At 74.2% G+C, this 115,343-nt stretch carries 64 protein-coding genes (1 of these 64 running past the window's edge); 27 read left to right on the plus strand and 37 right to left on the minus strand.

Translation table 11 applies throughout. The features are described 5' to 3' along the window. Positions 1-56 precede the first annotated feature (56 nt). The gene (locus ACIBQ8_RS42405; protein WP_397170861.1) at positions 57-1,067 is read right to left on the minus strand and encodes a LacI family DNA-binding transcriptional regulator; all 1,011 of its coding nucleotides are present in this window, start codon (positions 1,065-1,067) and stop codon (positions 57-59) included. A gap of 159 nt (positions 1,068-1,226) precedes the next feature. Here ACIBQ8_RS42405 and ACIBQ8_RS42410 point away from each other — a divergent pair, with 159 nt between their 5' ends. Genes ACIBQ8_RS42410 through ACIBQ8_RS42430 form a run of 5 tightly spaced genes read left to right on the plus strand, consistent with a single transcriptional unit; the run spans position 1,227 to position 7,783 of the window. Continuing rightward, positions 1,227-2,516 carry an ABC transporter substrate-binding protein gene (locus ACIBQ8_RS42410; RefSeq protein WP_397170860.1) on the plus strand — a complete coding sequence of 430 codons (1,290 nt, stop codon included), beginning with the start codon at positions 1,227-1,229 and terminating at the stop codon, positions 2,514-2,516. Beyond that, entirely contained in the window at positions 2,510-3,364 is an 855-nt protein-coding gene (locus tag ACIBQ8_RS42415; protein ID WP_397170859.1) for a carbohydrate ABC transporter permease, read from the plus strand. Before ACIBQ8_RS42410 ends, ACIBQ8_RS42415 begins: the two co-directional genes overlap by 7 nt. Then, positions 3,361-4,179: a carbohydrate ABC transporter permease gene (locus tag ACIBQ8_RS42420; RefSeq protein ID WP_364412031.1), complete on the plus strand. Its 819-nt coding sequence runs from the start codon at positions 3,361-3,363 to the stop codon at positions 4,177-4,179. Before ACIBQ8_RS42415 ends, ACIBQ8_RS42420 begins: the two co-directional genes overlap by 4 nt. Continuing rightward, positions 4,176-5,165: a serine hydrolase domain-containing protein gene (locus ACIBQ8_RS42425; protein ID WP_397194934.1), complete on the plus strand. Its 990-nt coding sequence runs from the start codon at positions 4,176-4,178 to the stop codon at positions 5,163-5,165. Before ACIBQ8_RS42420 ends, ACIBQ8_RS42425 begins: the two co-directional genes overlap by 4 nt. Then, entirely contained in the window at positions 5,162-7,783 is a 2,622-nt protein-coding gene (locus tag ACIBQ8_RS42430) for a family 78 glycoside hydrolase catalytic domain (RefSeq protein WP_397194935.1), read from the plus strand. The genes ACIBQ8_RS42425 and ACIBQ8_RS42430 overlap by 4 nt, the downstream gene beginning before the upstream one ends. 34 nt (positions 7,784-7,817) lie before the next feature. On the opposite strand, the gene ACIBQ8_RS42435 is transcribed toward ACIBQ8_RS42430, so the two are convergent. Further along, positions 7,818-8,783, minus strand: a complete 966-nt coding sequence (locus tag ACIBQ8_RS42435) for an acyl-CoA desaturase (protein ID WP_397194936.1) — start codon at positions 8,781-8,783, stop codon at positions 7,818-7,820. 216 nt (positions 8,784-8,999) lie between these two features. Between ACIBQ8_RS42435 and ACIBQ8_RS42440 the strand changes: the two genes are divergently transcribed. The 4 genes from ACIBQ8_RS42440 to ACIBQ8_RS42455 are packed head-to-tail and all read left to right on the plus strand — an operon-like array spanning position 9,000 to position 14,311. Continuing rightward, positions 9,000-10,292 carry a cytochrome P450 gene (locus ACIBQ8_RS42440; RefSeq protein WP_397170855.1) on the plus strand — a complete coding sequence of 431 codons (1,293 nt, stop codon included), beginning with the start codon at positions 9,000-9,002 and terminating at the stop codon, positions 10,290-10,292. A gap of 2 nt (positions 10,293-10,294) precedes the next feature. After that, entirely contained in the window at positions 10,295-11,875 is a 1,581-nt protein-coding gene (locus tag ACIBQ8_RS42445) for a peroxidase family protein (RefSeq protein ID WP_397194937.1), read from the plus strand. Next, complete coding sequence (locus ACIBQ8_RS42450) at positions 11,872-14,004, plus strand: hypothetical protein (protein ID WP_397194938.1); 2,133 nt, start codon at positions 11,872-11,874, stop codon at positions 14,002-14,004. The genes ACIBQ8_RS42445 and ACIBQ8_RS42450 overlap by 4 nt, the downstream gene beginning before the upstream one ends. Before the next feature lie 10 nt (positions 14,005-14,014). Then, complete coding sequence (locus ACIBQ8_RS42455; RefSeq protein WP_397194939.1) at positions 14,015-14,311, plus strand: hypothetical protein; 297 nt, start codon at positions 14,015-14,017, stop codon at positions 14,309-14,311. A 10-nt stretch (positions 14,312-14,321) separates the two neighbouring features. Here ACIBQ8_RS42455 and ACIBQ8_RS42460 read toward each other — a convergent pair whose 3' ends face one another. Next, entirely contained in the window at positions 14,322-14,837 is a 516-nt protein-coding gene (locus ACIBQ8_RS42460; RefSeq protein WP_397194940.1) for a BlaI/MecI/CopY family transcriptional regulator, read from the minus strand. Positions 14,838-14,997: 160 nt separating this feature from the next. Here ACIBQ8_RS42460 and ACIBQ8_RS42465 point away from each other — a divergent pair, with 160 nt between their 5' ends. Further along, positions 14,998-15,690, plus strand: a complete 693-nt coding sequence (locus tag ACIBQ8_RS42465) for a DUF899 domain-containing protein (RefSeq protein WP_397194941.1) — start codon at positions 14,998-15,000, stop codon at positions 15,688-15,690. Positions 15,691-15,719: 29 nt separating this feature from the next. Next, positions 15,720-16,436 carry a PIG-L deacetylase family protein gene (locus ACIBQ8_RS42470; protein ID WP_397170848.1) on the plus strand — a complete coding sequence of 239 codons (717 nt, stop codon included), beginning with the start codon at positions 15,720-15,722 and terminating at the stop codon, positions 16,434-16,436. A gap of 57 nt (positions 16,437-16,493) precedes the next feature. On the opposite strand, the gene ACIBQ8_RS42475 is transcribed toward ACIBQ8_RS42470, so the two are convergent. From ACIBQ8_RS42475 to ACIBQ8_RS42510, 8 genes are all read right to left on the minus strand, one after another. Beyond that, positions 16,494-17,168, minus strand: coding sequence for a Crp/Fnr family transcriptional regulator (locus ACIBQ8_RS42475; RefSeq protein ID WP_397170847.1), 675 nt, complete (start codon positions 17,166-17,168; stop codon positions 16,494-16,496). Between the two features lie 124 nt (positions 17,169-17,292). Then, positions 17,293-18,417 (minus strand): alpha/beta fold hydrolase, encoded by a 1,125-nt coding sequence (locus ACIBQ8_RS42480; protein ID WP_397194942.1) that lies wholly within the window; start codon positions 18,415-18,417, stop codon positions 17,293-17,295. An 82-nt stretch (positions 18,418-18,499) separates the two neighbouring features. Next, positions 18,500-19,444 carry a chlorinating enzyme gene (locus ACIBQ8_RS42485; protein ID WP_397194943.1) on the minus strand — a complete coding sequence of 315 codons (945 nt, stop codon included), beginning with the start codon at positions 19,442-19,444 and terminating at the stop codon, positions 18,500-18,502. A gap of 4 nt (positions 19,445-19,448) precedes the next feature. Further along, the gene (locus ACIBQ8_RS42490) at positions 19,449-21,185 is read right to left on the minus strand and encodes an amino acid adenylation domain-containing protein (RefSeq protein WP_397170843.1); all 1,737 of its coding nucleotides are present in this window, start codon (positions 21,183-21,185) and stop codon (positions 19,449-19,451) included. Then, complete coding sequence (locus ACIBQ8_RS42495; protein ID WP_397170842.1) at positions 21,182-22,081, minus strand: DUF6039 family protein; 900 nt, start codon at positions 22,079-22,081, stop codon at positions 21,182-21,184. The genes ACIBQ8_RS42490 and ACIBQ8_RS42495 overlap by 4 nt, the downstream gene beginning before the upstream one ends. 79 nt (positions 22,082-22,160) lie before the next feature. Next, positions 22,161-23,534, minus strand: coding sequence for an acyl-CoA carboxylase subunit beta (locus tag ACIBQ8_RS42500; protein ID WP_397170840.1), 1,374 nt, complete (start codon positions 23,532-23,534; stop codon positions 22,161-22,163). Continuing rightward, complete coding sequence (locus ACIBQ8_RS42505; RefSeq protein ID WP_397194944.1) at positions 23,531-24,724, minus strand: cytochrome P450; 1,194 nt, start codon at positions 24,722-24,724, stop codon at positions 23,531-23,533. The genes ACIBQ8_RS42500 and ACIBQ8_RS42505 overlap by 4 nt, the downstream gene beginning before the upstream one ends. Positions 24,725-24,864: 140 nt before the next feature. Then, complete coding sequence (locus tag ACIBQ8_RS42510; protein ID WP_397194945.1) at positions 24,865-26,355, minus strand: MFS transporter; 1,491 nt, start codon at positions 26,353-26,355, stop codon at positions 24,865-24,867. 137 nt (positions 26,356-26,492) lie between these two features. Between ACIBQ8_RS42510 and ACIBQ8_RS42515 the strand changes: the two genes are divergently transcribed. Then, complete coding sequence (locus ACIBQ8_RS42515) at positions 26,493-27,803, plus strand: class I adenylate-forming enzyme family protein (RefSeq protein WP_397194946.1); 1,311 nt, start codon at positions 26,493-26,495, stop codon at positions 27,801-27,803. Here ACIBQ8_RS42515 and ACIBQ8_RS42520 read toward each other — a convergent pair. The 10 genes from ACIBQ8_RS42520 to ACIBQ8_RS42565 form a co-directional block, all read right to left on the minus strand. Beyond that, positions 27,800-28,339 carry a DUF1697 domain-containing protein gene (locus tag ACIBQ8_RS42520; RefSeq protein WP_397194947.1) on the minus strand — a complete coding sequence of 180 codons (540 nt, stop codon included), beginning with the start codon at positions 28,337-28,339 and terminating at the stop codon, positions 27,800-27,802. The two genes, ACIBQ8_RS42515 and ACIBQ8_RS42520, sit on opposite strands and share 4 nt — an antisense overlap. A 5-nt stretch (positions 28,340-28,344) precedes the next feature. Then, positions 28,345-29,406: a flavin-containing monooxygenase gene (locus ACIBQ8_RS42525; protein WP_397194948.1), complete on the minus strand. Its 1,062-nt coding sequence runs from the start codon at positions 29,404-29,406 to the stop codon at positions 28,345-28,347. Positions 29,407-29,511: 105 nt separating this feature from the next. Beyond that, positions 29,512-29,910, minus strand: a complete 399-nt coding sequence (locus ACIBQ8_RS42530) for a DUF3224 domain-containing protein (protein WP_397194949.1) — start codon at positions 29,908-29,910, stop codon at positions 29,512-29,514. Positions 29,911-29,976: 66 nt separating this feature from the next. Further along, positions 29,977-31,230, minus strand: coding sequence for a beta-ketoacyl synthase N-terminal-like domain-containing protein (locus ACIBQ8_RS42535; RefSeq protein WP_397170831.1), 1,254 nt, complete (start codon positions 31,228-31,230; stop codon positions 29,977-29,979). Continuing rightward, positions 31,227-31,466: a phosphopantetheine-binding protein gene (locus ACIBQ8_RS42540; RefSeq protein ID WP_358298245.1), complete on the minus strand. Its 240-nt coding sequence runs from the start codon at positions 31,464-31,466 to the stop codon at positions 31,227-31,229. The genes ACIBQ8_RS42535 and ACIBQ8_RS42540 overlap by 4 nt, the downstream gene beginning before the upstream one ends. Beyond that, positions 31,463-32,680: a hydroxymethylglutaryl-CoA synthase family protein gene (locus ACIBQ8_RS42545; RefSeq protein WP_397170830.1), complete on the minus strand. Its 1,218-nt coding sequence runs from the start codon at positions 32,678-32,680 to the stop codon at positions 31,463-31,465. Before ACIBQ8_RS42545 ends, ACIBQ8_RS42540 begins: the two co-directional genes overlap by 4 nt. After that, positions 32,677-32,913 (minus strand): phosphopantetheine-binding protein, encoded by a 237-nt coding sequence (locus ACIBQ8_RS42550; RefSeq protein WP_397170829.1) that lies wholly within the window; start codon positions 32,911-32,913, stop codon positions 32,677-32,679. Before ACIBQ8_RS42550 ends, ACIBQ8_RS42545 begins: the two co-directional genes overlap by 4 nt. Next, on the minus strand, positions 32,900-33,823 hold the full coding sequence (locus tag ACIBQ8_RS42555; RefSeq protein ID WP_397194950.1) for an LnmK family bifunctional acyltransferase/decarboxylase: 924 nt from the start codon (positions 33,821-33,823) through the stop codon (positions 32,900-32,902). Before ACIBQ8_RS42555 ends, ACIBQ8_RS42550 begins: the two co-directional genes overlap by 14 nt. After that, positions 33,807-54,773, minus strand: coding sequence for an SDR family NAD(P)-dependent oxidoreductase (locus tag ACIBQ8_RS42560; protein ID WP_397194951.1), 20,967 nt, complete (start codon positions 54,771-54,773; stop codon positions 33,807-33,809). The genes ACIBQ8_RS42555 and ACIBQ8_RS42560 overlap by 17 nt, the downstream gene beginning before the upstream one ends. A 4-nt stretch (positions 54,774-54,777) precedes the next feature. Beyond that, the gene (locus tag ACIBQ8_RS42565) at positions 54,778-67,308 is read right to left on the minus strand and encodes an amino acid adenylation domain-containing protein (RefSeq protein ID WP_397194952.1); all 12,531 of its coding nucleotides are present in this window, start codon (positions 67,306-67,308) and stop codon (positions 54,778-54,780) included. A gap of 98 nt (positions 67,309-67,406) precedes the next feature. On the opposite strand from ACIBQ8_RS42565, the gene ACIBQ8_RS42570 reads away from it, so the two are divergent. Further along, positions 67,407-68,141: a thioesterase II family protein gene (locus tag ACIBQ8_RS42570; protein WP_397194953.1), complete on the plus strand. Its 735-nt coding sequence runs from the start codon at positions 67,407-67,409 to the stop codon at positions 68,139-68,141. Positions 68,142-68,190: 49 nt separating this feature from the next. Here the strand turns inward: ACIBQ8_RS42570 and fabD are convergent, their stop codons facing one another. Genes fabD through ACIBQ8_RS42590 form a run of 4 tightly spaced genes read right to left on the minus strand, consistent with a single transcriptional unit; the run spans position 68,191 to position 73,313 of the window. After that, positions 68,191-70,530, minus strand: a complete 2,340-nt coding sequence (fabD, locus tag ACIBQ8_RS42575; RefSeq protein ID WP_397194954.1) for an ACP S-malonyltransferase — start codon at positions 70,528-70,530, stop codon at positions 68,191-68,193. Between the two features lie 15 nt (positions 70,531-70,545). After that, positions 70,546-71,268 (minus strand): enoyl-CoA hydratase-related protein, encoded by a 723-nt coding sequence (locus ACIBQ8_RS42580; RefSeq protein WP_397170821.1) that lies wholly within the window; start codon positions 71,266-71,268, stop codon positions 70,546-70,548. Then, a complete protein-coding gene (locus ACIBQ8_RS42585; protein WP_397170820.1) occupies positions 71,259-72,476 on the minus strand; it encodes a hydroxymethylglutaryl-CoA synthase family protein in 1,218 nt (405 codons plus the stop codon). The genes ACIBQ8_RS42580 and ACIBQ8_RS42585 overlap by 10 nt, the downstream gene beginning before the upstream one ends. Before the next feature lie 3 nt (positions 72,477-72,479). Continuing rightward, positions 72,480-73,313, minus strand: a complete 834-nt coding sequence (locus ACIBQ8_RS42590; protein ID WP_397194955.1) for a DUF6039 family protein — start codon at positions 73,311-73,313, stop codon at positions 72,480-72,482. Between the two features lie 135 nt (positions 73,314-73,448). Here ACIBQ8_RS42590 and ACIBQ8_RS42595 point away from each other — a divergent pair, with 135 nt between their 5' ends. Then, positions 73,449-74,732: a cation:proton antiporter gene (locus ACIBQ8_RS42595; protein WP_397170816.1), complete on the plus strand. Its 1,284-nt coding sequence runs from the start codon at positions 73,449-73,451 to the stop codon at positions 74,730-74,732. A 2-nt stretch (positions 74,733-74,734) separates the two neighbouring features. On the opposite strand, the gene ACIBQ8_RS42600 is transcribed toward ACIBQ8_RS42595, so the two are convergent. Both ACIBQ8_RS42600 and ACIBQ8_RS42605 read right to left on the minus strand, forming a co-directional pair. Next, positions 74,735-75,373: a 4'-phosphopantetheinyl transferase gene (locus ACIBQ8_RS42600; protein ID WP_397170815.1), complete on the minus strand. Its 639-nt coding sequence runs from the start codon at positions 75,371-75,373 to the stop codon at positions 74,735-74,737. Between the two features lie 59 nt (positions 75,374-75,432). Next, positions 75,433-76,344, minus strand: coding sequence for a nitroreductase/quinone reductase family protein (locus ACIBQ8_RS42605; RefSeq protein WP_397194956.1), 912 nt, complete (start codon positions 76,342-76,344; stop codon positions 75,433-75,435). A gap of 152 nt (positions 76,345-76,496) precedes the next feature. Here ACIBQ8_RS42605 and ACIBQ8_RS42610 point away from each other — a divergent pair, with 152 nt between their 5' ends. The 3 genes from ACIBQ8_RS42610 (at position 76,497) to ACIBQ8_RS42620 (ending at position 80,227) form a co-directional block, all read left to right on the plus strand. Beyond that, a complete protein-coding gene (locus ACIBQ8_RS42610) occupies positions 76,497-77,885 on the plus strand; it encodes an MFS transporter (protein WP_397194957.1) in 1,389 nt (462 codons plus the stop codon). A gap of 33 nt (positions 77,886-77,918) precedes the next feature. After that, positions 77,919-78,983, plus strand: a complete 1,065-nt coding sequence (locus tag ACIBQ8_RS42615; RefSeq protein ID WP_397194958.1) for an alkene reductase — start codon at positions 77,919-77,921, stop codon at positions 78,981-78,983. Between the two features lie 509 nt (positions 78,984-79,492). Then, entirely contained in the window at positions 79,493-80,227 is a 735-nt protein-coding gene (locus tag ACIBQ8_RS42620; protein WP_397194959.1) for a glyoxalase, read from the plus strand. A gap of 57 nt (positions 80,228-80,284) precedes the next feature. Here the strand turns inward: ACIBQ8_RS42620 and ACIBQ8_RS42625 are convergent, their stop codons facing one another. Genes ACIBQ8_RS42625 through ACIBQ8_RS42645 form a run of 5 tightly spaced genes read right to left on the minus strand, consistent with a single transcriptional unit; the run spans position 80,285 to position 86,208 of the window. Beyond that, complete coding sequence (locus ACIBQ8_RS42625) at positions 80,285-81,583, minus strand: phenylacetate--CoA ligase family protein (protein WP_397170807.1); 1,299 nt, start codon at positions 81,581-81,583, stop codon at positions 80,285-80,287. Then, positions 81,580-82,791 carry a hypothetical protein gene (locus ACIBQ8_RS42630; protein ID WP_397170806.1) on the minus strand — a complete coding sequence of 404 codons (1,212 nt, stop codon included), beginning with the start codon at positions 82,789-82,791 and terminating at the stop codon, positions 81,580-81,582. Before ACIBQ8_RS42630 ends, ACIBQ8_RS42625 begins: the two co-directional genes overlap by 4 nt. Beyond that, a complete protein-coding gene (locus tag ACIBQ8_RS42635) occupies positions 82,788-84,071 on the minus strand; it encodes a phenylacetate--CoA ligase family protein (RefSeq protein ID WP_397194960.1) in 1,284 nt (427 codons plus the stop codon). Before ACIBQ8_RS42635 ends, ACIBQ8_RS42630 begins: the two co-directional genes overlap by 4 nt. After that, positions 84,068-85,270, minus strand: a complete 1,203-nt coding sequence (locus tag ACIBQ8_RS42640) for an ATP-grasp domain-containing protein (RefSeq protein ID WP_397194961.1) — start codon at positions 85,268-85,270, stop codon at positions 84,068-84,070. The genes ACIBQ8_RS42635 and ACIBQ8_RS42640 overlap by 4 nt, the downstream gene beginning before the upstream one ends. Further along, positions 85,267-86,208 (minus strand): glycosyltransferase family 2 protein, encoded by a 942-nt coding sequence (locus tag ACIBQ8_RS42645; protein ID WP_397170802.1) that lies wholly within the window; start codon positions 86,206-86,208, stop codon positions 85,267-85,269. The genes ACIBQ8_RS42640 and ACIBQ8_RS42645 overlap by 4 nt, the downstream gene beginning before the upstream one ends. A 199-nt stretch (positions 86,209-86,407) precedes the next feature. Between ACIBQ8_RS42645 and ACIBQ8_RS42650 the strand changes: the two genes are divergently transcribed. From ACIBQ8_RS42650 to ACIBQ8_RS42670, 5 genes are all read left to right on the plus strand, one after another. Further along, positions 86,408-88,204, plus strand: a complete 1,797-nt coding sequence (locus tag ACIBQ8_RS42650; RefSeq protein ID WP_397170801.1) for a carbamoyltransferase — start codon at positions 86,408-86,410, stop codon at positions 88,202-88,204. Beyond that, positions 88,201-88,839: a hypothetical protein gene (locus tag ACIBQ8_RS42655; RefSeq protein WP_397170799.1), complete on the plus strand. Its 639-nt coding sequence runs from the start codon at positions 88,201-88,203 to the stop codon at positions 88,837-88,839. Before ACIBQ8_RS42650 ends, ACIBQ8_RS42655 begins: the two co-directional genes overlap by 4 nt. Next, positions 88,836-89,972, plus strand: coding sequence for a UDP-galactopyranose mutase (gene glf / locus ACIBQ8_RS42660; RefSeq protein ID WP_397170797.1), 1,137 nt, complete (start codon positions 88,836-88,838; stop codon positions 89,970-89,972). Before ACIBQ8_RS42655 ends, glf begins: the two co-directional genes overlap by 4 nt. A gap of 91 nt (positions 89,973-90,063) precedes the next feature. Then, positions 90,064-90,438 (plus strand): hypothetical protein, encoded by a 375-nt coding sequence (locus tag ACIBQ8_RS42665; RefSeq protein WP_397170796.1) that lies wholly within the window; start codon positions 90,064-90,066, stop codon positions 90,436-90,438. After that, a complete protein-coding gene (locus tag ACIBQ8_RS42670) occupies positions 90,435-92,642 on the plus strand; it encodes an Hsp70 family protein (protein ID WP_397194962.1) in 2,208 nt (735 codons plus the stop codon). The genes ACIBQ8_RS42665 and ACIBQ8_RS42670 overlap by 4 nt, the downstream gene beginning before the upstream one ends. Positions 92,643-92,686: 44 nt before the next feature. On the opposite strand, the gene ACIBQ8_RS42675 is transcribed toward ACIBQ8_RS42670, so the two are convergent. The 5 genes from ACIBQ8_RS42675 to ACIBQ8_RS42695 are packed head-to-tail and all read right to left on the minus strand — an operon-like array spanning position 92,687 to position 105,376. Next, positions 92,687-94,834, minus strand: a complete 2,148-nt coding sequence (locus ACIBQ8_RS42675; RefSeq protein ID WP_397194963.1) for a hypothetical protein — start codon at positions 94,832-94,834, stop codon at positions 92,687-92,689. Further along, complete coding sequence (locus ACIBQ8_RS42680; protein ID WP_397194964.1) at positions 94,831-98,430, minus strand: DUF5682 family protein; 3,600 nt, start codon at positions 98,428-98,430, stop codon at positions 94,831-94,833. The genes ACIBQ8_RS42675 and ACIBQ8_RS42680 overlap by 4 nt, the downstream gene beginning before the upstream one ends. Continuing rightward, entirely contained in the window at positions 98,427-99,590 is a 1,164-nt protein-coding gene (locus ACIBQ8_RS42685; RefSeq protein ID WP_397194965.1) for an AAA family ATPase, read from the minus strand. Before ACIBQ8_RS42685 ends, ACIBQ8_RS42680 begins: the two co-directional genes overlap by 4 nt. A gap of 33 nt (positions 99,591-99,623) precedes the next feature. After that, entirely contained in the window at positions 99,624-104,480 is a 4,857-nt protein-coding gene (locus ACIBQ8_RS42690) for a DNA-binding protein (RefSeq protein ID WP_397194966.1), read from the minus strand. Next, positions 104,477-105,376 carry a DUF4132 domain-containing protein gene (locus ACIBQ8_RS42695; RefSeq protein WP_397170787.1) on the minus strand — a complete coding sequence of 300 codons (900 nt, stop codon included), beginning with the start codon at positions 105,374-105,376 and terminating at the stop codon, positions 104,477-104,479. The genes ACIBQ8_RS42690 and ACIBQ8_RS42695 overlap by 4 nt, the downstream gene beginning before the upstream one ends. Positions 105,377-105,684: 308 nt before the next feature. On the opposite strand from ACIBQ8_RS42695, the gene ACIBQ8_RS42700 reads away from it, so the two are divergent. The 5 genes from ACIBQ8_RS42700 to ACIBQ8_RS42720 all read left to right on the plus strand — a co-directional run. Beyond that, positions 105,685-107,280, plus strand: a complete 1,596-nt coding sequence (locus ACIBQ8_RS42700) for an FAD-dependent oxidoreductase (protein WP_397194967.1) — start codon at positions 105,685-105,687, stop codon at positions 107,278-107,280. Between the two features lie 32 nt (positions 107,281-107,312). Beyond that, positions 107,313-108,524 carry a cytochrome P450 gene (locus tag ACIBQ8_RS42705; protein ID WP_397170785.1) on the plus strand — a complete coding sequence of 404 codons (1,212 nt, stop codon included), beginning with the start codon at positions 107,313-107,315 and terminating at the stop codon, positions 108,522-108,524. A gap of 115 nt (positions 108,525-108,639) precedes the next feature. Next, on the plus strand, positions 108,640-111,471 hold the full coding sequence (locus ACIBQ8_RS42710) for an ATP-binding protein (RefSeq protein WP_397194968.1): 2,832 nt from the start codon (positions 108,640-108,642) through the stop codon (positions 111,469-111,471). Between the two features lie 73 nt (positions 111,472-111,544). After that, a complete protein-coding gene (locus tag ACIBQ8_RS42715) occupies positions 111,545-111,667 on the plus strand; it encodes a hypothetical protein (protein ID WP_397194969.1) in 123 nt (40 codons plus the stop codon). A gap of 109 nt (positions 111,668-111,776) precedes the next feature. Then, on the plus strand, positions 111,777-115,343 hold the 5' portion of the coding sequence (locus ACIBQ8_RS42720; RefSeq protein WP_397194970.1) for a S8 family serine peptidase. Its footprint extends 474 nt past the window's final position; only the first 3,567 of its 4,041 coding nucleotides appear in the window; its start codon is at positions 111,777-111,779; the stop codon falls past the right edge of the window.

A 115,343-nucleotide genomic window follows, 5' to 3' on the forward strand; every position in this document is an offset into this window, starting at 1 on the left:
CATCGAATCGTTTTAATGCATGGCCCGCGACAGGCCCCCGGGGCGCGGCCGGCCTGTCAGGGGCGGGGCGGTCCGGTGGTGCCGCGGACGATCAGCGTGGGCGACACCGACGACGCCACCGACCGCGTGCGTCCTTCGATGCGCTCGACGAGCAGGCGCGCGGCGGTCGCCCCGATCACCCGTCCGTCCTGGTCGACGCTGGTGAGCGAGATGCGCTTGAGCGAGGCGATGCCGATGTTGTCGTACCCGGCGACGGACAGGTCCTCCGGCACCGACAGGCCCGCCTCGTCGGCGGCGCGCAGGACGCCGAGCGCCGCGATGTCGGCCCCGGCGAAGATCGCGGTGGGCCGGTCGTCGCGGGCGAGCAGTTCCCGCGCGCCCTCGAAGCCGCCCTCCTCGGTGAAGGAGGTGGCCAGCACGTCGTCGGGCAGCCCGTGGGCGCGCATCGCCTGGCGGTAGCCTTCGGCGCGCACCATGTGCGGCAGTCCCTGGGCGCGGGCCCGCTCCAGGTGGGTGATGTGCGCGATGCGGGTGTGCCCGAGCCCGACCAGGTGGTCGACCACGAGCCGGGCCCCCATCACGTCGTCGTCGACGACCGCGTCGTGGTCGGCGGCGCCGCCGTGCCTGCCCACGACGACGACCGGGACGGCCGCCGCGATGGCGGCCAGTTCGGCGTCCGTCATGACCGGCGAGATCAGGATGAGCCCGTCCATGCTCCTGTCGATCATGGCGTCGGTCATCCTGGCCTGCGTCTTGGGCTCGATGCCGCCGGGCCCGAGCAGCACCTGGTACTCGGTGTCGCCCAGCCGGCCGGTGATGCCCTCGATGATGTCGGGGAAGAACGGGTTGCGGGTGTCGGAGAGCATGACGCCGAGGGTGTAGGTGCGTCCGCGCAGGGCGCGGGCCGCGGCGTGCGGGCGGTAGCCCAGCTCGTCGATGGCCTGCCGCACCTTGGCCTGCATCTCCGCGCTGACGCCGTACGCCCCGCGCACCACCTTCGACACGGCGGCCGTGGACACCCCGGCCCGCCTGGCCACGTCGGCGATCGTCACCCGTCCGCTCGTCACACGCCATCCTTCCGGGTTCTCGTAGAACGAACTACACACTTTGCTGGAAGCAGAGGCTAGTCCTCCCCCACTCCTCAGGTCCACCCCTTGACGGAGGTTTCGATCTTGCCGTAGAACGTTCTACACATTCTCCCCCCCCACATGAACAGGAGCACGAGCGTGAGAGCACCATCTCGTCCGCTCGGCGCGGCGATTGGCGCCGTCCTCGCCCTGTCCCTCTCCGGCTGCGGGTCCGCCGCCCCGGAGGGGACCGGCCAGGTGAAGCTGACCCTCTGGCACAACAGCGCGGATCCGGCGCCGCTGCTGGAGATGTACAAGAAGTTCGAGAAGCAGTCGGGCCACAAGATCGAGCTCGTGTCCATCCCGTCCGACGGTTTCGAGGACACCACCCAGACCAAGTGGGCCACCGGCGAGCGCCCGGACATCCTGGAGTACCACGCGACGGTGAGCGGCCTGCTCGCCCTCAACCCGGCCGAGAACCTGCGCGACCTGACCGGCGAGGCGTACATCGCCAGGTCCGGCGACCTCTACCAGGCCGCCGGAGCCGTGGGCGGCAAGGTCTACGCCGCCATCACCGGTTTCCCCCAGGTCTTCGGCCTCTACTACAACAAGAAGGTCTTCGCCAAGGCCGGGCTGACCCCGCCGGCGAACTTCACCGAGCTGGCCGCCGCCTGCCCCAAGCTCAAGGCCGCCGGCGTCACGCCGGTCTTCGAGTCGGGCGGCTCGATCTGGCCCGTGCAGATCCTGCCCATCCTCTACCTGGCCGGCGCCAACCAGGCCAACGCCTACGGCAAGGCCATCGCCGGCCACAGCAGCACGCTGGCCGACCCCGGCTCGCCCTTCGTCGCCGGACTGACCGCCTACGCCAAGCTGAAGGCCGACGGCTGCTTCAACAAGGACATCGTCACCGCCAAGTTCGAGGACTCGATGAAGGCCCTGGTGACCGGCGAGGCCGCCATGGTCGCCCAGCACTCCGACATGCTCCCGGCCCTGCTCGCGGCCGCCGGCGGCGACCAGAAGGCCGTGGACGAGTCCGTCGGCTTCGTCGGCCTGTCCAGCGACAAGCCGCTGGTGACCTACGCGCCCGGCCCGATCGGCACGTTCTACCTGCCCAAGACCGGTGACACGGCACGCGAGAAGGCCGCGCTCGACTTCGTGCGCTTCATGACCGGCCCGGCCTACGCCGAGTACATCACCGCGTCCAAGACCTTCCCGGTGCTCAAGGACGTGCCCGGCCCTCAGGGCGTCTCCTCCGTGCTGCAGGACGTCAAGAAGGCGTACGACACCGGCGCCGTCATCGCCTTCAACTCCGACATCCCCGGCATGGGCGGCCTGGCCCAGCTCATGTCCGAGCTGATCGCCGGCCAGAAGGACCCGCAGAAGGCGGCGACCCAGCTCCAGGGCCAGGTCGAGCAGGCGGCCAAGGCGGCAGGGCTGCCCGGATGGTGATGCGGAACAGGGCGGCCTGGCTGCCGTGGGCGCTGCCCGCGATCGTGCTGGTCACGGTCTTCTTCGTCGCCCCGTTCCTGCTCAACGTGCGGTTCGCGTTCTCCTCCTGGACGAGCTTCCGGGCCGAGATCACCTGGAACGGGCTGGAGAACGTCCGCACGCTGATCGACCAGGACCTGCTGGCCAACGCGGTCACCGTGACCGTGCTGTACGCGGTCCTGTGCATGGCGATCCAGAACACGGTCAGCCTCTCGCTGGCCCTGGCCCTCCAGCGGACCAGCGGGATCAACACCGTCTTCCGCTCGGCGTTCTTCCTGCCGACGCTCATCTCGCCGCTGGCCGCCGGCTACATCTGGCGCGGGCTGCTGGCCCCCGACGGGGCGATCAACTCCTTCCTCGGCATCGAGTGGGCGTGGCTGGGCGAACCGTCCACCGCGCTGGTGGTGGTCGCGTTCATCGACGCGTGGAAGTGGAGCGGGCTGATCACCCTGGTCTACATCGCGGGCCTCAACTCCATCCCGAAGTCGCTGCTGGAGTCGGCGACCGTGGACGGCGCCGGCCCGTGGACCCGGCTGCGGCGGGTGGTGTTCCCGATGCTCGCCCCGGCGCTGACCTTCAACGTGGCGGTCACGCTGGTGGGCGCGCTCAGCGCGTACGACGTCATCGCCGCCACCACCGGCGGCGGCCCCGGCGACCACACGCGCGCCCTGAACGTGGTGATGCGCCAGCAATGGGGACAGGGCTTCTTCGGCTCGGCCAGCGCGCTGGGCTTCACCGTGACGCTGCTGGTGATCGCGACCGCCGTCCCCCTGGTGTGGTGGCTGCGGCGCAGGGAGGTGACGGGATGAGAGCGGCGCTCAAGTACGCGGCGCTGACGGTCTTCGCGGTCCCGTGGGTGCTCGTGCCCGTCTGGCTGGTGGTCGTCAACTCCTTCAAGCCCGCGGGCGAGGCCGCCGAGCTGGGCCTCGGCCTGCCCAGGACGTGGGCGATCGCCGAGAACTACGGCATCGTGCTCGACCGGGGCGGCTACCTGACCGGGCTGCTCAACAGCCTCAAGGTGACCGTGCCGATCGTGATCGCCGTGGTGCTGCTCGGCGCGGCGGCGGCGTGGGCGTTCGGGCGCAGCCGGTCGCGGTGGCTGCAGGCGGCCTACTTCGTGATGGGGCTGTCGATCCTGCTGCCGCCGTCCATCATCCCGACCGTCTACCTGCTGCGCGCCCTGTCGCTGGACGGCGGCTCGCTCGGCTACGTGCTGACGATGACCGGCTGCCGCCTGGGCGTGGTGATCTTCCTGGCCACCGGGTTCGTCCGGGCGTTCCCGCCGGACCTGGAGCAGGCCGCCGCCATCGACGGCGCCTCGCGTCCGCAGGTGTTCGTGCGCATCCTGCTGCCCCTGCTGCGGCCGGTGCTGTTCGTCGGCGGCGTGATCCTGATCATCAACGTCTGGAACGACTTCTTCTTCGCCCTCTTCCTGCTCCAGGGCAGCGCGAACGCCACGCTGCCGCTGAGCCTGTTCCAGTTCGCCTCCGGCACCCTGCAGAGCCTGAACTGGAACCTCGTCTTCGCCCACGTCCTGCTCACCACGCTGCCCCTGGTGGCGGTGTACGCCGTCGCGCAGAAGCGCGTCCTGGCCGGCCTCACGGAAGGTGCACTGAAGGGATGACCACGCACGACATCGCGCTCGACTGGGTCAGGCGCGAGATCAAGGAGGGGCGGCTGCCGTGCGCGGTGTTCGGCGCCGCGACCTCCGACGGGATCCAGGTGCTGGAGGCGTTCGGCGCCCACGACGGCCGCGAGACCAGGACCGACGACCACTTCGCGCTGTTCTCGGTGACCAAGCCGCTGATGGGCCTGCTGGCCCTGCGCCAGGTCGAGCGCGGGCTGTTGTCGCTGCGCCGCCCGCTGCGGGACGTGCTGCCGAACTTCGCCCGTCCCGACGTGACGCTCTGGCACCTGCTGACCCACACCAGCGGCATCGCCGAGCAGACGCTGACCCCCGACGACCTGGTGGAGCACCTCCTCACCGCGCCGTCGCTGTTCGAGGCGGGCACCCTCAGCCACTACTCCAACCTGGCCTTCGCCGGGATCGCGGAGATGGTCCGCGACGTCACCGGGCGCGACGTGGCCGAGCTGGTCGACTCCGACCTGAACACGCTGGTGCCGGGCGGCGGGCGGATCACCTTCGACCCCGCGTGCGCGGCGGCCGAGGTGCACGGCCTCGAACTGCTCGGGCCCGGCTTCGACTTCGAGGCGTTCGTCCGGCTCCGCCACCCGGCGGGCGCGCTGTTCTCCCGCGCCGAGGACCTGCTGGCGCTGGGCGGGGCGCTGCTGCGCGGCGACCGCGCGCTGATCCACCCCACCACCCTGGCCGCCATGACGACCCCGCAGACGACGGGCCTGGTCAAGCTCCAGCCCGACCCGGTCAACGCCGGGCAGGACTGGGGACTCACCTGGAACCTGCGCCACTCGGCCCCCGGCCTGCTGGAACGGCGGCTGTACGGGCACGGCGGCGCCTCGGGCTGCCAGTGGTGGATGTACCCGGAGCAGGACGCGTGCTTCGTGCTGCTGATCAACGTGATGGCGCCGAGCCTGTCCGGCGTCGACGTCGACGGCCTGCACAACGCCTTCACCACCGGGCTCGATGCGTGAACCGGAACTCGGGGGTGCTCGACGTGCAGGTCTCGGGCGCGCAGACGCCCTACATCCGGCCGGCCCCGCCCGGCGCGCGGGCGGGCCTGACGTGCGGCCTGGCCGACCCGGTGGGCGTGGACGAGCCGTCCCCCCGCCTGTCGTGGGACGCCCGGACGACCGCGGAGGCCGCCGTGGCGCTGTCCGCGGACGGGCGCGAGGTCTGGCGGTCCACCGTGCCCGCCGGGTCGCACGGCGTGGACGTGCCGGACGGCCTGCTGAGGCCGCTGACGCCGTACACCTGGGAGGTTGAGGGGCTGGCGGCGGGCGCGTTCACCACGGGCCTGCGGGCGCGCGGCGCCTGGGACGCGCCCTGGCTGCCGGGCGATCCCGAGGCGGCGGTGAGCCTGCGCGGGACGTTCACCTGGCGGCCCGCGCCGGGACGCGCCTGGCTGGCCGCCACCGCGCTCGGCGTCTACCGGGCGCTGCTCAACGGCGCCCGGCTGGGCCAGGAGGAGCTGGCCCCCGGCTGGACCGACTACGGCCACCGGACGCGCTACCGGCTGCTGGAGCTCACGGACCTGCTGGCGCCCGGCGAGAACGAGCTGGAGCTGTGGCTGGCCCCCGGCTGGTACGCCGGTCACGTCGCCGGCGGCGGCCCGCGCCGCTACGGCGACCGGCCCGCGGTCAGCGCCCAGGTGCTCGTGCGCGACGACGACGGCCCGCGCCGCGTGTTCGCCACGGACGCCGCCTGGACCCGGCGGGACCTCGGCCGCCCGCGCGCCGACCTGGTGATGGGCGAGACCGTCCAGACGCCCTCGGCAGGGACCGGGCCGGCCGGGACGACCGCCGCGCCGGAGATCCTGGTGGAGGCCGACCCCGCTCCCCCGGTCCGGGTGATCGGCACGGTGCCCGCCGTGTCGGTGACCGAGCCCGCGCCGGGCGTGCAGGTGGCCGATTTCGGGCGGAACGTCGTCGGGCGCGTCCGGCTGCGCGTGGACGCGCCGGGGCCCGTGCGGATCGTCGTGCGGCACGGGGAGGAGCTGACCGCGACCGGGCGGCTCTACACCGACAACCTGCGCACCGCGGACCAGCGTGACGAGTTCGTCCTCGACGCCGGATCACACGTCGTGGAGCCCGCCTTCACCCTGCACGGGTTCCGCTACGCGGAGGTCACCGGCTGGCCGGGCGCGCTGAGGCCGGACGACCTGGAGGCAGTGCTGCTGTCGTCCGCGCTCGCCGTCACCGGCTCGCTGACCGTGAGCGACCCCGCCGTGCGGCAGCTCGTCGCCAACATCGGCGCGTCGGCGGACGGCAACCTGGTCAGCGTGCCGACCGACTGCCCCCAGCGCGACGAGCGGACCGGCTGGACGGCCGACATCTCGGTGTTCGGCTCGACGCTCAGCTTCCTGCGGCACACGCAGGCGTTCCTGTCCGGCTGGGTGACGACGCTGATCGACGGGCAGCGGGCCGACGGCGCCGTCCCGCACGTCGCGCCGGTGCTGCCCGAGTACGGCTACGACTCCCCCGTCTGGTCCGACGCGCTGGTCGAGGTGCCGTGGCTGCTGTGGCGGCGCTACGGCGACGACCGCACGTTGCGCCGCGCGTACGACCCGATGCGGCGCTGGGCCGCCTACTGCCTGGCGCAGTCCGACGACGGCCTGCGTCCGGGCCGGGCGCTGGGCGACTGGCTGGCCCCCGGCACGGTGGAGACGCCCAGGAGCCTCATCGCCACCGCCGCGCTGGCCCGCAGCCTCCGCCTGATCGCGCACGCGGCCGCCGTGCTCGGCGAGCCGCACGGCCCCGAGTACGACGAGGCCGCCGCCCGCGTGTCGGACGCCTTCCGGCTGGCCTTCCTCGACGGCCCGAGGCTGCGCACCGAGACGCAGACCGGCTACGCCGTCGCCCTGGCCTGGGATCTCGTCCGGCCTGAGGACCGCGCCGGGTCGGCTCGGGCGCTGGCCGACCTGGTCCGCGCCGACGGGCACCGGCTCATGACGGGCTTCGTCGGCACCCCCCTGCTGCTGCCCGTGTTGTCGGAGACCGGCCACCACGACCTGGCGTGCCGGATCTTCAACCAGGAGGGTTACCCGTCGTGGCGCTACCAGCTCCGCGCCGGGGCGACGACCATGTGGGAACGCTGGGACGCCTGGCACCACCGGCACGGCCTGCAGACGCCGGCCATGAACTCCTTCAACCACTACGCCTACGGCTGCGTGGGCGACTGGCTGTTCCGGCACGTGGCCGGCCTGGGCGACGACCCGCGCGGGACGGGCGGCGGGTTCGGCGAGCTGCTGCTGCGTCCGGGCCCCGTGCCGCTGCTGCGGCAGGCGCACGCCCGGTACGCGAGCGCGTCGGGGGCCGTCGAGTCGGGCTGGCGGGCCGGGCCCGACGGGGTCCAGTTCACCTTCGCCGTCCCGGAGGGCGTGACCGCCCGCGCGGTGCTGCCCGTACGCGGCGCCTGGGACGGGATGACCGTCAACGGCACCTTCCTCATGGGCCTGGGCGAGCAACTGCCGACCACCAGGCTGGCCGACGGCGGCTGCGCCCTCGACCTGCCGCCGGGCCGCTGGTCGTTCACCGCCCCCGCCGCCGCCACCGCCCACCTGCTCCAGGAGTGGGACGACCTGGGCCGGTGAGCCGGGGGGCCGGGCGCCTCCGCGCGCCCGGCGCTCAGTCGGGGACGGAGTCGGTGACAGAACCGGAGCCGCGCTCGGCGCGGCGGGCTGTGAGGCGGTCCGCGGTCGGCCAGCGCACGGCGTGGGCCCAGCCCGCCCGCTCGAACCAGCGGATCAGCCGCGCGCTGGGGTCGAGCTGGCCCTTGAGCACGCCGTGCCGGGCGCAGGTGGGGTCGACGTGGTGCCAGTTGTGCCAGCCCTCGCCGAGCGTCAGCATCGCCACCCACCACACGTTGGACGACCGGTCCCTGGTGCGGAACGGGCGGTCGCCGAAGGTGTGGGCGATCGAGTTCACCGACCAGGTGACGTGGTGCACGACGGCGTAGCGGACCAGGCCGCCCCACAGCAGCCCGCTCCACGCCCCCGCCCACGACATCGACCAGAGCCCGCCGGCGGCGGCCGGAAGCGCGAACGACAGCAGCACGACCGCCGGGTAGGCGGCGTCGAAGCGGCGCACGTCCGGGTCGGCCAGCAGGTCGGGCACCCAGTGCCGGCGGCTGGAGCGCTTGCGGGCCGTGTAGAACCAGCCGATGTGGGCGTGCAGCATGCCGCGCAGCAGGGCCGGGCCGCTGTCGCCGTAGCGCCACGGCGAGTGCGGGTCGCCCTCGCGGTCGGCGTACTTGTGGTGGCGGCGGTGCTCGGCGGCCCACAGCGTGAGGGGGCCCTCGACGGCCATGCCGCCGGCCAGCATGAGCGCGATCCGCAGCGCCCGGCTGGCCCTGAAGGCGCGGTGGGTGAACAGGCGGTGGTAGCCGATGGCGATGCCGAAGATGCTCACCAGGTACATCACGACCGCGATGGCCAGGTCGCGCGGGCCGATGCCCCAGCCCCAGGCCGCCGGCACCGCGAGGGCCAGCAGCAGCGCGGGCAGGACGACCAGGACGACCAGATAGGCGGTGCGGCGGCCGGTGGTGACCGTCACCGTCTCCGCCGTGCCCGGCTGCGGCAGGGGTGACGTCACGTTTCCTCCCATGAGCGGTACGGGTCGATCAGGCTCCTTATTCAATGACCAGGCCCATGGACTGCGGCAATGTCCTGACAGTGACGGAGTCATTACCGTGAGGCACCAAAACAATGCACTCGGTTGTCATGAAGAAAGGCTGTGACGCCTCCCTAGATTGTGATTGCGCAAAGTGATCATCCCTGTGCGCTCCGATATCAGGCGGAAGGTCCACGAATGGGTGCTGTCGATCAGGCGACCACGGGCGGCTATCTGGAGAGGTACGACCAGGCGCTGGCCAAAGACCCGATATCGGCGTTCGGCCTGGTCCGGGAGTGGATGCGGACCGACTGGCGGAACCTGTTCGCCGAGCTGCGCGAGCGGCGTCCGATCTTCGTCACCCCGGCCTTCACGGTCGTGACCCGCTTCGCCGACGTGGCCGAGGTGCTCGCCCACGAGCAGGTCTTCTCCGTACGCGCCTTCGGTCCCCGCCTCGACGCCGCGCTGGGCGCCCCGTTCATGCTGGGCCGGGACGCCACGCCGATGAACTGGCGGGAGAAGGGCCTGATGCAGCTCATGCTCGCCCCGCAGGACGCGGCCGGCGTGCGCGAGCTGACCGGCCGCCTGGCCGACGAGCTGCTCGACGCCGCCGAGCCGGGCGGGCGCCTGGAGGCGGTCGAAGGGCTGTTCCGCCCGGTCGCCCTCGGCGTGTGCGCGCGGTACTTCGGCGTTCCCGGCCCCGCCCCGAAGACCCTGGGCCACTGGACGCGGGCCATCGTCGCCGACGGCTTCGCCAACTTCCTCGGCGACCCCGAGCTCCAGGCGGCCTCCGTCAAGGCGGGCGCCGAGCTGGTCGGATACCTGCGCGACCTGCTCGCCGAGCACCGGGCCGCGCTGCGCGCCGGGCGCGACCTGCCCGACGACGTCTTCGCCCGCCTGGTGCGGGCGTCCCTGCCCGGCGTCTCCGACGACCGCATCGTGATCAACATGGCCGGGCTGCCGCTGGGCTTCGTGGAGAGCGCGCCGGGGGCCATGGCCGAGGCGGTCGAGCAGCTCCTGCTGCGCCCGCGGGAGCTGGCCGAGGCGACGGCCGCCGCCGGCGATCCCGAGCGGTTCGACCCCTACGTCTGGGAGGCGCTGCGGTTCAGCCCGTTCTTCAAGCTGCTTCCCCGGCTGTGCGAGCGCGACCACGTGCTGGCCGCCGGCACGCCGCGCAGCACGGTGATCCCGGCGGGCACGTTCGTGCTGGCGGCGCCGGCCTCGGCCATGTTCGACGCGGCCGTGGTGCCGGAGCCCGGCGAGTTCCGCCTCGACCGTCCCCGTCACCATCGGCTGTTCTTCGGCTCCGGTCATCACGCCTGCCTCGGCGTGCACGTGGCCGGGGTGGTGATCGCCGAGACCGTGCGCCGGCTGCTGCTGCGTCCGGGCGTGCGGCTGCTGCCGCCGCCGGAAGGCCGGGTGGAGCGGTCGCTCGGGATCTTCCCCGACGCCTTCGCGCTCGGGCTCGGCGCCGGCGTGCGGGAAGGCTGACGATGGCGGCGAGCCGAGCACGCAGCATCGCCACGGACGGCCTGTCCAACCGCCTGCGGTTCCTGGCCCTGACCCACGGCCGGGCCCTCTGGGACCTGCTGCAGAGCAGCCGCCCGGTGCGGCGCCGGATCAACGCCTCGCTGATCGACCACGCGATCCGCGAGATGCCGCCGCGCCCCGAGCCGCTGAGCACCATGGCCGACTACACCTCGTGGGCCTCCCTGACCGACCGCACCTACAGCGGCAGGCACCTGCCTCCGGTCGCCGTCCCCGAAGAGCGGCTGCCCACGCCGGAAAGAGCCGCCGACCTGTTCGCCCGCGGCGAGTCCATGATCCCGTGCCCGCGCTCCACGGTGCTGTTCGCGTACTTCGCCCAGTGGTTCACCGATGGCTTCCTGCGCGGCGACGTCAACGTCCCGCGCGACCCGCGCAAGAACAGCTCCAACCACCACATCGACCTCAACCAGGTCTACGGCCTCGACGAGGCGGCGACGGCCGCGCTGCGCGCCTTCGACGGCGGGCTGCTCAAGAGCCAGTCGCTCGGCGGCGGCGAGTTCCCGCCCTACCTGTGCGAGAACGGCAAGATCAAGCCGGAGTTCGCCCCGCTGCGCGTCATCCGCTTCGACACGCTCTCCGACGCCCAGCGCGACACGCTGTTCGCCACCGGCAGCGACCGGGGCAACGGCCAGATCGGCTTCACCATGCTCACGGTGCTGTTCCTGCGCGAGCACAACCGGGTGGCGCGGCTGCTGGCCCGGGAGAACCCGCGCTGGGACGACGAACGGCTGTTCCAGACCGCCCGCAACGTCCTCATCGTGCTGCTGATCAAGCTGGTCGTCGAGGAGTACATCAACCACATCACCCCCTACCACTTCCGGTTCGCCCTCGACCCGTGGCTGGCGACGCGGCTCGACCGCGCGGCCTGGCACCGGCAGAACTGGGCCTCCGTGGAGTTCAACCTCGTCTACCGCTGGCACAGCCTGGTCCCGTCCCGGCTGTCGGTGGCCGGGCGGGAGCTGCCGATGGCCGAGACCTTCTTCGCCGGCTCGCTGATCCCCGGGCCCGGTCTCGGGCGGCTGTTCGAGGACGCCTCCCGCCAGCGCGCCGGCCGCATCGGCCTGTTCAACACCGACCCGGTGCTGCGTGAGATCGACGTGGCCAGCCTGGCCGACTCCCGGGCGCTCGGCCTGGCGCCGTACAACGGCTACCGCGAGCACTGCCGCTTCCCCCGGGTGCGCGCCTTCGAGCAGATCACCGGCGACCGGCGGGTCAGCGGCGCGCTGCGCGACCTCTACCGCGACGTCGACGACGTCGACCTGTACGTCGGGCTGTTCGCCGAGGAGCCCGGCTCCCCCGACGCGATCCTGCCGCCGCTGCTGACCAAGATCATCGCCATCGACGCCTTCTCCCAGGCGCTCACCAACCCGCTGCTGGCGCCGCGGATCTTCAACGCCGCCACGTTCTCCCCCCAGGGCCTGCGCGTCATCGCGGCCACGCGCACGCTCGCGGACGTGCTGCGCCGCAACACGCCCGAGGACCCGGCCCCCCGCTTCGTCAGCATGTCCCGGCGGGCCCGGCCGTGACCGGCGGCGACGACCCGGCCGCCGGGCCCCTGCGCGCCCTGGCCCGGGAGCTGGTGGACATCGCGGTCACGATCCACGGCGCGGCCTCGCACGCCACGGCCGCGCTGACCGACGACGCGCTGCTGCGCGCCGTGCCGCGCGCCCCCTCGGCGGCCCGGCCCGCCTACCGCGCGCTGCTGCGGGCCACGACGAACGGCCGCGGCCTCGGCTGCTCGTTCGCCGGCGGCCGGCTGGCGACCGCGGCCGCCAAGGCCGGCGCCATGCTGGGGGCCGAGAGCCTGGCCGTGCGGGTGCTGGCCACGTCGTTGCGGCTGCGCGTGGCGGCGGTGGCGGTCGCCCATCCCGAGCTGACCGACGATCCCATGCTCGCCCGGCTCATCGAGGCGGCCGCCGCCGACCGCGACGTGGAGGCCGTGCGGGCCCTGCGCGCCCTGCTCAAGGACCGTGGCGCGGTGCGCGCGCTGAGCCAGCTCGCGCCGGTCTTCGGCGAGGTCCTGGCGCTGCGCGCGCTGCTGGACGAGAACCCGCTCAACGACGCCGCCGCCTGGCTCATCGCGACGGGACGGGGCTTCGCCACCGCCGATCCGCTCCTCGGCGTGAGCAACAGGGCGATCGCCGTCCTCGACGTCGGGGACGGCGCCGCGCGCCGGGTCGAGCTGAGCGCGGCCGAGTCCGCCCGGCTGTGCGCGCAAGGGTCGCTGCTCGGCTTCCTGTCCAACATCAGCACGATCGGCACCACCGGCCGGGCCCTCCTCCAGAGCGTCGAGGGCCCGGACGGCGTGATCCGCCACGTCCTGCACGCGCCGGGCATGCGGCTCGGGCGTCCCGACGGCGAGTCGCCCCAGGACCTGCTGGGCGCGTTCAGCAGCGCCGTCCTGGCCGCCAGCCCCTACAGCCGCGCCCTGGCACAGGCCGTCGCCGACTACGGGCCGCCGCCGGGCGCCGAACTGGCGCTCGTCGGGCACAGCGCGGGCGGGGCGGCGATCATGAACCTGGCCCAGGACCCCGGCTTCTGCGCCCGGCACACGGTCACGCACGCCGTGGCCGTCGGCTCGCCCGTCGACTTCAAACGCCCCGCCGACCCGCGCACCTGGGTGGCCAGCGTCACCAACCAGCACGACATCATCCCCACCCTCGACGGGCAGGGCGCCGGCACCTGCTTCGACCTGCACCCCGGCTGGTACGTGGTGGACTACAGCGACTCCACCCACATGTTCCCGCAATGCCACAGCGTCGAGCGCTACCTCGCCAACCTCACCGACGACCTGCCCGAGGCCCGCGACCACATCGAGCAGCGGCTCGCCCCGTACCGGGGGCGGGTCGTGCGCTCGCAGGCGTACCTGCTGTTCGACCGTCCGCCCGGCCCGGAGCGGTCGCCCTTCCCGGCCGTGCCGGTCGGCGGGCCCGAGGGGGGCGTCGGGCTGCCGATCAGGGGCCGCGCCGGCGAGGCGCTCACGGCCTGCTTCGCCGTCAGCCCGGCGGCGGTGGCGGGGCTGCTGGAGGGCACGGGGCTCGGTCCCGTCGTACGGGTGGCGGGGCGGGCGCTGGTCGTCGTGCACGCCGCCCGGAACCTGCGCACCGGCGTGGGCGACTACGCGGAGTTGCAGGTCGGCGTCGTCGTGCCGGGGCCGTTCCGACCGCCATGGCGGGGCCTGCGTCTCCTTCCCGACCTGCTGCGGGGCGCGGACGTGCGCCGCTGCGGCGTCTTCCTCGTCGGCTCGGCGGTCGACAGCGCGGTCGTCCAGGGCCTGGGGGCGCGGCTGTGGGGCGGCGAGACCGGCCTGACGGCTCTGGAGCTGCGGCTCGGCCCGCGGTCCGCGCACCTCGCCGCCGACCGGATCCTCACGCTGCGCGGGCGGCTCGGCCCCGGCCTGCCGCTGCCCGATCCCGGCCTGGTCGGCTACGCCCGGGAGGCCGGCGCGGTGCTGCGGTCCCACGTCCGCGCCCGCGGGCGGGCCCGGCTGCACGCGGCGCCGTCGCTGCGGCTGGCCGTCGAGCCGGGGTCGGCCCACCCGCTGGCCGATCGGCTGCGCGAGCTGGGCCTCGACGGCGCCCGCCCGCTGCTGTGCCTGTCGGCCACCACCCGCCGGACGCTCCGGGACGCCGCCGTCCCGGTGCCGACGGGCTGACGGAGGAGCCATGTCCGCCCCGATCGCGGCGATCGTCGCGCACGCCGAAGTCCTGCGCGCGGACGCCCGCGCCCTCGCCGCCTGCGCCGAGCGGCTGCGCGCCGTCGAGGCAGGTCTGAAGGCGGGCGACGGGACGCCTGCCTGGTTGCGCGCGGCGGTGACCGCCCATCTGGCGGCGTGCCTGACCGCCGCCGCCGACCTGGAGGCCGCCGCCCGCCACCTGCTCCGCTACGCGGCCGAGGCGGGCGCCGAGCGGACGGGGGCCGCCCGCACCGAGCGGCCCGGTCGCGACGGGCCCGGCCGGTAGCGGCGCGGGGTCAGCCGTCGGCCCGCGGCTCCGGCTGCCCTCCCGGCTCGGGCGGGGCCGCCGCCCGCTCGCGCGCGGCCCGGCCTTCGGCGGCCTTGGCCCGCGCTTCGGCGCGCACCAGGTGGACGACGCCGACGATGAAGGCTCCGCCGACCACCACGGGGGGCGCGAGAGCGGCCACGATCTCGTACACAGGGCACCTCTTTCCGGGCGTGCCGCCCAGGATATCGTCGCCGTCCGCCGGGCCCGCGAAGCCCGCCGTCACCACGTCGCCGGCCTCCGCCAGCGCCGCGCGCATGGCTTCGGCGACGAAGGCGTCCTTGTCCGCGGTGGCCTTGTAGAGGTGGGCCCGGCCGACCCGCTCGCGGGCGACCATGCCCTTGTTCGCCAGGCGCATCAGCACGGTCAGGACCGTCGTGACGGCGGGCTCGGAGGGCAGGCCGGCCGCGAGGTCGTGGGCGAACAGGCCCTGGGGATGCCGCCACAGGGCTTCCATGACCGACCGTTCGAGATTGCCGAGTCTCATCCGCGCCCCCTCCCGGGTTCCACCCGAGGGAGAAGGCTACCGCCGGGAGTCACCGGCTGATCCGGGCGGTCTCGGCGGGAGGCGGGCGGGCCGATGAGTTTCGCGGGCGCGGCGGGTCTGTCCCCGTGCATCGCAAGCAGCGACCGATCAGTGAGGGACCATGAGCGCGAACGCACTACCGCCCGTCGTCGACGCCGAGACCTGGCGGCTCCGGCTCGACGAGCTGCGGGCCAGGGAGAAGGCCGCCACCCGCGAGCTCGACGCCATCGCCGCCCAGCGCCGTCGCCTGCCGATGGTGCGGATGCCCGACTACGTCCTGGAGGGCGAGGACGGGCCGATCCGGCTGGCCGACGTCTTCGCGGGCAGGCGGCAGCTGATCGTCTACAACCACATGTGGTTCCCCGGCAAGGAGTGGCAGTGCCCGGGGTGCACGGGGTTCACCGCGCAGTTCACCCGCCTGGAGTTCCTGGACGACTACGACGCGCGGTTCGTCGTCGTCACCCAGGGCCCGATCGACGAGGCCCTGGCCTACAGGCGGCGGGTCGGCAACCGGATGCCCTGGTACTCGACGGCCGGCAGCCCGTTCGGGGCCGACGTCGGCGCGCCGCCCGGCGCGGGCTTCGCCGTGAACGTGTTCCTGCGCGACGGCGACGCGGTGTACCGCACCTGGCACACCGACGGCCGGGGCACCGAGCAGCTCACGCACACCTTCGCGCTGATCGACCTGCTGCCGTACGGGCGGCAGGAGGAGTGGCAGGACTCCCCCGACGGCTGGCCGCGCTCGCCGGCCTACAGCCGCTGGCCCTCCTCCCAGGAGATCGCCCGCCGCTACGGGCCGGACGATCAGGTTTAGCGATCTTCCTGCATGTCAGGGGGAAGGACATGACGGACGACTTACAGCCCATGCCCGATGACTGGACGAGAGCACTGGCCGTCGTGGCCCACCCCGACGACATGGAGTTCGGCAGCGCCGGCGCCGTGGCCGCCTGGACCGGGGCCGGCAAGCAGGTCGGCTACCTCCTGCTCACCCGCGGCGAGGCGGGCATCGACTCGATGCCGCCGGACCAGGCGCGCAAGGTGCGGGAGGAGGAGCAGCGGGCGAGCGCCGCCATCGTCGGCGTCTCGTCGGTGGAGTTCCTCGACCATCCCGACGGCGGGATCGAGCACTCACCCCGGCTCCGGCACGACCTGGTGGCGGCGCTGCGCCGGCACCGGCCCGAGCTGGTGATCACCTTCAACCACCACGACTTCACCTTCACCGGGAAGTGGAACAGCCCCGACCACCGCGTCACCGGCCGGGCCGTGCTGGACGCGGTCCTCGACGCGGGCAACCGCTGGATCCTGCCCGACGCCGGCGCCGAGCCGTGGGGCGGCGTCAAGTACGTGGCCATCGCCGGTTCCGTCCACCCGACGCACGCGGTGGACGTGACCGGATACCTGGACGCGGCGCTGGCCTCGGTCGAGGCGCACGCGGCGTACCTGTCGGCGCTGGGGGTGCCGCCGGGCGGGGCCCGGGTGCCGCTGGAGGGGTTCGTGAACGCCGCGGGGCAGCGGTTCGGCGGCCGGCCGGCGGTGCCGTTCGAGCTGATCTCCTGCTGAACGCCGCCCGGCCCGGCCCGCCGCGCGCGGACCGGGCCGGGGGCGGCTCGCCGGCCGTCAGTTGACCTCGTCGACGTACTCGGCCAGGCGTTCCTCGTCCACGACCAGGAACGGGTCCGAGGTGGGCAGGACCAGGCCGGCGTCCTTGAATCGCTTGAGGAAGAATCCGACGCGCGAGCGGGTGGTGCCGACCATGCCGGAGAGTTCTTCCTGGGTGATGCGTTCCTCGATGGCCCGCACATTCGGGGCACGGCGCTTACCGATCTTTCTCGATAAGCGCAGGAGAACGGAGGCCAGGCGCTGCTCGCTGTCCATCGTGACCATTGTCGCGATCACTTCCTGCTGTTCCCGCAGGCGTAGTGCGAGATAGTCGATGAATCCGTCCATGAGTTCGTTCTCGGCCATGGCGGCGCGGAAGCGGGCGGCCGGGATGCGGCGCACCCAGGTGGTCCGCATGGCGGTGGCCGTCTCGTTGCGCTCGGCTCCGAGCAGGGAGGACTCACCGAAGATGTCGCCGGCGGTGAAGATCGAGAGCAGGCATTCCTTGCCGCAGCGCGCGTACATCTGGGTCTTGATCTGGCCGCTCTCGATCACGTAGATGTTGCTGTCGCGCTGGCCGCAGTTGTAGATGTTGGCGCGTCTCGGCACCCGGATCGAGCAGGCGCCCGACGTTTCCTGGGAGATGAAGGAGCGGAGCCCGGCTCTCAGTTGCGCAGCGTCCGATGACTTCATTTACCCCGCCCCTCGGAATTCATTTCATGTCGTCGTTGCCCCTACCCATCAATCGACTGATTAACAAGCTGCCCCACAATTCTCTGAAATGTCCGAAGAATTGCCTGGAAGCGGATTTCGGCCGTTATCGGGCCGCTGCGGAGTCAATAAAGTCCCGGGCCATATCCATCAACTCCGGGTCACCTTTGAACAGCGATATGTGGTCGCCGTGCGCCCGCAGATGCAGGACGGCGTCCGGCAGCGCCGCCGCCACGGCCTTCGACCCCGCCGGGTGGGCGGTCTCGTCGTCATGACTGGAGACCACCAGGACGGGCCGGTCGATCCCGGCCAGCCAGGGGCTCACGTCCGTCGTCATGATCTCGCCGTTCAGGCGGCAGTAGCGGTGCAGCAGCTCGGGCGTCGCGTACGGGTAGACCACCAGGTGGGCCAGGTCGGGCGGCACCGAGGAGAGCATCGTCTGGCAGAGCACGGGATGGATGGCGGCGGCCCGGTCGGGGCCGGTCGCGGCCATCTCCATGAGCCCCACCAGGTTCTGCTGGTGGTGGGTCCGGTCGGCGCCCTTCACGGCGGCGAAGTCGCCGTGCCACAGGCTGAGCGAATCGACCCGATCGGGGTGGAGATGCGCGGCGGCCAGGCCGATGACGGCTCCGCCGCACAGGCACATCAGGTGCGCGCGCCGGACGCCGAAATGGTCCATGACCGCGAAGAGGTCGCCGGCCTGGGCCGTCACCCCCACGTCCGGCTCCGCCGGGGGGGCCTGCCCGAACAACCCCCGGGTCTCCCAGGTCAGGACGTGATGGGTGCGGGACAGGAACCGCATCCACTGCTCGCACAGGCGGGCCGGCATGCCGCAGGCGGCCACGATCACGACGGCCGGGGACCGCGGGTCGCCGGCCGCGTAGGCGGGCAGCGGCGGGCCTCCGTCCGCCGGCACGACCTCCTCGCGCGTGCACAGCCCCTCGAAGCCGTCCCGCGCCGCGGCGTCCACGACCTCGTCCACGACGGCCGGCGACAGGTCCTCGCCCATGCCGTCGCGGAGCGCGATATGGTCGCTGACCAGGCGTTCGAAGGTGTCGAGCGAGTCGTGGTCGGTCAGGGCGAACTCCGGTGCGCCCAGCCGTCGGGTCACACGGCCCAGGAGGGAGGCGAGGCCGGGCGGGCCGGCCAGGCGCACCGGATGCCGCAGGACGTCCACCAGGGGCCGCGCGTCCTGCACGGCCCGGGTCAGACGTCTCAGTTCGGCGGCCACGAGATGATCACCGCATTCCGTGGGTGGCGGGAGGACGCGCGGGTCGCCGCGCGCCGTGGGCGGGGAGAGGTCACGGCGGGCCTCACCGGGTGGTGAAGGGGTGGCCGGTGGTGGTGGCCGTGGCGATCCTGTTGTGCGGGTTGGTGTTCTGCCCGGTGACCAGGACGGCGCCGTACCGGTCGAGGCTGACCCGGCCGCCGTACTCCTCGATCTCGTCGGTGTCGGGGTAGACGTCCACCTTGGTCGGGACGTACCGGGCCGCGAACCCCAGGCGCATCTCGTCGGTCAGGCCCCGGTGCGGCAGCGAGGCGTGCATGAGCGTCGACCAGAACAGGATGGCCTCGCCCGGCCTCATCACCATGGAGACGGCCTGGGACTCGTCGGGCTTCCAGTCGGGGTCGATCTGCAGGTCGCGGTAGTCGTAGCCGAAGAAGCCGCGCCGGACGCCGTCCTTGTCCTCCTGGTTGATCTTGTTGGGGTCGTAGTGCATGCGCTTGGTCTCGTCGTAGAACATCGTCTCGTGGGTGCCGGGGATGAACTGCAGGCACCCGGTGTCCTCGTTCGCCTCGGTGAAGGCGGTCCAGACGGTGATCGTGCCGCCGAACTCCTCCGCCTCCGGCCAGACGATCTGCGGCTTGCCGGAGGCGTTGGCGAAGGTGTCGGCCTGGTGCCAGTCGGTGCCCTCGTCCCCGGGGTACTTGGGGAAGAACTCGGTGCGCCAGCAGAGCACGTCAGGGCCGAGCACGCTGACCACGCGGTCCACGATCTGCGGCCGGCTGATGTGGTCGGCCAGGAAGGCCGAGTCCAGGTGCCGGTCGTAGTTGGAGATGTTGGTGTTGCCGGAGGCGGCGTCGTCGCGGTAGACGGCGTTGCTGCGGTCCATGAGACGCATGCGCTCGCGCCGCCAGTTCTGGCGCATCTCGTCGATCTCGTAGACCTTGAACGGGCCGAAGTAGCCCTGGGTGTGGAAGCTCTTCAGCTCCTCGGGGGTCATCGAGTACTCGCCCCGGACGGTGGTCTCGTGCATGGGTCTATCCCCTCACGGTCAGTCGTTCCTCGACGCAGGAGGCCAGGGCGGCGACCGACGCCTCCTCCTCCAGTTCGCGTCCCGTCAGCTCCAGCCCGAAGCGCTCGTTCACCTGGGCGATGATGCGGGTCATCGCCAGCGAGGTCGCGCCCAGGTCGAACAGGTCCACCCGGGGTGGCACCTCGTCGCGTTCGAGCACGTCCTCGGCGATGCGCTGCACGACCTTGGCGGCCGACGATGCCTGCGCGGACCTGGCCAGAGCGGCGCGGTCCGCCTTTCCCTGCGGCGTCATGGGGATCTCCGACACGATGTGGTAGGTGGACGGGCGGGCGTGCGCCGGCAGCCGGCTCGCGGCCCGCTCGGTGAGCTGGTCGATCAGGTCCGGCCCCGGATCGCCGTCCGGCACGACGAAGGCCAGCAGCCGCACGTCGCCCTCGCCGTAGTCGCGGTGGGCCACCACCGCGTGGGCGACCCCCGGATGGCCGAGGAGGCACAGCTCGATCTCCCTGGGCTCCAGGCGGAACCCGCGGACCTTGATCTGGTCGTCGGACCGCCCGAGGTAGGCGTACTCGCCGCCGGGCAGGCGGGTGACGACGTCGCCGGAGTCGTAGCGGCGCCCGCCGTCCGGCGCGACCCTGAACCGCTCGGCGGTCAGCTCGGGCCGGTCGAGGTAGCCGCGGGCCAGCCCGGGGCCCGAGACGTGCAGGTTCCCGGTGACGGCCGGGCGGCCGTGCTCGTCGAGCACGTCGAGGCGCAGGTCCGGGATGGGCACGCCGATCGGGCTCAGCTCCGGGTGGCCGAGGTCGGCCGCGCGGATGCGGCGGTAGGTCACGTGGACGGTGGTCTCGGTGATGCCGTACATGTTGACGAGCTGCGGGTGCTCGTCGCCGTAGCGGTCGATCCACGGGGCCAGCAGCTCGACGTCCAGCCGCTCGCCGCCGAAGACGATCCGGCGCAGCCGGTACGGCGACGGCTCCTCCTGCCGGGCGTCGGCCGCCACCAGGTGCCGGAACGCGGAGGGCGTCTGGTTGAGCACGGTGACGCCCTCCGCCACCAGCAGCCGGCGCAGCGACTCCGGCGACCTGGCCACCTCGGCCGGGACGATCACCAGCCGGCCGCCGTACAGCAGCGCGCCCCACAGCTCCCACACCGAGAAGTCGAAGCTGACGGAGTGGAAGAGCGTCCAGACGTCGTCGTCGCCGAAGCCGAACCACTGCTCGGTCCGCTCCAGCAGGCGCACGACGTTGCGGTGCTCGACCAGCACCCCCTTGGGCGCGCCGGTCGAGCCGGAGGTGTAGATGACGTAGGCCAGGTCCTCGTCGCGGGCCGTGGCCGCGGGGCGTCCCTCGGGCGGCTCGGCGTCGGCGAGCACGACCTGGCCGGGCAGCACGCCGTCCAGCCGGGCGGCCACGTCCGACGTGGTGACGACGGTGCCGACCCCGCTGTCCTCCAGCAGGTACGCGATCCGCCCCGCCGGGTAGCCGGGGTCGATCGGCACGTACGCGCCGCCCGCCTTGAGTATCGCGAGCAGCCCGGCCACCAGGTCGATGCCGCGGTCCGCGCACAGCCCCACCAGCACGCCGGGGCCGGTCCCCGCGGCCTGCAGCAGGCAGGCCAGCCGGTCGGCCCGGGCGTCCAGGTCTCCGTAGGTGATCTCCTCGGCGCCGCAGGTCACGGCGATCCGGTCGGGGGCCTTCGCGGCGCGCTCGGCGAAGATCTCGTGCAGGCAGCGGCCGGTCATGTCGCGTACATCCCCCAGTGGTGCGGGGTGAGCCCGGTGTCGGTCATGCTGCCGGGCACGAACATCCTGGCCCAGGTGCCGCCGCCGCGCTCGGGCGCGATGCGCTGCTGGAAGTACAGGTCCCGCACCTTCTCGTCCTTCACGTGCAGCGCCAGGACCTTGTAGTAGGTGCTCAGCGACTTCATGTGGATCAGCCAGTGGATGCGGTCGGCCGCGCCGAAGGCCTCCTCGTAGACGAAAACGGTGGCCTCGCCGGGCAGGTTCTCGTTGATGGACTCGGCGGCCTCGCGGGCGAACGTGCGTCCCTCGGACCGGAAGTCGTAGTCGAGCTGGGCGGTGCGGTGCAGCAGCAGGCCGCAGTTGCCCGAGTGGACGAGCTGCTCGTAGGGCTGCGGCACCTGCTCGCGGGCGCCCGGCAGGCCGGTGATCTCACCCTGTTCCAGGTAGACCTTGGACTGCTTCTCGCGCTCGCCGTCTACCGCGGTGCCGTACATGCCCCAGAACTGCGGCAGCAGCACGGTCTCGGTCATGCTGCCGTCGACGAAGATCTCGTCCCAGCCGCTTTCGGCGGTGTTGTCGCGGTACTCGCCGTCGGAGGTGCCCATGTGCACCATCTGCTCGTAGGCGTGCAGCGAGCTGAGGTGGATCAGCCAGTGCAGCCGGTCCTTGGTCCCGAACGTCTCCTCGTACAGGAAGACGCTGGCGACTCCCACCTGCTTGGCGGTCACCATCTCGGCCATCATCCGGGCGAACTTGCGCCCCTTGGCGTGGGAGCCGTTCCTGACCTGCGCGGTCCGCTCGACGATCACGCCGGCCGTGGCCGAGTTGATCAGATCCGCCGCGGGCACCGAGGTCTGCTGCTCGGCCGGCGGGATGACGGGATTCGGGTTGGTCATCGTTCCACTCCGTCTGTCGGCTTGTTCGTCACGCTAATGAGGGGCCGCCGTGCTGCCTGCTCAAAAGTGAGCAGGGGTCTCACAGCGGGATGTTGGTGTGGTCGCCGCGCAGCGGCACGGCCTTGAGCAGGGCCTCGGCGAGCCGCCGCCGGGTGCCGGCGGGCTCGATCACCTCGTCCACGACGCCGATCTCGACGGCCTTGCCGACGCCGCCGGCCTCGCGCTCGTGCTCGGCGACGAGCCGGCGGCGCAGCTCCTCGCGCCCGTCCCGCGGGCCGTCGCGCAGCTTCCTGCGGTGCAGGATGTCCACGGCGGCCTCGGCGCCCATGACGGCCACCTCGGCGGTGGGCCAGGCGTAGACCGCGGAGGCGCCCAGGGCGCGGGAGTTCATGGCGACGTACGCGCCGCCGTAGGACTTGCGCAGCACGAGCGTCACCCGGGGCACGACGGCCTCGGCGAAGGCGTGCAGCAGCTTGGCGCCGCGCCGGACCACGCCGTCCCACTCCTGCCGGACGCCGGGCAGGTAGCCGGGGACGTCCACGAGCACGACGAGCGGCACGCCGAGCGAGTCGCACATGCGGACGAACCGCGCGGCCTTCTCGGCCGCCGCCGCGTCGAGGCAGCCCCCCTTGCGCAGCGGGTTGTTGGCGATGACGCCGACGGTCCTGCCGGTCAGCCGGCCGAGCGTGGTGACGAGGTTGGGCGCCCACTTCGGGTGCAGCTCCTCGCCGGGGCCGTCGAGCAGCCGGGCGACGACGGGGTGCACGTCGTAGGCGCGCCTGGCGCGGTCGGGGAGCAGGCCGCCGAGCTCGGGGTCGTCGCGGGCCTCCCAGGGGCGCAGCTCGCCCTGGCCGCCGAGCAGGGTGGTGATCCGGCGGGCGGCGGCGATGGCGCCCTCGTCGTCCGGGGCGGTGAGGTGGGCCAGGCCGCTGCGCCTGCTGTGCGGGTCGGGGCCGCCGAGCCGTTCCATGTCGACGTCCTCGCCGGTGACCTTGCGGACGACGTCCGGGCCGGTGACGAAGACGCGCCCGCTCTCGCTCATGATCACCACGTCGGTGAGCGCCGGGCCGTAGGCCGCGCCGCCGGCGGCCGGGCCGAGCACGACGGAGATCTGCGGGACGGCGCCGGAGGCCCGGACCATCGCGGCGAACACCTGGCCCACGCCGTCGAGCGCGGTGACGCCCTCGCCCAGCCGGGCGCCGCCGGAGTGCCACAGCCCGACGACGGGCGCCCGCTCCCGGACGCCGAGGTCGATGGCCCGGACGATGCGGGCGCAGCCCTCGGCGCCCATCGCGCCGCCCATCCGGCCGGGGTCGGTGGCGTAGGCGACGGCCGGTCCGCCGCCGATGCCGCCTCGGGCGGCGAGCACGCCGCAGCCGTCGTCGCCGGGCAGCGGCCGGACGGTCCCGGGGTCGAAGAGCGCGCGGACCCGGTCCCGCGGGTCGCGGTTCATCCCCAGGTCACCGGGAGGGCGTGCACGCCGTACACGAACATGTCGGAGCGGAAGGGCACCTGGTCCAGCGGCACCGCGAGGCGCAGGCCCGGGAGCCGGGCGAACAGCGTGGACCAGGCGATCTCCAGCTGGGCGCGGGCCAGGAGCTGGCCCATGCACTGGTGGATGCCGAAGCCGAAGGACAGGTGCTCCTGCCGCTCGGCCAGGTCGCCGAAGCGGCCGAAGTCCAGCCGGTCCGGGTCGTCCCACACCTCCTCGTCGCGGTTGGCCGCGGCCAGCACGACGACCACGCCCTCGCCCTTCCTGATCAGCCGGCCGCCGACCTCGACGTCTGCGGTGGCCGCGCGGCGGGCGCCGTAGTCGATGACGGTCTGGTGGCGGATGATCTCCTCGATGGCCGCGGGCAGCGCCTCGGGGCGTTCGCGCAGCTCGGCCAGGCGTTCGGGGTTCTCCAGCAGCGCCACGGTGCCCACGCCGATCTGGTTGGCGATGGTCTCGTAGCCGGCCACCATCAGCAGCGTGGCGATGCCGACGACCTCCTCCCTGCTGACCTTGGCCGCCTCGCGGTGGGCGCCCAGGCGGCTGAGCAGGTCGTCGGCGGGCCGCTGCTCGCGCTCGGCGACCAGCCGCTCCAGGTAGTGGCGAAGGTCCTCGCGGACCTTCATGCGCTGCTCGGGCTCCACGTTGCGGTCGCCGATGACCTTGGTGGTCTCGTGGAAGTAGTCGCGGTCCTCGTACGGCACCCCGAGCAGCTCGGTGATGACCTGGGACGGCAGCGGCAGGGCCAGCGTCTGGACCAGGTCGGCGGGCGGCCCTTGGGCGGCCATCTCGTCGACGAGCGTTTCGGTGATGCGCCGGATGGCCGGGCGCAGCGCGTCGACCCGCCTGCGGTTGAACTCCGGCAGCAGCAGGCGGCGCAGCCGCGAGTGGTCGGGCGGGTCCATCCTGATGAAGGTGCCCGGCCCCGGAGGCTGCGAGGTGAGCCGGGCCGGGAAGCCGGGGGTGGCGAAGTCGGAGCTGAACCGGGCGTCGCCGAGCACGGCGCGGGCGTCCTCGTACCGCGTCACCAGCCAGACGTCGCTCCCGTCGAAGTCCAGCCGGACGCGCGTGATGGGCCGCCCCGCCTGCAGGTCCCGGTACTCGGACGGCGGATCCAGCGGGCACGTCCTGGGGATGGGGTAGGAGTCCATGCCAGCAGCCTCGCCCGCGCGCCCGCCCGCGTCTGCTCAACTGTGAGCAGGCACGTGCGAACAGGCACGGCGAGCGGACATGGCGAGCGGACATGGCGAGGGCGGGGCCGTGCACGGCCCCGCCACCCGGTTCGCCGGGGTCACGCCCTCGCGGCGCGCCCCTGGTTCGGTGCGGCCTGCTTGTCCGCCTTGCCCGCCTTCGACTTGCCCATCGACATGTCGCGCAGCGGCACCTCCTTCAGGAAGAGGCTGGCCACCAGGCCGATGCCGACCGCGATGGCGCAGGCCAGGAACAGGTCGCCCAGCGCGTCGGCGAGCACCGCCGGCGCGACGCCCTCGCCGCCCTGTCCGGCGACGCCGAGCCGGGACGACATGATCGAGCCGAGGATCGCCAGCGAGACCGGCCCGGCGATCATCCGCCAGAACTGGATCTGGCTGGTTCCGACGCCCACCTGCTCCATCGGGATCGCGCTCTGCGTGACGGCCGTGGCCATCGGGAACGCGATGCCGATGCCGACGCCGATGAGCACCATGGCGACGATCGGCAGGCCCTGGCCGCTGTCGGGCCCGACCGCCGACAGGATCAGCAGCCCGGCGACGATGGCGGCCATGGCGAACACGCCGAGCAGCCGGTAGCGCGGCATGGCCGTCATCGCCTTGCCGGCGATCGGGGCCATGAGCATCAGGCCGAGCATCATCGGGATCAGCAGCGTGCCGGAGTGGGTCGCGCTCACGCCGAGCACGCCCTGGTAGAGCAGCGGCACGTAGAAGGCCGTGCCCATCATGGCGAACGCGGAGAAGAAGGCCACCACGGCCATGACCGACACCTGGTTGCTGCGGAACAGCGCGAACGGCACCAGCGGGTTCTTGGCCACCCGCGTCTCGACGAAGTAGAACGCCACCAGCAGCACGGCGCCGCCGATCAGCAGCGCCAGCACCTCGGGCGAGGTCCAGGCGTGCCGGTCGCCGGTGAGCGTGAGCCCGATCAGGATCGGGACGAGCCCGGCCACCAGCGTCACGACGCCGGCGAAGTCGATGTCGCGCCAGCTCGCGCCGCTGCGCACGAACGGGACGCCGATCAGCACGGCGGCGATGGCGAGCAGCCCGATGGGCACGTTGACGTAGAAGACCCAGCGCCAGCTCCAGTTGTCGGTGATGAACCCGCCGAGCGGCGGCCCGATCACCATGCTGAGGCCGGAGAAGCCGAAGAAGACGCCCTGCATCTGGGTGCGGCGCTCGGGCGTGTAGACGTCGGCGAGCAGCGTGAAGACGTTGGCCATCAGCACGCCGCCGAACAGCCCCGCCAGCCCTCGCGCGCCGACGAGCTGGGGCATCGTCTGGGCCGCGCCGCACAGCCACGACGCCACCAGGAAGCCCGCCAGGCCGACGAGCAGCACCGGTTTGCGGCCGAACATGTCGCCGAGCTTCCCGGCGATCGGCACGACGACGGCGGCCGCGACGGCGTAGGAGACCCCCACCCACGCGTACAGCGACAGGCCGTGCAGGTCGGCGGCGATCCGGGGCATCGCGGCCCCCACCACCGAGACGTCGATCGACGCCAGCGCCAGGGCCAGGAGTGCGCCGATGGTGGCGAACAGCTGGCCGCGCGTACTCGAACCGGTTTGGTTCATGTCATCGCCTCCCTTGTTCTTGGCAGCCGTCCCACTTCTTCGCGGACCCATGCCGACTCCAGCCCACACGAAAGCGCCCCCCGGGTCTGCTCAACACTGAGCATCCGGCGAGCGCCCGGCTTCCTACCATCGGCCGCATGACGACGAACCCGGCAGAACTGGTCAGCGCCCGTCCGGGCGATCATGTGGCACTCGTCGTGGACGGCGAGCGCGAGCTGCGGGTGGCCGACTGGACCGCCCGGTCGGAGGAGCTGGCCGCCCGGCTGGCCCCGGTCAGGACGGCGCTGCGGCACGACGACTGGATCGAGCACGCCGTCGCCGCCGTGGCCGTGCACCTGGCCGGCGGCACCGTGCTCGGGCTGCCGCCCGCGCTGCCGGAGGACGAGGTCCGCGCCCGCCTGGCCGAGTGCCGGGTGGGCCAGGTGCTGCCCGGCCCGCCGGGCGACGCGGCGGGCACGCGGGACGACGACGTCGCCGAGATCCTCTACACCTCGGGCACGACCGGCCGTCCCAAGGCCATAGCCGTCCCGGTCGCGAACCTCACCTACGGCCACGAGGGCCGCGGGAAGCTGTTCACCGGCATCGACGGCGTGCTGGCCGCCGTCCCGCTGGGCACGAACGCCGGGCACAGCGCGCTGATGACGGCGATGACCGCCCCGGCGACCACGCACGTGCTGACCGACCTCGGGCCGGAGAACGTGGCCCGCATGCTGGAGAAGCTGCGGGTGCCGATGGCGATCGTCCCGCCGTCCACCGCGACCCGGATGGTGGCGCACGGCTGGCACGAGCGGTACGACCTGTCCGGCCTGCGGGCGCTCATGCTGGGCTCGGCGCCGGTGCCGATGGCCACGGTGGCCCGGCTCATGCGGGCGCTGCCGGGCGTGCGGATCGTCATCGGCTACGGCTCGACGGAGTCGGCCCCGGCCTTCGTGCACCGCCCGGTGGAGACGCCGCCCACGCCGGAGGACGAGGGGCTGCTGGGCCGCCCGAGCGCGGGCACCGAGGTGAAGGTCACCGACGCGGGCGAGATCTGCCTGCGCTCGGCCGCCCCCCGCCGCCGCTACCTGAACGACGCCGCCGCCGACGAGCGCACGTTCCGCGACGGCTGGACCCACATGGGCGACCTGGGCGAGCTGGACGGGGAGGGCCGGCTGCGCTTCTTCGACCGGGCCGCCGACGTCATCACCGCCGGCGGACGCCGGATCTCCTCGCTGCGGGTCGAGCACGCCCTGCACTGGCATCCCGAGGTGGTCGAGGCCGCCGCGTTCCAGGGGCCGCAGGGCGTCACGGCGGCCGTCGTGCTGCGCTCTGCCGTGCCCGAGGACGAGCTGCGCGCCTTCGCCGCCGCCCGGCTGGACCCGGCCGAGCGGCCGGCGCGGTACGTGGTCGCGAAGTCGCTGCCGCGCGGGCCGATCGGCAAGACGCTCAAGCGCGAGCTGGCGGGCTAACCGGCGGTGGCCAGCTCGTGCAGCTTGGAGACGGTCTTCCAGTTGCGGGCGGTGGCGGTGACGCCGAGCTTCTTCTCCCAGAAGGAGTAGGACAGCTTGGTGTTGCGCACCCCGTCGGGGCACCAGACGTAGATCTCCTTGCCGACGTGCTTGAACACGTCGGGCTTGAAGGCGTCGGGGTCGAGCGCCTTGATCGGCCCGGCGTCGGGCTTCTCCGACAGGAACGTGACCAGGTGCAGGGCGTCGTCGGCGGCGACGTCGCCGAGCGGGTTGGCCTTGAGGATCTCGCCCAGCTCGGCGCCCGTCCTGGCCAGGACGGGCACCGATACGCCGAGGTCGCGGGCGAGCGCGGCCTCGATCTCGGCCGCCGCCTTGCCGGGGGTCTTCCCGCTGGTGTAGACGACGTTGCCGCTCTGCAGGTGCGTCTTGACGTCCTCGAAGCCGAGGCCCGTCAGCAGTTTGCGGAGCTCGGCCATGCTCACCATGTTCCGGCCGCCGACGTTCACTCCGCGCAGCAGCGCCACCTGCCTGGACATGTCGCTCAACCCCTTCTGCCCGCCACCGCCTGGGGACGGAACTGCCTGATGCGCTCGACCAGATAAGCCGCGTCGTCCTTTACCCACCAGATGAGCGCCGAACCGTAGGAGTGCTGGCACTGCATGCCGAGGACGTAGAGGCCGGGGGCTGCGGTGACGCCGCGGTCCTGCGTGATGCCGCCGCCCTCGTCCACGACGGGCGCGTGCACCCAGGAGTAGTCGTAGCGGAAGCCGGTTGCCCAGACGACGGCGTCGACGTCGGCCGAGCGGCCGTCCTCGAAGCGCATCGTGCGGCCCTCGGCGTCGACCGTACGGCCCACGAGCTCGAAGCGGTGCCGCTTGGCCAGCTTCTTCAGGCTGGGCCCGACCAGGATCGTCTTCTTGTGCAGCCGGTCGCGCTCGCCCATCAGCGGCTTGGCGATCAGCCCGAACTTGTCGCCCCACCAGTGCAGGCCCTTGCCCAGGAAGCGGCGGCCGAAGTGCGGCAGCGGCGAGCCCTGCGACAGCAGCACGCGGCGGCCGGCGGCCAGCTCGGGCGCGATCTGGGCGCCGGAGTTCGCCGCGCCGACCACGACGACGGTCCCGCCCGGCACCTGGGACGGGTTGCGGTAGCGGCCGGTGTGCACCTGGTAGACCTCGGCGTCCAGCCTGCCGGCGAGCTCGGGCACCTTCGGCACCCGGTAGGCGCCGGTCGCGATGATCACCTGTGGCGCCTCGTACGCGCCCTTCGTGGTCTCCAGCCGGTAGCCGCCCTCGATCGGCTCCAGGGAGGTGACGCGGGTGCCGAGCCTGACCGGCAGGTCGAACTCCTTGCCGTACGCCTCGACGTAGTCGGCCATCTCCTCCTTGGTGGGGAAGCGGTTCTTCCCGCCGGGGAAGCGCAGGCCGGGCAGGGCACAGTACTCGGCGATCGTGAACAGCTCCAGGGAGTCCCAGCGCTGCCGCCACGCCTCGCCGAGCCGCGGTTCCTCGTCGAGGATGACGAAGGGGATGCCGGCCTGTTTCAGGTAGTAGCCCGCGACGAGCCCGCTCTGGCCGCCACCGACGACGATCACTTCAGTGTCCATGCGGCCATCGTCGCGCGCGGGCGCGAGGCGGTCTGCTCAACACTGAGCAGTTCCTGACATGCGAGTACGCGGGGCCCCCGGCCCCGCGTACCCGGCGTGCAGCGCCTACTTGAGGTTGTAGTTGAGGGTGACCTCCGCCGAGCCGTCGGTCTTGGAGACGTACCCTCCCTTGCCGCTCAGCCCCTTCAGCTCCTCCGTGCCGGAGTTCGGCACGACGGACCAGTCGGCCTTGGCCACGCCGCCGTCGAAGGTGCCCGTCGCCTGCAGCACGAAGGAGCCCTTCTTGCCGCGGACGCTCCCGACGACCTTCTGCAGGCCGACGAAGCTGGCCTCGGTGTCGCTGGCGTAGGCCATCAGGTACTCGGCCTGCCCCTCGCCTTCGATGTCGCCGGTCCAGGCGTTGGTGACGTGGGCCTGAGTGAGCTTGGGCTGGCCCTTCTTCTCCTCGTAGGGCTTCTCGTCCCAACCGGTGATCTGGTACGAGCCCTTACCTTGGGTAGTCATGTCAGCTCCCTTTTTTGCTCTCTTTTTCGCTACCCCTGACCCTGGGCGCTATGCGTCGGCCTTCGGTCAACGCTCGCGTCCGAGGACGATGCAGGTGTTGAAGCCGCCGAACCCGAAGCTGTTGGACAGCGCGTAACGGATGTCGGCGGCCCGCAGCCTGCCGGGTGCGAGCCGGCAGTCGCGGTTGATCGGATGGCGCAGGTTCAGGTTGGGATGGACGAAGCCGCGGCGCATCTGCACCACGGTCGCGATCGCCTCCACCACGCCGGCCGCGCACATGCAGTGGCCGATCAGCCCCTTGGTGGAGTTGACCCACGGCCGGCCGAAGCTGTCGCCCAGCGCCCTGCGCAGCGCGGCCAGCTCGGCCACGTCGCCGCTGGGCGTCGCCGTGGCGTGGGCGTTGACGTAGTCGATGTCGCGCGGCCCGACGCCCGCGTTGGCCATGGCGTTGACCATGACCTTGGCCTCGCCCTCCTCGCGCGGGTCGGGCAGGCTGTTGGCGTCCAGCTTCAGGTCGTAGCCGCACAGCTCGGCCAGCGCCGGCGCGCCGCGCGCGGCGGCCGAGCGGGCGCTCTCCAGCACGACGCAGCCGGCGCCCTGGCCGGGCACGAACCCCTCGTGCTCCTCGTCGAACGGCCGGCACCTGGCCTGCTGCGGCTCCTCGACGCCGGCGACCGCGCCGAGCGTGGCCAGGCCGCGCTTCTCCATCGGCGACAGGTCGGTCATGGCGCCCACCACCAGGCAGACGTCCACCGCCCCCGACTCCACCAGCCGGCTGCCGTTGATGATGCCGACGTTCCCGCTGGCCGAGGCGCCGCCGACGGTGTAGCCCTCGCCCCTGATGCCGAACACCTGGCTGAGCGTGCCCACCCGGTCGGTGTCCATGAAGTGCAGCGCGAACCTGGCCGGCAGGTGGGCGGGGTTGTCCTCGTACTTGGGGTGCAGGTCGTGGGCGTAGCCGGAGCTGAGGTTGTGCCCGGCCACGACCAGGCCCATCCGCTCGGGGTCGGCCCGCGCCTCGTGCAGCCCGGCCTGCTCGTACGCCTGCATGGCGGCGACCAGGTCCATCTGCAGCGGCTTCGGCGAGCGGTTGGCCGCCCGCAGCGCGTTGCGCACGATCTCCTCGGGCAGGCGGCGGCGGGCCGCCACCGCCTCCCGGAAGCGGAAGCCCTTGACCAGGGCGGCCAGGCGCGGCCCGCCGTCGCCGGGGTCGGGCACCGGCCCGATGCCGCACCGCCCGGCCCGCAGCGCCCTGGTGAACGACGGGACGGTGGAGGCGATCGAGCAGACGATGCCCATGCCGGTGACGACGACCTTCATGAATGCCTCGCCAGCAGGTCCACCAGGGACCGGATGTCGTGCACCTCCTGGAACTCCGACACCGGCACGGTCAGCCCGAGGTCCTCCATGCTCATGGTGACCACGTCGGCCCGGTCGACGCTGTTCGCGCCCAGGTCGGTCAGGGTGCCCTCGGTCGTCACGTCGCCGGGCCGCAGGTCCGGCAGCACCCTCAGGACGTTCTGCTTGACGGTCTCGAAAATCTCCGCATTGGTCATGGTGCCAGCCATTCGTAGGTTCGGTGGTAGTCCTTCGTCCCGGTGTTCACCAGGAGATCGCGGTCGAAGCGGGCGCGGCCGAGCAGATGCTCGTAGGCGTCCACGTCGACCTGCCTGTCCCGCTCCGGCACGAGGCAGGTCAGGGTCTCGGGCAGCAGCGCCGCGTATTCGTCGAAGGCGAGCTCGCAGCGGCCGTCCAGGTGCTCGCCGATCCGCATCGCGGCCAGCGTGCTCGCCGACTCCTCGTCGATCAGGCCGCTGAAGAACTCCGACGAGCAGCCCGAGCCGTAGGAGTAGAGGCCGACCCGGGCCGGGCCGTCCAGGGTGGCGTGGTCGATCAGGCTGGCCAGGGCCAGGTAGACCGAGCCGGAGCAGAGGTTGCCCACCCGCCTGGGGTAGGCGAGCGAGGGCAGCACCCGCCGCTCGAAGTCCTCCTCGACCGACGCCGTGCCGCCGCCCGACTCGCGCATCAGCTTGCGGTGCGCGGCCTTGACCATCCCGGCGAACGGGGTGTGCATGGCCAGGTGGTCGAAGGTGGTGGCGAAGTCGGCGTCCTCGACCCTGGACCGGTAGCCGGCCAGGCAGCTCGTCAGGCAGTCGAGGTAGGCGAACAGCGAGCGGTCGGAGTCGGCGATGTCGAACGTCGGCCCCGGCCGGGCCGAGTCCATCGTCTCGTAGCTGTGGTTGCCGAACGCCCCCAGATCCAGGTCCAGGACACGCGGCCGGTCGCTGATCAGCACGGCCGCCGCCCCGGCGCCCATGGCGGGCTCGGCGTAGGCGGCTCGCTCGTCCACCAGCGCCACGTCCGTCGCGATCACCAGCGCCTTCGCGCCGGGCGAGACGCCCGAGGCGACGTACGCGGCGGCGAGCTGGACGGCCGCCGTGGCCGCGTAGCACGCCTGCTTGACCTCCACGACCCGGCAGCTCCTCGGCAGCCCCAGGTACTCGTGCACGTAGGAGGCCACCGACTTGCTGTAGTCGAGGCCGGACTCGGTGGAGGTGATCAGGATCTCGATCCGGTCGTCGCCGGCGATCGGCCGGGCGGCGTTGACGGCGTTGGTCACCGGGTCCTCGAAGGGCAGGCCGACCGAGCGGTTGCGCATCATCAGGTTGCCCAGGCGCTCGGCGTCGAGCCCGCGCCCCTCGAACAGCTCCGGCACCGGGATCTGGGCCAGGCCGCAGTAGACGTTGAGTGCCTCGATTCCGACGTTCACCTCACACGCTCCCACAGGAAGTCGACCAGGGCGTCGATGCTGGGCACGCCGCCGAAGGAGGACAGCGGCTCGCGCACGCCGAGCCGGTCGAGCACGGCCAGGATGATCTCGACCCGGTCCACGGAGTCCGCGCCCAGGTCCTTCAGGTGCGCCCGGCCGTCGATCTCGACGCCGGGCAGGATCTCGTCGATCGTCTTGTGCACGACGCCCTCGACGTGGTCACGCGTCGTCATCGGTGTCTCCCCTCCTGAGAACTCGCAGGGTGCTGACCGCGATCGTGCGGCCCCGGTCCTCCATGACGAGGTTGACGATCTCCTCGTTCTCGTCCTGCGGCGCCGGCCAGCACTCCAGGCTCACCCGCAGCACCGAGTCGGCGTTCGCGTTGCCCAGGTAGCACAGCCGCTGGTCGAGCACGACCCGCCGGAGGAAGTCGGCGACGCCGATCCCCCGGCTGCACCAGAAGCGCAGCAGCACCCAGTCGACGATCGCGAAGTAGGAGGCGAAGTAGAGCAGGCCCACGCCGTTGAGGTCCCTGGACGGCTCCACCGGGTAGTCGGCGGTGAAAGTGACCGGGTCGTCCGGTTTGCGGGCCAGGAACGTGCCGTTGCTCCTCGCGTGGCCGTAGACCTTCCTCGGCGAGTACGCGCCGGGCAGCGTCGGCAGGTGCTCGTGCCTGAAGTCCACCGGCGACGACTTGACCAGCCCCTCGTTGCTGCCGGGGGCGCTGCGCGAGATCCAGCGGTTGAAGGTCTCGACGTAGATGCAGCCGGGGTCGTCGAAGGCGTAGAAGCGGTCGGGGTCGAGCTCGCCCGCCCGGCCGCCGCCGCGGCCGATCCGGTGCAGGGCCAGCACCGACTCGCTGCCGAAGCCGAACAGCCGGGAGGTGACCTCCAGCTCGTCGCCGAACGTCAGCGCGTTGACGTGCAGGTCGCGGCTGCCCCTGACGTGGAAGTAGTAGAACGACAGGTACGTCGGGTCGCCGGCGGCGTTGCGCGCGTCGAAGGCGTTCGTGCCGCACAGCGCGCTGACCGTGTCCCAGGTCCAGTCGCCGACCTCGCCCATGAACAGCGAGCTGGGCCCGCACATCCCTGGCTTGACCAGCTCGGTCCTGGTCACGGTGCTGTCGTCAATTCTGTTCATCATGGAACTCGCAGATCAGCCGGTTGACGTGGTCGGGGCTGGTGAGCTGCGGGAAGTGACCCGCGTCGGGGATCTCCTCGTACCGGGAGTCGGGGATCAGGGCGTGCAGCAGGTGCGCGGTCTTGGCCGGGATGACGGTGTCGTACCGGCCCTGGACGATCAGCGTGCGCGCCCGGATCTCCGGCAGCCGGTCGCCCAGGTCCGGGCGCTCGGCGAACACGTCCAGGTAGCGCAGGCCGACCTGCGGGGCCATGCTCTCGGCGCGCAGCAGCAGCCGCATCAGGGCCTGCCGCCGCTTGCGCAGCCGCTTGGACCCGCTGCCCTCGATGACCCGGTCGAAGTCCTGGGTGGCCACCACCTCCAGCTTGTCGATGTCGCCGACCCGGTTGCCGATGCGGCAGGAGCTGCCGATCAGGATCAGCGACTCGGTGTCATCGGGGTGGTCGAGCGCGTACGCCAGGGCCACCAGCCCGCCGAACGACGCCCCGGCCACGTGCGCCGGGCCGCCCGCCACGTCGTGGCAGAGCCGGGCCAGGCCGCCGAGCGACAGGTCGGCGGCGGCCGTGGTCGCGCCGACGCCCGGATGGTGCACGCTCGTCACGCGGTAGCGGTGGGCCAGGCCCTCGAACTGGCGGGCGTAGACGCCGGCGCCGACGTTGAACGGGTGCATGAGCAGCAGGGCCGGTCCGGAGCCGGCGCTGAACAGCTCGACGTCGCCGTCCGCGGTGGTGACGATCTCGTGCTCGACGTCGGGGTTGTGCTCGCGCAGGATCGCCAGGTTGGGATTGTCGGGGTTCCTCCGCCTGCCGGCCTCGGCTTTTCGGGCGTCGGCTTTTCGGGCGTCGGCTCTTCGGGTGTCGGTTTCTTGGGTGTCGGTTTCTTGGGTGTCGGGTTTTTGGGCGTCGGTGCTCAGGAGGGCGCCCAGGCGGGCGGCGGCGTCCTTGGCCTCCTCGACGCTCAGGCCGACCGGCACCGCCAGGCGCACCACGCCTTGGCGGCCGAAGTGCGGAGCGCCCCTGATGCCCGTCTCGCGGAAGATGCGCACGTGGTCGGCGTCCTTCAGCAGCACGCAGTGGCCGCCGGGCGGGCCCTCCAGCGCGACGCCCGCCTCCGACAGGCCCTGCCGGAGCGCCGCCACCGCCTCGGTCCGGGCGCGCACCTGCTCGGCCACCGTCTCGCGGTCCTCCAGGGCGGCCGCCATGATCCGGCGGTTGGCCAGGCCGACGTCACTGCCCCAGGTCTCCAGCCGCTCGGCGACCCGCTCGCGCAGGGCGTCGTCGCGGGTGGCGAGCAGGCCGCCGAACGGCACCCCGAAGTCCTTGGACAGGCTGATCGTGGCGCTGTCGGCCAGTTCCAGCAACTCGCCGACGACCTCCCACACGTCCCGGCCGTCCGCGACCGCCACCGCGTTGTCCACCACGCGGGCGCCGTCGATCACCAGCGGGACGCCGTGCCGGGCCGCGGCCTCCTTGACCGCGCGCAGGCTCGCCAGTGAGGTCGGCGCGCCGCCGGCCGCGTTGTTGGCCACCTCCACGCAGACGAACGACACCGGCTCGTCCCCGGCCAGCTCCGCCTCCAGCGCCTCGACGTCGATCTCGGGGCCGCCGGGCAGCTCGACCGGCTTGAAGCCGTTGTCGGCCAGGCTCAGGAACCAGGTCGGGAACAGGCCGTTGTGCAGCACCCGGCCGCGCCGGCCCGGCCACGACCGGCACAGCAGCGCCTCGGCCGCCCGGCCGGAGCCCGTCGGGACGACGAAGGGGAACGGCAGGCCGTCGATCTCCGTGTCCGGGCGGGCGGCCGAGCGTTCCGTCAGGCGCCGCAGCCGCTCGGCGATCCAGGGGGCGTCCAGCTCGGCCCAGGAGTCGGTGATCAGGTCGGTGGTGACGTGGTGGGCGGGGACCCGGGCCGGCTCGCCGCCGTACCGGGCCAGCAGATCCTCCGCGCCCGGCTTTTCCGCAGCCCGCTTGTCTTCGCCCGGCTTGTCCTCTGCCGGGTCGTCTTCAACCGGGTTTCCGGTGGTGGCGGGGCGCAGGTCCGGGTCGGCGATCATGAGGATGATCTCCGAGACCGGCGTGCGGTCCTCGCCCTCCGGCTGGCACAGGTAGATGGGCACGTTCACCGGCCGGAACTTGTTCTTGAACTGGAAGTTCCCCTCGCCGAAGATGCCCGCGGAACGCAGCTCGTCCAGCGCCTGGCGCACGTCCGGGGCGGCGTTGGCCGACTCCTCCGTCTCGACGCCGAAGCTGGCGCCGAAGCTGAACATCGTGCAGCCCTCCTCCACGAGCTGCTCGATGATCTGGACGATCGCGAACTCCAGCCCGCCGAGCGGCATGCCCTTCGGGTAGAACTCGACGTCCAGCAGGTAGCCGTTCTCCGACGGGATCTTCGTGATGACGACGGCGTTGGCCACCTCGTCGTCCAGGTAGGTGACGAAGACGCGGTGCCTGTCGTCCAGGCGGCCCTCCTCGATCTCCCGCCGGACGACCGACACGTACGGGTTGACCATCTGCTTGCGGCCGGCCCACTCGTCCACCAGCCGGGCCAGCCTGCGGTCCATCGCGGGGTCCTCGCCCGAGCGGTACTCGTCCGTCCGGCACTCGCCCGCCTTGCAGAAGCGCCGCACCATGTAGCGCAGGCGTTCCATCCGGCCGCCCTTCAGCGTGAACGAGCCCAGGTCGTCGAGCCGCTGCACGGCGCCGAACGGCGTCGCGCTGTACGGCTCCCCTGCCACCTCGCGCACCGGGAGCAGGGACAGGAAGTTGGGCCGCAGGCCGCGTCCGCGCGCGTAGGCGGTGTACTCCTCGACCAGCTCCTGGAAGTACTCCTCCGAGCCGGCGTAGCTCCAGGCCAGCAGGTTGCCGCCGTTCTCGGAGACGTGCAGGTAGCCCTCGCGCGCCGAGCCGATGAAGGCCAGCGGCGCGATGTCGCGTCCGGCCAGGCCGCCTTCCTTGGCGTGGCGGCGGTCGATGCCGGCCACCAGGTCCCGCAGGTCCGGGTGCCGGTGCAGGTCCCGCTTCAGCAGCACGGCCGGCTCGCCGTCGCGCACCCGCGTCTCGAACGGGGCCGGTCCGTCCGGCTGCTCCGGGAGGCGTACGGACTGCGCGCCGCGCTCGTCGCGCAGGTGCGCGGCCAGGTCGGCGAGCGTGGGGTGGTCGAACAGGAGGGTCTTGCGCAGCGCGCCGACCTGCTTCTCCAGGACGCTCACCACACGCAGCATCTCGAACGAGGTCAGGCCGTTGTCGGCGAAGCTGCGGGCGTCGTCGAACGGGCGCTCGGTGATCGCGCCGACCAGCTCCGCGAGCTGGTCCTCCAGGGCGCCCGCCTTCTCCCGGGCCTTGGCCCGCGCCGGGCCGGGCGCCTGCGCCCGCGCCTGCTCGGACGTGCGGGTGCGCTTGGGGGCGGGTTCTGCGGCCTTCTGCGCGGGTTTCGAGGCCGGTCTCCGAGGCGGTTTCGAGGTCGGTTCGGTGGCGCGCGCTGGGGTGGGTTTCGGCTTACGGGCGGGTTTCGGTTCTTGGGTGGGTTTCGGTTCTTGGGTGGGGGCGGAGTCGGTGATGGCTGATTCGACGGCGCGGGCGAGCCGGTCCACCGTGTCGTACTCGTACAGCTCGGCTGCCTGGAGGTCGAGGGAGAAGGCGGTGTTGATCGCCTTGACCAGTTCCATCCGGAAGATGGAGTCGAGTCCGAGCTCCTCGAAGGGGGTGTCCACGTCCACGCCGGCGGGGTCGGCGTCCAGGATCGTGGAGAGCCGTTCGCGCAGCATCTCCTCCACCCCGGCGGGCCCGCCGGCGCTCCCGGCGGGCGCGACCGGCGTCTCCTCCAGCCGTGCGGCCTCCGCCCGCTCGGCGGGGGCGGGGGCGTCCGGCGTCCGGCCGCCCTTGGCGGCGCGCAGGCGCACCTTCCCGTCGCTGGTCCGCCGCACGACCCCGCCGTCCGAAGGCGCGGCGGACGGCACGGCCCCTGACACGGCTGCCGGGGCGGCGGCCGAGGCGGCGGGAGACGGCTCGGGCGCGGTGAACCAGTGCTCGACGCGGGCGAAGGGCGGGCCGGGCAGCGAGACCCGCACCGGGCGCGGCCCCTGCCACAATCCCTGCCAGTCCACCTCGCTGCCGGAGACCCACGCCTCGGCGAGCTCCTCCGGCCCGGTGCCCCACGGCGCCGGGGCGTCCCTGCGGGCGGTGCCCCTGTGCACGCCCGCCGGTTCGCCGCTCAGCGCCCGTACGGCCTGCTCGCGATCAGTGACCACCACGGCGAGCCGTTCGGACAGGTGGCGGCGTCCGTTCTGGAGGGTCCAGGCGATGCGGTCGAGGCCGATCTCCGGATGTTCCCGGATGTATCGGGCGACGTTCCCCGCGTACTCCTCCAGGGCCTCCCGGCGAGAAGCCGACAGCACCAGGACCCGCGGCTCCCCCGCCTTCTCCGGCGGGACCTCCTGCCGGTACGCCTCCAGCACCACGTGCGCGTTCGTGCCGCCGAAGCCGAACGAGCTGACCCCGGCCACCCGGTCCGGCCCGTCCCACGGCGTGAGCCGCGTGTTGATGGTGAACGGGCTGCCCTCCAGCCGCACGTACGGGTTGGGGCGCTCGTAGTGGATCGTCGGCGGCAGCGCCCCGTGGCGCATGCAGAGCAGCACCTTGAGCAGCCCGGCGATGCCGGCCGCCGCCTCCAGGTGGCCGATGTTGGTCTTCACGGTGGCGAGCGCGACGTGCGGGACGTCCGGCGCGGGCCGCCCGCGGTCGGCGTACAACCGGGCGAACGCCTTCTTCATGCCCTCGATCTCGATCGGGTCGCCGAGCCTGGTGCCGGTGCCGTGCGCCTCGATGTAGGTGACGCGGGCGGGGTCGACGTCCGCCTTGCGGTAGGCGTCGACCAGCACGCGCGCCTGCGCCTCGGGGTTGGGCGCGGTGAGCGAGCTGGCCCGGCCTCCGTGGTTGACCGCGCTGCCCCTGATCACGGCGAGGATCTGGTCGCCGTCCGCCAGCGCCGTCCGCAGCGGCTTGAGCAGGACGGCTCCGCAGCCCTCGCCCCGGCCGTAGCCGTCGGCGCGCTCGTCGAACGTCTTGCAGACGCCGTCCTCGCTGATCATGCCGGACTTGGCGAAGGCGATGTAGAGCCCCGGGCTGAGCGTCAGGTTGACGCCGCCGGCGATGGCCGCGTCGCACTCGCCGTCCTCGATGGCGCGTACCGCGTGGTGCAGGGCGACGAGCGAGCTGGAGCAGGCGGTGTCGACCGCCTCGCTGGGGCCGCGCAGGTCCAGCAGGTGGGAGACGCGGTTGGCCAGGATGCAGTCGGCCACGCCGCTGGCCGTGTGCGCCTCGACCGGCACGCCGTGCTCGCGCAGCAGGTCGTCGTAGTCGCACGCGGACACGCCCGCGAACAGGCCCGTCCTGGTGCCGGCCAGGTCGGCGGGGCGGTATCCGGCGTCCTCGACGGCCCGCCAGACGGTCTGCAGGAACAGCCGCTGCTGCGGGTCCATCATCGCCGCCTCCTTGGGCGAGATGCCGAACAGCGCGGCGTCGAAGGAGCGCACGTCGTCCAGGAAGCCGGCGCGGACGTTCGCCGTCTCGGGGTTCTCGCGCAGCTCGCGCCGGTCCTCGGGGACCGGGCGGGTCAGGTCGCGGCCTTCGGTCAGGTGGCGCCAGAAGTCGTCCAGGTCGGCGGAGCCGGGCAGCATGCCCGCCATGCCGACGATCGCGATGCCGCCCGTCGCGGGGGTGGCCGTCGCGGTCCCGGTCGCTGTGCCGGTCGCTGTGCCGGTCCCAGTGGTCGGTGGGTTGTCTGGGGCGGTCGGGGAGGTCCCGGCGCCGGGCCGTGGGGGCGAGGTCACGGTCTCCGGCGCCGGGCCTGGCTCGGCGTCCTCCTGCCGTCCGGCGGGGGCGGCGAGAGGTTCTGCGGCGGGGGCGGGTGGGGTGGCGGGGGCGGGCGAGCTGGGGGCGGGGGCTGGTGCGGTGTGGGCGGCGGCGATCTCGGCCCGGTGCTCGGCGAGCAGGTGGTCGCAGAAGGTGGCCAGGTCGGTGGCCTCGAAGAGCACGGTCGGCAGCAGGTCGAGCTTGTACCGCTCGTTGACCTGGTCCACCAGCTCGGCCATGGAGATCGAGTCGAACCCCATGTCCATCAGCTCGGCGTCGAGGTCCACGTGCTCCTCGCCCACCAGCAGGAAGCCGGCCGCCGCGCGGCGCAGCTCCGCCCGTACCGCCTCGATCAGATCGTCGTCGGACCCGGTCGTCTCCGTCGCGGACATGGGCTCACTCATCTCCATAACCTCGGATTCGGGGTTCGCGGGCGGCTGGGACCGTTCGGGGGCGGGCTCGGCGGGGCCTTCGACCACGGCGAAGCTCGTCTCGGCTCCGGCCAGCCCTCGGGCGAAGGCGGCGAGCCCGGCGGCGGTGCTCATCGGGACACTGCCCCAGCGGCGTGCGAACAGCCGGCGGGTGGCGTCGTCCACCTTCATGCCGCCGTCCTCCCACAGCGGCCAGCCGACGGCGAGCGTCCTGCCGCGCCCGAGGCGCTCGCGCCGCTCGGCGAAGTGGTTGAGGAAGGCGTTGGCGTAGGCGTAGTCGATCTGCCCGATGTTGCCGGTCTCGGCCGCCACCGACGAGAACAGCGCCAGGAAGTCCAGCGGCTGCCCGCGCAGGGCCTCGTCCAGCAGGACGGTGCCAAGGATCTTGGGCTCCAGCACGGCCCGCGTGTCCTCGGGACGTTTACGCACGGCCCGCGCGTCCCGGTGGATCCCGGCGGCGTGGATGACGCCGTGGAAGGGGCCGTACCGGTCGCGCAGGTCACGCAGGTCGGCGGCCGAGCACACGTCGGCGCGCACGTACACGGCGGGCAGCCCGGCGATCCGGCGCTCGATGTCGCCGCCGGGCTCGGAGCGTCCGGTCAGGACGAGCTTCGCCGCCCCGCGCCCGGCGAGGTAGCGGGCGAACGCCAGCCCGATGGCCCCGGCGCCGCCGGTGATCAGGTACGTGCCGTCCGGCCGGACGTCCAGCGCGGGAGGCGGCGGCTCGTACGGCTCCATGCCCTTCACCAGACGGGCGCCGTCGCGGTAGGCGACCTCGGAGACCCGCTGCTCGGGGGCGGTCCCGGCGGCGGGCGCCCGCAGCTCGGCCGCGACCTGCGCCGGGGTGGCGCCGGTGACGCACACGCCGCTGAACGCCGTGTGCTCCAGGGCCAGCGTCCGCAGGGCGGCGGCCAGGGCGGTGTGGTGCGGCTCGCCCGTCGTGGCGGACACCACCACCCTGAGCGGGCCCCCGTCACGCAGGACGGCGGTGGCCGTGCGCAGCAGGACGTCGAAGGCGGCGGTCCCGGGGAACGGGTCGGAAGGGGCGATCACGACGGCGTCAGGAGCCCGTCCCAGACCGCCGAACTGCCGGGCGGCCTGTTCGGGGGCATCGTCCGGTGGGGAGGCGTCGTCGGGGTGGAGCCGGGTGCCGCCTAGTTCTTCGGCCAGCCGGTCGTCGGCGGTGATCACCAGGAGGGCTTCCGGTTCCCGGGGGCCTTCGGGGAGTGCGGTGGGCGTCCAGCGGGGGCGCAGGTAGGTGCAACGCCCGTCCGCGGCCTCCCCCGCTCCCTGAGCGGACGCCGACCCGGCGGCGAGCTCGGAGCCCGCCCGAGGGGCGGCCGCGTCGGCGTGAGTCGGCTGAAGGGCGGGAGGCCGGGGCGTGCTGCCGGGCTGGTCGCCGGGCCCGCCGGCGGGGGCACCGGCGGTCTGGTCGGTGGGCTTGTGGGCGGGGTCGCCGCTGGTCTGGTTCGTGAGGCGGTCGGTGGGGTGGGTGGTGGTTCGGTCGGTGGGGAGCCAGTAGGGGCGGCGGTCGAAGGGGTAGGGCGGGAGGGTCACGCGACGCGGGTGGGTGGTGGGCCAGTTGGCGGCCCAGTCCACCCGGGCGCCTGCGACCCATCCGGCCCCGAGCCCCTCCGCGCCGCCCTCCGGCGAAGCCTGGCCGACGCCAGCCTTCGGCAGGGCCTGGCCGACGCCCGCCTTCGGCGGAGTCTGGCCAGCCCCGTCCGAAGGCGGAGTCTGGCCAGCGCCCTCCGAAGGCGGAGTCTGGCCGACGCCGTCCGAAGAGGGAGGCTGGCTGGGGCCGGGCTTCGCCGTCCCCACGAGGACGCCTTCTGCCTCGCCGGTGCCGGCGAACGAACGCAACCGGGCGGCGAGCTCGTCCAGGGTGGTTGCCCGGACGGCGAGCCGTTCGGGCAGCTCGGCGCGGCCGACCTGGGTGGTGTAGGCGAGCTCGGCGAGCCCAGCCCGCCCGCTCGCCGCGACGTCGGCGACCTGGCCCGCCATGGCGCGGAGCTGGTCGCGGGTACGCGCCGAGAGCAGGATCACCTGCTCCCCCGCGCCGTCGGGCAGCGCCGGCGCCCCGCCGGTGGGGACGTACTCCTCCAGGACGACGTGCACGTTGGCCCCGCCGGCGCCGAACGAGCTGACCCCCGCCCGGCGCGGGAACGTCTCGCCGTCCAGGAAGGGCCGCCGCCAGTCGGTCAGCCGGTCCGGCGGCCGGAAGGGGGACGCGGCGAAGTCGATCTTGGAGTTGGGCGTCTCCAGGTTCGCGCAGGGAGCCACCTGGCCGTGCTGGAACTGCAGCAGCACCTTGGTCAGCCCGGCGATGCCCGCCGCGCCCTCCAGGTGCCCGATGTTGGCCTTGACGGAGCCGACCATCCGGTCCACGCGGTCCGCGTCCCCGATGTCCTGGGAACCGAAGGCCCTGGTCAGGCTGGCGATCTCGATGGGGTCGCCGAGCGCGGTGCCGGTGCCGTGGGCCTCGACGTACGAGATGGTCCGCGGGTCCAGCCCGGCCCGCCGGACCGCCTCGGAGACCAGGGCAGCCTGGGCGCTCGGATTGGGCACGGTGTACCCCGCGGTCTTCCCCCCGGCGTTGGCGAAGGCGCCCTTGATGACGCCGTAGATCCGGTCGCCGTCGCGTTCGGCGTCGGCCAGGGGCTTGAGCAGCACCGCCCCGACGCCCTCCCCCGGCACGAACCCGTCCGCCGCCTCGTCGAACACCTTGCAGGCGCCGTCGGCGGAGAGCATGTTCAGCGAGCAGAGCGCCACGAAGTGGGCGGGGTGCAGGATCAGGTTCACGCCGCCCGCGATGGCCTGCGCGCACTCGCCGCGCCGCAGGCTCTCGCAGGCGAGCTGGACCGCGGTCAGCGACGACGAGCAGGCCGAGTCGACGGCGAGGCTCGGCCCGCGCAGGTCGAAGAAGTACGACACCCGGTTGGCGATCGACCAGTACGCCGAGTGCGCCCCCGCGAACCTGCCCTCCGGCCAGCCCTCGGCCGCCGCCATGCGCCCGTAGGAGCCGTACATGGTGCCGACGAAGACGCCGGTGCTCGGCTGCCTGGTGTGCTCGCTCAGGTAGCCGGCGTCTTCGAGCAGGGTCCAGGCGGTCTCCAGGAACAGGCGTTCCTGCGGGTCGGTGATCTCGGCGTCGCGCGGCAGGATGCCGAAGAACGGCGCGTCGAACTGCTCCACGCCCTCGATGAAGCCGCCCCACTTGCTGTAGGTGCGCTGCTTGCGTCCGCGTTTGGGGTCGTACAGGGCGTCCAGGTCGAAGCGGTCCGCCTCGGTGATGCAGTTCGCGCCGTTCGCCAGGTTGCTCCAGAAGGCGTCCAGGTCGGGGGAGGCCGGGTAGCGTCCGGTCACCGCGACCACGGCGATGTCGAGGGCCTGCGCGGCGGGCTCGCGGCGCGGCGCGGGCCGCGCCGGCTGCTCCGGCGCGGGTTCCTGGCCCAGGGCCGCGCGCAGGCGCTCGCCGTGCTCGTTCTCCAGGTACGCGGCCAGCTCCTCGATCGTCAGGTTCTCGAACAGCAGGGTGGACGGCAGCGGCCCGAGATCCTGCTCGAACCGGTGGATGACGTTCTGGCTCACCAGCGAGTCGATGCCGAACGTCTCGAACGTGGCGCGCTCGTCCAGGTCGGTCGTCCCGTACTTGAGCACCTCGGCGAACACCCGCTTGACGTAGCCGCGGGCGCCGGTGCCGGTGGCTGTGGCGGGGGCGGTCTCGCCCACCAGGACGCACTGGTCGAGCTCGGCGACGGGCGTGCCGGGGATGCCCAGGGTGCGGGTGGGGGTGAGACCGGCGGCCCGGAACGCCCGCTGCCATTGCGGCGCGCCGAGCAGCGGGCTGTGCGGCAGGCGCAGCTCCTCGTCGGTGAAGCGCCACCAGCCCGGGGTCAGCCCGAACGTGAGGGTCAGGAAGTCGGCCGCCCTGGTCACCTCGTTGACCAGCAGCCGGCCGCCGGGACGCAGCAGCGCGGCGGCGTTGCGCAGCGTCCGGCCGACGTCGGCGGTGGCGTGCAGGACGTTCGTGGCCAGCACGACGTCGTAGGACCCGGGTTCGAAGCCCTGCTCGGCCGGGTCGCGTTCCACGTCGAAGAGGGCGAGGACGAGGTCCGGGCGGCGCGCGCCGAACTCCCGCTCGCCGTGGCGCAGGAACCCGGGCGAGACGTCGGTGTAGGTGTACTCGACGTCCTGGCCTTCGAGAGCGTCAAGCACGAAGCCGGTGCTCGCGCCCGTACCGGCGCCGATCTCCAGGACGCGGCGGGGGCCGCCGCGGGCGACCTCCCCGGCCAGCAGCCGGTTGAAGTGGTCCGAGACCGCCTGCCCCTTGTAGACCTGCTCGACCAGGCTCATCGAGCCGCCGGGGAACAGCACCTCCATGGGGTCGCGCTCGCCCGCCAGCACGCCGGGCAGCGCCTCGACGCAGGCGGTCAGCAGCTTGACGTGCGGCTCCAGGTCGGGGAAGCGGGCCAGCACGTCCGCCGGCGACGTCTGCGGCGCGGGCCCGTCCAGCAGGTCGAGCACGGCGGCGTGCAGCCGTCCGCGGTCGGCGCGCACGTTCTCGACGGCCCTGACCCGGTCGGCCGACCGGTGCAGCAGCCCGCGGGCCAGGTCGTCCAGCGCGGCGAACGCCGTCCGCGCCCGTTCCAGCTCCCCGTGCTCGGTGGCGGCGTCCGGGGTGCGGACGCCGATGTGGGCCAGGCCCTTCGGCTCCGCCTTGACGACGAGCGCCTGCCGCGCCCCCGAGCCCAGGACGGACGCCAGCGCCGCCATGCCCTCCTCCGGCTCGATCGAGCCGATGCCCAGCTCGGCGAACCGGCTGTCGTAGCCGCCGCCGGAGACCGCGCCGACGCTGCCCCAGTAGCCCCAGTTGATCACGCTGACGGGCCGGTCGGGCAGGCTCAGCGCGTAGGCGTCCTCGAACGTGCTGGCGGCCGCGTAGTTCGCCTGGCCGCCCACCTCGACGAACGAGGCCGCCGAGGAGAAGTAGGCCAGGAAGTCCAGCGGCAGGCCCGCCAGCGCCTCGGCGAAGACGGCGGCGCCGGCCACCTTGGGCGCGAGCACCTGGGCGAACGCGTCGTCGTCCATGTTGGCGAGCGTCATGTCGCGCAGCACCAGGGCGGCGTGGAAGGCGCCGTGGAGCTCGCCGAACCGCTGCCGCGCCGCCTCGACGGCCCTGCCGAACGCGGCCCGGTCGGCCACGTCGGCCCGCAGGTACACGGCCTGGCCGCCGAGCGACTCGATCTCGGCCAGTTGCTCCCGGATCTCGGGGCTGATCTCGCGCCGCCCGACCAGGGCCAGCCGCGCCCCCGCAGTGGCGGCCAGCTGCCTGCTCAGGGTGCGTCCGAGGCCGCCGGTCCCGCCCACGATCAGGTAGGCCCCGCCGTCCCGGTACGGGCTGTGGCCGGCGGTCAGGGGCAGGGGTTCCAGGGTGCGGAGGTGGCGGTGGCCGTCGCGGAGGGCGACCAGCTCGTCGGCGCAGCTCTCGGCGCGTACCAGGCGGGCGAGGTCGGCGGTGGGCTGCGGCGCGGCGCCGACGTCGATGACGGCGACGGTCCAGTGCGGGTGCTCGGCGGCCACCGCCCTGGTCAGGCCGATCACGCCGGCCGCATGCGGGACGATCTCCTCGTCCCCCGTCACCCGCACGGCTCCGGCGACGATCACCTTCACCGTGGGGCTCCAGCCGCCGCGCCCCTGCTCGGAGAGCTGCTTGACCAGGCGGAACACGTCGTGGGTGGTTCGGTCGTCGGCGGGCGGGACGTTCCGGTCGGGCAGGGCGAGGACGTACACGGTGTCGTAGTCGTACCGTCCGTCCGGCGGGGCGGGGGCGGTGAGTGGCGCCAGGCGGCCGTCCTCGTGGGTGTCCAGGAGGGCGCGGGCCAGCGGCTCGGCGGCGGGGGTGTGCAGCACGAGCGCCCGCCCGCCACCCGCGCCTGGCCCGGCGGTGGATTCGGTGGCGGGCTGGGTTCGGCGCCAGACGGGGGCGAAGGTCATGCCGTCCGCCGGGCGGGCCGGGCGGCGGGTGCGCAGGACGAGCCCGCGGAACTCGGCCCTGACCTGCCCTGTGGCGTCGGCGAGGCGGACCGTGTACCCGTCCCGGCCCTCGTCGGTCACGTGGGCGTGGGCGGGGCCGGTGATCGGGCCGTCCAGCTCGGCCGACTCCACGCTGAAAGGCATCGCGGGCTCACCGTCCTCGGGACGCAGCGCCGCGACGGTCTGGAGCGCGCCGTCCAGCAGCGCCTCCCAGCCCGCGCCGTCGCGCAGGACGCCCAGCGCCTCGCCGTCGCCGACGCGGACCTCGCGCAGCACCCGGAACCCGGGTCCGTAGTGCAGCCCGGCGCGGTCGAAGGAGCGGTAGAGGTCGTCGGCCGGACGGCTGTCCGCGCAACGGGCCTCGACCTCGGCGACGTCCAGCCGCCCGAGTGGGCCGTGGCCGGTCCGCAGGGTGCCGCGGGCGTGCCCGTCCAGCTCGAAGCCGCCGTCGTCGCGCACGAGCACGTCCAGGGGGCGGGCCTCGCGCACCTCGAACGGGCGCAGCCACCGTACCCGCTCGAAGCGCACCGGACCGGACAGGCCGCCGCGCTCGGCGGCGATCGTCAGGAGGGCCACGCCGGGCAGCACGGGCGTGCCGCCGATCCGGTGGTCGGCGACCAACCGGTCGGCGGGGCGGATCGACGTCCCGGGGGCGGGGCCGGTCGGGTGGTCGGCGGGGCGGATCGACGTCCTAGGGGCGGGGCCGGCCGGGTGGTCGGCGGGGCGGGTCCGTGGCCCGGGGGTGGGGCCGGTGGGGTGGTCGTCGTCGCCGCCTATCCAGTGGCGGCGGTCGTCGGCGAACGGGTAGCCCGGCAGTGGCACCCGCCGCCCGCCCGCCGTCAGGTCGTCCCAGGGAAGTTCGTCGCCGCCGGTGTACCGCTCGGCGAGGCGTGCCGCCTCGCCGCGTGCCGGGCGGGCGCCGTCGCGCAGCTGTGCGCGCAGGTCGGCGAGGTCCCCGGCCACGTACGCGCACCGGGCCCCGGCCAGGTGCGGCCTGCCGACGGCGAGCGTGCGGGCGACGTCGCGCACGTCCAGCTCGGGGTGGGCGTCGAGGTGACCGGCCAGGCCGGTGCGCAGCCGGGCCAGTGCCTGCTCGTCCGACGCCGACAGGGGCACGACGACGTCCTCGCGGCCGCCGGCCCGCAGTTGGCGGGAGGGCGGCTCACCGGCCCGCAGTTGGCGGGAGGGCGGCTCGGCGGGCCGCGGTTCGCGGGAGGGCGGCTCGGCGACGACGACGTGGCAGTTCGTCCCGCTGAAGCCGAAGCTGCTCACCGCCGCGACCCGCTCGCCGGAGCGGCCGGGCGTCCAGGGCGACAGCTCCGTGACCACCTCGAGCGCGCCGTCCGCGAAGTCGATCTTCGGGTTGGCCCGGACGAACCCCGGCGACGGCGGCAACTGCCGGTGCCGCAACGCCAGCAGCGTCTTGAGCAGCCCGCCGATTCCGGCCGCCATGGTGGTGTGGCCGACGTTCGCCTTGAGCGAGCCGATGCGGCACGGGCGCTCGCGGTCCGCGCCGAACACCTTCGCCAGCGCCTTGACCTCGATCGGGTCGCCCAGCTCTGTCCCGGTGCCGTGCGTCTCGACGTAGTCCACCGCGCCGGGACGGATCCCGGCCCGCCGGTGCACCTCGGCCAGCAGTTCCGCCTGGGAGGACGCGCTGGGCGCGGTGATGCCGTTGCTCGCGCCGTCGCCGTTGACGCCGCTGGCCCGGATGACGCCGTGGACGTGGTCGCCGTCCGCCAGCGCCCGGTCCAGCCGCTTCAGCACGACCACGCCGACGCCCTCGCCCAGCACGATGCCGTCGGCCGACTCGTCGAAGGGCGCGCAGGTGCCGGTCGGCGAGAGCATCCCGGCCTTGCTGCACCAGATGTGCATCCGCGGGGTGTTCATCACCGCCACCCCACCCGCGACCGCCGCCTCGCACTCGCCGCGCCGGATGCTCTCGCAGGCCAGGTGCACGGCCACCAGCGAGGACGAGCACGCGGTGTCCACGGCCATGGTCGGCCCGCCGAAGTCCAGCAGGTACGCGATCCGCGCGGGCAGCACCGAGGAGGCGTTGCCGAGGAAGGCGTGCCCGGTGTCGTCGCGTCCGGCCGCCGCGAGCAGGCCGGCGTAGTCGCCCGCGCCGCAGCCGACGAAGCAGCCCCACGGCCTGCGGCCGGACCTGGCGGCGTAGCCGGCGTCCTCCAGGGCGTGCCACGCCTCCTGGAGGAACAGCCGCTGCTGCGGGTCCATCGTCTCGGCCTCAAGGGGCGAGATGTTGAAGAAGGCCGCGTCGAAGGCGTCGACGTCGGTGAGCATGGCGGCCCACTTGCTGTACGTCCGGCCCGGCGCCATGCGGTCGGCGTCGTACACCCGCGACACGTCGAACCGCTCGGGGGGCACCTCGCGGATGCTGCACCGGCCGTCCGCCAGGTTCCGCCAGAACGTCCGGAGGTCGGGCGCGTCCGGGAACCGCCCGGCCATGCCGATGACGGCGATGTCCCCCTCCCGGGCGGGCGTCTCCTCCCGGGCCGACGGCTCCTCACGGGTGGAGGGCTCCTCACGGGTGGAGGGCTCCTCACGGGTGGAGGGCTCGGCTGAGGGTCGCACCGTCTCCAGGGTGACCGTGCCGGTGCGCGCGGGCGGCTGGGCGGCCGTGGTGTCCGGCTCGGCGCGGTCGCCGTCCAGCGAGGGCAGCCGGACCTGGCCCGCCTCCGGTTCGCCCGGTTCGGGGGTCTCGTCACGCTCGGCGGGGGTGGGTTGCCGCGGTACGAAAGGCCGCTCCTCCGGGACCTGCTGCTCGGGGGCGGGACGCGGCGGGGGCACGGTCACCCCGTCGGCGGCCACGGCCTCCCGCACGGCCTCCACCAGCGCGGGGACGGTCGGATGGTCGTAGACGGCGACGGAGTCCAGGTCGAGCCCGAAGCTCCGGTTCAGGTCCCGGACGATCTCCACGGCGCCGATCGAGTCCAGCCCCATCTCGCTGAAGCTCAGCGAGTCGTCCACCTCGTGGGGCTGGAGGTAGAGGTGGCTCATGAGCGTGCCCTCGATGACCCCCCGCACCTCCCCCGCCTCAGGGCCGTCCGCGACGTTCCCTGCTGCGGAGGTTCTTGCCTCAGGGGACCCCTTCTCGGGGGACCCCTTCTCGACGGAGCCTGCGTCGGTGGACCGCTTCTCGGCGGCGCCCGCCTTCGGGGCTTCGGCCTTCGGGGCTTCGGCCTTCGGGGCTTCGGCCTTCGGGGCTTCGGCCTTCGGGGTGTCGGCCTTCGGGGTGTCGGCCTTCGGGGTGTCGGCCTTCGGGGTGTCGGCTCTGAAGGTGTCCACCTTGGCGAAGTAGTCGTCGACGCGGGCCAGCGACTCCTCCCCCAGCACGCGCTCGTGCATCCCCGACTCTCCCGCGATGACGCCGGTCAGCCGGTCGAGCACCCGTCCGGCCAGCTCGGACTTGAGCGCCCGCAGGGCGGGCAGCGGCAGCGCGGCGATCGAGCGGGCGTGCCTGAGCGCCGCCTTCAGCACGGCGTTCTGCGGCAGGACGGTCACCCCGGCCCCCCGCCGGGCCAGCTCCTCACCCGTGACGGACCGGCCGGTGTAGAGCATCTCGTGCGCCGCCGACCGGCCGAGCCGCTCCTCCAGGATGTACGTCGCGCCCATCCCGGGCGTGAAGCCGAACTTCATGAAGTTGGCGCTGTAGACGCCCTCGGCCGCCATGATGACGAGGTCGGCGAACAGCCCGAAGGCCAGCCCGCCGCCCGACGCGTGCCCCTGGACGGCGGCGATGACCGGCCGGTCGCACCGCAGCAGCCCCTCGTACAGGAAGGGCACGTCGGTGAAGCGTCCCTCGCCGCCCGCGAGGGTGCGCAGGGCCTCCGGGGTGGCGCCCATGCTGAAGACGTTGCCGCTGCCGGTGAGCACGACCGCCTTGACGTCCTCGCGCCCGGCGATCTCGGCGAACGCGGCCTGGAGGTCGTCGATCAGCTCCCTGGTGAACATGGACGCCCCGGACCCCATCACCACCAGCGCCACCCCTTCGGGCAGCACCTCGAACCGCAGCCCTTCCCCGTCCGGCACGAGCTCCACGACCTGCTCCTCCGGCGTCTCCACGGCGGGCGGCCCGACGGGCGACTCGGCAGGCGACTCGATGGGAGCCTGGGCAGGCGGCTCGGCGGGTGGCTGGGCAGGCGGCTCGGCGGGTGGCTGGGCAGGCGGCTCGGCGGCCGTGGTGGCGCGTTGCCAGCGGCCGAGCCAGCAGCTCTCCTCCTGGAACGGGTAGACCGGCAGCGACACCAGCCGCCCGCCGTCGTGGCACTCGCGCCACGGCACCTCGGCTCCTCCGGCCCAGGCGGCCGCCACCTCTTCCAGCCGTCCGTCCCGGAACAGCCGGACGCACTCCGCCGCCGACGGCGTCCCCTCCTCGCCGCCGGAGCCGGTGGTGCCCCCGGAGCCGGTGAAGACGCCGGGGCCCGGGTTCGCGCCGGCCGCGTACGCCTCCAGCCCGTCCCGCAGCTCGGCCACGTCGTTCACGACGAGCGCCAGCCGCTCGGCCATGCCGGTCCGTCCGACCTGCGAGGTGTAGGCGAGGTCGGCCAGATACGTGCCGGGGCCGGCCAGGTCGGCGACGGTGTCGTCCAGCGACAGGCCCGGTCCGAGCTGGATCAGCGCGGCCGGGTCGAGGCCGAGGTCGCCCAGCGAGTCGGCGGGGTCGAGCTGGTCGGCGGGGATGCCGAGCAGCGCGGCCACCCGTTCGACGCCGCCCCGGGAGCCCCCCGGAGAGCCTGCCGGGGAGCCTGCCGAGGAGCCTGCCGGGGAGCCGTCCGCCGTGGCGGTCTCGGCCAGGAAGCGGGTCCAGGCGCGGGCGTAGTCGCGCAGCGCCTCGGGCGTACGGGCGGAGAGCACGACCAGGCAGGGCCCGTCCGCGCCCGGCCCGGGAGCGGGCTCGGGCGCCTCCTCGACCAGGACGTGCGCGTTCGTGCCGCCCGCGCCGAACGCGCTGACCCCGGCCCGCCGGGGTGTGCCGTCCGGGCTGGTCCAGGGTTCGAGCGCGCGCTGCACGTGGAAGGGCGTGGCGGCGAAGTCGATCTTCGGGTTGAGCTCGTCGGCGTGCAGGGACGGCACCAGTTGCCCGTGCTGGAGCTGGAGCAGCACCTTGGTCAGCCCGGCGATCCCGGCCGCGCCCTCCAGGTGGCCGATGTTGGACTTGACCGAGCCGATCGCGCAGTCGGCGTCCGCCGGCAGGGCCTGGCGCATGCCCTCGACCTCGATCGGGTCGCCGAGCGAGGTGCCGGTGCCGTGCGCCTCGATGTAGCCGATGCTCGCCGGGTCCCAGCCGGACCTGCGGATCGCCGTGCCGATGAGCTGGGCCTGCGAGCGCGGGCTGGGGACCGTCGCGCCGCTGGTCCGGCCGGTGTGGTTGACGGCGGTGGCGGCGATGACGCCGTAGACGTGGTCGCCGTCCGCCCTGGCCTGCGAGAGCGGCCTGAGCAGCACGGCCCCGACGCCCTCGCCGGGCACGTACCCGCTGCCGCCGGCGCCGAAGGCGCGGCACCGTCCGTCCTCCGACAGCCAGTGTCCCTGGGCGAGTTGCAGGTACTTCTGCGGGTGGACGGTCGCGTTCACGCCGCCGGCCAGGGCGAGGTCGCACTCGCCGCGCCGCAGGCTCTCGACGGCCAGGTGGACGGCGGTCAGCGAGGAGGAGCAGGCGGTGTCCAGCGCGATGCTCGGGCCGTGCAGGTCGAGGGTGTAGGAGACGCGGTTGGCGATGGAGGCGTGCATGGCCGTGGGGGCGACGCCGCCCTCCCCGCCCTCGACGAGCTGGTAGTGGTTCCACATGACGCCCGCGAACACGCCGACGTTCTGCGCCGACAGCGACTCCGGCGGGTGGCCGGCGTCCTCCAGCGCGTGCCAGCAGGTCTGGAGGAACAGCCGTTCCTGCGGGTCCATGCGTTCGGCGTCGCGGCGGGAGATGCCGAAGAAAGCGGGGTCGAAGCGGTCGACGCCGTCGAGGAAGCCGCCCCACTTGCCGTACGTCCTGCCGCGGGCGCCCTTCTCGGGGTCGTAGATCTCGTCGTGGTTCCAGCGGCCGTCCGGGATCTCCTCGATGCAGTCGCGTCCCTCGGCCAGGTTGCGCCAGAAGGCGCGCAGGTCGGGGGCCTGCGGGTAACGTCCGGCCAGCCCGACGACCGCGATGGGCTCGTCGCCGCGCACCCCGCCGGGCTCGCCGCCGCCCATCGGCCGCGCCTGCGCGCGGGGCGTGGCGGGCGCGGGCCGGGAGGCCGGGCGGGGCGACGGTTGCGGCGGGGCGGGCGGCAGCAGCGCCGGGATGCGGTCCGCGTCGCCGTGCAGCACCGTCAGGACGTCCTCGGTCCCGCTCAGGGCGCGGTCGAACACGTCGAGGGCGGCCTCGGTGGGCAGCGGGACCATCCCGGTGGCCGTGCGGGCGCGCTCGATCGTCTCCGGCCCGACCCGCATCCCGCCCTCGGCCCAGTACGGCCACGCGACCGCCAGGGTCCGGCCCGGCCGGTCCCGCCGCGCCGCCCGCCGCCGGGCGAACTCCTCCAGGTACGCGTTCGCGAAGGCGTAGTCGGCCTGCCCCGGGTTGGCCAGCGACGCCGACACCGACGAGAACACTACGAAGCAGTCCAGATCGTCGTCCTTGGTGGCGGCGTCCAGGTGGCGCACGCTCAGGGCCTTGGCCGCCACCACGGCCTCGATGTCGGCGGCCCGCTTGCCCGGGTAGAGCCCGTCGCGGTTGACGCCCGCGCAGTGGACGACGCCGTCGATGCGTCCGTGACGCGCCCGGACCGTGGCGAGGGCGCGCTCGACCTGGTCGAGGTCGGTCAGGTCGGCGGAGATCTCCGCGTTCCTGCTGACGGGCACGGCGGTGGCCTGGTGGCGGCGTTCCAGGTGCTCGGCGAGGAGGCGGCCGATGCCGCCCGTCCCGCCGGCGATCACGTACACGCCGCCCTTCCTGATCGCGACGCGCCCGCCAAGCTCGCCGGGCTCGCCAGGCTTGGACGGTTCGCCAGGCTTGGACGGTTCGCCGGGCTTGGACGGCTCGCCCGGCTCGGCCGGGAGCCAGCGGCGCACCAGGCGTTCGCCGCGCTCGTAGCGGATCTCGGGCTCGGCGGAGGCGTCCCGCAGCACGTCGGCGGAGGCCGGGACGTCGGCGGAGGCGGTGGAAGGGGCAGGGGCAGGGGCAGTGGCGGGGTCCAGGCGGATGCTGCGGCAGCGGATCAGCGGGGTCTCGGCGGTGATCGTCCTGGCCAGCGCGCCGACGGCCTCGTGGGCGGGGTCGTCGCCGGTGTGGGCGTAGGTGAGGGTGACCGGTCGCTCCGGCTTCGCGGCGAGGACGGCCTTCGCCGTCTCCCAGACGGCCAGGCACGGGTCGGCCGGCTCCCCCGGCGTGGCCCGGAGCACCAGGTGCCGGGAGCCGTCGTACCGGGCGCCGGGGGTGATCTCGCGGTACTCGCCGGGGTCGTCGCCGTCCTCGGGGAGCGGCACCCACACGTCGCGGAAGCAGCGCGTCTCGCCCGGCTCGGGCTCCGGCCTCCCCGGGGTGAGGTCGTAGGCGGAGGACAGGTGGGCGGCGAGGCTGTCGATGTCTCCGTACTCGAACAGCAGGGTCGGGTAGAGCCGCCGCCCGACGATCTTCTCCAGCCGTTCGCTGATGTCCACGAGCGTGACCGAGTCCAGGCCGAGGTCGTAGAAGCCGGTCCCGGTGGGCACCTCGCCGGGCTGGCGGCCGAGCGGCCCGGCGACGAGCTCGCGCAGGCGGCCCACCAGGTCGCCGGAGCCGTTGTGGCCGGTGGCGGACGGCTGCTCCGGGCGTGCCGGGTCGTCGAGCAGCCGCTCGATCAGCCGCGGCGACCTGATGCGCTTGCACGACAGCCCGCCGAACCCGGCGACGAAGCGCCCCCGCTCGTCGTAGAGGCCGAAGTCGTTGGTGATCACGTCGCCGGACGGCGCGATGCTCTCCGGGCGCGGCGCGTACACGTGGAAGGCCGCGCCGAGCCGCCGGGGCGCGCGGAACTCTGCGATGTAGACCGGGATGAACGGCTCCCGCCCCGACGCCTGGGTCTGGCCGAGCCCGGCCAGGGTGGCCGCGTCCAGGCGGGCGGGGTGCAGGTGGAAGCCCTCGTGGCCGGGGGCGGGCGAGTCCTGCCGCAGCTCGGCGAGCAGGTAGCCGTCGCCGTGGTGCAGCCGTCCCGCGCATTTCATCGGGGCGCCGTGGCTGATGTCCTCGGCCCTGGCGCGGGCGTACAGGTCCTCCATGTCGCCGTGCCGCCGGGCGCCGCGGCGCAGGGCGTCCAGGTCGATCGGGCCGGGTTCGGGGCCGTTCGGCGTGCCCACCTTGCCGGTGAAGTTCCGCCGCCAGCCGGACAGCGGCGTCCCGTCCCTGCTCCAGCGGCTCTCCGCCCGCACGTCGGAGCCGTCGACGGTGACGCGGATCTCCCGGTCGGCCTCCGGCTTGGTGACGATCGCCTCGGTGAACAGCACCTCGCGCAGGACGATCTCCCCGGGGTCGCGCCCGGTCGCCATCAGCGTGCGGAACACCAGATCGAGGAACGTCACCCCGGGCATGACGGACACGTCGTGCACCCGGTGGTTCCGCATGATGAAGTCGGTGTGCTTCAGCGTGGTGTGACACTCGATCGCGGGCATGGAGTCAGCGCCTCCCCGTGGTGATGTTCAGGTCGAGCAGCGAGCTGGCGTCGTCCGGTGGACCGGGATCGGGGCCGGGGCCGGAGGCGCCGGCCGGGACCGGGTCGCGCGCCGGGTCACGGGCCGGGTCGCCGGCCGGGGCCGGGTCGCGCTCCAGCCACAGTCGCCTGCGCCGGAAGACCGGCGCGGGGGCGGGCTCGCGTTCCGGCCGCACGCCCGGCCGCGGGTCCGGCTCGCTCAGCACGAGGTGCGCGTTGGTGCCGCCGAGCCCGAACGAGCTCACGCCCGCGACCCTGGGCGAGGGCCAGTCCCGCGGCTCGGTGACGGGATCGAAGGGCGAGGCGGCGAAGTCGAAGCGCGGGTTGGGCCGCTCGCAGGACAACGTCGGCGGGATCCGCCCGTGCTCGACGGCCAGCGCCGCCTTGATCAGCCCGGCGATCCCGGCCGCGCTGAGCGTGTGCCCGATGTTGCTCTTGACGCTGCCGATCGCGCACGTTCCCGGGTCGCCGCCGCCCTCGGCGAACACCCGTGTCAGGGCGCGCAGCTCGATGGGGTCGCCGATGAGCGTGCCGGTGCCGTGCGCCTCGATCAGGCCGATCTCGGCAGGCGTGCGGCCGGCCGCCGCCAGGGCCCGGCGGACCACGTCGGCCTGGGCCTCGGGGTTGGGCGTGGTGACGCCCATGGTGCGGCCGTCGTTGTTCACCGCGACCGCCTCGATGACCGCGTGCACCCGGTCGCCGTCGGCCAGCGCCGCGCGCAGCGGCTTGAGCAGGACGACCCCGCACCCCTCCCCCGGCACGAAACCGTCGGCGCGCTCGTCGAACGTGTGACACCGTCCGGTGGGCGACAGCGCCTTGGCCGCGCTGAGCTGGAGGTAGTCGTTCTCGTCCAGGAGCACCTCCACCCCGCCCGCCAGGGCCACCTCGGCCTCCCCGGCGAGCAGGCTCTGCGCGGCGAGCTGCACGCCGACCAGCGAGGAGGAGCAGGCGCTGTCCACGACGAGGTTGGGGCCGCGCAGGTCGAAGTGGTGGGCGACCCTGGCCGCGATGAAGTTCTGGTCGGAGGCCAGCCCGCCCGGCCGGACGCCGACCCGGCGCCCGTAGTCGGACATGCGGGCTCCGGCGAACACCCCGGCCCGGCGTCCGCGCAGCTCGGCGGGGTCGTAACCGGCGTCGGCCAGGCAGGCGGCGCAGCACTCCAGGAACATGCGGATGGCCGGGTCCAGGGCGCGGGCCTCGTCCTCGCCCAGGCCGAAGTAGTCGTTGTCGAAGTCCTCGATGCCGTCGACGAAGCCGCCCCACTTGCTGATGCTGCGGCCGAGGGCCGGTTCGGGCGAGTACAGCTTCCGGTGGTCCCAGCGGGAGGCGGGCACCTCGCGCACGTCGCACCGGCCCTCGGTGAGGTTCCGCCAGAACGCGGCCACGTCCGGGGCGCCGGGGAACCGGCAGGCCATGCCGATGATCGCGATCCTGCGGTCCTCGGCGACACCGGGAGGGGCAGGCTCGGGGGCGTCCGGGCGGCTGACGGTCGGCGCGGGGGCTGCCGGGCGGTCGGCTTCCGGCTCGGGGGCGTCCGGGCGGTCGGCGTCGGGCTCCGGGACGCCCAGGCGGTCGCGGAGTTGCTCCAGCGTCGGGTAGTCGAGCAGCAGCGACGGTTCCAGGCTCTCCCCGAGCCGTTCCTCGATGCGCTGCACCAGCTCGGCCAGCATCACCGACTCGACGCCGAGGTCCCCGAACTCCGCCGTCGGGTCCAGCGCGTCCACGGGGATGCCGATCGTCTCGGAGAACAGCACGGCCAGCCAGTCCGGGCCCCCGGCGTCCCGCGCCGGCCCAGGAGCCGGACGGGCGGCGGCCGGACGGCGGCCGGCCCGCTCGGGCAGCCGGATCAGCGCCGGGACGTCCACGGACGCGCCGGACGGCGGGCACGGCAGCACGGTCGCGCCGCGCGGCAGCCCGATCACCCGGTCCAGCACCCGCAGCCCGTCCCGGTCGCCGAGGGACGCGAGCCCGACGGCCTCGCCGACGTTCGGCTTGCCGCGCGCCCCGCCGGACTCCCGCCACTGCGGCCAGTCGACCGACCGGAACTCGGTCCGCCCGGACCGCCGCCTGACCCCGGTGCAGTAGTCGAGGAAGGCGTTGGCGGCCGCGTAGTCGGCCACCCCGGCGGCCAGCGCGGGCACGGCGGCGCACACGGAGGAGAAGGCGACGAAGAAGGCCGGACGGTCCCCGGCGCAGGCTTCGTCCAGCGCCTCCAGCAGGTCGGCCTTGGGCGCGAGCACGGCCCGCAGGTCGTCCTCGGACTTGTGGGCCAGCGACGGACGGCCCTGGCTGGAGCGTCCCGCGCAGTGGACGACGCCGCCGATCGGGCCCAGCTCGCGGCGCACGCCGTCCAGGAAGGCGGCCACCCCGGACGGCGGCCCGGTGTGCACGACCACCCGGGCTCCCGCGCGTTCCAGGTCGAGGACGGTGGCGACGGCCTCCTCACCGGAGCCGTCCCATTGCTCGCGCGGCGGCAGCGGACGCACGCCGAGCAGGGCGAGCCGGCGCGCGCCGCGATCGGCCAGGTGGCGGGCCACCAGCGCGCCCAGCCCCCTGGTGCCGCCGCTTACGACGTAGACGGCCGCGGGATCGAGCCGCGGCTCGGCGTACGGCGCGGACAACTCCCGCAGATCCGGACGGAACCGCTCGCCGTCGCGGTAACAGACCTCCCCGTACGGCTCGTCGGCCGCCCATTCGGCGCGGATCTGCGCGGCCGTGGGCCGGTCGCTGTCCAGCACCGTGGCCGTCACCGACGGGTACTCGGCGGCGAGCATCCGCACGAACCCCGCCATCCGCGCCCCCGCCAGGCTCGGCGACGCGCCGCCGAGGTCCAGCAGGCCGCTGGTCACGTGCAGGATCCGGAGCGGGCGGCGCCGGGCCAGGGCGTCCCGCAGGACGGCGAGCCGGTCCAGCTCGCCCGCCGGGTCGGCCTCGCCCAGATCGCGCAGGTCGATCCAGCCGGTGAACTCCTCCGGGACGGGGTCGCCCGCGCCCACGGGCACGACCCGGTCGCCGAGCGAGCGCGCCAGCTCCTCGGAGGCGTCGCCGAACAGGCACACCACGGTCCCGTCGCCGAGCGTCCCGGGGTCGTGGGCGGGCTGCCCGGACGGCGTCCAGATCCGCTCGAAAAGCGGCACTTCGGCTGCGGCCGGTTCCCGGTCGCCCGAGACGGGTTCCCGGTCGCCCGAGACGGGTTCCCGGTCGCCCGAGACGGGTTCCCGGTCGCCCGAGACGGGTTCCCGGTCGCCCGAGGCGGGTTCCCGGTCGCCCGAGGCGGGTTCGAAGGGCCAGCAGCGCATCCGGTCGAACGGGTACGACGGCAGCCCCACCAGCCGCGCGCCCGGCGTCGGCGTCCAGTCCACGTGGCCGCCGTCCACCCAGTGCCGTCCCAGCTCCAGCAGGTCGCCGGGCCGTCCGGACTGCTGGTCGCCGGCCCGCCCGGACGGCGGGACGCCGGGACGGGTCCGGCCGCGCAGCACGTCGGCGGGCTCCGACCGGGCGAACCGCGCCAGCCGTTCGCACAGCTCAGCAACGTCCGCGACGACGAGGGCGAGCCGTTCGCGCAGCGGTTCCCGTCCGACCCGGAGGGTGTGGGCGACGTCGGCGAGGCTCTCGGGCGTCGCGCGCAGGTGGCCGGCCAGCCGGTCCGCCATGGCGCGCAGCCGCCGCTCGTCGTGGGCCGACAGCACGATGAGCTGCGGCCCGGCGTCGGGCGTGCCGGTCGCGGCGGGCTGGGCGGGCGGGGCCTCCTCGATCACCGCGTGCGCGATCGTCCCGCCGGCGCCGAACGAGCTGAGGCCCGCCCGCCGGGGCGCGCCGCCGGGCCCCGCGGGCCAGTCGGCCGCCTCCCGCTGCACGCGGAAGGGGATCTCGTCCCAGGCGATGTCCGGGTTGAGCTCGTCGGCGTGCAGGGAGGGCACGAGCCGCCGGTGCCGGAGCTGGAGCACGATCTTGGTGAGCCCGGCGATGCCGGCGCCCGACTCGACGTGCCCGAGGTTCGACTTGACCGAGCCGATCGGGATGCTGCCCGGCGCGACCCCCGCCTGCCCGAACACCCGCATCAGGGCGTTGATCTCGATGGGGTCGCCGAGCGCGGTGCCCGCGCCGTGGCATTCCAGGTAGCCGATGTCTGCCGGGTCCACGCCCGCGTCGGCGAGCGCGCGGGCGACGAGCTCGCCCTCCTCGACGGGGCTCGGCACCACCCAGCCGTTCGTCCGGCCCGAGTGCACGACGGCGGTGCCCCTGATCACGGCGTGGATGCGGTCGCCGTCCGCCTTGGCCCTGGACAGCGGCTTGAGCAGGACGACCCCGGCGCCCTCGGCGGGCACGAAGCCGTCGCCGCCCGCGCCGAAGCTGTGGCAGCGCCGGTCACCGGCGGTGAGCCGCATGCGGGCGTGCTGGACGAACTTGTTCGGGTGCAGGTTGAGGTTGACGCCGCCGGCGATCGCCAGCTCGCACTCCCCCTGGCGCAGCGACCGGACCGCGAGGTGCAGCGCGGCCAGCGACGACGAGCACATCGTGTCGACCGACATGCTGGGCCCCTTGAGGTCCAGGTGGTAGGAGACGCGGTTGGCCACGCCGCCGAGGGTCGCGCCGGTGTCCTGGGGCGTGCCGCGCAGGCTCTGCTCGACGCCGAAGAACGGGTACTCGTTGTACATCACGCCCGCGTAGACGGCGACGTTCGAACCGTGGCGGTCGCGCAGGCGGGTGCGCGGGTAGCCCGCGTCCTCCAGGGCCTCCCAGGTGACCTCCAGGAAGACGCGCTCCTGCGGGTCCATGAGGGCCGCGTCGCGCGGGGTGATGCCGAACAGCAGCGGGTCGAAGTCGGTGACGCCGTCGAGGAAGCCGCCCCACATGAGGTCCACGGGCCAGCCGTCGCGGGTCCTGTCGGCGGGGACGCGGGAGAGGGAGTGCCGTCCGGCGGCCAGGTTCTCCCAGAACGCGCCCAGGTCGGGGGCGTCGGGGTAGCGCCCGGCGATCCCGATGACGGCGATCGCGCCGTCATCGGCGCTGTCCGGCCCGGCCGAGCGCGGCCCGGTGCGGTCGGCCCGATCGGCCCGGACGGCCCGATCGGCCCGGACGGCCCGATCGGCCCGGACGGCCCGATCGGTCTGGACGGTCGGATCCGGCTGGTCCGGCTCGTTCGGCTGGTCCGGTTGGTTCGGTTGGTTCGGCTGGTCAGTTGGGCGCGGGGGCGGGGCGGGGGTTCTGGCGGACAGTGCGGCGGCGACGCCGGCCAGGTCCTTGTGCTCGAAGAAGAGCGTGCGCGACCGCTCGCCCAGGTCCCGCTCCAGCCGCGCGTTGAGCTCCACGATCTGGGACGACGTCAGCCCGTACTGCTCCAGCGGCACCCGCGTCCCCAGCCGGTCGGCGTCGATGCCCGAGACCTCGGCGTAGACGCCCTTGAGGTAGTCCTCCATGTCGTCGGCGGCGGCCTCCGGCGCGACCGGCTCCGCCCGTTCGATCCAGTACGGCTCGGCCTCGAACGGGTAGGACGGCAGCGCGACCCGCACGGGCGGCTCCGGCCAGAACCGGGCCCAGTCGACGTCCTGCCCGGCCACCCAGGCGGCCGCCGCCCCGGCCTCTGAACCGGCCGCTGAACCGGCCTCTGCGCCAGCCCGTGTGCCGGTCGGGCGGTCGCCGGAGCCTTCGGTGAGCACGGACGGGTGCGTCCTGCCCGCCGCGAACGCCTCCAGCCCCTCCCGCAGCCCGTCCGCGTCACGGCAGACGACGGCGAGCCGGTGCGCGAGGGCTGCGCGCCCGGTCTGGGTGGTGTAGGCGATCCGGCGCACGTCCCGCTCCCCGGCCTCGGCCAGGCGGCGGGCGGCGGTCACCAGCCGTTCCCGGGTCGCGGCGGAGACCAGGACGGCATGCTCCCGGCCGTCCCCGGCCGCGCCGCCCGGAGTCCCCTCGGGCGTGCTGCCGGGGGTCCTCTCGGCCGCGCTGCCCGAGCTCTCATCCGGCGCGCTTCCCGGGGTCTCCTCGGGAAGGGGCGCGCGGACGACGGCGTGGGCGTGCGTGCCGGTCGCGCCGAAGGCGTTGATCAGCGCCCGCCGCTCGCCGGTCCACGGCTGCGGCTGCTCCGGCACGGTGACCGCGTCGGTGGGCGGCTCGGCGAGCAGGGTGGGCGCCAGCCGTCCGTGCCGGAGCTGCAGCAGCACCTTGGCGAGCTGGGAGGCCCCGGACGCGGCTTCGAGGTGGCCGATGTTCGGCTTGAGCGTGCCCGCCGCGACGGGCTCGGCCCGCTCGCCGAAGACCTCGGCCAGCGCCTCGGCCTCGGCCGCGTCGGCCAGCACCGCGCCGGCCGCCGCGCACTCGACGTAGGAGACGTCGCCGGGCCCGGCCCCGGCCCGCTCCAGGGCGCCGCGCATGGACGCCGCCATGGCCTCGGCGCTCGGCGCGGTGAACCGCCCGGTACGTCCGGTGTGCGCGACCCAGGTGGCCTCGACCACGCCGTGGACGGCGTCCCCCGCCCGGACGGCGTCCGCGACGGGCCGCAGCAGGAAGGAGCCGACGCCCTCGCCGACGGTCCAGCCGGGCCGGTCGGGGTCGAAGGCGGCGGCGCCGGCCTCCTCGGCCAGCAGGCCCAGCCCGGCCAGCAGCCCGGCGTGGTAGGGGTCGGCGAGCAGGTTGACGCCCGCGACGACGGCCGCGTCGCAGTCGCCCGTACGGATGGCCTGGGCGGCCAGGTGCAGGGCGGTCAGCGTGGACGAGCACGACGTGTCCACGGCGATGCTCGGCCCGGTGAAGCCGAAGAAGTACGAGACGCGGTTGACCATGTCGGACGCGGTCGCCGACACCACGGCCGGGCCGCCCGCGCGCCAGGCGGCGGCGCCCGCGTGCTGGTAGTCGTGCCACATCGAGCCGACGAAGACGCCCACCCTGGGAGCGGTCGCGTGCAGCGAGCCGGGGGTGTGACCGGCGTGCTCCAGGCACTCCCAGACGCTGTGCAGCAGGAGCCTGAGCTGCGGGTCGAGCGTCGCGGCCTCCTTCGGCGAGATGTGGAAGAGCAGGCTGTCGAAGCGGTCGATGTGCTCCAGGTAGCCGCCGGGACGCTCACCCCTGGGGCTCGGGCCCAGGCTGCGGGCGCCGGTGCTGAGGTTGCGCCAGAAGCCGTCCAGGTCGTCGGCGCCGGGGTAGCGTCCGGCCATGCCGATCACGGCGAGCCCGCCCGGCCGCTCGTCGGGCACCGGCTCCCCCCGCCGGGCCGCCTCGGTGCGCTGGGCGGCCTCGGTGCGGGGTGCGGGCTCGGTGCGCTGGGCGGGCTCGGTGCGCTGGGTGGGCTCGGTGTGAGGAGCGGGCTCGGGGCGGGGGGTCGGTTTCGGGTCCGGGGTGGCGAAGACGGGGGTGGCGTCGCCGGTCGCGTACTCGGCGGGGCCGCCCAGGAACGCCTGGAGGAAGCGGTGGCCGTCGTCCAGGTCGAACTGGTCGCGCACCTGGTCGAAGGCGACCTCGCCGATGGGGCACAGCCCGATGCCGCAGGCCGCCTGGCCGGTCATCAGGAGCTGGCCGAGGTAGCCCGCCTCCAGGGTCAGGTAGCGCAGGCTCTGCTCGCCGTACAGGGGCTCGATGCCCTTGGTCTGGCCGATGAGGTAGAGGCTGAAGCCGGCGCGGTCGTACAGGTCGCGGTTGTAGACGAAGTGGGCCGTACGGTCGAGCTCGGGGCGGCCGTTCACGAGCTGGAGCGCGTGCTCGACCGGGTTGTAGTAGTAGATCCCCTCGGCGACCCCGCTGATCGCGCCCTTGGCGACGTGCAGGTACGCCTGCACGGCGTAGGTGTCCCCGGCCGACGGGTACAGGTGACGCGCGCGGTCGCCGAGCCGCCGTTCGCGCAGCAGCCCGAGCAGCCGGCACAGCGACCGGTACGGCAGCGAGCCGGGCGCGAAGTCGCGCACGCTGGCCCGCCAGGCGAAGTGCTCCTCGGGCACGTCCAGGCGGTCGAGGCGGATGAGGCTGGCGTCGGGCTCCAGCGGGCGCAGGTTCCATCGGCCCGCCTTGAACGCCTCCCGGTCCTCGGGCGAGAAGAAGTCGACCTCCCCCGGCCCGTCCGCCTCGCCCCCGGCCCGCACGGGCTGCTCAAGAGGCTGCTCGACGGGCTCACCAGCGGCGGGCTCATCGGTGGCGGGCTCATCGGTGGCGGGCTTCTCCGTGGCGGGCTTCTTCGTCGCGGGCTCGCCGGCGGGGGCGCCGACGACGGCGGCGATGCCGGTGACGGTCGGGTTCTCCAGCAGCAGCGCCACCGGCACCCGCCTGCCGTACCGCTTCCGCAGGGCCTTGGAGACCTGGACCATGGTGAAGGAGGTGACGCCCTGGTCCCACAGGTCCTGGCCGGGATCGACCTCCTCGACCCCGATCAGCTCGGCGAACAGCTCGGCGATCTCCGCCACCGTCCGCCCCGCCACCTCGGGCTCGGGCTCGGGCTCGGGCTCGGGTTCCGGCTCGGGCTCCGGCTCGGGGGCGCGGTCGGTGAGCGGCCACGGGAGGGCGTCCCGGTCCAGCTTGCCGTTGGAGGTGGCCGGGAACGTGCTGACGAACGCCACGTGGTTGGGCACCATGTACGCCGGCAACGTCCCGGCCGCGTGCGCCCGCAGCTCCCCGACGTCCGGCTCCGCGCCCTCGGCCATCACGTACGCGACCAGCTTCCGCTCCCCCGACCGGTCGTCGCGGGCCAGGACGACGACGTCCCGCACGCCCGGATGCTGCCGCAGCCGGTGCTCGATCTCGCCCAGCTCCACCCGGAACCCGCGGATCTTCACCTGGTTGTCGGCCCGCCCGAGGAACGTGATGTTGCCGTCGGGCAGCAGCGCGGCCCGGTCGCCGGTCAGGTACATGCGCCCGCCCGCGAACGGGTCCGGCACGAACCGCTCGGCGGTCAGCTCGGGCTGGTTGCGGTAGCCGAGGCTCAGGCACCTGCCGCCGATGAACAGGTCGCCCTCCACCCCTTCGGGGCAGGGCCGCCGGTCCTCGTCGAGGATGTAGTAGAGGGCGTCGTCGATCGGCCGCCCGTACGGGATGCTCCGCCACGACGGGTCGACCTCGCCCACCTCGAACCAGTTCGACCAGACGGTGGCCTCGGTCGCGCCGCCCAGGCTGACCACCCGCGCCCGCGGGAAGGTCGCGCGCACGGCGTCCGGCAGCGGCAGCGGCGTGTAGTCGCCGCTGAGGAAGACCAGCCGCAGGTCGCCGGTGCCCTCCCCGCCCTGCCGCTCGGCGAGCAGCGGGGCGAGCTGGTTGAGCGTGGTGGGCGCGGAGTTCCAGAACGTGATCGGCTCGTCGATGAGCACGTCCAGCAGCAGTTCGGGGTCGCGCTGCTGGCCCTCGTCGGCGATGTAGAGCGAGGCGCCCCGGCCGAGCAGGCCGAAGATGTCGAACACCGACAGGTCGAAGCCGAGCGAGGTGACGCACAGCCCGACGTCGGAGGCGTCGAAGCCGAAGGTGCGGTAGCACCAGTCGAGCAGGTTGAGCAGCGGCCGGTGGCTGACCTCGACGCCCTTGGGCTTGCCGGTGCTGCCCGAGGTGAAGATCACGTACGCGAGGTCGTCCACGGTGCCGGCGAGGGGCGGGTCACCGCGGTCGTCGCCGCGATCGTCGGGGCCGGTGTCCAGCTCGACGGCGCGCACGCCCTCGGGCACGGCCCAGCCGGGCGTCCCCGCGCAGGTGAGCACGAGCCCGGCGGCGGCGTCGTCCAGCATGACGGCGGCCCGCTCGTCGGGCAGGGACGGCTCCACCGGCAGGTAGGCGCCGCCCGCCTTGTGTATCCCGAGGACGGCGGCCACCATGTCGGGCCCGCGGCACAGGCGCACGGCGACCACCGTCCCCGGCCCCACGTCCAGCTCCTTCAGCCGCCAGGCGACGGCGTTGGCGCGCCGGTTCAGCTCCCCGTACGTCATGGTGCCGCCGGCGTGCCGCAGCGCGACCGCGTCGGGGCGGGCGGCGGCCTGCCGCTCGAACAGCCGGTGCGCGGGGCGCAGCCGGTCCTCGAAGGCCGCGAACAGCTCGGCGAGGTCGGGGAACTCCGGCTCCAGCGCGTCCCAGTGGTAGTGCAGCCGGTCGCCCTCCCTGATGACGATGCAGTCGAGCGCGACGTCCGGGGTGTAGGTCATCCAGGGCCCGGCCTCGACGCCGTCCGGCAGGGGGTGCTCGGTCAGGTCGAGGGTGCTGGTGTAGACGACGGGGAAGGCGTAGGCGCGGCGGCGGCGTTCCTTCATGACGTGGCCGCGCAGCGTGGCCAGGCCGGTCAGGGCGCCGTTCGCGGCGTCGGCGGCGATCCGGTCCGGGTAGGACTCGGCGTCGGTGACCCAGCTCAGGGCGGTGTGCTCGCCGGGGCGGCGCGGCTCGGACTCGGCGGTCCACCGCACCACGGACACGCTGAACGGATCGGCGAAGCGCCCGCGCAGCGCGCCGGCCAGGGCGGCGAAGACGGTCTCGTCGGACACCGCGGCGACGCTGCCGCTCAGCCGGACGCGGCGCGCGGGCGCAGTGGCCACCTCGGGCCCCGGCGGCAGGTCGCGGAACCGCTCGTCCCAGTAGCCCCCTTCGCGCGGACGTTCCGGGGCGGCCGGGGCCTCGGCGGGCGGGCGCGGCTCGGCGGACGGGTCGGCGTACAGCCGGAACAGCTCGCGCAGCACGATGTGGATGCTCCGGCCGTCCAGCACGGCGAGGTCGACGGCCACGTGCACCGTCTCGCCGCTGACCCGCAGCTCCCAGTGCGGCCAGCGGCCCAGCGGGAACGCCCGCCCGGCCATCTCCCCGGCCAGCTCCCCGAACTCGACGCCGGGGGTCTCGGGGATGCTCCAGTTCTCCGGCGCGTGCGGCCTGACCCGCAGCGTCCCGTCGTGGGTGACCTCCGAGCGCAGCGCGTCGTGCGCGGCCACCAGCCGCAGCCAGGCCCGTTCGAGCCGGTCCCGGTCCAGGTCGCGGACGTGGAAGCTGTGGTGGACCTGGCAGCCGTCGTACGGGTGCGAGCCGCCCGCGCGGGCCACGTAGTACGCCTTCTGCAGCTCGTTGAGCGGCCGGATCTCCTCCTCGCCGGTGTCGGCGGCCAGGGCGCGCAGCGCGTTGGTGAAGCGGGCGAACAGGACCTCCGGCTCGCCGGGCGCGAAGCAGCCGGGCACCAGGTCCCAGCGCACCCGCAGCTCGCCGTCGTGCTCCCACATCTGGTGGTCGAGCGCGACGCCGGAGGTCTGGCTCAGCGCGTACGTCACCGGCGGCACGGCCTCGTCCGGCCGGGCGTCCAGCAGGCTGGTGAAGACGACGGGCAGCGCCGTGCGCTCGCGCAGCTCCCGCATGACGGTCACGCCGGGGACGCCCGCGTGGCCGAGGTCGCTCCACAGCCGCCGGTGCACCTCCTGGACCGCCTCAGGGAGCGGCTCGCCGAGCGTGCTCCCGGCGGCGAACACGGCGGTGCCGGTGAACGGCCCGACCACCTCGTCCACCTCGCGCGGCAGCCAGGCCCGGCCGGTCGTGGTCAGGGCCAGGGAACAGTCCTCTCCCCTGCCGACCGTCTCGGCGAACAGGGTCAGCACCAGCGCGGTCGGCGAGACGTCCAGCTCGGCGGCCCTGGCGCGCAGGGCGCCCCACTGGGCGGCGGTCAGCGAGCCGGTCAGCGCGGAGCGCGGCGACCCGTCGGGCACGCCGGCGGCGGGGCCGGGCGGCAGGTCCGCCAGGCGCTCCCGCCAGTAGTCCAGGTCCTCCTGGTGGCGGGGGCCGCGCCGCTGGGCGTCCAGCGCGAGCAGGCAGTCGCGGACGGACAGCCCGCTCTCCTCCAGCGTGTGGCCGGGGTCGCGGTAGCAGCGCCACCAGTCGCGCAGCAGCACGTCGAGCCCGCGGCCGTCGGTGACGCTCGCGTCGATGCCGAAGTGCACGGTCCCGGGCGTGGTGACCTCGACGGCGAACGGCGGCCAGACGCCGGGCTCGTAACGCCGGTGCGCGAGGCGTTCGCGGGCGCCGGGCTCGTCCACCGGCAGGTCCCAGGAGGGGGCCTGCTCCAGGATCCGCTGGGTGCCGTCCTCGCCCAGCTCCAGGCGCAGGGCGTCGTGGTGGTCGACGACGCGTTGCCAGGCCGCGCGCAGGCGGGCGGGGTCCACGCCGGGCACCTCGAACTCGCGGTAGACCTGGCAGCCGACCGGGTCGGGGGTGGCGTCCTCGTCCGCGCCCATGACGTACGCCTGCTGCAGGGGCGTCAGGGGGAACGGCTCGTGCCGGTCGCCGGGGGCCCGGGTGATCGTCCCGCCGGTCACGGGGGTGTCGTGCTCCGCCGTCCCGGCCAGCTCGGCGATCCGCGCGGCCAGCTCGGCCGGCGTCGCGCAGCCGCCCAGCCGCTCCACGGGGAAGTCCAGCGAGAACTCCCGCTGGATCTCGAACCACACCCGTACCGCGGAGATCGAGTCGAGTCCGCTGTCCTTGAGTGAAGCGTCGGGGGTCAGCTCCGCACCGCCGGGCAGCACCTCGGCCAGCAGGCGGATGACCGTCTCCGTCACGCGCTCGTCGTGCTCCATGGGCCTCCTCCCTCACTGCGACGCTAGTGAGGACGGCGCGCGCTGCCTGCTCAAGACTGAGCAGGCAGCGCAAGGCGATCGGCCGTAACTTTCTGACCATGCCTGGTTCCTGGATAGCGGGCGGCGAGCCCAGAGCCGACGCCCGCATCAGACTGTTCTGCTTCGCGCACGCGGGAGGCGGGTCGGCGCTGTTCCGCAAATGGGACGAGCACCTGTCGCCGGACGTCGACGTCTGCCCGGTGGTGCTGCCGGGGCGCGAGTCGCGCCTGCGCGAGCGGCCCTACAACCGCATGGAGGAGCTCGTCGGGCCGCTGTCGGAGGCCGTCGAGCCGTACACCGACCGGCCGTTCGCGCTGTTCGGGCACAGCATGGGGGCCGTGGTGGCCTGGGAGACGGCCCGCCGCTTCCCGCCCGCGGTGCTGTTCGTGTCCGGACGCCGCGCGCCGCACCTGCCGACCCGCCGCCGCCGCTTCACCGACCTGTCGGAGGACGAGCTGCTGAGCGAGCTGGGCAAGCTGAACGGCACGCCGTCGGAGGTGATGGACCAGCGCAGCCTGCTGGAGGTGTTCCTGCCGGGCCTGCGCGCCGACTTCGAGCTGAACGAGTCGTACTCGCCGCTGCCCGGCCCGCGTCCGGACTGCCCGATCTCGGCGCTGACCGGCGACGCCGACCCGGAGGTCGACCCGGACGAGATCAGCGCCTGGGCCGAGGCCACCGGCGGCGGTTTCACGCTGCGCGTGTTCGGCGGCGACCACTTCTACCTCAAGGGCCCGCGGCCCGAGGTGCTGACGGCGGTCCAGGAGGACCTGAACCGCCATCTGCTCAACGGCTAGCCGTCCTTCAGCGGCTAGCCGTCCTTCAGCGGCTAGCCGTCCTCAGTGTCTAACCGTCCTTGGCCAGGTCGCGCAGCCGGGCTTCGAGCAGCCCGGCTGCGGCCTCCATCAGCCGGTCGGCGATGACGTCCACGTGCCTGGCCCGCCAGTCGGCCAGCTCCGTGCCCGCCACCCACCGGTTGAACGCGCCCATCGCCGGCCCGCAGTGGACCTGGTAGTCCACCTGCCGTCCGGCCTCGCCGCGCAGCGCCAGCCTGATCGTGTGCACGAAGTACCAGCGGAAGACGAGCGCCATCCGGTGCTTGGGGTCGCGCTCGGCGCGGGCCAGCTCGGCCGGCCGGCGCGCGGCCAGGAAGGCCCGGGTCTCCTCCCACACCTCCTCGAAGGAGCGGCGGAAGAATTTGTCCTGGATCGTCCGCCTGGTCCGCTCGTCGATCTCCTCCAGCGAGCCGTACTGGCGGTAGAGCTGGTAGAGCTTGTTGGCGCGGGCCGGGAACAGCGTGCCCTTCCTGGCGACCTGCACCTGCGCGCCCATCTCGAACATGTCGCCGGCCGGGGCGTAGGCGGTGTCCTGCACGTCGAGCCCGGCCAGCAGGTCCTTGACGGCGTCGGACGTCCCGGCCTGCGGGGTGCACTGGTTGACGCTGCCGGTGACGATGAAGTCGGCGCCGAGCACGAACGCGGCGGCGGCGGCCTCCGGTGCGCCGATGCCGCCGGACGCGCCGACCCTGATCCGCCGGGCGTAGCCGTGGGCGGCCATCTCCTCGTCGCGCAGCCGCAGGATCGCCGGCATCAGCGCGTACGGCGAGCGCCCGTCGGTGTGCCCGGCCGAGTCGGCCTCGACGCAGACGTCCGCGCTGACCGGCAGCTCCGCGGCGACCTCCGCCTCGGCCGCGCTCAGCGCCCCCTCCCGGACGAGCCGGTCCAGGACGGCCTGCGGGGCGGGCCGCATGAACGCGGCGGCGACCTCGGGCCTGGAGACCTTGGCCACCACGTGCCGGACGGCGACCGGCCGCCCGGCCGGGTCGCGGTGCGCGCCGCTGTAGCGGTAGCGGACGAGGGGCGCGGTGATGTGCGGGTAGGCGGCGGCCTCGACGTACCGCACGTCGCGGCGGAGCAGCAGGTCCACCGTCTCGCGTTCCAGGCCGTCCTCGTCGAAGCCGTAGAGCAGGTTCACGCCGTAGGCGCCGTCCGGGCCGAGGGCGGACTGGACGGTGTCGAGCGCTTCGGAGATCTGGTCCAGGGTGAGGCCGCCGGCGCCGAGGAAGCCCATCAGCCCGGCCCGGCCCATCCTGATCACCAGCTCGGCCGAGGCGATGCCCTTGAACATCGACCCGGCCAGGTAGGCGTGGCGGACGCGGTAGTCGGCGCGGAACTCGGCCGAGCCGAGCGCGATCCCGGCCTCCCGGACGGCGGCCGACTCGACCGGCTCCCGGACGGCGGGCGACTCGACCGGTTCCCGGACGGCGGGCGACTCGACCGGTTCCCGGACGGGTGGCCTGGCCGCCGGCTCGCGGGCGGCGGGCGTCTCCGCCGGCTCCTGGGCGACGGGCGTCTCCGCCGGCTCGGGCGGGTGGCGGCGGGTGACCGTCCACAGTTTGGTGAGCACGTCGCCGGGGCCGATCTCCTCCAGCTCGGACACGCCCTGGTCCATCAGGTAGCGCAGGCCGTCCACCCACCGCACCGGGTTGCAGATCTGGCGGCGCAGCAGCTCGGCCGCCTCGCCGGCCCGGTACGGGCGTCCGGTCACGTTGGAGATGACGGGCACCCGCGGCTCCTCGATGCGCACGCCGTCCAGCGCCTCGGCGAAGGCGTCGGCGGCCGGTTCCATGTAGCGCGAGTGCGAGGGCACGCTCACGCTCAGCGGCACCCACTTGCCGGGGCCGCCGCGGCTGAGCGCGTCCAGCTCGTCCTTGGGCCCGGCCAGGACGACCTGTTCCGGGGAGTTGTAGTTGGCGATGTCGACGCCGGTGCCCGCCAGCAGCTCCTCCAGCCGTTCCCGGTCGGCGCCGAGCACGGCGGCCATGGCGCCGCCGCCCGCTGCCGACATCAGCTCGCCGCGCCGCTTGACCAGGCCGAGCGCGGTCTCGAAGTCGAAGCAGCCGGCCGCGAACAGCGCCGCGTACTCGCCCAGGCTGTGCCCGGCCAGGTAGTCGGGCCGGCCGCCCTCCTCCTGCCGGGCGAGGAAGCTCAGCGCGTTGACCGTGAACAGGGCGGGCTGCACGTAGCGGGTCTCCCGCAGCCGCCTGGGATCGTCGCACAGCTCGGCGACGGAGTAGCCGAGGATCTCGTCGGCGCGGGCGCACAGGTCGGGGTACCGCTCCAGGACGCCCGCGCCCATGCCCTTGCGCTGCGACCCCTGACCGGGGAAAACCCACACGACGGACATCAGGCGCGTTCCTCTCTAGCGTTCCCAGGGGAATCTCTTCTCGGTCGCGTAGTCGACGAGCCTGCGTCGCACCTCGGGGCTGGACATGAGCCGGCCGAACTCCTTGACCGCCACCTGCTCGGTCTCGTCCGACAGGATCCACAGCTCGCGGAAGTAGCGCTTCATGTCCGTGACGATCGACCGGTCCAGCTTGGTCAGCCGGTAGGCCAGCCGCCGCACGAGCGCCTCCGGGTCGTCCGACACCTCGTCCACCAGGTGGAAGGCGGCGGCCTCCGCGGCGCTCACCGGCTGGGTGCTCAGCGTCATCGCGTACGCCTTCTGAAAGCCCGTGCGCCGGATCAGGAACGGCAGCACGCAGCACGGCAGCAGCCCCCACAACGCCTCGGGCAGGCTGAAGGTGCTGCGCTCGCTGGCGAAGACGAAGTCGCTGGCCGCGGCCAGGCCGACGCCGCCGCCGGCCACCCGGCCGTCCACCCGGGCCACCACCGTCACGGGCGTCTCGGTGAAGCGGCGCAGCAGGCCGTAGAAGGCCCGGCCGCCGTCGGCGACGTCGCTGCCGGCCGCCTCCTCCAGGTCCATGCCGGTGCAGAAGACGCCGTCGCCGCCCTCCAGCAGCAGGATGCGGCAGCCGGGCGCGCGCTCGGCCTCGTCCAGGGCGGCGCCCAGCTCGTCGATGGCGCGGTCGTCGATCGTCCGGCCGCGCAGCCGGTGCCGCAGGGTCGCCGAGGTCAGCTCCATCTGTACTCCCGGTGGAAGTCCGCGATGCGGTCCAGCACCAGCAGGCCGCGACCGCCGAAGGCGTCCTCGTACAGGTCGCCGTACGGTTTGGGGTCGAGCACGGCGTCCCGCACCCCGAAGGCGCGGTCGGCGCTCAGCTCGGTCAGCGCGTCCAGCTCCGCGACGCCGATCTCGCGCCGCTCGTCCAGCGCCCGGCCGATGCCGCTGCGGCCCTGGGCCGGGATCACGCCGCTGTAGAACTCCGACGCGCAGCCCGACCCGTACGAGAACAGCCCCGCCCGTTTCGGCGCGTCGAACGCGCCGTGGTCGATGAGCGAGCACAGCGCCAGGTAGAGCGCGGCCGAGTAGGTGTTGCCCACCCGCACGCCGTAGGCCAGCGACGGCGCGACCCGCGCCGCGAAGTCGGCCTCGATCTCCCGCGCCCCCATGCCCTTGAGCTTGCGCAGCAACATCCGGTGCGCGCCCTTCACCATCCCGGCGAACGGCGTGTGCAGCGCCAGGTAGTCGAAGGTGTCCACGATGTCGGCCCCGGCCACCCGCCGCCCGTAGGCCGCGAAGCACTCCTCGGCGCAGCGCATGTACGCCAGCAGCGACAGGTCCGGGTCGACCGCGTCGGTGTCGTGGCGCGGCCGGGCCGTGTCCATCACCTCGAAGGTGTGGTAGCCGCTGGCGCCGGGGTCGAGCCGCAGCACCCGCGCGTCCTCGCCGACCAGCATCGCCACCGCGCCGGCGCCCTCGGAGGGCTCCCAGTAGGTGGACTTGGCGGTGCCGCTGGCCGCGTCGGTGGCGATGGCCAGCGCCTTCACGCCGGGGATGGGGCTCGCGCCGACGACGGCGGCGGCGCACTGGAGCGCGGCCGTCCCGCCGTAGCAGGCGTGCTTGACCTCGAACGAGCGGCACGCCGGGTTCAGCCCGAGGTGGTGGTGGATGTAGGTGCTGATCGGCTTGCCGAAGTCGAGCCCCGACTCGGTGCCCACGACCAGCAGCTCGATCCGGTCCTTCTCCTCCGGGGCGAGCGCGTCGAGCAGCGGGCGGGCGGCGTTGACCGCGTTGGTGACCGGGTCCTCGCAGGGCAGGTTGACCGAGCGCTGCTCCATCATCAGGTTGCCGAAGCGGTTCACGTCCAGGCCGCGCGCGTCGAACAGCGCGCGGACGTCCGTGTACGCCCTGCCGACGTACGCGTTGATCGCCTCGATCCCGAGAGCCATGGCCTAGGGCACCATCAGGACGTCGTGGATGCTGGTGGGCACGAACAGCCGGTCCCACTGCCCGCCGCCGTGCCGTTCGGGGACCCGTTCCACGTCGTAGACCTCCTTGCGCATGCCCTCGCCGCGGTCCACCTCCCGCACGGCCTGGTAGTCGTCCAGCTCGCGCAGGTGGATGAGGGCGTGCAGGCGGTCCTGGCGGCCCCACGTCTGCTCGTAGATGAAGGCGGTGGCGCGGCCTTCGAGGTTGGCGTTGAGGTAGCGCGACCAGTCGTAGAGGAACTGCCGGCCCTCCTCGCGCAGCTCGTAGCGGGCGTCGGCGGTGCGCAGCACGATCGCCCCGGCGGTCGCCGAGTTGAGCTGCTCCCGCTGCGTGGTCTGGTACGTCGCGGGCGGCACGAACGTGCCCGGCACGTCGTGCACGTCGTCGGTGAACCCGTGCTGCGGGCACATGACGGTCTCCTGGAGACTGCCGTGGACGAACATCTTCTCCCAGTTGCCGCCGCCCTTCTTGGGCAGCCGGTCCTTGAGCGAGATCTGCTGGAACGCCTGGTCGTGGTCCACCATCTCGATGAGCTTGCTGTACTTCTCGGGGGACTTCATGTGCACGAACCAGTGCAGCCGCTCGCGTACGCCGAAGACCTCCTCGTAGCAGAAGGTCGTGGCGACGCCGGCCTGGGCGCGGTTCATGTAGTCGAGCAGGTCCACGCTGAAGTCGCGGCCCTCGCGGGCCATGCCGTACTCCAGCATCCCCACGCGGTGGATGATCAGGCCCGCGTTGCCCGAGTGCAGCAACTGGTCGGGGGGCAGGGTGGTCTGATACTGCGCCGGCTTCGTCATGCCCCGAATGTCGCCCACGGGCGCGGGAAGCTCCGCTCAATATTGAGCAGGCCCCCGGGGGTGTCCGCCGCGGGCGGGCTCAATATTGAGCAGCAGGACGACGGCCCGATCGGCCTAGCCTCTCCTGTGCCTGACATGCCTCTGGGAGCCCACGAACTGCTGGTCTTCATGCTGCAGCTGGGCCTGCTCCTCGGTCTCGCCGTCCTGCTCGGCCGGCTGGCCGTGCGCCTGCGCATGCCCGCCATCGTCGGCGAGCTGACCGTGGGCGTGCTGCTCGGCCCGTCGCTGCTGAACCACCTCGCCCCCGCCCTGAAGTTCACCCAGCTCCACCTGCTGGACGCGGTGGGCCAGGTCGGCGTCCTGCTGCTGGTCGCCATCACCGGCATCCAGCTCGACTTCGGGCTGGTCCGCCGGCGCGGCGCGACGGCCGTCAAGGTGAGCGTCGCCGGTCTGGTCGTGCCGCTGGCGCTCGGCGTGGGCGCCGGTTTCCTGCTGCCCGCCTCCCTGCTCGTCGAGGGCACCAGCGTGACCGTCTTCGCGCTGTTTCTGGGCGTGGCGACGTGCGTCAGCGCCATCCCCGTGATCGCCAAGACGCTGACGGACATGAAGCTGCTGCACCGCGACGTCGGCCAGCTCTGCCTGACCGCGGGGATGGTGGACGACGCCTTCGGCTGGTTCATGCTCTCGGTCGTCTCGGCCATGGCGACCACCGGCGTGCGCACCGGGCAGATCGTGCTGTCGCTGGTCTACCTGGCCGCGCTGGTGCCGTTCGCGCTGTGGGTGGGCCGGCCGCTGGTCCGCTGGACGATGCGGGCGGCCACCCGCTCGGCCGAGCCGGGCCCGGCCGTGGCCGCCGCCGTGGTGCTGGTGCTGCTGGCCGCCGCCGGCACGCACGCGCTCGGCCTGGAGGCCATCTTGGGGGCGTTCGTCTGCGGCGCGCTCATCGGGCGGTCCGGCCACGCCGACGCCGCGTGGCTGGCCCCGCTGCGCACGGTCGTCCTCAGCGTGCTCGCTCCCCTGTTCTTCGCGACGGCCGGCCTGCGCATGGACCTCACGCTGCTGTCCAGGCCGGACGTGCTGGCAGCGGCCGGGGTCGTGCTGGGGGTGGCGATCGTCGGCAAGTTCCTGGGCGCGTACCTGGGGGCGCTGCTGAGCCGGATGGGCGCGTGGGAGGCGTTCGCGCTGGGCGCGGGCATGAACGCGCGCGGCGTCATCGAGGTGATCGTGGCGATGGTCGGCCTGCGCATCGGCATCATCGACACGGCGATGTACACGATCGTGATCGTCGTCGCGATCGTCACCTCGCTCATGGCGCCGCCGATCCTGCGCGTCGCGATGAGACGCGTCGAGCTCACCGCCGAGGAACGCCTGCGCCGGGCCGAGCAGGAGCAGCTCGTCGAGCCCGGCCGCCGGGGCTGACCCTATCGGGGGACGACGATCGCCGTGGCCAGCAGCCCGGGGGCGGCCGTCCAGCGGCCCGCGAACTCCGCCAGGGGGGCGTCCGGCGGCAGCAGCCGGGCTCGGAAGCGGCCGTCGAGGGAGAAGGCGAGGGAGCCGTCGTGGAACCCCAGCCACTCGCCGGTCAGCGGGAACCAGGCCTTGTAGACCGACTCCTTGGCGCTGAACAGCAGCCGGTCCCAGCAGGTGCCGGGACGCAGGGCGCGCAGCTCGCGGACCATCGCGGCCTCCTCGGGCCTGGCCACCATGCGGAAGACGCCTTCGGGGAGCGGTTCGTGGGGTTCCGCGTCGATGCCGATGCTGCGCACGTCGCCGGCGTCGGCCACGGCCGCCGCGCGGAACCCGGCGCAGTGCGTCATGCTGCCCACCGCGCCCGCCGGCCAGCGCGGCGCGCCGCGCCGGCCGGGGACGATGGGCGCGGGCGGGATGCCGAGCGCCGCCAGCGCCTCGCGGGCGCAGTGGCGGACGGTGGCGAACTCGCGCCGGCGTTTGGCGACCGCCTTCCTGACGGCGTGCCGCTCCTCGGGGAAGAGCCGCACGCCGGGCGGGTCGCCGTAGGCGGTGGAGACGGCGACGTTGTCCGGGACGAGCGTCTCGATCATCGAGTGTCCCTCCTCCTGGGCCTGCGGGTGCCCCTGCGTCTACCCACAGGCCGCCGTCGTCACCGCTCGGCGGCGAGCGGTTCGAGCACGAGGACGGGGATCCGGCGCTCGGTCCTGGCCTGGTAGCCGGCGTAGTCGGGGTAGGCCGCCACCGCCCGCCGCCACCAGGCGTCCTTCTCCTCCCCCGACACCTCGCGCGCCCGGTACACACCGGTCGCCGTGCCGTCCTGGAGCTCGACGACGGGCTCGGCGAGCACGCTCGCATACCACTGGGGGTTGACCGGGGCGCCGCCCAGGGACGCGACGGCCGCGTAGCGCCCCTCGTGCTCGACCCGCATGACCGGCGTCCTGCGCAGTTTGCCGGTCTTCGCGCCCCGGTAGGTCATCAGCACGACGGGCCGGTCCTTGATCGTGACGCCGTCGGTCGTGCCGGTGCGCATGATCTGCTCGACGTGCTCGCGGACCCAGTCCGCGGCGCTGGGCTCGTACTCGCCGGTCGGTCCCTGACCGGCCCGCCGCGCCGCCTCGTGCCGCCGGCCGGGGCGCCTGTCCACGTTGTCGGTGAGGGTGTTGATCAGGGCGGGCAGGCCGGCCACCGTCTCGGCCGGCAGCCCGGCCACGGTCTCCTCGGCCAGGTCGCACCAGAGCCGCTTCACCTGGTCGGCCAGCGCCCGGCCGCTGTCGGTGAGCTCGACCACGCTGGCCCGCCTGTCGGACGGCGCCGGCGTGCGGCGGATGTGGCCGGAGGCCTCCAGCTTGCGGGTCATGAGCGTCACGCTGGGCGGCTCGCAGCCGAGCGCCTCGCTGAGCTGCGCCTGGATCCTCGGCCCGGTGCGGGCGAGTTCGAGCAGGAGCGCCTCCTGCCCGGGATGCAGGCCGAGCGGCGCCAGCAGGGCGGCGGCCCTGGCGCGGTGGCGCAGGCTCAGCAGGCGGATCGCCTGGTTGACGGCGTCGGCTTGCGCGAAGTCCATGATCGCTCCTTGACGGAAATTAGTTATCTGCATAATAGTTATTCGCGTAACCAAATCCTACACGGCCGGGCACCGCCCGCAGAAGCCGGGATCACGTAGAGCCCCCGACGCGGTGCGTCCATCGGGCCAAGCGGACAAGAACGGAACACCTCATGACGAGCATCGGCGCCGCCGCCCGGCGGGCTGCCCCGCGGACCATCCCGTCCTGGCTGATCCTGGCACTGGCCTGCGCCGGCCAGTTCATGGTCATCCTGGACGCCTCCATCGTGAACGTCGCCCTCCCCGCGATCCGCGCGGAGCTGGGCTTCTCCCCCACCGGGCTCGCCTGGGCGGTGAACGGCTACCTGCTCGCCTTCGCCGGCTTCATGCTCCTGGGCGGCCGGGCCGCCGACCTGTTCGGCCCGCGCCGGACGCTGGTCGCCGGGCTGCTGCTGTTCTCCGCCGCCAGCCTGGCCGCCGGCCTGGCGACCGCGGCGGAGGTCCTGGTCGCGGCCCGCGTGGCCCAGGGCGCCGGAGCCGCCATGATGGCCCCCGCCACGCTGGCCGTGATCAACACGTACTTCACCGAGCCGGGCGCGCGGGCCAGGGCGTTCGGCGCCTGGTCGGCCGCGGGCGGCGTCGGCGGGATGATCGGCGCGGTGGCCGGCGGCGCCATCACCACCGGGCTGTCGTGGCGCTGGGTCTTCCTGATCAACGTGCCGGTCGGCGCGCTGCTGATCGCCGTGGCCCTCGCGGCGCTGGTCACCGTGCGCGGCGCGCGGCGCGAGCCGCTCGACCTGGCCGGCGCGGTCACCGGCACCGCCGGGCTGGCGGCGCTGGTCTACGGGGTCATGCAGAGCGCCGAGCACGCCTGGTCGTCCGGACGGGTGCTCGTGCCCGTGCTCGCCGGCCTGCTGCTGCTGGCCGCCTTCGTCGTGGTCGAGGCGCGCTTCGCCGGGCGGCCCATGCTGCCCCTGCGGCTGCTCCGGATCCGGGGCGTGGCCGTCGGGAACGGCATGCTGCTGCTGTTCGGCGGGATCACCATCGCGATGTGGTACTTCACGTCGCTGCTCCTGCAGAACGTCCTGGGCTTCAGCGCGCTGCTGGCGGGGCTCGGGCAGACGCCGGCGGCGGTGACGTTCATGCTGGTCGCACGGGCGTCGGCGGCCCTGCTGCCGCGGGCCGGCGCGCGTGCGCTGACGCTCGGCGGCGGCGCGCTCCTCGTGGCCGGGTTCGGCTGGCTGTCGCCGGCGCAGGCCGGCAGCGGCTACCTCACCGGCGTCCTCGGGCCCACGCTGCTCGTCGCGGCCGGCATCGGGCTGACCTTCCCCACCCTCATGGCCGCGGCGACCGCCGAGGCGCCCGAAGGCGCGGCGGGCGTCGTCGGGGGCCTGGCGAACACCACGAGCCAGGTGGGCTCGGCGATCGGCCTGGCGGTCCTCGCGACGGCCGCGGGCTCTTCCGAAGCGCTCGCCGACGGCTACGGCCTGGTCTTCCTCATCGCGGCCGGGCTCGGCCTGGCCCTCGCGGCCGGCGGCTTCCTGCTGCCGCGCCGCGCCTGATCCACCCCCACCCCTTCCAGCAAGGAGACCTCCATGTCCATCGCCTTCGACCCGATCGCCGTGGGCGGCACGAAGCTGGCCAACCGGGTCGTCATGGCCCCGATGACCCGCAGCCGCGCCCGCGGCGGGCTGGTGACGAGCCTGACGGCGCAGTACTACGCCCAGCGCGCCTCCGCCGGGCTGATCGTCACGGAGGGCGTCCAGCCGTCGGTGATCGGCCAGGGCTATCCCTTCACGCCCGGCCTGCACAGCGCCGCGCAGGTCGCCGCCTGGCGCGAGGTCACCGGCGCGGTGCACGCGGCGGGCGGGAAGATCTTCGCCCAGCTCCTGCACACCGGCCGGATCGGCCATCCGGTGCTGCTGCCCGAGGGGGCGGTCCCCGTCGCGCCGTCGCCGGTGGCCGCGCGCGGGCGGCTGTTCACCCCCGACGGCGTCAAGGAGTTCGTCACCCCGCGCGAGCTGACCGAGCCCGAGATCGAGCAGACCGTCGCCGACTTCGCGGACGCCGCCCGCAACGCCGTCGAGGCGGGTTTCGACGGCGTGGAGGTGCACGGCGCCAACGGCTACCTGATCCACCAGTTCCTCGCCCCGGGCAGCAACCGGCGCGCCGACGGCTGGGGCGGCTCGGCGGCCGGGCACGCCCGGTTCGCCGTGGCGGTCGTCTCCGCCGTGGCCGGCGCGATCGGCGGCGACCGCACCGCGCTGCGGATCTCCCCCGGGATGCCGAACAACGACATGCACGAGCCCCGCCCGCTGCCGGTCTACGAGGAGCTGCTGGGCCGGACGTCCGGGCTGGGGCTGGCGTACCTGCACGTCATGGAGGCCGCCGACCGGGAGCTGACGCGCGCCCTGCGGCGGCTCTTCCCCGGCCCGCTCGTCCTGAACCCGCACACCGGCGACCGCCCGACCGGCCCGGAGGACCTCGCGCTGATCGAGGACGGCACCGCGGACCTGATCGCCTTCGGCCGGCTCTTCCTCGCCAACCCCGACCTGCCCCGCCGGCTGGCGACCGGCGCGCCGCTCAACGCCCCGGACCCGGCCACCTTCTACGGCGGCGACGCCGCGGGCTACACCGACTACCCGGCCCTGCCCGCCTGACCGGCCGGTCGCGGGCCGCGGGCCGGTTCGGGGGACGCCATCCTTTTTGATCTTCAAGGATGGCGTCGGCCGGATTTTCGGTCGGCCGATAAAGCGGCCCCATCCGGAGAAGGTGGTCGGAGGCGGTGTCAAGGAAGGTCCGCGCGCCACGTCCCGGCGGCGATCGGCCCGGACCCGCGCGAACAGGACGCGACCAGCCTCGATGCGCACCTCCACCCGCCGAAGTCACCGAAACGTGATCGGCGCGCTTTTTCCCGACGCGGAGCCGCCTATTCTGCCGTCCGCGAATGATTCAGCGGAAAACAATTCCCGGCTCATTCGAAGCGGGCGGACCGCCGGAAATTCGCCGCCGTCCGCCTGCTATTTGAATGGATCGGGAAAAGCGCATTGTCCGATCGGTCATTTCCCGGAATTCACCGGTCGGAGCTGCGGAACCGGCGTGGAACGATCCATATGCGAGCGGCCGCGGGAGATGCCAGCATCGTCAGATGACCCGAGAGGTGGAATCGATGACCGAGCCCGCGATCCGTCCCAACGAGACGACGGTTCCGGTGCTGCCCTGCCCTTCCCCCGAGCAGACCCTGGAGTTCTTCGAGGCGCTCGGGTTCACCGTCACCCACCGGCAGACCCGGCCCTACGTCTATCTGGCGATGCGCTGGAGCGGGTTCGACCTGCATTTCGGGCCCGCCCCGAAGGACCTCGACCCCGCCCGGCAGGCGACCGGGGCGTGCCTGGTCCTGGTCGACGCCGTGGCGCCGTACCACGCCGCGCTGGTCGCGGCCATGCGCCGGGCCTACGGCAAGGTGCTGAGCTCGGGCCTGCCGCGGATCACCCGCTACCGGCCCGGCGCGTCCAGGTTCACGCTGATGGACCCGTCCGGGAACTCGATCATGTTCATCCAGCGGGACGAGCCGGCCGAGCTGGAGTACGGCGGCTCCACGAAGCTGACGGGCCTGGCCAAGGCGCTGGACAACGCCCGGATCCTGCGCGAGTTCAAGAACGACGACCTGCAGGCCTACCGGGCGCTCAAGTCGGCCGTGCGCAGGCACGGCCCGCAGGCTCCGGCGGCCGAGCGGGCCATCGCCCTGTGCCACCTCGCCGACCTGGCCACGGCGCTCGGCGAGCCGGCCGAGCCGTGGCTGGCCGACCTGCGCGGCACCGAGCTCACCCCCGACGACAGGCGGCGCGTCGAGTCCGAGCTCGGCCACCTCGCCGACCTGCGCGAATGGCTCGGGCCGAGCTGACGACGGGCGGCCGGACGACGGGCGGCCCGGCGGCGGACGGCCGGGCCGCGGCGGGCGTCAGGAGGCGGGGGTGTTGTGCATGATCTTGACCATCCGCACCTTGCCGTTGGGCTCAGGGGTGATGCTGTCCACCGTGCGCGCGGTCACCTCGAAGTCCGTGGCGACGGCGGCCACGGCGTCGCGCACCCGCCGGGCCAGGTCGGCGGGGGCCGACGGCGAGGGCACCAGCAGGATCTCCACCGCGCCCGGCCGGTACTGGAGCACCTGCACGCCGCGCACGCCCGCCGTCGGCATCACGACCGGGTTGGTCAGGAAGTTGGCGTGCACGGTACGCCCGTCGGCGGCCACGACGCGGTCCTCGGTCCGCCCCTGGATCCGGCGGATGATCGGGGTGTGGAAGGCGCGGCACGGGCAGTCGTCCGGCTCGATGAGCACGCGGTCGCCGAGCCGGTAGCGGATCAGCGGCATCGCCTCGGCGTGCAGCCGGGTCACCAGGACCTCGCCCTCGCCGTCGGCCAGCGACACGCCGCCGTCGTCGTGCAGCACCTCCACCACCACGTCGGCCGAGCGCAGGTGCATCGCGCCCTCGGGGCAGGTGCGGCCGATCGTGTACGCCTCCACCGAGGCGTACACCTCGTGGCCGCGCGCCCCGAAGTAGTCCAGCACGTGCCGGCGGGCCTCGGGGGTGAGCGTCTCACCGGCGAAGATGACGGTGTGCACGCCCCGGTAGGCGATCTTCCTGCGGCGCAGCTCGTCCACCAGGGTGACGATGCAGCCGGGGAAGCCCCACAGGAACGTCGGCCGGCCGCGCAGGAACGCCTCGACCTGCTCGTCCAGGGGCCGGCTGGTGTTGACGTGGACCGTACGGGCCAGGCCGAGCCGCTGGAGCCGGTGCGGCCGGAACTCGCCCACCCGGAAGTAGCCGATCCGGTCCCAGGGACGCAGGCCCGAGGCCAGCAGGTCCTGGAGGTAGGTGGCGCGCAGGTAGCCGAGGTCGCCCTCGGAGTAGAAGGGACGGATGGGCACGCCGGAGGAGCCGCTGGTGGGCGCCTCGCGGGTGTTGTCGGGGGTGAACCCGGCGGCCATCAGCTCGGCGGGCGGCAGGTCCCGCAGCGTCGCCCGGTCCAGCATCGGCAGGGCGGCCAGGTCGGCGGCGGTGGACAGCGCCGCCACGGCGTCGGCCGGGAACACGCGGCGGTAGTACGGCACGTTGGCGTGCGCGTGCCGGACGAGCCCCGTCAGCAGCCGGTCCTGCACGACCTGGAGCCGGGCCGGGTCCATCCGGTCCCGCGAGCGCGCCAGGTACAGGTTCCGCACCACCGGCACCACCGGGATCGTGCTGGGCAAGCCCTTCATGAGGTCTCCTTCTTCAGCGTGGCCAGCATGACGCCGCCCTTGACCACCTCGCCCGCGCAGTACGCCAGCAGCGCGCCGAACGCCGCCGCGGCGGGCACCAGGAACCAGCCGGCGGCGGCGACCACCGCGAACTGCAGGCACGCGGCCACCGCGGCCAGCCGCCGTCCCCGGTCGTCGGTGTTCTCCACCAGCAGGAACGCGGGCAGCACGGCCACCGTCAGGGCGGCCTCGGCCAGCAGCGCCGCGCCGGTCGCCACCATGCCGCGCTGGCCGCCCGCCAGCACCACGCCGAGCACGACCACCGCCAGGGCGCCGGCCGGCACGGCGGGCGCGAGGATGCGCCGCGCCATCCGGCGGGCGCCGGCCTCGCCCGTGCCCTCGATCCAGACCGCCACCCGCGGCTGGAGGATGCGCAGCAGGTACGACACGCCCATCACGACCACCGACAGCGCCACCGACCACACGTAGAAGACGCTGGTCTTCTGCGCGTCGTCCAGGTGCGCGAAGTACGCGAACGTCACCGACGTGGCCGCGACGGCGGTCACCTCGCCCACGCTGAGCAGCGCCGCCGCGCGCACGGCCGGCCGGTAGGCGCCCTTGTCCGCCCTGCCGGCGCGCCCGCGGATCAGCCCGGCCGCCAGCACGGCGTTCAGCACCGCCAGCACGCCGACGTGCAGGGCCAGCAGCGCGTTGGCCCGCATCCCGGTCAGGGCCACCAGCCCCACGCCGGACGCCTGCGCGACGGCGAGCGTCAGGTAGGCGAACACGTCGGCCCGCGCCCGCCCGCGCAGCCGGTTCAGCGCCGCCATGACCGCGCAGCAGCCCAGCCCGCAGGCGTAGGCGGCGGCGGCCGCGTACCGGGCGGGCGCGCCGCCGGGGTCGGCCGCCGCCAGGGCCAGCCACACGGGCACGGCCAGCGCGAACGGCGTGGCCGCCAGCAGCATGAACAGCGGCCGCAACGTCTGCCCGCCGCGCCGCGGCACCAGCGCGAGCGCGGCCTTCTCGATGCCGCTGGACGTCAGCGCCAGCAGCCAGCCCGACACGCCGTTGGCGGTGGCGTACAGGGCGAACTCGTCGGCGCCCCAGAGGCCGAGCAGCACCAGGTTGGCGGTCCACAGGGCGGCGCGGAACGCGCCGCGCCCGGCGAACAGGGCCGCCGTCACCGCCACGAGGCGTGGCGGCGGCCTGCGGCGCAGGCTCACGGTCACGGGCCGGCCTGTGCCGACTCGACGAACCTGCCCTTGCCGCCGGGGGTGAGCGTGACCCGGTCGGCCTGCTCGAAGCGCACCTCGACCGGGCCGCCCACCTGCTTGGCCAGCCCGTCCCGGTAGGCCGCGGCCACCTCGTCGAAGTCCCGTCCCGCCTCGGGGACCAGGTGGACGGTGACGTTGCCGTCGGCGTCCTGGCGGACCATGCTCTCGGCCACGCCCGGCGTCCACATGGCCAGCGACAGGAACGTGGCCGTGTAGACGCGGTGGCCGCCGGGGAAGGTGATGTAGTCGTCGGACCGGCCGCCGGTCACCCGCATGCGCGCGAACCGGTTGCCGCAGCCGCACTCCCCCGGCACGATCATGCCGCGGTCGCCCAGGCGGTAGCGGATCAGCGGCATCGCCCGTTCCCTGAAGTGGGTCACCACGACCGCGCCGTCCTGGCCGTCGGGCACCGGCGCGCCGTCGTCGTCCACGATCTCCAGGCGGACGCGGTCCTCGTCCACGTGCATCGCGCCCCGGTCGCACTGGGTGGAGACGGTCAGCACCTCGTAGGCCGAGTACTCGTCGTACACCGGGACGCCGAAGCCGTTGGCCAGCAGCTCGCGCACCTCGTCGGTGAGCAGTTCGGAGTCGGTCATGACCATGCGCAGCGTGCGCCGCAGCTCGGCCACCTGGGCCGGGGTGGCGGCGCGCAGCAGCCCGCGCAGCACCACCGGATAGCCCATGATCAGGTGCGGGCGCACCTTCAGCACGTCGGCCAGGATCTTCGCGTCGCCCTGCCCGGCGCCGATGACGGTGCGCGGGAACAGGCCGAGCCGCTGGAACCAGCGCAGCGGGCGGGGGAACGGCTTGATGTGCGCGATCCGCCACCACGGCCGGTAGCCCGACAGCAGGAAGCGGCGGAAGATGGTCGCGCCGTGGTAGCCGTAGGCGGCCACGTCGTGCCGGACCTCCAGGACGCGTCCCGTGGTCCCGCTCGTACGGTCCAGCCGGTACTCCTTGGCGCTCAGGCCGGGTGCGTGGAAGCGGGACAGGTCGCCGTCCAGCACGGCGGCCTTGTCCAGGATCGGCAGCTTCGCCAGGTCGGCCAGGCTGTGCAGGGGCACGTCGTAGCGCGGGTCGGCGTAGTGCGGCACGTGCGCGCGGGCGAAGGCCAGCAGGTCGCGCAGGCCGTCGAGGGTGAGCCGGTCGGTCTCGGCGCGCGGGCGGCGGATGGCGCGGAAGGCGTCCACGACATGCCGCACCTCCCGCACGGCGACGCCCAGTCCATGACTCACAGGCCGTCCCCGATCTCGAAGCGGAGCAGCCCGGTGGCCTCGGCCAGCACGCCGGCCAGGGCGTCCCGGCCGGAGGCGGCGGCGGTCAGGTAGCCGAGCTTGGCGCCCGCCCGCGTGTAGCGCTCCACGTGGTCGCCGGGGGCGGCGGCCAGCACCAGGTCGACGACGCCGGGCAGCGCCCTGACCTGCTCCTCGCCGTCCACCCGGACCAGTTTCCCGTCGCGTTCCGCGTTGAGCACGCGGACCGCGCCGTACCGGGTCGCCGCCGGGGTCAGGGACGGCGTCTCGCCCATGGCCGACAGCACGTACTGCTCGACCACGTCCACGCCGTGGACCAGGCCCAGCAGCTCGGCCAGGCCGTTGCCGCCCAGGCGGGCGCCCATCTCGACGAGCACGACCTCGCCCGTCCCGGTGACCAGCACGTCGGCGCTGAGCGGCCCTTCGCGCAGCCCGGTCTCGGCGCACACGGCGTCGAGCATCGGCCGGACGGCGTCGGTGACGTGGGCGGGGCCCGGCATGGTGTGCTGGACGGTGATGAACAGCGGCGGCGGGGTCAGCTCCCGTTCGGCCAGGCCGATCAGCGCCACCTTGCCGCCGATCACGAACGCCTCGGCCGTGTAGTGGGCGCCCTCCAGGAACTCCTCGGCCACGACGCGGCCCGACAGCGACCACTCCCTGGCCAGCCCCACGGCCTCGGGCAGCTCGTCCGGCGCGCGGCACAGCGACACGCCGCGGCTGCCGGAGGAGTCCACCGGCTTGACCATGAGCGGGAAGCCCAGGCCGGGGGCGTCGCGCAGGACCTCCTCCGCGGCGCCGCTCACGTGGCGGGGGCCGGGCAGGCCCAGCCGGGCGCACATCGCGCGGAACCAGCCCTTGTCGACCGAGCCGCGCACCGCGCCCTCCGACAGCCCGCACGGCAGGCCCAGCCGGGCGGCCAGGGCGAGCTGCGAGGGCAGGTTGACGTCGCTGGCCGGGGAGACCACGCCGGCCAGGTCGTCGCGCTCGGCCAGGGCCCGCGCGACCCGCGGCACGTCGCGGGTGCTGAGGTCGAGGAACTCGTCGGCGTGCGCGACGCCGGGGGCGTCGGCCCGCATGTCCACGCAGATCGTGCGCACGCCGAGGCGGGCCGCGGCGCGGATGGTGCTGATGGCGCCGTCCGCGCCGCCGAGGACCGCGATGGTGCGGCGGGCGCCGGTCACGTGAGCCTCCCGGCGAGCAGGTCAGCGGAATCGACCGGCACGTTGGCCTCCCGTACGAGGAACAGCGGCGGACGGGCCTGACCGCGAGAGATGTGCAGAAGCGTGCGGGCCATCATGGTCAGCCCGAACAGGGCGGCGGCCAGCGCCAGCCCGAACAGCAGCGCGCTGCCGGTGATCCCGGCCAGCAGCGCCACGGGCAGGCCGATCAGGCCCGCCCACACTGCGGCCGCGATGGGCCGCGTCGAGAAGCCGAAGAACAGGTCCAGCGAGTGCCTGGCCAGCCCGCGCACGGTCACCTTGGACGAGCCGTGCACCCGCGGCCGGTGCGCGGTCGGCACGGTCGTCCAGGCGCGCGTCAGGCGCGGCAGCGTGGCCAGGAAGTACGGCGTGCCGAGCCGCAGGTCCACGATCCGGCGCGCGATCTCCGTGCGGACCAGGCGGAACGTCGTGGCGCGGGGCGGGATCTCGATGCCCAGCAGCCGCCGCGCCAGCCAGTCGTGCACGATCGAGGCCGTCCGCCGCGGCCAGGGGTCCTTGCGGTCCACCCGGATGCCGAACACCGCGTCGTACCCGTCGGCCGCGCGCTCGATCAGCCGCTTGGCCTCGGTGGGCGGGAACTGCAGGTCGGCGTCCAGGTGCAGCACCCAGGGGTTCCGGGCGTACCGATATCCGGCCGAGAAGGCGGCTTCCACGCCGAAATTCTTGGACAACGATATGAACGACACGCGATTGTCACTCTCGGCGATCGCGCGAATGCGCGCGAGCGTGTCGTCCGTACTGCCGTCGTCGACGAAGAGTATTTCGAGTTCCCCCTGGTCACCCAGCGCGTCTGCGATTTCGCGATAGGTGTCAGGGATGTTGTCGGCCTCGTTCAGGCACGGAACGACCACGGTGAGTGCCAGGCCGTCCGGCGGAACCGGAAGCGGATGCTCATTCATGGAACGGTCTTCACCACGTGTATCAACCCCGGTTCACCCTGTGACAGGGCCCGGGCATTCCCACCCGGCTACGACCCCGGTTGCGGAATATATCCATACGTGTCAGACAAAAGCTAGGTATTGATTTCTTTACGGCCGGTTTGTTAGGAAGATCTCCGACGCGGGGCCGCTGGGTCATGCGCATTGTCAGGGGGCATTCATGTTTGTGCTCGGCATCAGCCAGGTCCACGACTCGGCGGCGGCCCTGGTGGCCGACGGGAAGATCGTGGCCTTCGCCGAGGAGGAGCGGTTCACCAGGGTCAAGCACGACGGCCGGTTTCCCGCGCAGGCCGTGCGCTACTGCCTGGAGGAGGCCGGCATCACGCTGGCCGACGTCGACCACGTCGCCTACTACTGGCAGGCGCCCCGTGAGACGTTGCACGCGCTCGGCCACTTCGCCCGGCACCTGCCCCACACGCTGGCCGTCTTCCGCAACGACGCCGGCGACTACGGCGACAAGGCCAGCGGCCTGCTGGAGACGCTGTCCGACCAGAAGGGCCAGGCCCACCCGGACGACTACAACGTGGGCGGCGCGCTGCTGCTGCACCTGCGGCGCGGGTTCACGCTGGAGAAGATCCTGCGCGAGTCGCAGAACTTCCGGGGCCGGACGAAGTTCAAGGTCCACCTGATGGACCACCACCGCGCCCACGCCGCCAGCGCCTTCTTCATCTCGCCGTACCAGGAGTCGGCGATCATCACCTGGGACGGCATCGGCAGCGACGGCACCTCCACCTACCTCGGGCTGGGCAAGGGCGGCCGGATCCACGACATCCGCCGCGTCAAGTTCCCGCACTCGCTGGGCGCCATGTACGCCGGCGTCACCGGCTACCTCGGCTTCAACCCGACCCGGGACGAGGGCAAGGTCATGGGCCTGGCCGCGTACGGCACCGACCGCTACGTGGACGACTTCGCCGACCTGGTCCGCCTGGGCCCCGACGGCCACTTCGAGCTGGACCTGAGCTGGTTCCGGCACCACGCCACCGGCAAGCACCAGATGTCGGCCAAGTTCCTGGAGCGCTTCGGCCCGGCCAGGCCGCGCGAGCGCGCCATCCCCAACCAGCACTACGCCGACGTCGCGTACGCGCTGCAGGCCACGCTGGAGCGCACCGGCCTGCACGTGGCGCGCTGGCTGCAGGCCAAGACCGGGCAGACCCGCCTGGTCACCGCCGGCGGCGTCGCGCTGAACAGCGTCATGAACGGCCGCATCCTGCTGGAGACGCCGTTCGAGGACTTCTTCGCCCAGCCCGCCGCCGCCGACGACGGCTCGGCGCTGGGTGCGGCGCTGCTGCTGGGCGTGGAGAAGTACGGCATGCGCCGCCCGCGCGACGAGGAGTACATCTTCCTCGGCCCGCAGTTCGGCGAGGAGGAGATGGAACGGGCGCTCCAGGACGCCGGCCTCGACTACCGGCGCACCGAGGACATCAACGACACGACGGCGCGGGCGCTGGCCGACGGCAAGATCGTCGGCTGGTTCCAGGGCCGCATGGAGTGCGGGCCGCGCGCGCTCGGCAACCGCTCGATCCTGGCCGACCCGCGCCGCGCCGACGCCAAGGACCGGCTGAACGAGAAGGTCAAGCACCGCGAGCCGTTCCGCCCCTTCGCGCCCTCCTGCCTGGCCGAGCACGCCGGCGAGTACTTCGCCAGCGGCTACCCCTCGCCCGTGATGCTGCTCGTGTTCGACGTGCTGGAGCACCAGCGGGACAAGGTGCCGGCGATCACGCACGAGGACGGCACCGCCCGCGTCCAGACGGTCTCGGCGGCCGACAACCCGCGCTACCACGCGATGATCTCCCGCTTCGCGGAGCTGACCGGCGTGCCCATGGTGGTCAACACCTCGTTCAACGACAACGAGGAGCCCATCGTGTGCACCCCCGAGGACGCCGTGCGCTGCTACCTCAAGACCGACATGGACGCCCTGGCCCTGGGACCGTTCTTCACCGAGAAGGACGTTCGTTGAGGCGTTGGCTGTGGCTGGCGCCCGCCGTCCTGGGCGCCGGGGCGGCCACCATGATCATGGTGATCCTGCCGCCCGACCGTACTCTGGACAACCCGCTCGAAGCCCTGTGGAAGGTCAGCCCGCTGGTGTTCGCGGTGCTGGCCGTGGCGGGGTTCCCCCGGCGTCCGGGGCTGGGCATGGCGCTGATGTGCGCGCTGGTCGTCGGCTACATGGGCGTGCTCGACACGGTCAACGTGCTGCACATCTTCTCCTACGCCGAGTCCGCCGACCAGAAGGCCGCCTTCCCCGAGCTCTACCAGTTCATGCTCTTCATGAACTCCTTCACCGTGCTGGCCGTGCTGTTCGCCTACCGGCTGGGCGGGGCGCGCTCCGACCGCGTGCTGAAGGTCGGGCTCGCCAGCGTCCTGATCGTGATCTCCGGGCTGAACGACCTGTCGATGTGGCTGCTCGGCGACTGGCCGCAGGGCCGGCCCGGCACGCTGACGTGGGCCTCGCACATCGCGGTGTTCGTCGGCGGGCCGCCGAGCGTCGCCGTGGCAGTGATCTTCTTCCTCGTCCACCTCGTCCTGGCCGGGGTCGTGCTGGCGCTGCCCGTGCGGCGGTGGCTGGACCGGCTCGTCCCCGCAGCCGCATGAACGCCGACTTAGTCGTCGTCGGCTCCGGCCTGTTCGGGCTGACCGTGGCCGAGCGGTGCGCGTCCGAGCTGGGGATGCGCGTGCTGGTGCTGGAGCGCAGGGACCACGTCGGCGGCAACTCCTACAGCGAGCGCGAGCCGCAGACCGGCATCGAGGTCCACCGGTACGGGTCGCACCTGTTCCACACCTCCAACGCGCGCGTGTGGGAGTACGCCCAGAGGTTCACGTCGTTCACGCCGTACGAACACCGGGTCTATTCGGTGCACAAGGGGCAGGTCTACCCGATGCCCATCAACCTGGGCACGATCTGCGCCTTCTTCGGCCGCCACCTCAGCCCCGACGAGGCCCGCGACCTGGTCGCCCGGCAGGCCGCCGAGGTGACCAGCGCCGGCAACCTGGAGGAGAAGGCGATCTCGCTGATCGGCCGGCCGCTGTACGAGGCGTTCATCCGGGGCTACACCGCCAAGCAGTGGCAGACGGCCCCGGCCGAGCTGCCCGCCGAGATCATCGGCCGGCTGCCGGTGCGCTACACCTTCGACGGCCGCTACTTCGACGACCTCTACCAGGGCCTGCCCACCGACGGGTACGCCGCCTGGCTGGAGCGCATGGCCGACCATCCCAACATCGAGATCCGGCTCGGCGCCGACTTCTTCGACCTGCGGGAGAGCCTGGCCGGTGCGGTGCCCGTCGTCTACACCGGGCCGCTGGACCGCTACTTCGGCTACGCCGAGGGCGAGCTGGGCTGGCGGACGCTCGACTTCGAGACGTCCGTGCTGCCGACCGGCGACTTCCAGGGCACGTCGGTGATCAACTACGCCGACGAGGACCTGCCGTGGACGCGCGTCCACGAGTTCCGCCACCTGCATCCCGAACGCACCTGGTACCCGTCCGACGCCACCGTCGTCATGCGGGAGTACTCGCGCTTCGCCGGCCGGGCCGACGAGCCGTACTACCCGATCAACACGCCGCAGGACCGCGCCCGGCTGCGCCGGTACCGCGACCTGACCAAGGGCGAGCGGGACGTCTGGTTCGGCGGCCGCCTGGGCACCTACCAGTACCTCGACATGCACATGGCCATCGCCGCCGCCCTGACCCTCTACGAGAACCGCCTGCGCCCCCGCTTCGCCGCGTAGGGCGCCTTCGGCGGACCAGCGGCCGGACGGTTGTGCCGGACGGTTGTGCCGGACGGTTGTGCCGGGCCAGGGGGCGGGCCACACTTCTGGCATGCAGGTAATCGTCCGCCTCGACGGCGAGACGCCGACCGCCCCCGCCCTCTCCTCCCTGGAGCGCCAGCTCCGCGGCGACAGCGCCTTCCGGGGCATGGAGATCCGGCCGCTGCCCGGCCCGCCCGAGCCCGGGTCGATGAACGGCGCCGCCGACGCCCTCATGCTGACGGCCTCGGCCGTGTCCGGCGGGCTGGGAGTCTCGATCGTCCAGGCGCTGGCCGGGTGGCTCAGGACGCGGCGTCACAGCTTCACGGTCAAGGTCAGCCATGGCGAGCGCACGCTGGAGCTGACCGTGGAGGCGGCCAAGGATCCGGCGAAGGTGATGGAGGTGGCCCGGCGGCTGGCCGAGATGCTGGAGCCTCCCGCCCCATGAGCCCCTGGCCCGACCCGGCCCGCTGCCGGGCCGTCCTCGTCGGCACGACGACGTACACCGACCAGGTCATGTGGCCGGCCCTGCCGGCGGTGCGGGCCAACGTCACGGACCTGGCCGAGGTGCTCACCGGGCCGCGCTCGTGGGGGCTGCGGCGCGACCACTGCGCGCAGCTCATCGACCCGGCCAGCTCCGACCACGTCCTCGACCTCATCCACGACGCGGCGACCGAGGCCGCCGACACCGTCTTCATCTACTACTCCGGCCACGGCGAGAAGACCGAGAACGACCTGCTGCTGCCGATCGCCACCACCCGTCCCGACCGGCTGCGCATCGGCGGCGTGCGGTTCTCCGTCATCCGGGAGATCATCCGCGAGCGCCGCGCGCCCCGCGCCGTCGTAGTGCTCGACTGCTGCTACAGCGGCATGGCGCACGGGATGAGCGGGCCGGCCCTGCGCGGGCTGATCGACACGACCAGCGCGTACGTCCTGACCTCCTCGGCCAGGGACACCCTGTCGCTCGCGCCACCCGGCGAGCGCCACACCGCCTTCACCGGCGAGCTGCTCAGGATCCTCCAGGACGGTGTTCCCGCCGGGCCCGCCGACCTGTCCATCGGGGACGTCACCCGCGCGCTGCGCTACCGCCTGCTCGACCGGCGGCTGCCGCTGCCCGAGTACAGCCAGGCCGGCGCGGCCGACGAGCTGCCGTTCGTGCGCAACAGGCCGGCGCCGCCCCGGACGCCGCCCCGGGCCGCCCCCGCCCCGCCGCCGGGGATCCGCCTGGCCGGGGCCGCCCGCCGGACGGGCCGGGCGGTCGGCATCTGCTTCGGCGCGGCCAACTCCGTCGTCACCGTCGTCGAGGGCGGCGAGCCGGTCGTCATCCCCGGCTCCGAGGGCGCGCGGGCCACGCCGTCTGTGGTGGCCTTCGCCAAGGACGGCGAGGTCGTCGTCGGGGAGGCCGCCAAGCGGCAGACCGTCACCAACCCGGAACGGACCGTGCGCTCGATCGTCCTGGAACTGGGCACCGAGTGGTCGGTGGCGATCGACGGCTCACGGTACTCCGCGCCCCGGATCGGCGCGCTCGTGCTGGGCAGGCTGAAGCAGGACGCCGAGGCGTACCTCGGCGAGCGGGTCACCGACGCGGTGATCACCGTCCCGGCCTACTTCGACGACGCCCAGCGCCAGGCCGTCACCGAGGCCGGCACGCTGGCCGGGCTCAACGTGCTGCGCCTGATCAACGAGCCCACCGCGGCGGCGCTGGCGTACGGGCTCGACGCGGAGGAGAACCGCTCGATCCTGGTCTTCGACCTCGGCGGGCGCAGCTACGACGTGTCCGTGCTGCACATCGGGGACGGCTACATCGAGGTGCTGGCGACCCACGGTGACATCCGGCTCGGCGGCGACGACTGGGACCAGCGGATCGTGGACGAGCTGGCCAGACGGTTCAGGGAGAGCCACGGCGTCGACCTGACCGGCGACAGGATGGCGCTGCAGCGGCTGCGCGAGGCCGCGGAGCGGGCGAAGATCGAGCTGACCGCCGCGCGGCAGGCGCACGTCAACCTGCCCTACCTCACCGCGGGCCGGCAGGGCCCGCTCCACCTGGACACGACGCTGACCCGGCGGGAGTTCCAGAGCCTGACCGCCGACCTGCTCGGCCGGCTGCGGGGGCCGTTCCGGGGCGCGCTCCAGGACTCCGGCCTCAAGGTGACCGACCTCGCGCACGTGGTGCTGGCCGGGGGCGCGAGCCGGATGCCCGCCGTGACGGCGCTGGTCACCGAGCTGTCCGGCGGCATGCCCCCGCTCATGGGGCTGAGCCCCGAGGAGGTCGCCTCCATCGGCGCGGCGCGGCAGGCGAGCGTGCTCAAGGCGGACCTGATCCCGGTGACGCTCGGCCTGCGGGGCAAGGGCGGTGTGCTGCGGAGGGTCATCGAGCGCGACAGCCCGGTCCCGGTCGAGCGGACGGTCACGTTCACCACCACCGCCGACGACCAGTCGTCCCTGCGGGTCGAGGTCTTCGAGGGCGAGCAGGCCACGGCCGCGCTCAACGCGGTGCTGGGGACGTACATGGTGGGCGGCATCCCCGCCGCCCGGCGCGGGGAGCCGCGGATCGAGGTGACGTTCGGCGTGGACGCCGGCCTGACCTTCACCGTCACGGCCCGGGAGGCGGCAACCGGCGTCCCCCTCCCAGTGACCCGCCACCCCAGCTGACCAACCGGCCCGCGTCCTGAGGGAGTGGGCCGGTCGCCGGTTCGTCAGGGGGTGGCCTGCCAGGAGGCGCGGACGAGGGCGCGTTCGGTGGCGGCCAGGTGGGTGGCCGCCGCGAGCCAGGCCCGTGCGTACCCGTCCGGGTCGGCCTCGGCCAGCCTGCCGAACACGTCGCGTTCCCGCCGGTCGGCCTCGTCGGCGAGCGCCACGGCCAGGTCGGCGGCCGTGCGGAACCCGGCGCGGCGCAGGGACGCGGCCTGCCCCCGGGCGTCGCCGCCGCGCGCGGACTCGGCGACCGCCCTGCGTCCGCCGGAGACGGCCAGCTCGATCAGCCGGCGCACCCGCCAGAGCGGCGCGCCGTCCAGCGGGTCCGCCTGGGCGTACGCGTCCTGGCCGGGCGAGGTGCAGGCGTCGGCGGGCGGAGGGCAGGCGTCGGCGGGTGGCAGGTGGGAGCCCTGGAGGCGGTCGTAGCCGAGGTCGGCCCGGCCCTGCCACTCCGGGGACAGCCTGAGCGTCGCCTCCTCGCCCGCGACCGGCCCCACGGCGAGCGGGACGAGCGTCGCCGCCCGGCCGGGCTCCACCCTGGCCACCACGCGCACCCGCAGGCCGGGCCGCGAGGCGAGCCGCCGCAGGTTCTCGACGTACGCGAGATCGGGATGACGGTTCGCCGGAACCAGCCGGACCACCGGCCCCTCACCGCCGCCCTCTGCTCCCGCCGCTCCCCCGGCCTCCGCCGCTCGCGCTGCTCCCACCGCTCCCCCGGCCTCCGCCGCTCGCGGTGTTTCCGCCGCTCCTCCGGGTTCGGCCGGTTGCGGTGGGGTGGCGGGCGGGAGGTGGCGGGCCAGGACGTGGTCGCCCGCCGCGCCGACGATCACCAGATCGCAGCCGACCGGCTCCCGTACCTGCTCGGCCGACTCCTCCTCGCTCCACGCCCCCGCCGACAGCCGGGCCCCCACCGCTTCGGACAGCGGCCGGGTGAACAGCGCGCCGAGCGGCCCGTCCGTCCAGGACAGGCCGGCGACCGGGGTGGCCCGTACGCCCTTGCCCGCGCCGAGGCGGCCGTCCGGGGAGACGGTGGCCCCGGCGATCAGCAGTCCGCCGCGGGCCAGTTGCGCGTGGCTCATCATGGCCGCCCCGATGGCGACGGTCGCGGTGGCCGCGCCACGGGCGCGGGCGGCGCCGCCGGGTTTGACGTCGGCGACCGAGAACCAGCGTCCGTCGTCGGTGACGAGGTGGGTGACCACCCCGCCGTAGCCGGTGCTGCTGATCACCGGCTCGCGGAAGACGCCGTACACCTTCAGGCCGCCGTTCGGACGGTAGCCGCGCCGTACGGTGCCGACCAGCGCCGGGTCGGGATCGGACGCCGCCAGCCGGCCCACGGTGAGCAGCAGCTCCCGCAGGGCGGAGACCAGGTCGGCGAGGCGGTGGCTGTCGTACCGGGCACGGGCGGCGCGCAGCCCGCGCACCACCCGCAGCGTGGCGGCCTCGGCCTTGGGCAGCCCGGCCAGGCGGGCGGTGTGAGCGGCTCTGAGCAGCTCGGCCTGCGGCACCGCGCCCGCGCCCGGCACCCCCGCCGACAGCACGGCCGCCGCCGCCCGCCACAACCCAGCAGCCGCCGCCACCTGCGCCGCCCCGGGCACCACCGCAACCGGAACGCCCTCCTCCTCCGAGCCCCGCCCCGATCCGGCACCCGCCTGCCCGGCCCCTGAGCTGGACCCCGACGCGGCACCCGCCTGCCCGGCCCCTGAACCCGGGCTCGACGCGGCACCCGCCTGGCCGGTGGCCGGTCGCCCGTCGAGGGCTGCGGCCGGGTGGGCGGGATGTCCGTCGATGGGGGGTGTGTCCGGTTGGCCTGGGGGTGAGGGGGGTGGGGGCGGCTCGCCGTCCAAGGGCAGGGGGTCGGCCAGGGGGCAGGCGGTGAGGAGGGCGGCGCGGTGGAGGCAGCGGGGGGCGAGGAGGCAGGAGCAGCGGGCCTGCCCCTCCTCCGCGATCACCCCCGACGCCCCCGGCGACAGCGTGACCACCGCGTCCTCGCCGCACGTGACCACCACGTCGGCGCCGTCGCCCACCCGGTCGAGGGCGGCGTACTGGTCGACGGCCGCGTCCAGCTTCTTGCGCAACCTGCCGGTCAGGCCGTCGACGGCGGCGGCCACCACGTGCGGCGCGGCGGGCGGGAGCGTTGCAGAGGTGTTCACCGGACTTCTCCCCGGAGGCGGTCCCCCACCCAGCGGGCGAGGGCGAGCGGGCTGAGCGCGGCGACCGGCATGCCGGCCGCGACGAGCTGCTGGGCGATGGGCAGCGAGTAACGGGGCACGCCCTGGTCGTCGAGCGCCGCGCAGCCCAGCAGGTGGACGCCGGACCCGGCCAGCGAGCGCACCTCGGCGAGCAGGCCGCCCACCGGGTAGCCCTCCTCGAAGTCGCTGACGACGACCACGAGCGTACGGCTCGGCACGGTGACCAGCGTCCGGGCGTGCGCGAGCCCGGCGGCGATGTGCGTGCCGCCGCCGACCCGCACTTCGAGCAGCAGGGACAGCGGGTCCTCCACCCGGTCGGTCAGGTCGATCACCTGGGTGGAGAACGTCAGGAAGTGCGTCGAGAGCGTCGGCACGCCCGCGAGGACGGCGGCCGTCAGCGCGGACCACACGACCGACGCCTCCATCGACCCCGACACGTCGACCACGAGGATCAGCCGCCAGTCGGCCTCCTTCCTGGCCCGCGTGCTGAACACCGGCCGTTCCGGCACCACCACGAGCCGTCCGTCGTCCAGGCGGCGGGTGTGGGCCAGGTTGGCGCGCAGCGTGCGCGGCAGGTCGAGCCGGCCGCCGGGCCTTCTGGTCGGACGCGGGTTGGCCAGGCCGGTCAGCGCGGGTCGCAGCCGGGTCGCCAGCTCGCGGGTCAGCTCGGCGACCAGGCGGCGGACGAGCGGCCTGAGCTTGGCGACCTGCTGCTCGGGCAGCCCGCCGGCCAGGGACAGCACGGACGTCAGCAGCTCGACGGACGGCCGCACGGCGGCGGGGTCCAGCTCGGCTAGCACGTCGTGCCGTCCGGCGTCGGCGGCTCTGGCCAGCACTTCCTCGCGTACGTCGCCGCCGAACAGGGACTCCAGCTCGTCGGCCCATTCGCGGGCCGTGGGGAACGGGTCGCCCTGGCCTCCGGGGTCGCCGTGCTGCCCGAAGTCGTCGGCGCCCTCGCCGCGGCCGGCGCCGTAGAGCTCGTCCAGGGCGCGGGCGTACGGGCGGGCGCCCGCGGGCAGCCGTTCGCGCTCCCGGCCGAGCAGCAACCGCCACCGGTCGGCCGGGCCGATCCCCGTCCCGCCCGCAACCCGTCGCCCGGACACCGCAGGAACCGGGTCGTCGGGCGAGGTCGGGGCGTCGGGCGGGGTCGGGGCGCCGGGCGAAGGCGGGTCGTCGGGTGGAACCGGGGCGTCGGGTGGGGGGAGGAGGCCGAGGGTGTGCAGGGCCGTCAGGCCGGCCAGGTCGGCGGCGGTCCAGGCGGCCAGCAGGTCGGGCGGCGCGTCCAGCGTCAGGTCCGGACGGTCCCCGAGCCGCTCGGACACCGCCGCCAGCAGCCGGCCGCGCGCCGCCGGGGCGAGCGTGTCGAACCCGCCGCGCAGGGCGGGCAGCCGGTCGAGGAACTCCTTGTCCGCCAGCTCGTCCACCCGGTCCATGAGCGGGCCGAGCGCGGCGGGCGCCGCCTGGAGCAGCGGTCCGGCGGCCGTGAGCACGCCGCTCAGCAGCAGGCTCAGCCGGCGGCGGCCGTCCGGGGTGGTGGCGGTGTCGATCCAGCCGGCCGCCCGCGCGCCCAGCAGCTCGGGGCCGTCCAGGTCGAGCAGCACGCGGGCGGCCAGCGCGGCCCCCTGGACGAGCGGCGCCCCGGTACGCGCGAGCGCGCCCAGCGCGTCGTCCAGCCGCAGGCCCAGCCGGTCCTCCCCGGCCCGCGTGGCGAGCGCGACCAGCGCGACCGCGTCCTCGGGCCGGTCGCTGCCGGCGAGTCCGGGCAGTGACCGGACCGCGGCCTCCAGCAGCGTGACGGCCAGCTCGCCGGCCTGCTCGCGCCCTTCCGGCGTGGTGCCGGGAAGGTGCTCGCGGCGCAGCGCCTCCAGCAGGTCGAGGGCGTCGAGCAGCTCGGGGAGGGTGGCCGTGGCGGGCAGCATGCCGGCGGCGTCGGCCAGCCGCTGCCCGACCAGCTCCGGCAGGTCGCAGCGGGCGGCGGCGCGCAGCCCGTCGAGGACGGCGCGGCAGGTGGGGCCGCCGTCCGCGGACTCGCGCCGGTAGGTCTCCCGCAACGTGCCCGCCGCGGCCTGGGCCGGGGTCACGCCCCGGACGCCGGCCAGGTCGAGCAGCGCGGGGACGGCGGGCGTCCAGTGCAGGCGCCATTTGGTGGTGAGCGCGGTGGCGTCGCCGGTGCCCGCGACCTGGATCGGCTCGCCGTAGCCGATGCCGCACACGTCCAGCCGGCGCAGCAGCACCTCCCGGCGCGCGTCCAGGTCGGAGCGGAGCGGGTCGAGGCGCACCTCGCGCGGGTCGGGGTCGTCCGGGCAGGGCAGCCTGAGCGCGGCCAGCTCCTCCTCGACGGCGGGGCCGAGCCCCGAGCGGGGGGTGCCGGGGGCGGTGCGGCCCCTGGCCGTCCCGACGAGCACCGCGTCGAGCGCCTTGGCCAGCGCGCGCCCGCGGCCCAGGGGTTCGCCCTGGCCGAGGACGGTCGTCACCGCCTCCAGCAGCTCGCCGCGGCCGGGTGCGGGCAGGTCGCGCAGGCGGGCGAGGTCGCACGCCAGGCGCAGCGTCTCGACGGCCTCGCCGGTGCCCGCCGTGTGCCCGGCGGCCCGCAGCTCCCGGCACAGGTCGGTGATCGCGCGGGCGGCGCCGTCCCTGACCCGGTCCGGTACGCCGTCCGCCTCGAACACCGCCTGCTGCCAGCGCGGGTCGCGGATCCCGGCCGGGTAGCCGGACCGGGAGTCGAGCAGGTCGAAGGCGTACGGAACCAGCGAGGTGACGGCCTGCGCCCCGGCGGAGACCGTGGGAGCGGAGCCAGTGGGAGCGGGGCCGGGTTCGGTGGTCTCGGCGGCGAGCAGGGCGGGGGCGTGGAAGGCGCCCACGACCGCGGCGACCCGGCGTCCACCGGCGGCGGCGGCCGACACCACGCGCCGCATGTACGCCTCCCGCGCCAGATCCCTGGCCTGGACGCCGCCGCCCGCCGCCGCGTCGCGCCGCAGCGCCCAGCCGACGCCGAGCGCCGCCCGGCGGACGGCCTCCGGCTCGCAGCCCGGCGCCAGGACCTCGACGGCCCGGTCCCACATGTCGTCGCCCGCCCGCCCGGTGCCCGAGGCGGCCAGCGCGTCGGCGAAGCGGGGCGCGTCGCCGGCCTCGGCCTCGGGCCCGGCGGCCTGCCGGCCCGGGTCCGACAGCGGGAGGTCGCAGCACAGCACCTCCACGCCGCGCTTGGCCGCCCACCGGATCGCCACCAGCTCGGGGGAGAAGTCGGCGAACGGGTAGAAGCCGAGCCCGTCCGCGCCGTTCCCGGCCAGGGCGACGGGGGCGAGGGTGGCCGGGTCGGCCAGGTGGGGCAGCCACCGCTGGAAGTCGGCGGGCAGCTCGACGCACACCGTCTCCGGGTCGGCCGCCTCCAGCAGGTCGGGCAGCACCACGGCCAGGGCCGGGCTGTGGTGCCGCACCCCCACCAGGTACGGCCGGGTCGCGGCGGCCAGCCCGGCCACCGCCACCCGCGGATCGGCCGGATCGGCTGGGTCGGGGTGCCGGAGGGGGGCGGCCGGGTCCGGCGTGTGGGGCGTCAACGGAGGTTCTCCCGCAGGTCCCAGAGGCGGCGCCACATGGCCGAGCCGTCCTCGGCGCGCCGCCGCACCGGCCCGTCCCAGTAGCCGAGCAGCCGTCCGTGGTCGGCGGGGTCGTCCTTGCGCACGACGCCCAGCAGGTGGCCGGGCACCAGGTCGAGGACGTCGCCACCCGGCAGGTACGCCGCCGCGACGCCGAGCGAGGCCGCCACCTGCACCGCCTCGGCGGTGGACATCACGGTGCCCGGCCGCTCCACGTCCCAGCCCTCGCCCGACCGCCCGGTGCGCAGGTCGCGGAAGACCGTGACCAGCGCCTCCAGCACCGCGTCGTCCACGGCGAACCCGGCGCCGGCGCGCTGGACGACCGCCGTGGCCTGCCGCCGCACCAGGGACGTCTCGGCCGCCGCGTCGGAGATGGGATCGACGGTCTCGAAGTTGAAGCGCCGCTTGAGCGCGGCCGACATCTCCGACACGCCGCGGTCACGCAGGTTGGCCGTGGCGATCACCGTGAACCCGGGGACGGCGGCCACCTGCGCGTCGCCGGTCCCGGCCAGCTCGGGGACGCTGACCCGCCGGTCGGACAGGATGGACACCAGCGCGTCCTGCACCTCGGGCAGGCAGCGGGTGATCTCCTCGACCCGGGCCACCCGCCCCGAGCGCATGGCGGTCAGCACCGGGGAGTCCACCAGCGCGCCCCGGCTCGGCCCCTGGGCCAGCAGCAGCGCGTAGTTCCAGCCGTAGCGGAAGGCGTCCTCGGTGGTGCCGGCGGTGCCCTGGACGGTGAGCGCGCTGGTGCCGCAGACCGCCGCGGCCAGCAGCTCCGACAACATCGACTTGGCCGTGCCGGGCTCGCCGACCAGCAGCAGGCCGCGCTCGCCGGCGAGCGTCACGACGCAGCGCTCGACCAGCGCGCGCTCGCCCACGAACTTGGGCGCCACCTTGAGCCTGGCGGGAAGGCCGTCGCGGGCGGGGCGGGAGGCGGGCAGGGAGAGGGTCTCCTCGCCGCTGCCGCAGATGAAGGTCACGACGGCGCGCGGCGTCAGCAGCCAGCCGGGCGGGCGGGGGCCGTCGTCGTGGGCGGCGAGGAAGGCCAGTTCGGTGGCGTGCCGCTGCTCGGCGGAGACCACCTGCGTGGCGGGGGTCGCCTCGTCGGTGAGGGTCATGGGTTTCGTGTCCTTCGTGTGGTGATGACAGGGTCAGCGGCGGCGGCCGCGTCTGACGTCGAGCTGCTCGAAGCGGGGCACGTCGCCGTCCTGGACGCGCCGCCAGGCCCTGGCGTACAGGTCGGCCACGGGTTCGCCGGGCAGCAGGAGGCCGTCGAGGCCCGCGTTCGGGCTGAACATCGGCAGCTTCCACTGCTCCAGCGGGAGCCGCGGCGTGCGCTCCTCCGACCAGCCGCCGGTCAGGAACAGCGAGCGTCCGGCGCGGGCGCGCACGGCCTGGACGACCAGGTCGGTGCGGCTCAGCTCGGCCCGCGCGGCCTTGAGCCGGGCCGGCTTCCAGCCGGTCCACCGGGCGGTGTTGCGGTCGGTGGGGTCGGGCATGGCCAGCAGCATCAGGTAGACGGCGGCGGCGTCCTCGCCCAGGCCGTGCGCCTTGGCCACGTCCACCACCAGGTCGGGCACCGAGCGGGTGGGATCCTGCGGCCACCAGGCGCCGTCGGCGTCCCGCTCGCCCTGGGCGGGGTCGCCGGGGTCGGCCAGCAGCGCCGCGAAGCGCGGGTCGAGGGCGATGCGCAGCGCGGACACGGCGGGGAACGGGCCGTTGAGCCCGATCAGGGCCCGCAGGTAGGGGTCGTCACCGGCCGCGTCGAGCAGGTGGGGGCGGAGCGCGGGCGAGGGCTGGCTGTCGTAGGTGGCCATGACGACCGCGCCGTACCGCTCGTAGCCGTCGCCGACCTCGGTCGGCGTGCCCGCGACCTTCTTGAACGCGGGCAGCCCGACGTACTCGTCGAGGTCGATCAGCAGCCCGGGGTGGGCGAGCCGGTCGCGGACCGCCGACAGGGCGGCGGGCAGCCCGGCGCGCAGCGGGTCCCCGGCCGGCAGCCGGTGGGCCAGCCAGGCGGCCGTGGCCACGGCCGTGACCAGCGACCGCCCGCCGAACCCGGCGCCCTGGCCGACGGGGTGGACGCGGTCGCCGCGCACCTCCCACTCCAGGTCCACGCTCAGCGCGGGCGCGGCGGCGGGGTCGAGCACCGCGCGCAGGGCCTGCGCCGGGTCGTCCGCGGCGGTGCGCAGCGTGCGGGCGGCCTCGCCGAGCAGCCATTCGGGCAGGGCGAGCCGCTGCCCGACGTGCTCGTTCCAGACCCGCGCGGCGGCGGCCGCGTCGGGGCCGTCGGTCCACAGGCGGACCGGGTCGGCCGGCAGCAGCGCCGCGGTGACGGCCTGCCGCACGCCCGCGCCGAGGGCGCGCAGCTCGTCCTTGGCGACGGCGGCCTCGGCCACCTTCACGCCGATCGTCGCGCGGGCCTCCTTGTCGAGGAAGGTCCGCTCGTAGGTGTCCACCTGCGGGAACCCGGCCACGACCAGCCGCGCGGCGGTCTGGGAGACCCCGGTGAGCCGGGCGAACTCCGTGGCGGCGGCCTCGTGCCAGGGGGCCGGGCCGCGCGCGGCCAGCTCGGTGAGGAACGTCTCCAGCCAGCCCGCCTCCCGGTCCCCGCCGACGGGCGCGGAGTCGCGGACGGTGTAGGGCGCGGGCACCTCGAACACCCCGGCGGGGTCGTGGCACAGCGCCGTCCATTCGAGGCCGTCGACGTCCGTCTCGCGCAGGTCGAGGAAGGCGACGAACGCGCCGCCGCCCAGCGGCAGCACGCCGGAGAGCGAGCCGGCCGCCGGGGTGCCGTCCGCGGCCACCATGTGCTCGCGCCGGAGCGTCACCGTCATGCGGCGCCAGCGGGACGAGCCGGCCGCGACCGGCAGGCCGCCGTCGCGCAGCTCGCCCAGCAGGACGCCCAGCGCGTCGCGGTGCTCGGCCGGGGTGGTCGGCGCCGCGCACCGGTACGCCACGGCGGCGCAGTGGTCGAGCAGGCGCTCCCACCGCAGGCCGGAGGCCGGCAGTCCGGGCAGGCGGAGGTGGTTGGCCACCTGCGGGCGGTCCTGTCCGGCGGTCACGGCCCCGCCCACCGCGCGGACCTGCCGGAAGGCGGCGTCGGCGTTGTGGCGGTGGTAGCCGCGGCCGTCGCCGAGGCCGTTGAGCGCGTCGTCCAGCAGCTCGTCGGCGGGGCCGGACGGGCCCAGCTCGGCGGCCGGGTCGCCGGCCAGCGCGCGGTTGAGGTTGGCCACGACGGTGCGCACCGCGTCCTGCTGGGCGGCGGCGAAGCCGACGATCCCGGCCACGCCCTTCACCAGCGCCTCGTGGGTGATGCCCGGCAGCAGCGCGCGGACGGCCGCCGCCAGGTCGGCGCCCTGGGGCGTGGCCGCTTCGAGCAGGGCCGCGGCGGTCTCGCGGTCCGCGCGGCGCAGCGTCGCCGAGCCTTCGAGGTCGCGGGGGCGCAGGCAGTACCAGTAGCGCTCGGGCGGCAGGATGGGCGTGCCCGCGCCGAACGCGCCCGGCTTGGCGTCGGTCCGGTACTCGGCCAGGACGACGCCGTCGGCGTCCACGAGGCTGATCCGGTAGCTGCCGCGCACGACGGCGCAGGCCCGCTCCGCGCCCGGGAAGGTCAGCACGCGCACCGGCACGCCGGCGTCCGGCGGCAGCGTCACCGAGATCCCGGACAGGTCCTCGGCGCGGTGGGAGCCGTCGGGCAGCCTGACCACGCGCAGGCCGTACAGGCCGTCCACGGGGGCGCCGACCGGGGTGGGCTCGTCGGAGGGGGCGGGCAGCAGCCAGCCCTCGGCGGGCCGGACGTACGGGGTGTCGGCGAGGAAGCCGGGCAGCGACTTCCTGCCGACGCCGCCGCCGGCGGGGTCGAACTCGTACCAGCCGGTGTCCTGCTCCGACCAGGTCCACGTCCAGAAGGACGTGCCGTCGGTGAGCACGGGCCGCTCGTCGGGGACGGCCGTGTCACCGGCGTGCAGCAGGCCGTACCCGGTGGTGCGGCCGCCGCCGGGCACGGGCAGGCTGACCGGGTCGTCGCCCTGGTAGTAGTCCAGCCGCGTGCCCCGGCTCCGGTCCTTGCCGTCCAGGTCGCGCACCCGGTCGGCGGAGGTGTGCCAGTAGCCGCGCAGCCCGTTGCCACGGTCGCGGGAGTCCCAGTAGACGAGCAGCTCGCCGTCCACGTGGTGGAAGCCGGGATCGCTCCAGGTGTCGTCCTTGGGGACGCGCAGGTCGTGGGTGAGCAGGACGCCGTCGGCCGAGAGCACCCGGGCCTGCGCGGCGCCCGCGACGACCAGGTTGGGCCAGGCGTCGCTGACGACGAGGTCTTCGACGTCCTTCTCCGGCACGAGCTGGGTGGCGGCCTGCTCGAAGGCGGGCCAGCCCAGCTCGTCGATGACGCCGGACCGCAGGGCGCGGGCCAGCACCCCGGCCACGTCGGCGTCGGTCACCGCCTGGCGCACCTCGTCCTCGGCCAGGGCCAGGGCCTCGCCGGGCAGCCAGGACAGGCGGCGCAGGGCGTCGGGCAGGTTGGGCAGGCCGGCGGCGGCCGAACGGCGGGCGACCAGGCGTACCCACTCGGCCAGCAGCGGACGCCCGCCCGGCGAGGCGGCCAGGGCGCGGACGGTGGCCCTGCCCGCGTCGTCGGCGTCGAGGTGGTCGGCGCCGCGCCGGAAGGCGGTGTGGAAGCGGCCGTCGGCGGCCAGGGCGAGCAGGTCGCGCCGGTCGTCGTGCTCGGCCCAGTGCGCCAGCCGGAGCCGGGCGCCGTCGCCGGGGTCGGCCAGCGGGATGCCGAGGGCCAGCAGCAGGTCGATCAGGTCGGCTTCGTCGTCGACCGCGATCGTCGTGCCGGTGGCGGTCAGCTCGGCGCGCAGCCGGTCGGCCATGCGCTCGATCAGGGCGTGCAGCGCGGGCAGGCGCGGCGCGACGCCCCACGCCTGCTGCCGCGCGGCGAGGAACCTGCGCAGCCAGCCGGCGGCGCCGTCGGCCGGGCGTTCCGCCTCGGGCACGTCGGCGTGCAGGTCGGCGGTCGCGCCCGCGCTCTCCAGGATGTCGAGCCAGATGCCCGGCAGCTCCCGGTCGTGGCTGTCGGGGATGGCGTTCAGCAGCGTGCCCCGCAGCTCCGGCCGCTGCCTGGCCAGCGCCGCGACGGCCGGGGCGTGGGACTTCCACCAGCCGGTCGGGGCCTGCATGGCGGCCGGCAGCGCCAGCACCTCGGCCAGGTAGTCCTGCTCGGCCTTCTCGGCGTCCACGCCGGCGGCCCTGGCCAGCCTGCGGATGTCGGCGGCCATCTGCGCCGAGGGGGCCAGCCCGCCGGCGGTCCTGCGCACGCACAGCCGCGCGTACCTGGTCAGGGCCTCCCCGGCGGGCAGGCGGGCGGTCAGCTCCTTGGCGTACCCGGACAGCGCCTTGACCGGCAGCGCCCCGGCCAGCGCGAACTCCAGGAACACCGCGTCGAGCCGGTCGTCGTCCACGGCGAGGCCGTGCTGGGCCTCGGCCCGGCGGGCGGCGGAGAAGAGCTGCCCGGCGTACTGGGCGTTGTCGGCCGCGGCGAACACGCGGGCGGCCTGCTCGTAGAAGGTCGGCAGGAAGTGCGGGACGGCCGCGGCGAGCTGCCCGGCCAGGCGCTGGTAGGCGTCGAGCGCCATCTTGGGCTTGGTCCTGGCCTGCCGGGCGACGCGCTCCAGCTCCGGCACGACGGCCAGGGCGTGGTGCCCGTCCTGCGGGTGGTGGACCAGCACCCATTCGGGGAAGCCGAGCGAGCGCCGCAGGCCCAATCCGACCACCGCGGCCTCGCCCTCGGGCACCAGGCCGAGGAAGCCGCCCACCGCGTCCTCGGCGCCGCTCAGCTCCTCGGTGACCAGGCGCACGATCACCCGGTCGTCGAGGCCGGGGTGCCGGTAGGCGCGGGCGACCAGCGGCACGGCCCGCTCCCCCGCGCCCTCGGTGCCGGGCGGCAGCACCGCTCCGGCGTCGAGCAGCTCCCGCGCCTCGGCGTTCTCCCCGATGTTGCCGGTCATGCGTTCTTCCCCTCTTCGACCTGCCGGCCGGCGTGCAGCGCGGCGGCCATCCTCATGCCTTCCGACCAGGCGACCGGGCCGACCTCGCGCAGCGTGAGCGTCCTGCCGTCCTGGTCGCGCCAGGTGAGATCGCCCGTGGACGTCTCGCTGTCCCAGTAGGGCTCGCCGATCCAGACGGCGGCCTCGGTGAGCCGGCCGGCGTCGCGCACCTGGCAGGTGGCGAAGCCGCCGGAGACGCGGTAGCCGAGCTGGGTGGCGCGGGCCGCCACGCCGAACCTGGAGGCGTACGTGCCGCCCGCGAAGTCCTTCACCTGGCGCGCCCCTTCGGCCTGGTCGGCGGGCTTGCGCCAGATGGCCCGGTGGATCTGCTCGACCTTCTGCGTGATGCCCAGCTCGGCGGCGAACTCGCGCAGGTCGTCGAGGTCGGGCAGGAGCACCGGGTGCGGCAGCGTCACCGTGCGCGGGGCCAGCCTGACGGTCTCGCCGTCGAGGTTGACCATGCGCAGCTCGCCGGAGGAGGTCGCGTCGCGCAGGAAGCCCACCTCGTCGGGGTCGTCGCCGACGACCGCCACGTCACGCAGCGCCGTCTGCCACGCCTCGTCCGGCCAGACCCGGGCGATCAGCTCGGTCGGCACGGGCAGCGAGGACACCATCCAGGCGTCCACGTGCGCCACGCAGGACGCGGCGTGCCGGTCGAGCCATTCGGCGAAGCGGCGCAGCCGGTCCGCCTCGGGGTGCTCGCGCACCGCCTTCGGCAGCGTCTTCAGCTGCCGTCCGGCCGAGCGGCCGGACGTGGCCCTGGCCGTGACCCGGCCCTCTATCAGGGCGACCTCGTACGCGTCGCCCGCCGCCAGCCAACCCAATTGCCGCCGCCTCTCCTCGCGCAGCCATGGCATGAAGCCACGCCGTCAAGCCATGGGAATGTGTCGCGGCGCGGATCTCCCGCCGCCACGTTGCGCGGAACGTTACTGGCGATCACTGACAAATGCCTACCGGCCGCCCGGAAGAGCGTCCGTACCGCCTGAGGACCGTCCGTACCGCCTGGAGAGCGTCCGTACTGCCTGGAGAGCGTCCGTACCGCCTAAAGAGCGGGGAAGGATCGGCGCGCGCAGGCTACGGGCGCGGGCGGCGGGGGTAGGCCATCCCGGGCCGGGCGCGCCGACGGGGGAACGGGCGCGCGGCTCGCTCGACGGGGGGATGGCCGGTGAAAGTCGTCGTCGATCTGACGCGTTGCCAGGGGTACGGGCAGTGTGCCTTCCTCGCGCCCGACGTCTTCACCATGCGCGAGGAGTCCCTGCTGTACGACCTCGATCCCGCCGACGAGCGGCGCGAGCACGTGCTGCGGGCGGCGGCGGCCTGCCCCGTCCAGGCCATCCACCTCGACTGGACGGCCACCCGGCTCACGCCGGAGCCGCCCGGCCCGCCGGCGCGCGGGCTGACCGACGGGCGCATCGTCATCGTCGGCGCGTCCCTGGCCGGGGCGCGGGCGGCCGGCGTGCTCAGGCGGGAGGGCTTCACCGGGTCGCTGACGGTGATCGGCGACGAGCCCGCCGAGCCGTACGACCGGCCGCCGCTGTCCAAGCAGGTGCTCATGGGACAGGTGGCGCCCGACCACGTCATGCTGCCCCACCTGCGCGAGGTCGAGGCCGAATGGTTGTGGGGCACCCGGGCGACCGGCCTGGACGTGGCCGGCAAGCGCGTCCTGCTGGCCGACGGCCGCGAGGTCGGCTTCGACCGGGTGCTGCTGGCCACCGGCACCCGCGCCCGCCCCTGGCCGCACGATGAGGAGGCCCGGCTGGAGGGCGTGCACACGCTGCGCTCGATGCGGGACGCCGCCGGCCTGCGGCAGGCGCTGGCCGCCCGCCCCAACCGGGTGCTCATCCTGGGCGCCGGGTTCACCGGCAGCGAGATCGCCTCGGTCTGCCGCGAGCTGGACCTGCCCGTGACGGTCGTCGAACGCGGCCCGGCCCCGCTGGTCAACGCCCTCGGCGGCGTGATCGGCGACGTCGCCGCCCAGCTCCACCGCGAGCACGGCGTGGACCTGCGGTGCAACACCACGGTCACCTCGCTGGAGGGCGACGGGCAGGGGCGGCTGCGCGGCGCCCGACTGTCGGACGGCAGCACGATCGAGGCCGAGGTCGCCGTCGTCGCGCTCGGCTCGGTGCGCAACGTCGAGTGGCTGCTCGACTCGGGGCTGGCCGCCGGGGTGTGGGGCGTGGCCTGCGACGCCGGGTGCCGCGCCGTGGACACCAACGGCCTGGTGACCGACGACGTCTTCGTCGCCGGCGACATCGCCCGCTTCCCGCACCCGCTGTACCAGTACCAGTTCATGACGCTGGAGCACTGGGGGAACGCCGTCACCCAGGCCGAGATCGCGGCGCACAACATGGTCAGCGACCAGACCCACCGCTGGCCGCACCTGTCGGTGCCGGTGTTCTGGTCCAGCCAGTTCGGGGTCAACATCAAGTCGGTGGGCGTGCCCACCTTCGCCGACGAGCTCGTCGTCACCCAGGGCTCGACGGACGAGCGCCGCTTCGTCGCCGTCTACGGCTACCGGGGCCGGATCACCGCCGCGGTCACCTTCGACCAGGGCATGTGGCTGGAGTTCTACCAGCGGCTGATCGAGCGGGCCACGCCCTTCCCGCCCGCCTTCCGGCACGTGGACATGCGCGGGGAGGCGCGGCCCGTACCGGCCCGGGTGCCCGAGCGGCTGGTCGCGGCCGAGGGGGCGACGGTCGTGGTGACCGGCCACGACCCGGCCGAGCGGCGCGCCTCGCTGCGGCACGAGCCGCAGAGCTGACCCGGCAGGAACTCAGGACAGGAGTGCAGGACATGACCTCGGACGCCGCCTTCCAGCGCATCCTCGACCCGGCCGGCCGCCCCGACCCCTATCCGTTCCTCGGGGAGCTGCGCCGCAACCCGGTGACGCGGCTGGCGGACGGCTCGTACGTCGTCAGCACGTACCGGGAGATCGTCGAGCTGCTGCACGACCCGCGGGTCAGCTCCGACCGGCGCAACCTGGCCGACGCGCCCGAGGAGCCGGAGCACGCGCCCGCCTTCATCAGGCTCGACCCGCCCGAGCACGACCGGCTGCGCCGCCTGACCATGCGCCACTTCGGCCCGCCGCACTCGCCGGGCGTCGTGGACGGGCTGCGCCCGATGATGCTGGCCACCACCACCGAGCTGATCGACGCCCTGGCCGCCAAGAACCGGGCCGACGTCGTGGACGAGGTCGCCTACCCGCTGCCGATCGCCGTCATCTGCCGGCTGCTCGGCGTGCCGGCCGAGGACGAGCAGCAGTTCCACGCCTGGGCCGACCAGATCGTCGAGACGCTCGGGCCGGGCGAGGAGAACCGCGCCGAGCGGGCCCGCGAGCGCCAGGCGGTGTCGCAGAACCTGGAACGCTACCTCGCCGGGCTGGCCGAGGCGCGGCGGCGGGAGCCGGGCGACGACATGCTGTCCGGGTTCGTCACCTACGAGGGCCCGGACGGCCGCATGACGCCCGAGGAGGTCGTCGCCACCTCCCTGCTGCTGCTCATCGCCGGGCACGAGACCACGATCAACCTCATCGCCAACGGCATGCTCACCGTGCTGCGCGACCCCATGCTGCTGGAACGCCTGCGCGCCGACCCCGACCTGATCATCACCACGGTCGAGGAGCTGCTGCGCTTCGAGCCGCCCGTGCAGCTCGTCTCCTCCCGGGTCACCCTCGACGACGTGGTCGTCGGCGGCGTGACCATCCCGGCCGGCTCGCCCGTCGTGCTGGCGCTGGCGGCGGGCAGCCGCGACCCGGCCCACGTCCGCGAGCCGGACCGGTTCGACCCGTGCCGCCGGCCGAACGAGCACCTGGGGTTCGGGGGCGGCGTCCACTACTGCTTCGGCGCGCCGCTGGCCCGGCTGGAGGCGCAGGTCGTGCTGGGTGAGCTGGTGCGCCGGGTGCGCAATCCGCGGCTGGTCGCCGACCCGCCGCCGTACCGCCCGAGCCCGGTGCTCCGCGGCCCCCGGCACCTCCTGATCGACTACGACGGCATCGCCCCCGCCTGACCGGGCCACGGCTGAGGCGGGAAGACAGGGCCCGCCGTCCGCTTCTCCCCCTTCCCCCGGTGACGTTGATCTGTGACTTCGTGTGCAGTTGAATGAGCGGGTGCGTGCTGGGCGGGTGGTGTCTCCTGTTCTGGTTGGGCGGGAGAAGGAGCTCGCCCGGCTTGTCGCGCTGGTCGCCGGGGCGCCCGCCGTGGCCGTCGTCGAGGGCGAGGCCGGCATCGGCAAGTCCAGGCTGACGGCCGAGCTGCTCGGCGGTCCCGCGGTGGCGGGGCTGCGGGTGCTGAGCGGGGCCTGCGTGCAGATCAGGGAGCCGTTCCCGCTGGGGCCGCTCGTCGAGGCGTTACGCGGACGGGCGTCCGAGCTGGGCGGCGCGGCGCTGTCACCGGTCGCCGGGGCGCTGCGCGAGCTGCTGCCCGAGCTGGCCGGGGTGCTGCCGGAGACGCCGCCGCCGCTCGACGACCGGGCGGCCGAGCGCCACCGGGTCTTCCGCGGGCTCGCCGAGGTGCTGACCGCGCTCGGCCCCGCCGTCCTGGCGGTGGAGGACCTGCACTGGGCCGACGGGCAGACGGTCGAGTTCCTGACGTACCTGATGTCCGTGCTGCCCGGCACGTTGCGGGTGGTGCTGACGTACCGGAGCGAGGAGGCGTCCGGGGCGGTGCGGGCGATCACGGCCCGCGCCCCCGACACGATCACGGCCGAGCACCTGGTGCTGCCGCCGCTCGACGCCGCCCAGACCCGGGTCATGGCCTCGGCGATCCTCGGGGCCGAGGAGGTGACGGCCGAGTTCGCCGAGCACCTGTGCGGGCGGGCCTCCGGCCTGCCGCTGGCCGTGCAGGAGCTGCTGGCGCTGCTGCGCGACCGCGGCACGCTGATCCGGTGGGAGGGCGGCTGGGCGCGGCGGGCCCTGGAGGAGCTCGACGTGCCGAGCGGCGTGCGCGCCTCGGTGCAGGAACGGGTGGCGCGGCTCTCCCCCGGCGCCAAGGCGGTGGCAGAGCGCGCCGCCGTGCTCCAGCTCCCGGTGCCCGTCGCCCTGCTGTCGGGGCCCGACGTCGGGGCGATCGACGAGGTGCTCGGCTCCGGGCTGTTCGCCGACACCGGCGGCCTGGTCGGGTTCCGTCACGTGCTGGCGGCGCAGGCGGTCTACGAGGCGATCCCGCTCGGCCGCCGGCAGGCCCTGCACGCCGCCGCCGCCGACACCGTACGCGAGCTGCGCCCGGTGCCGCTGGGCCGCCTGGCCCACCACCTGCGCCAGGCCGGCCGGGCCGGGCAGTGGGTGCAGGCCGCGATCGAGGCGGCCGAGCAGGCGTCCCGGCTGGGCGACGACGCCGAGGCCGCCCGCCTGCTGGAGGACGTCCTGCGCGGCGCCGACCTGCCCGCCGCCCGGCGGGCCGAGCTGACGGTGAAGCTGGGCTGGGCCGCGCTGGAGCTGCTGCGCCCGCCGCCGGTCGCCGACCTGGTCACCGGCGCGCTGGAGCAGGACGTGCCGCCCCCGCTGCGCGGCCACCTGCGCCTGCTGCTGGCGCTGCACCTGGAGCGCACCCGCACCGACGGCGCCCGCATCGGCGAGGCGTTCGCGCGGGCCGCCGACGACCTGGCCGGCGAGCCGGGGCTGGCGGCGTGGGCCATGGCCGGGGTCGGCCGCCCGCCCAGCGGCCTGCCGCCGGAGGAGAGCAGGTCGTGGCTGGAGCGGGCGCTCGCTACCCTGCCCGCGGTCGCCGACCCGGCCATGCGGATGCTGGTGCTCGGCAAGATCGCGATGATCTTCGTGGTGATGGGCGACCCGCGCTGGGCCGTGCTCGCCGATGACCTGCTGCGCGAGACCGGCGGACGGCGGCTGCTGCGCCGCGAGGTCAACGCCTACCGTTCCATCGGGGGCGCGTCCCTGTTCAGCGGGCACCACCGGCGGGGCCGCCGCCTGCTGACCGCGGCGGTCGAGGAGGGCGCCGAGCCCGACCTGCGCGAGCGGCTGGAACTGCGCTGCCTGGTGAACCTGGCCGCGGCCGACTACTTCGAGGGCTCCTGGCAGGGCCTGCCGGCCAGGCTCCAGGAGCTGCGCGACCAGTTCGGCGACGAGCCGCACGAGCGCATCCTCGTCGACATCGTGACCGCCTGCCTGGCCGCGGTGCAGGGCCGCCAGGAGGCCGCGCTGCCGTCGCTGCTGGACGCCGCCGCCGAGGCCCGTACCCGGGGGCAGTACGACGACCTGGTGCTGCCGCTGGCGATGTCGCTGCGGCTGAGCGCCGCGCGGGGCGAGCCGGAGGCGGCGATCGAGGCGGCCGTCGAGGCGGGCCGTCACTGGGAGGCCGGCGAGCTGTGGCCCGTGGCGGTCCGCGCGCTGCCCGCGCTGACCGAGGCGCTGCTCGTGGCGGGCCGTCCGCAGGAGGCCGCCGACGTCGTCGCGCGGCACGCCGCCCGGCTGGCCGGGCGCGACGCGCCGCTGGCCGGGCCCGCGCTGGCGCAGGCCCGCGGCCTGCTGGCGGCCGCCGGGGAGCAGTGGGCGCGGGCCGCGGCCGAGTTCACCGCCGCCGCCGACGCCTTCGAGGCGGTCCCGGCGCGGTACGAGGCCGCGCAGGCGAGCGAGCAGGCCGCCGCCTGCCTGTTCGCCCTCGACGACCCCGAGGCCGCCGTCCGGCTCGGCCGGGCCGTCGCGGTGTACGCCGAGCTCGGGGCGCGCTGGGACCTCGACCGCGCGACCGGGCTGGGCCGCAGGTGGGGCGTCCGCCCGGCGGCGCAGAGCGCGCCCGCTCAGGCGGGGAACGACCACGCCCTGTCGGCCCGGCAGGAGCAGGTGGCCCGGCTGGCGGCCGAGGGGCTGACCAACCAGGAGATCGCCAGGGAGCTGTTCCTGTCGCCGAAGACGGTGGACAAGCACGTCAGCGCGGCCATGCGCAAGGTGGGGGCGCGGTCGCGGACGGAGCTGGCCCGCCACCTCCTCCCCAGCGACTGACCCCCAAGATGGGGATTTTTCCCCATAGGGCACCCCATACCCCACCCCATACGTCTGCCGCGACACTTTCGGCATGTCCGACACCATCCAAGACCCCGACCGGCCGGACCCGGACGACCCGGCCCCCTCCGTCCCCTCCCCGCACGAGGAGACCCCGGAGCCCCTCCGCCCGCCGGACGGCTTCGAACCCGTCTGACACCTCCCGGTCGGTCAACCCCTTCCGCACCCTCACGGACGGTTCCTTCCTTACCGGGCCATGAGCCCACCGCCGCCGTCCGAACCCCTCCCCCGCCAGAAAGGCCACCATGGCACTGCCCCGCCCCCCGCTGGCGCGCCGGACAGGCGTCCTGCTGACCGCGGTCACCGCGCTCGCCGGCGTGCTGACCGCCGCGCCGGCGACCGCCGCGACGCCGGACGCCCCCGCACCCGCCGCACCCGCCGCCCCCGCGCAGACCGCGCACCCCGGACAGGCCGCCAAGGACGTCGCCCTGTCCGGGGTGCGCGCCCGGAAGGTCGTCGTCACGCTGATCACGGGTGACAAGGTCCAGCTCACCCGGTCCGCCACCGGCCGGTACCGCGTCGAGCCCGCCCCCGGCACGCGCCAGGACGGCCGCCGCATCAACCTGTTCACCCAGTTCACCCCGGACGGCGTCTTCGTGCTGCCGGATGACGCCGTCTCCGCCGTCCAGGCGGGCCTGGTGGACAGGCGGCTGTTCGACGTCAAGTACCTGGCCGAGAACGGCTACTCCGACGAGGTGGCCAAGCGGCTGCCGGTCATCGTGCAGTACCCGGGCGACCAGCCGGAGGCCGCGGTCAGGCGCTCGGCCGCCGCCGTCCCCGCCAGCGAGCCCACCCGGACGCTGGAGAGCATCCACGCCTCCGCCCTCGACGTCGCCAAGGCCGAGGCGGGCGCGTTCTGGGAGGCCGTGCGCGGCGGGCGGCCCGCCGGCGAGGGCCTGGCCAAGTCACCCGGCACGCTGCGCGGCGGCATCGCCAAGCTGTGGCTGGACGCCAAGGTCAAGGCCGACCTGGACGTGAGCGTCCCGCAGATCGGCGCCCCCAAGGCGTGGGAACGCGGCCAGGACGGGACCGGCGTGAAGATCGCCGTCCTGGACACCGGCGCCGACACCGGCCACCCCGACCTGGCCGGCCGGATCGCCGACAGCAAGTCGTTCGTCCCCGACCAGCCCGTCCAGGACGGGCACGGCCACGGCACCCACGTCGCCTCGACCATCGCCGGCACCGGCGCGGCCTCGGGCGGCAGGTACAAGGGCGTCGCCCCGGGCGCGCAGCTCGTCGTCGGCAAGGTGCTCGACAACACCGGCTCCGGCCAGGAGTCGTGGATCATCGAGGGCATGGAGTGGGCCGCGCGCAGCGGCGCCAAGGCCGTCAGCATGAGCCTCGGCGGCCCGCCCAGCGACGGCACCGACCCGCTCAGCCAGGCCGTGAACGACCTGACCGCCGAGACCGGCACGCTGTTCGTGGTCGCCGCGGGCAACCTGTACGAGGCCGAGACGATCAGCATGCCCGGCGCGGCCGACGCCGCGCTGACCGTGGCCGCGGTGGACAAGAGCGACAAGCTCGCCGCGTTCTCCAGCCGCGGGCCGCGCCCCGGCGGCGGGCTCAAGCCCGACATCGCCGCGCCCGGCGTGGACATCGTGGCCGCGCGGTCGGCCGGCACCGCCATGGGCTCCCCGGTGGACGACCACTACACCGGCGCCTCCGGCACCTCCATGGCCACGCCGCACGTGGCCGGCGCGGTCGCGATCATGGCGCAGCGGCACCCGGACTGGACGGCCCAGCAGCTCAAGTCCGCCCTGATGTCCACCTCCGCGGACGACGGCTTCACCGTCTACGAGCAGGGCGCCGGCCGGGTGGACCTGGACCGCGCGACCCGCCAGCAGGTGTTCGCGACCAGCGGCGGCGTGGACTTCGGCCTGGTGGAGACCGGCAGCGCGCCGAAGACCGGCGAGATCTCCTACCGCAACCTGGGCGACCGGCCCGTCACGCTGACGCTGAAGGCCGCGATGGGCGCCGCCAAGCCGGTCCTGGCCGACGCGACGCTGACCGTCCCCGCCGGCGGCGCCGCCGCCACCACCGTCACCCTCGACCCGGCCGGGCTGCCCGTCGGCACCTACAGCGGGGCCGTGACGGCCGAGGCGGACGGCGTCCGGCTCACCACGCCGCTCGGCGCGGTGCGGGACGTCCCCAAGTACGACCTGACCATCCACACCGTCGACCGGGACGGCAAGCCGCGCACCCCGTCGGCCATGAGCGTCCTGGACGTCGACGGCAACAAGGGCGAGCTCGGCCCCAACCGCATCGACGACGTGGGCCTGGTGGTGAGCCGCGTCCCGGCCGGCACCGTCAGCCTGCTGCAGGTGCTCGACTGGGTGGACGCCGACGACCGCGCCAACCGGGCCTGGCTGTTCGAGCCCGAGCTGACCGTCACCGGTGACATGGAGATCACCCTCGACGCCCGCAAGGCCACCGAGATCAGCTTCGACGCGCCGAAGACCGCGCAGCCGCTGAACAACTCCTACGACGTCTTCTTCCAGCGTTCCCTGCCCAACGGCAAGGTCTTCGGCGGCACGCTGCTGTCCGGCCGCCCGCTCGGCGGCTGGGAGAAGGTGTGGGCGCTGCCGACGAAGAAGGTCACCAAGGGCGGCTTCCGCTTCGCCGGCCAGTGGGAGCTGGGCGTGCCCGAGGTCACCATGACCATGCGCACGCCTAAGCGCACGACCCTGCACCCGGTCTCCCGGGTCCACACGATCGACTCCGGCGAGATCCACCCGGGGTACGTCCCGTTCGAGGGCACCAAGGACCTGCGGGTGGTCGACGCCGGCAAGGGCCGTCCCGAGGACCTCGCGGGCAAGGACCTGCGCGGCGCGCTCGTGCTGATCGACGCCGAGCCCGCCGAGGGCGTCTTCGGTACGGCGTGCGGCCTGCAGATCGAGCGGGTGGGCCCGATCAGGGACGCGGGCGCCGCCGGCGTCCTGGCCTTCAACGAGAAGGCCGCCGCCTGCCCGATCCCGCTGCCGATCTCGCAGAAGCCGTTCAGCGGCCCGTTCCAGCCGGTCAACATCCCCGTGGCCTACGTCTCCAACGCCGAGGGGCTGAAGATCCGCGCGGAGGCCGGCCGGGGCAGGGTGACCGTCCGGGTCGAGGGCACGCCGAACACGCCGTACTCGTACGTGTTCCGGCCGTCCGTGGACGGGGGCGTCCCCGCCTCGATGCGGTACGAGGTGGCCGAGCGCCAGCTCCACCAGGTCGACCTCGACGTGCACGCCGGGCCGTACACGAAGTACATGAACTGGCGGGCCTCGTGGCGGACCGACGACATCTCCTACACGACGACCAACACCAACATCCTGCAGTGGTCGGCCCCGCTGCCCGAGCGCAGGACGCAGTGGGTCTGGCCGCTGGACCCCAAGGTCGTGAGCGAGGCGGGCCTGTCCGCGCTCGTCGCGTCCGCGCCCGGCGAGGAGGTCCAGGAGACCCGCTACCGGCACGAGGTGTTCGACCGGCCGGGCACCACCGTCCAGAAGTGGTTCGCCACCCCGAGCACGCCGGGCGCCTCGACGGCCTCCGACAAGCTGTACGCGCTCGGCGGCCCCGCGGACGCGCCCCCGCTCAGGCAGCTCGTGATCGGCGTGCCGTGCGCGATCTGCGTGCACGACGGCAACCTGTGGGTGACGCCGTCCATGGTCAACGGGGTCGGGGAGCGGCGTGACGACGGCGTCGCGTTCGGCGACCTGATGCCCCAGTACGAGCTGCACCTGTACCGCGACGGCAAGGAACTGCCGAACGCCCCCCTGCCGGGCTTCGACACGCTGCCGCGCTACCCGCTGCCCAAGGAGCCGGGCACGTAC

Origin of the sequence: Nonomuraea sp. NPDC049646 (assembly GCF_044465525.1) — a bacterium.
GTDB lineage: Bacteria > Actinomycetota > Actinomycetes > Streptosporangiales > Streptosporangiaceae > Nonomuraea.

Bases quoted from the DNA above. Each gene is read 5' to 3' on its own strand.
- ACIBQ8_RS42415 (WP_397170859.1), top strand. From the start codon at position 2,510: ATGGTGATGCGGAACAGGGCGGCCTGGCTGCCGTGGGCGCTGCCCGCG.
- ACIBQ8_RS42420 (WP_364412031.1), top strand. From the start codon at position 3,361: ATGAGAGCGGCGCTCAAGTACGCGGCGCTGACGGTCTTCGCGGTCCCG.
- ACIBQ8_RS42425 (WP_397194934.1), top strand. From the start codon at position 4,176: ATGACCACGCACGACATCGCGCTCGACTGGGTCAGGCGCGAGATCAAG.
- ACIBQ8_RS42440 (WP_397170855.1), top strand. From the start codon at position 9,000: ATGGGTGCTGTCGATCAGGCGACCACGGGCGGCTATCTGGAGAGGTAC.
- ACIBQ8_RS42445 (WP_397194937.1), top strand. From the start codon at position 10,295: ATGGCGGCGAGCCGAGCACGCAGCATCGCCACGGACGGCCTGTCCAAC.
- ACIBQ8_RS42455 (WP_397194939.1), top strand. From the start codon at position 14,015: ATGTCCGCCCCGATCGCGGCGATCGTCGCGCACGCCGAAGTCCTGCGC.
- ACIBQ8_RS42460 (WP_397194940.1), bottom strand. From the start codon at position 14,837: ATGAGACTCGGCAATCTCGAACGGTCGGTCATGGAAGCCCTGTGGCGG.
- ACIBQ8_RS42465 (WP_397194941.1), top strand. From the start codon at position 14,998: ATGAGCGCGAACGCACTACCGCCCGTCGTCGACGCCGAGACCTGGCGG.
- ACIBQ8_RS42470 (WP_397170848.1), top strand. From the start codon at position 15,720: ATGACGGACGACTTACAGCCCATGCCCGATGACTGGACGAGAGCACTG.
- ACIBQ8_RS42475 (WP_397170847.1), bottom strand. From the start codon at position 17,168: ATGAAGTCATCGGACGCTGCGCAACTGAGAGCCGGGCTCCGCTCCTTC.
- ACIBQ8_RS42485 (WP_397194943.1), bottom strand. From the start codon at position 19,444: ATGCACGAGACCACCGTCCGGGGCGAGTACTCGATGACCCCCGAGGAG.
- ACIBQ8_RS42490 (WP_397170843.1), bottom strand. From the start codon at position 21,185: ATGACCGGCCGCTGCCTGCACGAGATCTTCGCCGAGCGCGCCGCGAAG.
- ACIBQ8_RS42495 (WP_397170842.1), bottom strand. From the start codon at position 22,081: ATGACCAACCCGAATCCCGTCATCCCGCCGGCCGAGCAGCAGACCTCG.
- ACIBQ8_RS42500 (WP_397170840.1), bottom strand. From the start codon at position 23,534: ATGAACCGCGACCCGCGGGACCGGGTCCGCGCGCTCTTCGACCCCGGG.
- ACIBQ8_RS42505 (WP_397194944.1), bottom strand. From the start codon at position 24,724: ATGGACTCCTACCCCATCCCCAGGACGTGCCCGCTGGATCCGCCGTCC.
- ACIBQ8_RS42510 (WP_397194945.1), bottom strand. From the start codon at position 26,355: ATGAACCAAACCGGTTCGAGTACGCGCGGCCAGCTGTTCGCCACCATC.
- ACIBQ8_RS42515 (WP_397194946.1), top strand. From the start codon at position 26,493: ATGACGACGAACCCGGCAGAACTGGTCAGCGCCCGTCCGGGCGATCAT.
- ACIBQ8_RS42520 (WP_397194947.1), bottom strand. From the start codon at position 28,339: ATGTCCAGGCAGGTGGCGCTGCTGCGCGGAGTGAACGTCGGCGGCCGG.
- ACIBQ8_RS42525 (WP_397194948.1), bottom strand. From the start codon at position 29,406: ATGGACACTGAAGTGATCGTCGTCGGTGGCGGCCAGAGCGGGCTCGTC.
- ACIBQ8_RS42530 (WP_397194949.1), bottom strand. From the start codon at position 29,910: ATGACTACCCAAGGTAAGGGCTCGTACCAGATCACCGGTTGGGACGAG.
- ACIBQ8_RS42535 (WP_397170831.1), bottom strand. From the start codon at position 31,230: ATGAAGGTCGTCGTCACCGGCATGGGCATCGTCTGCTCGATCGCCTCC.
- ACIBQ8_RS42540 (WP_358298245.1), bottom strand. From the start codon at position 31,466: ATGACCAATGCGGAGATTTTCGAGACCGTCAAGCAGAACGTCCTGAGG.
- ACIBQ8_RS42550 (WP_397170829.1), bottom strand. From the start codon at position 32,913: ATGACGACGCGTGACCACGTCGAGGGCGTCGTGCACAAGACGATCGAC.
- ACIBQ8_RS42555 (WP_397194950.1), bottom strand. From the start codon at position 33,823: ATGATGAACAGAATTGACGACAGCACCGTGACCAGGACCGAGCTGGTC.
- ACIBQ8_RS42560 (WP_397194951.1), bottom strand. From the start codon at position 54,773: ATGCCCGCGATCGAGTGTCACACCACGCTGAAGCACACCGACTTCATC.
- ACIBQ8_RS42565 (WP_397194952.1), bottom strand. From the start codon at position 67,308: ATGGAGCACGACGAGCGCGTGACGGAGACGGTCATCCGCCTGCTGGCC.
- ACIBQ8_RS42570 (WP_397194953.1), top strand. From the start codon at position 67,407: ATGCCTGGTTCCTGGATAGCGGGCGGCGAGCCCAGAGCCGACGCCCGC.
- fabD (WP_397194954.1), bottom strand. From the start codon at position 70,530: ATGTCCGTCGTGTGGGTTTTCCCCGGTCAGGGGTCGCAGCGCAAGGGC.
- ACIBQ8_RS42580 (WP_397170821.1), bottom strand. From the start codon at position 71,268: ATGGAGCTGACCTCGGCGACCCTGCGGCACCGGCTGCGCGGCCGGACG.
- ACIBQ8_RS42585 (WP_397170820.1), bottom strand. From the start codon at position 72,476: ATGGCTCTCGGGATCGAGGCGATCAACGCGTACGTCGGCAGGGCGTAC.
- ACIBQ8_RS42590 (WP_397194955.1), bottom strand. From the start codon at position 73,313: ATGACGAAGCCGGCGCAGTATCAGACCACCCTGCCCCCCGACCAGTTG.
- ACIBQ8_RS42595 (WP_397170816.1), top strand. From the start codon at position 73,449: ATGCCTCTGGGAGCCCACGAACTGCTGGTCTTCATGCTGCAGCTGGGC.
- ACIBQ8_RS42600 (WP_397170815.1), bottom strand. From the start codon at position 75,373: ATGATCGAGACGCTCGTCCCGGACAACGTCGCCGTCTCCACCGCCTAC.
- ACIBQ8_RS42605 (WP_397194956.1), bottom strand. From the start codon at position 76,344: ATGGACTTCGCGCAAGCCGACGCCGTCAACCAGGCGATCCGCCTGCTG.
- ACIBQ8_RS42610 (WP_397194957.1), top strand. From the start codon at position 76,497: ATGACGAGCATCGGCGCCGCCGCCCGGCGGGCTGCCCCGCGGACCATC.
- ACIBQ8_RS42615 (WP_397194958.1), top strand. From the start codon at position 77,919: ATGTCCATCGCCTTCGACCCGATCGCCGTGGGCGGCACGAAGCTGGCC.
- ACIBQ8_RS42620 (WP_397194959.1), top strand. From the start codon at position 79,493: ATGACCGAGCCCGCGATCCGTCCCAACGAGACGACGGTTCCGGTGCTG.
- ACIBQ8_RS42625 (WP_397170807.1), bottom strand. From the start codon at position 81,583: ATGAAGGGCTTGCCCAGCACGATCCCGGTGGTGCCGGTGGTGCGGAAC.
- ACIBQ8_RS42645 (WP_397170802.1), bottom strand. From the start codon at position 86,208: ATGAATGAGCATCCGCTTCCGGTTCCGCCGGACGGCCTGGCACTCACC.
- ACIBQ8_RS42650 (WP_397170801.1), top strand. From the start codon at position 86,408: ATGTTTGTGCTCGGCATCAGCCAGGTCCACGACTCGGCGGCGGCCCTG.
- glf (WP_397170797.1), top strand. From the start codon at position 88,836: ATGAACGCCGACTTAGTCGTCGTCGGCTCCGGCCTGTTCGGGCTGACC.
- ACIBQ8_RS42665 (WP_397170796.1), top strand. From the start codon at position 90,064: ATGCAGGTAATCGTCCGCCTCGACGGCGAGACGCCGACCGCCCCCGCC.
- ACIBQ8_RS42670 (WP_397194962.1), top strand. From the start codon at position 90,435: ATGAGCCCCTGGCCCGACCCGGCCCGCTGCCGGGCCGTCCTCGTCGGC.
- ACIBQ8_RS42685 (WP_397194965.1), bottom strand. From the start codon at position 99,590: ATGACCCTCACCGACGAGGCGACCCCCGCCACGCAGGTGGTCTCCGCC.
- ACIBQ8_RS42690 (WP_397194966.1), bottom strand. From the start codon at position 104,480: ATGACCGGCAACATCGGGGAGAACGCCGAGGCGCGGGAGCTGCTCGAC.
- ACIBQ8_RS42695 (WP_397170787.1), bottom strand. From the start codon at position 105,376: ATGCCATGGCTGCGCGAGGAGAGGCGGCGGCAATTGGGTTGGCTGGCG.
- ACIBQ8_RS42705 (WP_397170785.1), top strand. From the start codon at position 107,313: ATGACCTCGGACGCCGCCTTCCAGCGCATCCTCGACCCGGCCGGCCGC.
- ACIBQ8_RS42715 (WP_397194969.1), top strand. From the start codon at position 111,545: ATGTCCGACACCATCCAAGACCCCGACCGGCCGGACCCGGACGACCCG.